General features: G+C 70.6%; 103 protein-coding genes and 3 tRNA genes (2 of these 106 running past the window's edge). 48 read left to right on the top strand and 58 right to left on the bottom strand.

Annotation, left to right across the window (positions count from 1 at the left end; all coding sequences use genetic code 11):
* Together JNX00_RS16570 and JNX00_RS16575 are read left to right on the top strand one after the other, a co-directional pair.
* Positions 1-399, top strand: the 3' portion of a protein-coding gene (locus tag JNX00_RS16570) for a sigma-70 family RNA polymerase sigma factor (protein WP_204742924.1). The gene continues 183 nt to the left of window position 1, outside the view; the window shows 399 of its 582 coding nt (coding positions 184-582); the start codon falls outside the window, past its left edge; its stop codon occupies positions 397-399.
* 10 nt (positions 400-409) lie between these two features.
* Positions 410-1,198, top strand: coding sequence for an anti-sigma factor (locus tag JNX00_RS16575; RefSeq protein WP_204742925.1), 789 nt, complete (start codon positions 410-412; stop codon positions 1,196-1,198).
* Positions 1,199-1,254: 56 nt separating this feature from the next.
* Here the strand turns inward: JNX00_RS16575 and JNX00_RS16580 are convergent, their stop codons facing one another.
* The 4 genes from JNX00_RS16580 to yaaA form a co-directional block, all read right to left on the bottom strand.
* Positions 1,255-1,581, bottom strand: coding sequence for an RNA-binding protein (locus JNX00_RS16580; RefSeq protein ID WP_275564528.1), 327 nt, complete (start codon positions 1,579-1,581; stop codon positions 1,255-1,257).
* Positions 1,582-1,774: 193 nt separating this feature from the next.
* Positions 1,775-2,626, bottom strand: coding sequence for an NADPH-dependent 7-cyano-7-deazaguanine reductase QueF (gene queF / locus JNX00_RS16585; protein WP_070397388.1), 852 nt, complete (start codon positions 2,624-2,626; stop codon positions 1,775-1,777).
* 7 nt (positions 2,627-2,633) lie between these two features.
* Entirely contained in the window at positions 2,634-3,524 is an 891-nt protein-coding gene (locus tag JNX00_RS16590) for a 2OG-Fe(II) oxygenase (RefSeq protein WP_070397387.1), read from the bottom strand.
* Between the two features lie 20 nt (positions 3,525-3,544).
* On the bottom strand, positions 3,545-4,321 hold the full coding sequence (yaaA, locus tag JNX00_RS16595; RefSeq protein ID WP_204742927.1) for a peroxide stress protein YaaA: 777 nt from the start codon (positions 4,319-4,321) through the stop codon (positions 3,545-3,547).
* 159 nt (positions 4,322-4,480) lie between these two features.
* Between yaaA and JNX00_RS16600 the strand changes: the two genes are divergently transcribed.
* The 4 genes from JNX00_RS16600 (at position 4,481) to JNX00_RS16615 (ending at position 10,029) form a co-directional block, all read left to right on the top strand.
* A complete protein-coding gene (locus tag JNX00_RS16600; protein WP_070397385.1) occupies positions 4,481-5,104 on the top strand; it encodes a VOC family protein in 624 nt (207 codons plus the stop codon).
* 12 nt (positions 5,105-5,116) lie between these two features.
* Positions 5,117-6,856 carry an FAD-dependent oxidoreductase gene (locus JNX00_RS16605; RefSeq protein WP_070397384.1) on the top strand — a complete coding sequence of 580 codons (1,740 nt, stop codon included), beginning with the start codon at positions 5,117-5,119 and terminating at the stop codon, positions 6,854-6,856.
* Positions 6,853-7,038 carry a DUF2783 domain-containing protein gene (locus tag JNX00_RS16610; protein WP_204742928.1) on the top strand — a complete coding sequence of 62 codons (186 nt, stop codon included), beginning with the start codon at positions 6,853-6,855 and terminating at the stop codon, positions 7,036-7,038. The genes JNX00_RS16605 and JNX00_RS16610 overlap by 4 nt, the downstream gene beginning before the upstream one ends.
* Positions 7,039-7,149: 111 nt before the next feature.
* A complete protein-coding gene (locus JNX00_RS16615) occupies positions 7,150-10,029 on the top strand; it encodes a valine--tRNA ligase (protein WP_204742929.1) in 2,880 nt (959 codons plus the stop codon).
* A 77-nt stretch (positions 10,030-10,106) separates the two neighbouring features.
* On the opposite strand, the gene JNX00_RS16620 is transcribed toward JNX00_RS16615, so the two are convergent.
* The 4 genes from JNX00_RS16620 to cysM are packed head-to-tail and all read right to left on the bottom strand — an operon-like array spanning position 10,107 to position 12,881.
* A complete protein-coding gene (locus JNX00_RS16620) occupies positions 10,107-11,153 on the bottom strand; it encodes an NAD(P)-dependent oxidoreductase (protein ID WP_239478167.1) in 1,047 nt (348 codons plus the stop codon).
* An 11-nt stretch (positions 11,154-11,164) separates the two neighbouring features.
* On the bottom strand, positions 11,165-11,392 hold the full coding sequence (locus JNX00_RS16625) for a sulfurtransferase TusA family protein (protein ID WP_116959620.1): 228 nt from the start codon (positions 11,390-11,392) through the stop codon (positions 11,165-11,167).
* Positions 11,393-11,428: 36 nt separating this feature from the next.
* Positions 11,429-11,974 (bottom strand): NUDIX hydrolase, encoded by a 546-nt coding sequence (locus tag JNX00_RS16630; RefSeq protein ID WP_204742930.1) that lies wholly within the window; start codon positions 11,972-11,974, stop codon positions 11,429-11,431.
* Positions 11,975-11,978: 4 nt separating this feature from the next.
* Entirely contained in the window at positions 11,979-12,881 is a 903-nt protein-coding gene (gene cysM / locus JNX00_RS16635; RefSeq protein WP_070397378.1) for a cysteine synthase CysM, read from the bottom strand.
* A 35-nt stretch (positions 12,882-12,916) separates the two neighbouring features.
* Here cysM and JNX00_RS16640 point away from each other — a divergent pair.
* Positions 12,917-13,001: transfer RNA gene (locus tag JNX00_RS16640), tRNA-Leu, on the top strand.
* 61 nt (positions 13,002-13,062) lie between these two features.
* Here the strand turns inward: JNX00_RS16640 and JNX00_RS16645 are convergent.
* Positions 13,063-13,983 carry an NAD-dependent epimerase/dehydratase family protein gene (locus JNX00_RS16645; RefSeq protein WP_204742931.1) on the bottom strand — a complete coding sequence of 307 codons (921 nt, stop codon included), beginning with the start codon at positions 13,981-13,983 and terminating at the stop codon, positions 13,063-13,065.
* An 88-nt stretch (positions 13,984-14,071) separates the two neighbouring features.
* On the opposite strand from JNX00_RS16645, the gene JNX00_RS16650 reads away from it, so the two are divergent.
* Positions 14,072-15,103 carry a CDP-6-deoxy-delta-3,4-glucoseen reductase gene (locus JNX00_RS16650; RefSeq protein ID WP_070397376.1) on the top strand — a complete coding sequence of 344 codons (1,032 nt, stop codon included), beginning with the start codon at positions 14,072-14,074 and terminating at the stop codon, positions 15,101-15,103.
* A gap of 27 nt (positions 15,104-15,130) precedes the next feature.
* Positions 15,131-16,093 carry a tripartite tricarboxylate transporter substrate binding protein gene (locus JNX00_RS16655; RefSeq protein WP_204742932.1) on the top strand — a complete coding sequence of 321 codons (963 nt, stop codon included), beginning with the start codon at positions 15,131-15,133 and terminating at the stop codon, positions 16,091-16,093.
* A 61-nt stretch (positions 16,094-16,154) separates the two neighbouring features.
* Here the strand turns inward: JNX00_RS16655 and JNX00_RS16660 are convergent, their stop codons facing one another.
* From JNX00_RS16660 to JNX00_RS16680, 5 genes are read right to left on the bottom strand one after another with little or no spacing between them, the layout of a single operon-like run.
* Positions 16,155-16,721, bottom strand: a complete 567-nt coding sequence (locus JNX00_RS16660) for an SCO family protein (protein ID WP_239478344.1) — start codon at positions 16,719-16,721, stop codon at positions 16,155-16,157.
* Between the two features lie 26 nt (positions 16,722-16,747).
* Positions 16,748-17,650: a heme o synthase gene (cyoE, locus tag JNX00_RS16665; protein ID WP_204742934.1), complete on the bottom strand. Its 903-nt coding sequence runs from the start codon at positions 17,648-17,650 to the stop codon at positions 16,748-16,750.
* Positions 17,647-18,768, bottom strand: coding sequence for a COX15/CtaA family protein (locus JNX00_RS16670; RefSeq protein ID WP_204742935.1), 1,122 nt, complete (start codon positions 18,766-18,768; stop codon positions 17,647-17,649). The genes cyoE and JNX00_RS16670 overlap by 4 nt, the downstream gene beginning before the upstream one ends.
* A gap of 4 nt (positions 18,769-18,772) precedes the next feature.
* Positions 18,773-19,468: a hypothetical protein gene (locus JNX00_RS16675; protein ID WP_204742936.1), complete on the bottom strand. Its 696-nt coding sequence runs from the start codon at positions 19,466-19,468 to the stop codon at positions 18,773-18,775.
* Positions 19,449-20,186, bottom strand: coding sequence for an SURF1 family protein (locus JNX00_RS16680; protein ID WP_204742937.1), 738 nt, complete (start codon positions 20,184-20,186; stop codon positions 19,449-19,451). The genes JNX00_RS16675 and JNX00_RS16680 overlap by 20 nt, the downstream gene beginning before the upstream one ends.
* 63 nt (positions 20,187-20,249) lie before the next feature.
* Here JNX00_RS16680 and JNX00_RS16685 point away from each other — a divergent pair, with 63 nt between their 5' ends.
* Positions 20,250-20,486 carry a twin transmembrane helix small protein gene (locus JNX00_RS16685; RefSeq protein ID WP_070397369.1) on the top strand — a complete coding sequence of 79 codons (237 nt, stop codon included), beginning with the start codon at positions 20,250-20,252 and terminating at the stop codon, positions 20,484-20,486.
* A 76-nt stretch (positions 20,487-20,562) separates the two neighbouring features.
* Here the strand turns inward: JNX00_RS16685 and JNX00_RS16690 are convergent, their stop codons facing one another.
* From JNX00_RS16690 to JNX00_RS16715, 7 genes are all read right to left on the bottom strand, one after another.
* Entirely contained in the window at positions 20,563-21,444 is an 882-nt protein-coding gene (locus tag JNX00_RS16690) for a cytochrome c oxidase subunit 3 (RefSeq protein ID WP_204742938.1), read from the bottom strand.
* Positions 21,445-21,510: 66 nt separating this feature from the next.
* Positions 21,511-21,711, bottom strand: coding sequence for a DUF2970 domain-containing protein (locus tag JNX00_RS16695; RefSeq protein WP_070397757.1), 201 nt, complete (start codon positions 21,709-21,711; stop codon positions 21,511-21,513).
* 5 nt (positions 21,712-21,716) lie between these two features.
* On the bottom strand, positions 21,717-22,316 hold the full coding sequence (locus JNX00_RS16700) for a cytochrome c oxidase assembly protein (RefSeq protein WP_070397367.1): 600 nt from the start codon (positions 22,314-22,316) through the stop codon (positions 21,717-21,719).
* A gap of 13 nt (positions 22,317-22,329) precedes the next feature.
* Positions 22,330-22,440 (bottom strand): cytochrome oxidase small assembly protein, encoded by a 111-nt coding sequence (locus tag JNX00_RS22395; RefSeq protein WP_217494338.1) that lies wholly within the window; start codon positions 22,438-22,440, stop codon positions 22,330-22,332.
* Between the two features lie 19 nt (positions 22,441-22,459).
* Entirely contained in the window at positions 22,460-24,079 is a 1,620-nt protein-coding gene (gene ctaD / locus JNX00_RS16705; protein WP_070397366.1) for a cytochrome c oxidase subunit I, read from the bottom strand.
* A gap of 40 nt (positions 24,080-24,119) precedes the next feature.
* On the bottom strand, positions 24,120-25,262 hold the full coding sequence (gene coxB, locus JNX00_RS16710; RefSeq protein ID WP_239478345.1) for a cytochrome c oxidase subunit II: 1,143 nt from the start codon (positions 25,260-25,262) through the stop codon (positions 24,120-24,122).
* Positions 25,263-25,556: 294 nt separating this feature from the next.
* Positions 25,557-26,462 carry a biotin synthase gene (locus JNX00_RS16715; RefSeq protein WP_204742939.1) on the bottom strand — a complete coding sequence of 302 codons (906 nt, stop codon included), beginning with the start codon at positions 26,460-26,462 and terminating at the stop codon, positions 25,557-25,559.
* A 63-nt stretch (positions 26,463-26,525) separates the two neighbouring features.
* Between JNX00_RS16715 and JNX00_RS16720 the strand changes: the two genes are divergently transcribed.
* The 3 genes from JNX00_RS16720 (at position 26,526) to JNX00_RS16730 (ending at position 28,220) form a co-directional block, all read left to right on the top strand.
* Positions 26,526-27,251, top strand: a complete 726-nt coding sequence (locus JNX00_RS16720) for a phosphoribosyltransferase family protein (RefSeq protein ID WP_204742940.1) — start codon at positions 26,526-26,528, stop codon at positions 27,249-27,251.
* Positions 27,252-27,279: 28 nt separating this feature from the next.
* Entirely contained in the window at positions 27,280-27,753 is a 474-nt protein-coding gene (gene trmL / locus JNX00_RS16725; RefSeq protein WP_204742941.1) for a tRNA (uridine(34)/cytosine(34)/5-carboxymethylaminomethyluridine(34)-2'-O)-methyltransferase TrmL, read from the top strand.
* A 65-nt stretch (positions 27,754-27,818) separates the two neighbouring features.
* The gene (locus JNX00_RS16730; protein ID WP_139146913.1) at positions 27,819-28,220 is read left to right on the top strand and encodes a hypothetical protein; all 402 of its coding nucleotides are present in this window, start codon (positions 27,819-27,821) and stop codon (positions 28,218-28,220) included.
* A 9-nt stretch (positions 28,221-28,229) separates the two neighbouring features.
* Here the strand turns inward: JNX00_RS16730 and JNX00_RS16735 are convergent, their stop codons facing one another.
* From JNX00_RS16735 to JNX00_RS16745, 3 genes are read right to left on the bottom strand one after another with little or no spacing between them, the layout of a single operon-like run.
* On the bottom strand, positions 28,230-28,685 hold the full coding sequence (locus JNX00_RS16735) for a MaoC family dehydratase (protein ID WP_070397361.1): 456 nt from the start codon (positions 28,683-28,685) through the stop codon (positions 28,230-28,232).
* A 59-nt stretch (positions 28,686-28,744) separates the two neighbouring features.
* Complete coding sequence (locus tag JNX00_RS16740) at positions 28,745-29,353, bottom strand: ParA family protein (RefSeq protein ID WP_070397360.1); 609 nt, start codon at positions 29,351-29,353, stop codon at positions 28,745-28,747.
* 53 nt (positions 29,354-29,406) lie between these two features.
* Positions 29,407-30,171, bottom strand: a complete 765-nt coding sequence (locus JNX00_RS16745) for a sulfite exporter TauE/SafE family protein (RefSeq protein WP_070397359.1) — start codon at positions 30,169-30,171, stop codon at positions 29,407-29,409.
* Positions 30,172-30,187: 16 nt separating this feature from the next.
* On the opposite strand from JNX00_RS16745, the gene JNX00_RS16750 reads away from it, so the two are divergent.
* Together JNX00_RS16750 and JNX00_RS16755 are read left to right on the top strand one after the other, a co-directional pair.
* A complete protein-coding gene (locus tag JNX00_RS16750) occupies positions 30,188-30,826 on the top strand; it encodes a trimeric intracellular cation channel family protein (protein ID WP_204742942.1) in 639 nt (212 codons plus the stop codon).
* 20 nt (positions 30,827-30,846) lie between these two features.
* A complete protein-coding gene (locus JNX00_RS16755; protein WP_204742943.1) occupies positions 30,847-31,281 on the top strand; it encodes a DUF1841 family protein in 435 nt (144 codons plus the stop codon).
* A gap of 138 nt (positions 31,282-31,419) precedes the next feature.
* Here JNX00_RS16755 and JNX00_RS16760 read toward each other — a convergent pair whose 3' ends face one another.
* Entirely contained in the window at positions 31,420-32,088 is a 669-nt protein-coding gene (locus JNX00_RS16760; protein WP_139146912.1) for a c-type cytochrome, read from the bottom strand.
* 126 nt (positions 32,089-32,214) lie between these two features.
* Here JNX00_RS16760 and JNX00_RS16765 point away from each other — a divergent pair, with 126 nt between their 5' ends.
* The 7 genes from JNX00_RS16765 (at position 32,215) to JNX00_RS16795 (ending at position 41,740) form a co-directional block, all read left to right on the top strand.
* The gene (locus JNX00_RS16765; RefSeq protein ID WP_070397356.1) at positions 32,215-33,057 is read left to right on the top strand and encodes a MoxR family ATPase; all 843 of its coding nucleotides are present in this window, start codon (positions 32,215-32,217) and stop codon (positions 33,055-33,057) included.
* A complete protein-coding gene (locus tag JNX00_RS16770) occupies positions 33,054-33,647 on the top strand; it encodes a GNAT family protein (RefSeq protein WP_204745088.1) in 594 nt (197 codons plus the stop codon). Before JNX00_RS16765 ends, JNX00_RS16770 begins: the two co-directional genes overlap by 4 nt.
* Before the next feature lie 16 nt (positions 33,648-33,663).
* Positions 33,664-34,851 (top strand): VWA domain-containing protein, encoded by a 1,188-nt coding sequence (locus JNX00_RS16775; RefSeq protein ID WP_204742944.1) that lies wholly within the window; start codon positions 33,664-33,666, stop codon positions 34,849-34,851.
* Positions 34,852-34,858: 7 nt separating this feature from the next.
* On the top strand, positions 34,859-36,901 hold the full coding sequence (locus tag JNX00_RS16780; RefSeq protein WP_204742945.1) for a BamA/TamA family outer membrane protein: 2,043 nt from the start codon (positions 34,859-34,861) through the stop codon (positions 36,899-36,901).
* A gap of 7 nt (positions 36,902-36,908) precedes the next feature.
* Positions 36,909-41,000 carry a translocation/assembly module TamB domain-containing protein gene (locus tag JNX00_RS16785; protein WP_204742946.1) on the top strand — a complete coding sequence of 1,364 codons (4,092 nt, stop codon included), beginning with the start codon at positions 36,909-36,911 and terminating at the stop codon, positions 40,998-41,000.
* A gap of 55 nt (positions 41,001-41,055) precedes the next feature.
* A tRNA-Arg gene (locus JNX00_RS16790) sits at positions 41,056-41,130 on the top strand.
* Positions 41,131-41,308: 178 nt separating this feature from the next.
* Positions 41,309-41,740, top strand: coding sequence for a VOC family protein (locus tag JNX00_RS16795; RefSeq protein ID WP_070397351.1), 432 nt, complete (start codon positions 41,309-41,311; stop codon positions 41,738-41,740).
* Positions 41,741-41,756: 16 nt separating this feature from the next.
* Here the strand turns inward: JNX00_RS16795 and JNX00_RS16800 are convergent, their stop codons facing one another.
* From JNX00_RS16800 to JNX00_RS16810, 3 genes are all read right to left on the bottom strand, one after another.
* Positions 41,757-43,010 carry a nucleoside recognition domain-containing protein gene (locus tag JNX00_RS16800; RefSeq protein WP_204742947.1) on the bottom strand — a complete coding sequence of 418 codons (1,254 nt, stop codon included), beginning with the start codon at positions 43,008-43,010 and terminating at the stop codon, positions 41,757-41,759.
* Between the two features lie 37 nt (positions 43,011-43,047).
* Positions 43,048-43,431 (bottom strand): hypothetical protein, encoded by a 384-nt coding sequence (locus JNX00_RS16805; protein WP_239478346.1) that lies wholly within the window; start codon positions 43,429-43,431, stop codon positions 43,048-43,050.
* A 158-nt stretch (positions 43,432-43,589) separates the two neighbouring features.
* On the bottom strand, positions 43,590-45,197 hold the full coding sequence (locus JNX00_RS16810; RefSeq protein WP_204742948.1) for an iron ABC transporter permease: 1,608 nt from the start codon (positions 45,195-45,197) through the stop codon (positions 43,590-43,592).
* 83 nt (positions 45,198-45,280) lie between these two features.
* On the opposite strand from JNX00_RS16810, the gene JNX00_RS16815 reads away from it, so the two are divergent.
* Complete coding sequence (locus JNX00_RS16815) at positions 45,281-46,411, top strand: ABC transporter ATP-binding protein (protein ID WP_239478168.1); 1,131 nt, start codon at positions 45,281-45,283, stop codon at positions 46,409-46,411.
* Here the strand turns inward: JNX00_RS16815 and JNX00_RS16820 are convergent, their stop codons facing one another.
* The 3 genes from JNX00_RS16820 to JNX00_RS16830 all read right to left on the bottom strand — a co-directional run bounded on the left by JNX00_RS16820 (position 46,412) and on the right by JNX00_RS16830 (position 48,611).
* On the bottom strand, positions 46,412-47,650 hold the full coding sequence (locus JNX00_RS16820) for a PepSY domain-containing protein (RefSeq protein WP_204742950.1): 1,239 nt from the start codon (positions 47,648-47,650) through the stop codon (positions 46,412-46,414).
* Between the two features lie 23 nt (positions 47,651-47,673).
* Entirely contained in the window at positions 47,674-48,156 is a 483-nt protein-coding gene (locus tag JNX00_RS16825) for a copper chaperone PCu(A)C (RefSeq protein ID WP_070397346.1), read from the bottom strand.
* 68 nt (positions 48,157-48,224) lie between these two features.
* Positions 48,225-48,611 (bottom strand): DUF2946 family protein, encoded by a 387-nt coding sequence (locus tag JNX00_RS16830; RefSeq protein WP_070397345.1) that lies wholly within the window; start codon positions 48,609-48,611, stop codon positions 48,225-48,227.
* A 109-nt stretch (positions 48,612-48,720) separates the two neighbouring features.
* Between JNX00_RS16830 and JNX00_RS16835 the strand changes: the two genes are divergently transcribed.
* Complete coding sequence (locus tag JNX00_RS16835; protein ID WP_070397344.1) at positions 48,721-49,365, top strand: glutathione S-transferase; 645 nt, start codon at positions 48,721-48,723, stop codon at positions 49,363-49,365.
* 105 nt (positions 49,366-49,470) lie between these two features.
* Here the strand turns inward: JNX00_RS16835 and JNX00_RS16840 are convergent, their stop codons facing one another.
* Positions 49,471-51,597: a PQQ-dependent dehydrogenase, methanol/ethanol family gene (locus tag JNX00_RS16840; RefSeq protein WP_070397343.1), complete on the bottom strand. Its 2,127-nt coding sequence runs from the start codon at positions 51,595-51,597 to the stop codon at positions 49,471-49,473.
* 244 nt (positions 51,598-51,841) lie between these two features.
* Between JNX00_RS16840 and JNX00_RS16845 the strand changes: the two genes are divergently transcribed.
* Positions 51,842-53,029, top strand: a complete 1,188-nt coding sequence (locus JNX00_RS16845) for a helix-turn-helix domain-containing protein (protein WP_204742951.1) — start codon at positions 51,842-51,844, stop codon at positions 53,027-53,029.
* A 19-nt stretch (positions 53,030-53,048) separates the two neighbouring features.
* Here JNX00_RS16845 and JNX00_RS16850 read toward each other — a convergent pair whose 3' ends face one another.
* The 7 genes from JNX00_RS16850 to JNX00_RS16880 are packed head-to-tail and all read right to left on the bottom strand — an operon-like array spanning position 53,049 to position 58,723.
* Positions 53,049-53,834, bottom strand: coding sequence for a lysophospholipid acyltransferase family protein (locus JNX00_RS16850; protein ID WP_239478169.1), 786 nt, complete (start codon positions 53,832-53,834; stop codon positions 53,049-53,051).
* Entirely contained in the window at positions 53,831-55,150 is a 1,320-nt protein-coding gene (locus tag JNX00_RS16855; protein WP_204742952.1) for a dihydroorotase, read from the bottom strand. The genes JNX00_RS16850 and JNX00_RS16855 overlap by 4 nt, the downstream gene beginning before the upstream one ends.
* Complete coding sequence (gene hisC, locus JNX00_RS16860) at positions 55,147-56,265, bottom strand: histidinol-phosphate transaminase (RefSeq protein ID WP_204742953.1); 1,119 nt, start codon at positions 56,263-56,265, stop codon at positions 55,147-55,149. Before hisC ends, JNX00_RS16855 begins: the two co-directional genes overlap by 4 nt.
* On the bottom strand, positions 56,262-57,224 hold the full coding sequence (locus tag JNX00_RS16865) for an aspartate carbamoyltransferase catalytic subunit (RefSeq protein ID WP_070397339.1): 963 nt from the start codon (positions 57,222-57,224) through the stop codon (positions 56,262-56,264). Before JNX00_RS16865 ends, hisC begins: the two co-directional genes overlap by 4 nt.
* Positions 57,221-57,721, bottom strand: coding sequence for a bifunctional pyr operon transcriptional regulator/uracil phosphoribosyltransferase PyrR (gene pyrR, locus JNX00_RS16870; RefSeq protein WP_070397338.1), 501 nt, complete (start codon positions 57,719-57,721; stop codon positions 57,221-57,223). Before pyrR ends, JNX00_RS16865 begins: the two co-directional genes overlap by 4 nt.
* Positions 57,718-58,143: a Holliday junction resolvase RuvX gene (ruvX, locus tag JNX00_RS16875; protein WP_070397337.1), complete on the bottom strand. Its 426-nt coding sequence runs from the start codon at positions 58,141-58,143 to the stop codon at positions 57,718-57,720. Before ruvX ends, pyrR begins: the two co-directional genes overlap by 4 nt.
* On the bottom strand, positions 58,127-58,723 hold the full coding sequence (locus JNX00_RS16880; RefSeq protein ID WP_070397336.1) for a YqgE/AlgH family protein: 597 nt from the start codon (positions 58,721-58,723) through the stop codon (positions 58,127-58,129). Before JNX00_RS16880 ends, ruvX begins: the two co-directional genes overlap by 17 nt.
* Before the next feature lie 66 nt (positions 58,724-58,789).
* Between JNX00_RS16880 and JNX00_RS16885 the strand changes: the two genes are divergently transcribed.
* The gene (locus tag JNX00_RS16885; protein ID WP_070397335.1) at positions 58,790-60,268 is read left to right on the top strand and encodes a deoxyribodipyrimidine photo-lyase; all 1,479 of its coding nucleotides are present in this window, start codon (positions 58,790-58,792) and stop codon (positions 60,266-60,268) included.
* Positions 60,269-60,386: 118 nt separating this feature from the next.
* Here JNX00_RS16885 and JNX00_RS16890 read toward each other — a convergent pair whose 3' ends face one another.
* The 6 genes from JNX00_RS16890 to JNX00_RS16915 form a co-directional block, all read right to left on the bottom strand.
* Positions 60,387-66,395 (bottom strand): Hpt domain-containing protein, encoded by a 6,009-nt coding sequence (locus JNX00_RS16890; protein WP_204742954.1) that lies wholly within the window; start codon positions 66,393-66,395, stop codon positions 60,387-60,389.
* 32 nt (positions 66,396-66,427) lie between these two features.
* Positions 66,428-68,686 (bottom strand): methyl-accepting chemotaxis protein, encoded by a 2,259-nt coding sequence (locus tag JNX00_RS16895; RefSeq protein WP_070397333.1) that lies wholly within the window; start codon positions 68,684-68,686, stop codon positions 66,428-66,430.
* 59 nt (positions 68,687-68,745) lie between these two features.
* Complete coding sequence (locus tag JNX00_RS16900) at positions 68,746-69,282, bottom strand: chemotaxis protein CheW (RefSeq protein ID WP_070397332.1); 537 nt, start codon at positions 69,280-69,282, stop codon at positions 68,746-68,748.
* 24 nt (positions 69,283-69,306) lie between these two features.
* Positions 69,307-69,672 carry a response regulator gene (locus JNX00_RS16905; RefSeq protein WP_070397331.1) on the bottom strand — a complete coding sequence of 122 codons (366 nt, stop codon included), beginning with the start codon at positions 69,670-69,672 and terminating at the stop codon, positions 69,307-69,309.
* Positions 69,672-70,073, bottom strand: a complete 402-nt coding sequence (locus JNX00_RS16910; protein WP_175442774.1) for a response regulator — start codon at positions 70,071-70,073, stop codon at positions 69,672-69,674. Before JNX00_RS16910 ends, JNX00_RS16905 begins: the two co-directional genes overlap by 1 nt.
* A 93-nt stretch (positions 70,074-70,166) precedes the next feature.
* Positions 70,167-70,340 carry a rubredoxin gene (locus JNX00_RS16915; protein ID WP_083292799.1) on the bottom strand — a complete coding sequence of 58 codons (174 nt, stop codon included), beginning with the start codon at positions 70,338-70,340 and terminating at the stop codon, positions 70,167-70,169.
* 149 nt (positions 70,341-70,489) lie between these two features.
* Between JNX00_RS16915 and JNX00_RS16920 the strand changes: the two genes are divergently transcribed.
* Together JNX00_RS16920 and hemL are read left to right on the top strand one after the other, a co-directional pair.
* Positions 70,490-71,437, top strand: coding sequence for a bifunctional hydroxymethylpyrimidine kinase/phosphomethylpyrimidine kinase (locus tag JNX00_RS16920; RefSeq protein WP_070397330.1), 948 nt, complete (start codon positions 70,490-70,492; stop codon positions 71,435-71,437).
* Positions 71,438-71,444: 7 nt separating this feature from the next.
* Positions 71,445-72,752 carry a glutamate-1-semialdehyde 2,1-aminomutase gene (hemL, locus tag JNX00_RS16925; protein ID WP_204742955.1) on the top strand — a complete coding sequence of 436 codons (1,308 nt, stop codon included), beginning with the start codon at positions 71,445-71,447 and terminating at the stop codon, positions 72,750-72,752.
* Between the two features lie 90 nt (positions 72,753-72,842).
* Here hemL and purH read toward each other — a convergent pair whose 3' ends face one another.
* From purH to dusB, 3 genes are read right to left on the bottom strand one after another with little or no spacing between them, the layout of a single operon-like run.
* Positions 72,843-74,429 carry a bifunctional phosphoribosylaminoimidazolecarboxamide formyltransferase/IMP cyclohydrolase gene (purH, locus tag JNX00_RS16930; RefSeq protein ID WP_204742956.1) on the bottom strand — a complete coding sequence of 529 codons (1,587 nt, stop codon included), beginning with the start codon at positions 74,427-74,429 and terminating at the stop codon, positions 72,843-72,845.
* A gap of 26 nt (positions 74,430-74,455) precedes the next feature.
* Positions 74,456-74,695 carry a Fis family transcriptional regulator gene (locus JNX00_RS16935; protein WP_070397327.1) on the bottom strand — a complete coding sequence of 80 codons (240 nt, stop codon included), beginning with the start codon at positions 74,693-74,695 and terminating at the stop codon, positions 74,456-74,458.
* Complete coding sequence (dusB, locus tag JNX00_RS16940) at positions 74,692-75,720, bottom strand: tRNA dihydrouridine synthase DusB (RefSeq protein WP_070397326.1); 1,029 nt, start codon at positions 75,718-75,720, stop codon at positions 74,692-74,694. The genes JNX00_RS16935 and dusB overlap by 4 nt, the downstream gene beginning before the upstream one ends.
* Before the next feature lie 294 nt (positions 75,721-76,014).
* Here dusB and JNX00_RS16945 point away from each other — a divergent pair, with 294 nt between their 5' ends.
* The 5 genes from JNX00_RS16945 (at position 76,015) to JNX00_RS16965 (ending at position 80,620) form a co-directional block, all read left to right on the top strand.
* Positions 76,015-77,859: a hypothetical protein gene (locus tag JNX00_RS16945; RefSeq protein ID WP_204742957.1), complete on the top strand. Its 1,845-nt coding sequence runs from the start codon at positions 76,015-76,017 to the stop codon at positions 77,857-77,859.
* 101 nt (positions 77,860-77,960) lie between these two features.
* Entirely contained in the window at positions 77,961-78,443 is a 483-nt protein-coding gene (locus tag JNX00_RS16950; protein WP_070397324.1) for a YqaA family protein, read from the top strand.
* Between the two features lie 35 nt (positions 78,444-78,478).
* The gene (locus JNX00_RS16955) at positions 78,479-79,636 is read left to right on the top strand and encodes an MFS transporter (protein WP_070397323.1); all 1,158 of its coding nucleotides are present in this window, start codon (positions 78,479-78,481) and stop codon (positions 79,634-79,636) included.
* A gap of 77 nt (positions 79,637-79,713) precedes the next feature.
* On the top strand, positions 79,714-80,190 hold the full coding sequence (locus JNX00_RS16960) for a type III secretion system chaperone (protein ID WP_070397322.1): 477 nt from the start codon (positions 79,714-79,716) through the stop codon (positions 80,188-80,190).
* A gap of 55 nt (positions 80,191-80,245) precedes the next feature.
* The gene (locus tag JNX00_RS16965) at positions 80,246-80,620 is read left to right on the top strand and encodes a hypothetical protein (RefSeq protein ID WP_204742958.1); all 375 of its coding nucleotides are present in this window, start codon (positions 80,246-80,248) and stop codon (positions 80,618-80,620) included.
* Positions 80,621-80,671: 51 nt separating this feature from the next.
* On the opposite strand, the gene ychF is transcribed toward JNX00_RS16965, so the two are convergent.
* Positions 80,672-81,763 carry a redox-regulated ATPase YchF gene (gene ychF, locus JNX00_RS16970; RefSeq protein WP_070397320.1) on the bottom strand — a complete coding sequence of 364 codons (1,092 nt, stop codon included), beginning with the start codon at positions 81,761-81,763 and terminating at the stop codon, positions 80,672-80,674.
* Positions 81,764-81,852: 89 nt separating this feature from the next.
* Positions 81,853-82,752, bottom strand: coding sequence for a LysR substrate-binding domain-containing protein (locus tag JNX00_RS16975; RefSeq protein ID WP_070397319.1), 900 nt, complete (start codon positions 82,750-82,752; stop codon positions 81,853-81,855).
* Positions 82,753-82,856: 104 nt separating this feature from the next.
* Between JNX00_RS16975 and JNX00_RS16980 the strand changes: the two genes are divergently transcribed.
* Together JNX00_RS16980 and JNX00_RS16985 are read left to right on the top strand one after the other, a co-directional pair.
* Positions 82,857-83,840: a tripartite tricarboxylate transporter substrate binding protein BugE gene (locus JNX00_RS16980; RefSeq protein WP_070397318.1), complete on the top strand. Its 984-nt coding sequence runs from the start codon at positions 82,857-82,859 to the stop codon at positions 83,838-83,840.
* A gap of 5 nt (positions 83,841-83,845) precedes the next feature.
* On the top strand, positions 83,846-84,703 hold the full coding sequence (locus JNX00_RS16985; RefSeq protein ID WP_070397317.1) for an N-formylglutamate amidohydrolase: 858 nt from the start codon (positions 83,846-83,848) through the stop codon (positions 84,701-84,703).
* Positions 84,704-84,796: 93 nt separating this feature from the next.
* On the opposite strand, the gene JNX00_RS16990 is transcribed toward JNX00_RS16985, so the two are convergent.
* The gene (locus JNX00_RS16990; protein ID WP_070397316.1) at positions 84,797-85,681 is read right to left on the bottom strand and encodes an MOSC N-terminal beta barrel domain-containing protein; all 885 of its coding nucleotides are present in this window, start codon (positions 85,679-85,681) and stop codon (positions 84,797-84,799) included.
* A gap of 62 nt (positions 85,682-85,743) precedes the next feature.
* On the opposite strand from JNX00_RS16990, the gene JNX00_RS16995 reads away from it, so the two are divergent.
* The 3 genes from JNX00_RS16995 to JNX00_RS17005 are packed head-to-tail and all read left to right on the top strand — an operon-like array spanning position 85,744 to position 89,492.
* Positions 85,744-86,880, top strand: a complete 1,137-nt coding sequence (locus JNX00_RS16995) for an FAD-dependent monooxygenase (RefSeq protein ID WP_204742959.1) — start codon at positions 85,744-85,746, stop codon at positions 86,878-86,880.
* A 28-nt stretch (positions 86,881-86,908) separates the two neighbouring features.
* The gene (locus JNX00_RS17000; protein WP_204742960.1) at positions 86,909-87,628 is read left to right on the top strand and encodes a DsbC family protein; all 720 of its coding nucleotides are present in this window, start codon (positions 86,909-86,911) and stop codon (positions 87,626-87,628) included.
* A gap of 58 nt (positions 87,629-87,686) precedes the next feature.
* Positions 87,687-89,492 (top strand): M61 family metallopeptidase, encoded by a 1,806-nt coding sequence (locus JNX00_RS17005; RefSeq protein ID WP_204742961.1) that lies wholly within the window; start codon positions 87,687-87,689, stop codon positions 89,490-89,492.
* A gap of 31 nt (positions 89,493-89,523) precedes the next feature.
* On the opposite strand, the gene JNX00_RS17010 is transcribed toward JNX00_RS17005, so the two are convergent.
* From JNX00_RS17010 to JNX00_RS17025, 4 genes are all read right to left on the bottom strand, one after another.
* Positions 89,524-90,015 (bottom strand): hypothetical protein, encoded by a 492-nt coding sequence (locus JNX00_RS17010; protein ID WP_204742962.1) that lies wholly within the window; start codon positions 90,013-90,015, stop codon positions 89,524-89,526.
* A gap of 102 nt (positions 90,016-90,117) precedes the next feature.
* Entirely contained in the window at positions 90,118-91,413 is a 1,296-nt protein-coding gene (paaK, locus tag JNX00_RS17015) for a phenylacetate--CoA ligase PaaK (RefSeq protein WP_204742963.1), read from the bottom strand.
* Positions 91,410-91,850, bottom strand: coding sequence for a hydroxyphenylacetyl-CoA thioesterase PaaI (paaI, locus tag JNX00_RS17020; protein WP_204742964.1), 441 nt, complete (start codon positions 91,848-91,850; stop codon positions 91,410-91,412). Before paaI ends, paaK begins: the two co-directional genes overlap by 4 nt.
* The gene (locus tag JNX00_RS17025; protein ID WP_070397309.1) at positions 91,850-92,644 is read right to left on the bottom strand and encodes an enoyl-CoA hydratase-related protein; all 795 of its coding nucleotides are present in this window, start codon (positions 92,642-92,644) and stop codon (positions 91,850-91,852) included. Before JNX00_RS17025 ends, paaI begins: the two co-directional genes overlap by 1 nt.
* 119 nt (positions 92,645-92,763) lie before the next feature.
* Between JNX00_RS17025 and JNX00_RS17030 the strand changes: the two genes are divergently transcribed.
* The 10 genes from JNX00_RS17030 (at position 92,764) to mdoH (ending at position 103,653) form a co-directional block, all read left to right on the top strand.
* Entirely contained in the window at positions 92,764-93,546 is a 783-nt protein-coding gene (locus tag JNX00_RS17030; RefSeq protein ID WP_204742965.1) for an enoyl-CoA hydratase, read from the top strand.
* Between the two features lie 34 nt (positions 93,547-93,580).
* Positions 93,581-93,657: transfer RNA gene (locus JNX00_RS17035), tRNA-Met, on the top strand.
* A 62-nt stretch (positions 93,658-93,719) separates the two neighbouring features.
* Entirely contained in the window at positions 93,720-94,280 is a 561-nt protein-coding gene (locus JNX00_RS17040; protein WP_070397307.1) for a YaeQ family protein, read from the top strand.
* Between the two features lie 58 nt (positions 94,281-94,338).
* Positions 94,339-94,806: a hypothetical protein gene (locus JNX00_RS17045; protein WP_139146909.1), complete on the top strand. Its 468-nt coding sequence runs from the start codon at positions 94,339-94,341 to the stop codon at positions 94,804-94,806.
* 66 nt (positions 94,807-94,872) lie between these two features.
* Positions 94,873-96,306 carry a tRNA (N6-isopentenyl adenosine(37)-C2)-methylthiotransferase MiaB gene (gene miaB / locus JNX00_RS17050; protein WP_239478170.1) on the top strand — a complete coding sequence of 478 codons (1,434 nt, stop codon included), beginning with the start codon at positions 94,873-94,875 and terminating at the stop codon, positions 96,304-96,306.
* 13 nt (positions 96,307-96,319) lie between these two features.
* Positions 96,320-97,738, top strand: a complete 1,419-nt coding sequence (locus tag JNX00_RS17055) for an ATP-binding protein (RefSeq protein ID WP_070397306.1) — start codon at positions 96,320-96,322, stop codon at positions 97,736-97,738.
* The gene (locus tag JNX00_RS17060; protein ID WP_204742966.1) at positions 97,728-98,465 is read left to right on the top strand and encodes a hypothetical protein; all 738 of its coding nucleotides are present in this window, start codon (positions 97,728-97,730) and stop codon (positions 98,463-98,465) included. The genes JNX00_RS17055 and JNX00_RS17060 overlap by 11 nt, the downstream gene beginning before the upstream one ends.
* Positions 98,466-98,537: 72 nt before the next feature.
* Positions 98,538-99,947, top strand: a complete 1,410-nt coding sequence (locus JNX00_RS17065; protein WP_070397304.1) for a sigma 54-interacting transcriptional regulator — start codon at positions 98,538-98,540, stop codon at positions 99,945-99,947.
* Between the two features lie 191 nt (positions 99,948-100,138).
* A complete protein-coding gene (locus JNX00_RS17070) occupies positions 100,139-101,698 on the top strand; it encodes a glucan biosynthesis protein G (RefSeq protein ID WP_204742967.1) in 1,560 nt (519 codons plus the stop codon).
* Complete coding sequence (gene mdoH, locus JNX00_RS17075) at positions 101,695-103,653, top strand: glucans biosynthesis glucosyltransferase MdoH (protein WP_204742968.1); 1,959 nt, start codon at positions 101,695-101,697, stop codon at positions 103,651-103,653. Before JNX00_RS17070 ends, mdoH begins: the two co-directional genes overlap by 4 nt.
* 78 nt (positions 103,654-103,731) lie before the next feature.
* Here mdoH and JNX00_RS17080 read toward each other — a convergent pair whose 3' ends face one another.
* The 3 genes in view from JNX00_RS17080 to JNX00_RS17090 are tightly spaced (at most 28 nt apart) and all read right to left on the bottom strand, a layout consistent with a single transcriptional unit that may run on beyond the window.
* Entirely contained in the window at positions 103,732-105,159 is a 1,428-nt protein-coding gene (locus tag JNX00_RS17080) for an HlyD family type I secretion periplasmic adaptor subunit (RefSeq protein WP_204742969.1), read from the bottom strand.
* A 10-nt stretch (positions 105,160-105,169) separates the two neighbouring features.
* On the bottom strand, positions 105,170-107,383 hold the full coding sequence (locus tag JNX00_RS17085) for a type I secretion system permease/ATPase (RefSeq protein WP_204742970.1): 2,214 nt from the start codon (positions 107,381-107,383) through the stop codon (positions 105,170-105,172).
* A gap of 28 nt (positions 107,384-107,411) precedes the next feature.
* Positions 107,412-111,381, bottom strand: the 3' portion of a protein-coding gene (locus tag JNX00_RS17090; RefSeq protein ID WP_204742971.1) for a calcium-binding protein. 917 nt of this gene lie beyond the right edge of the window; the window shows 3,970 of its 4,887 coding nt (coding positions 918-4,887); the start codon falls outside the window, past its right edge — the gene reads right to left on this strand; it ends in the stop codon at positions 107,412-107,414.

Genomic DNA, 111,381 nt, shown 5'->3' on the forward strand with positions numbered 1-111,381 from the left:
CAGGTCTGGCGCAGCGCGGGCGACTACCGCGCCACACTGAGCCCGCCCATGGCCTGGCTGGGCCTGATCGTGCGCAGCCGCTCACTGGACCTGCTGCGCCGCCGCGCGGCCGATCGCGCCCACCTCACGCAGGAGCTCGACGAGGCCCTGGCCGACACGCTGCCCGGCGACGCGCCCAACCCCATGGACACCAGTCTGGCGAGCCAGCAGGCCTGGGCCATGCACCAGTGCCTGGGGCAACTGGAAAACAAGCAGCGCGAAGTGATCAGCCTGGCCTACCTGCGCGACCTGAGCCACGGCGAGCTGGCCGAGCGCCTGGCGCTGCCGCTGGGCACCGTCAAGACCTGGATACGCCGCGGCCTGGACAAGCTGCGCGACTGCATGGCCCGTTTCGCCTGAGGCCCGCGCCATGCAATTGCACCGCCACCCCGAACTGCTGCAACGCCTGGCCGCCGCGCACGCCCTGGGCACGCTGCGCGGCGGCGCGCGGCGCCGCTTCGAGGCCATCGCGCGCGAACAGCCCGCGGTGCGCGCGGCCGCCATCGAATGGCAGACCCGCGTGGCCAGCCTCAACGAACTGCAGGCGGGCGCCGAGCCCGGGCCGCAGGTGTGGACGCGCATCCAGAACCTGGTGCGCGCCGACGCCGAGGGCGCCGCCCTCGCGAAGCAGCGCCAGGAGGCGGCGGTGGCGCCGGCCACGGGTTGGTGGCACAGCCTGGCGCTGTGGCGCGGCGCCGGATTGGCCGGACTGTGCGCGGTGGCGCTGGCGCTGGCGCTGCTGCCCGCGCTGCGCGGCGAACTGGACCGGCGCGGCGCCGAAGTGGCCGCGCTGCAGCGCCAGCTGGCGGCCACCCCCGACGTGCGCTACGTGTCCGTGCTCAACGACGACCAGGCCCGGCCGGCGGTGCTGATCACCTTCGACCCCAAGCACAACCGCCTGAGCCTGCAGCGCGTGGGCGGCTACCAGGAAGCGGCCGACCGTTCGCTGCAGCTCTGGGCGCTGCCGCCGGGCGCAGCGCCCCGCTCGCTGGGCGTGCTCACGCCCGAGCGCCTGCTGCAGCTGGCGGCCAGCGAAAGCGCGGTGCGCGAGGTGCCCGCGCTGGCCATCAGCCTGGAACCCCTGGGTGGCGTGCCCAGCGAGCGCGGTCCCACCGGGCCGGTGCTGTTCCACGGGCCGCTGATCCACAAGCAGATCTGAGGCGACCAAAGAAAAAAGCCGGCGCGAGCGCCGGCTTTTTGACGAGAGGTCAGGGCTTAGTAGCGCGGACCGTTGCTGCGGTAGCCACCGCCGCCGCCTTCTTTGGGGCGCGAGATGTTGACCACGATCTGGCGGCCATCGACCGACTGGCCATTGAGGCCATCGATGGCGGCCTGCGCCTCGGCCGGCGAGGACATCTCGACGAAACCGAAACCCTTGGAGCGGCCGCTGTCGCGGTCGGTCATGACCTTGGCCGAGGCCACGGCGCCGTATTCGGAGAAGTTGTGACGAAGCGCGTCGTCGTTGACGGAGTAGGGCAGGTTGCCCACGTACAGTTTGCTGCTCATGACTGAGCCTTTCAGAGAAGCGGGCCGGCCTGCAATGGCACGGACGCCGCGAGAGAAGGCGGTTGCCACGTGGAAGTGGGCCACCTGAGAAGACCGCCAGCCCGAGAGGACCGAGCGGTCAGTGAACGGCCGTTCGAGGACGGCGAAGCGCGCGATCCTACGCGCGATGCCAGGATTCACCTAAGGATTTCGGCAATTCCGCGATTGGCCTGACCAACGGTCAGCCCCCTCATTGCCGCGCCGTGCGCACATTGGCCGGCGGCTGCTGCGGGTGGCTGCTGCGCCAGGGGTTGATGTCCAGCCCGCCGCGGCGCGTGTAGCGCGCGTAGACGCTCAGCTTGGCGGGTTTGCAGCGCGTCCACAGGTCCATGTAGATGCGCTCCACGCACTGCTCGTGGAATTCGTTGTGGTTGCGAAAGCTCACCAGGTACTGCAGCAGGCCCGCCTGATCGATCTGCGGGCCGCTGTAGGCGATCTGCACGCTGCCCCAGTCGGGCTGGCCGGTCACCAGGCAGTTGCTCTTGAGCAGGTGGCTGACCAGGGTTTCGCTCACGGGTTGTTCGTCGAAGGCCGCCGTGAGCAGCTCGGGCGCGGGCTCGTAGCGCGTGCACTCCACGTCGAGCCGGTCCAGGCTCAGGCCGTCAAGCTCGTGGATGGGTTCGGCGTCGAAGCGTTCGGGCGCCAGCAGCTTCACGCCCACGCCGGCCTGCATGGGCCCGCCATGCCAGACGGCGGCGCTCAGGTCCGCGCGCAGGCGATCGCGCACGGCGTCGGCGCTGTCGAAGGGCGTGTTGTTGAAGCTGTTGAGGTAGAGCTTGAAGGACTTGCTCTCCACGATGTGCGTGCTCTCGGCCGGCACGGTGATGTGCGCGATGGCCACCTGCGGCTTGCCGCGCGGGTTGAGCCAGGACAGCTCGTAGGCCGTCCACAGGTCGCAGCCCACGAAGGGCACGTCGCCGGCGATGCCGATCTCGCGCCGCTTGGCCTCGCGCGGCAGCGGGAAGATCAGCGAGGGGTCGTAGCGGTCGACGTAGGCCGAGGCCTTGCCCAGCTGCGATTGTTCGGGGGTGTTCTGGCTCATCTCGGCTTTAACTGAACTCTCGTTCGCGCAGCCACTTGGTGGCGACCCACTTCTCGCCCTCGAGCACCGGCGCGCCGCCGTGCAGGGTGCGCGTGCTCGGGTGCGGCCGGTCGTAGCTGAAGAAGACGGCGTGGCCGCGCACGGGCGCCACCTCCAGGCCGACGTCGGGGAAGGTGGTGCCGCCGCCGCGCGCCGGTTCGTTGAGGTACATCACCAGCGTGGCCACGCGCTGGCCGCCGCGCTTGAGGATGGTGGGCGTGCCGGCCTCGTTGGGATCGAAGTAGTCGTAGTGCGGCTTGTACTCGGCGCCCGGGCGGTAGTGCAGCACCTGCAGGCCCTCGCCGTTTTCCATCGGCCAGCCCACCAGGCGCGCGATGCGCTGCTCCACGGCCGTGACCTCGGGCGTCTGGCCGCGCGCGAAGAACATGCCGCTGCTGGTGCGGTCGGGGTTGAGCTCCTCGCCGCCGGTGGCGGTCTGCACCGTGAGCGAGCGCGCCAGCCGGGGCTTGGCCGATTCGATGATGGCCTCGCACTCCTCGGCGCTGAGCAGGTTGCCCAGCACCACCACGCGCGGGTGGTTCACGTGCGCGATGACGTCCACCCAGCGGTCACCGGCGTCGATGCGGCGCGGCGAACCCGAGGTGTCGATGACCGGCACCGCCGAGCCCTGCCCCACCACACCCTGCACGGCCTCCCTCACTTCGGGGGCGGCCTGGGCCAGCGCGCCGGGCGAAACGGTGGACAGGTGCTCCAGCAGCGTGCGCTCCAGCGCGGCCTCGGCCACGCCGGCGTTCCAGCCGGCGTCGAGCATGGCCTTGAGCACGGACTCGGGCGTGCAGCCGGCGCTGGCCTGCTCGATGATCCAGCGGCGCAGTTCGGGCGTGACGGACTGGGACATGGCGGTCTCCGGTGTCGCTCTCAGGAGGTGGCCTCGCGCCGGAACACCAGCCGGTCGGGCCCGGACGCGTCGGGCGTGAAGCGGTAGCCCTCGAGGTCGAAGGCCTTGAGCTGCTCGGGCGTGCTGGCCTGGTGCCGCACGGCCCAGCGCACCATGAGCCCGCGCGCGCGCTTGGCCATGAAGCTGATGACCTTGTAGCCCGCGGGCTTGCGCTCCTCGAACACGCAGCTGACCACGCGCGGGCGCAACACCTTCAGGTCCACCGCCTTGAAGTACTCCTCGCTGGCCAGGTTGATCACCACCGGGCTCTTGTCGGCCAGGGCGCGCTGGTTCAGGTAGTCGGCGATGCGGCTGCCCCAGAAGGCGTAGAGGTTGGCGCCGCGCGGCGTCTTCAGGCGCGTGCCCATCTCCAGCCGGTAGGGCTGCATCCAGTCAAGCGGGCGCAGCACGCCGTACAGGCCGCTGAGGATGCACAGGTGCTGCTGCAGCCACTCCAGCTCGGTTTCGGACAGGTTCTTGGCGTCCAGGCCGCCGTAGACGTCGCCATCGAAGGCCAGCACAGCCTGCTTGGCGTTCTTGGCGGTGAACTTCGGCACCCAGGCTTCGTAGCGCGCGGCGTTGAGCGCGGCCAGCTTGTCCGACAGGTCCATGAGCGTGGCGATCTGCTGCGGCGTCTTGCGCTTGAGCACCTCGATCAGCTCCGCCGCCTGCTCGACGAACAGCGGCTGGGTGTGCGCCTTCACATGGGGGGGCGTCTCGAAATCGAGGGCCTTGGCGGGCGAGATCAGGAATAGCATGGATGAACGGTGGAACCAGACGGGCCGACGGAGACCTCGATTATCGCGAAGCCCCGCCGCCGCCCCCCGCCCCAGGGCCATGGCCGCCGCCCAGAGAATTACGTTTTGCGAAATGCATTTCACTATGGTAAATTGCCAGCACCGTTCAAGGAGACCGCCATGACGCCTGCCATGCCCCGCGCCGACCTGCCCGCGCCGGCCCCGATCCAGCAACTGCACCACTACGCGTACCGCGCGCGCGACGCGGAGGAAACGCGGCATTTCTACGAAGACATCCTGGGCCTGCCGCTCTACCACATCATCCAGAGCGACTACGTACCCAGCACGGGCGAGTACTGCCCGTACACGCACTTCTTCTTCCGCCTGCAGGACGGCTCCTTCATCGCCTTCTTCGACCTGGGCGACGACGAGGCGGCGCTGCCGAGCCCGAACACGCCGAAGTGGGTGAACCACATCAGCTTCCGGGTGAACACCGTCGGCGAGCTGGAGAACACCAAGGCGCGCCTGGAGGCGAGCGGGATCGAGGTGCTGGGGGTGACCGACCACCACATCTTCAAGAGCATCTATTTCTTCGACCCGAACGGCATCCGGCTGGAACTGACGGCCCAGCTGGCCGACGAGTTCCAGATGCTGCAGGAAAGCAAGACCGCGCACGCCCGCCTGGGCGAATGGAACGCCCGCAAGGAGCAGTGGCGCAAGGAACGCGCGGCGGGCAAGAGCGCCGCGCCGCTCAAGCCGCAGCAGAACGACCGGCCCGAAGTGGCCGAGCGGGCCAAGGGCTGAAGGACGGCACCCATGTCGCTGAACACCTACCGGGACGTCGCCCACACCAACGGCTATGAGTTCACCCAGGGCGGCGGCTACGAGCTGCCCACCTACCCCTTCGTGCCGCCCCCAGAACTCCACAGCCAGGCGCCGGCCCGCCACCCCATCGTCATCGTCGGCGGCGGCATCACCGGCCTCACCCTGGCCTGCTCGCTCGCGCGGCTGGGTGTCAAGGCCATCCTGATCGACGAGGACGACACCGTCGGCGTCAAGGGCGCCTCCTCGCGCGGCATCTGCTACACGCAGAAATCGCTGGAGATCTTCGAGCGCCTGGGCGTCTACGAGCCCATCGCCGCCAAGGGCACGCAGTGGAGCGTGGGCCGCACCTTCGCTGGCGACGACGAGGTCTACAGCTTCGACCTGCGCCAGCAGGGCAGCTTCAACCTCAGCCAGCAGCCGCCCTTCATCAACATCCAGCAGTTCTATATCGAGGCCTTCCTGGTCGACCGCATCCAGCAACTCGGCCACGTCGAGCTGCGCTGGCGCAACCGCCTCACCGCCTTTGAGCAGAACGAGCAGTTGGCCACGCTCACCGTGGAAACGCCCGCGGGCAGCTACCGCATCGAGGCCGAGCACGTCATCGACGCCACCGGCAGCAACAGCCCGCTGCGCAAGTGGCTGCAGGTGCCGTTCGACAGCAAGCGCGGCGACGACCGCTGGTGCATCGCCGACGTGCGCTTCAGCACCCGCCCGCCGACGGAGCGCCACACCTGGATCGAGGCGCCCTTCAACGAGAACCGCGCGGTCTGGCAGCACCTGATGGCCGACGACGTCTGGCGCATCGACTACCAGATGGCGCCCAACGCCGACCCGGCCCACGTCAGCCGCGAGGACGTGGTGCGCGAGCGCCTGGCGCGCCAGTTCGGCCCCGAGGTGGAGGTCGAGATCGTCTGGGTCGGTCCCTACGCCTACCGCAGCGAGTGCGTGCACCACATGCGCCACGGGCGCGTGTACTTCATGGGCGACTCGGCCAAGGTGGTCAGCCCCTTCGGCGCGCGCGGCGGCAACACCGGCGTGGCCGACGCCGACAACCTGGCCTGGAAACTGGCCGCCGTGCTGCGCGGCCAGGCCGCGCCCGGCCTGCTGGACAGCTACGAGGACGAGCGCCTGGAGGCCGCGCGCGAGAACGTGCGCGTGACCAACCGCACCGCGCGCTTCCTGCGCCCGGCCGAGGGCATCGAGCGGGTCTACCGCGACGCGGCCATCGCCCTGGCCAAGCGCCACCCCTTCGCGCGCGCCCTCGTCAACACCGGCCGCATGGCCGTGGCCAACCCCTACACGCAATCGCGCATCGTGCAGTACGCGCCCGGCAGCGCCGCGGGCCAGTCGGTCCAGAACGTGGCCTTCCGCTGGGCCAACGGCCAGGCGGGCCGCATGAACCAGCTGCTGGACTGGGCCGGCGGCGAACTGCTGCTGCTGTGCTTTGGCGCGCTGGATGCGCCCGCGCTGCGGCGCCTGCGCGAGGTGCTGGCCACCACGCCGCTGCGCGCGGTGCAGGTGCCCGCCGGCCGCGCCCCGGCCCAAGCCAGCGAACACGTCCGCGACCCGCAGGGCCACCTGCGCGGCGCCTGCGGCCTGGCCGAAGGCGACGAACCCGCCTGGGCCCTGGTGCGGCCGGACGGCTACCTCGCCGCCAGCGGCGGCGCCATCGACGGCCGCCTGGTGCAGGCCATTGGCCTCACCCTGGGCCTCACCGGAGTGCACGCATGATCACCAACCCCCACTGGCAGGACGCCGACACCTTCTACGAGCAGTTGCTGGACGCGCAGGCGGGCCTGTCGCCCGAGCAACTCCAGGCGTTCAGCGCGCGCCTCATCCTGCTGCTGGCCAATCAGGTCGGCGACGCAGCGGTGCTGGCCGCGTGCATCCAGGCGGCCCGAGAGGCCGCCTGAGAGCGCCACCAGGCCCCATGCCCCGGGGGGTGGCGGGCTAAAATGCCCGCTTCCCCCCCGTCATCTCCAACGGCATCCCACGGGATGCCGTTGCCATTACTGGCGTCCCCCATGACCGACACCGTGCAGCAACCTGGCCTGGCCTCGCTGGCCAAGTCCTTCGAACCCGCCCCCATCGAAGCCCGCTGGGGCCCCTGGTGGGAGCAGCGCGGCGTAGGAAAGGCCGGGTTCCGCGGCACCGGCGAGGCCAAGGCCGGCGCACCCGCCTTCTCCATCCAGCTGCCGCCGCCGAACGTGACCGGCACCCTGCACATGGGCCACGCGTTCAACCAGACCATCATGGACAGCCTGACGCGCTACCACCGCATGATGGGCGCGAACACGCTGTGGGTGCCGGGCACCGACCACGCGGGCATCGCCACCCAGATCGTGGTCGAGCGCCAGCTGCAGGAACAGGGCCTCAAGCGCCACGACCTCGGCCGCGAGGCCTTCACGCAGAAGGTCTGGCAGTGGAAGGAAAAGAGCGGCGACACCATCACCACACAGATGCGCCGCATGGGCGACACCGTGGACTGGTCGCGCGAGTACTTCACCATGGACCCCAAGCTTTCGGCCGTGGTGACCGAAACCTTCGTGCGCCTGTACGAGCAGGGCCTCATCTACCGCGGCAAGCGCCTGGTCAACTGGGACCCGGTGCTCAAGTCGGCGGTGAGCGACCTGGAGGTGGAGAGCGAGGAGGAAGACGGCTTCCTCTGGCACATCCGCTACCCCCTGGCCGACGGCAGCGGTTCGGTGGTGGTGGCCACCACGCGCCCCGAAACCATGCTGGGCGACAGCGCCGTCATGGTGCACCCTGAGGACGAGCGCTACGCGGGTCTGATCGGCAAGACGGTGAAGCTGCCGCTGTGTGATCGCGAGATTCCGGTCATCGCCGACGCCTATGTCGACCGCGAGTTCGGCACCGGCGTGGTCAAGGTCACCCCCGCGCACGACCACAACGACTACGCCGTGGGCCAGCGCCACGGCCTGCCGCAGATCGGCGTGCTCACGCTGGACGCGGCGATCAATGACAACGCCCCCGAGAAATACCGCGGCCTCGACCGCTTCGTGGCCCGCAAGGCCGTGGTGGCCGACCTCGAGGCCCTGGGCCTGCTGGTCGAGACCAAGAAGCACAAGCTCATGGTGCCGCGCTGCGCGCGCACCGGCCAGGTGGTGGAGCCCATGCTCACCGACCAGTGGTTCGTGGCCATGACCAAGGTCAGCGAGCAGGACCCCAGCGGCAAGAGCATCGCGCAGAAGGCGATCGACGCCGTCGACTCGGGCGCGGTGAAGTTCGTGCCCGAGAACTGGGTCAACACCTACGACCAGTGGATGAAGAACATCCAGGACTGGTGCATCAGCCGCCAACTCTGGTGGGGCCACCAGATCCCCGCCTGGTACGACGAGGACGGCCGGGTCTACGTGGCGCGCAATCAGGCCGACGCCCAGGCACAGGCCCCGGGCAAGACCCTCACGCGCGACCCCGACGTGCTGGACACCTGGTACTCGTCCGCGCTGGTGCCCTTCAGCACCATGGGCTGGCCCGAGCACAAGGGCGGCCCCACCGAGGACTACGACGTCTACCTGCCCAGCAGCGTGCTGGTGACGGGCTACGACATCATCTTCTTCTGGGTCGCGCGCATGATCATGATGACGACCCACTTCACGGGTCGCGTGCCGTTCCGCCACGTCTACATCCACGGCCTGGTGCGCGACGCCCAGGGCCGCAAGATGAGCAAGAGCGAAGGCAACGTGCTCGACCCGGTGGACCTGATCGACGGCATCGCGCTGGCGCCGCTGCTGGACAAGCGCACCACCGGCCTGCGCAAGCCCGAGACCGCGCCGCGCGTGCGCAAGGACACCGAGAAAGAATTCCCCGAGGGCATTCCCGCCTACGGCGCCGACGCCCTGCGCTTCACCTTCGCGGCCCTGGCCTCGCTGGGCCGCAGCATCAACTTCGACAGCAAGCGCTGCGAGGGCTACCGCAACTTCTGCAACAAGCTCTGGAACGCCACGCGCTTCGTGCTGATGAACTGCGAAGGGCAGGACTGCGGCCTCGAAGAGCACACCAAGGCCGAATGCGCCGTGGGACAGCCTTTCCATGGCTACCTCAGCTTCAGCCAGGCCGACCGCTGGATCAGCTCCGCGCTGCAGCGCACCGAGGCCACCGTGGCGCAAGGTTTCGCCGAGTACCGCCTGGACAACGTCGCCAACGCCATCTATGACTTCGTCTGGAACGAGTTCTGCGACTGGTACCTGGAGATCGCCAAGGTGCAGATCCAGACCGGCGACGCCGCGCAGCAGCGCGCCACGCGCCGCACCCTGATCCGCACGCTGGAAGCCATCCAGCGCCTGGCCCACCCCATCATTCCCTTCATCACCGAAGAGCTGTGGCAGAAGGTGGCGCCGGTGGCCGGGCGGGCCGGCGAATCGGTGGCGCTGGCCGCCTACCCGGTGAGCCAGCCTGAGCGCATCGACGAAGCCGCCGAAGCCCATGTGGCGCGCCTGAAGAAGCTGGTGGACGCCTGCCGCACCCTGCGTGGCGAGATGGGCGTGTCACCGGCCCAGCGCCTGCCGCTCTACGCCGTGGGCGACGCCGCCTTCCTGCGCGGTGCCGCGCCGGTGCTGCAGTCGCTGGCCAAGCTGGCCGAGGTGCGCGTGTTCGACGACGAGGCCGCCTGGGCCCAGGCCGCGGGCGCCGCGCCCGTGGCGGTGGTGGGCGAGGCCCGCCTGTGCCTGTTCATGGAAATCGACGTCGCGGCCGAGAAGGTCCGCCTGGGCAAGGAAGCCGCCCGCCTGCAGGGCGAGATCGCGAAGGCCCAGGGCAAGCTTGGCAACGAAGGCTTCGTGGCGCGCGCCCCGGCGGCGGTGATCGAGCAGGAAAAACAGCGCCTGGCCGACTTCGGCGCCACGCTGGAGAAGGTGCAGGCCCAGCTGGCGCGCCTGGGCTGAACCCTGGGCACAGCGGCACCGGCTGGGCCGGGCCGCTGGCACCGCCCCTCAGGGGGTACAGCGCCGCGCGGTGGGGGTCAGTCCCTGGACAGCGCCGCGAGCGAGGCCCACTGCGAGGGTGAGGCCGACTGCGGCGGGTCGCCCGACTCGGGGAAGCCCAGGCTGTCGAGCATGGAGAAGTCGCTGCTGCCCGGCTCGCGGCGCGCGTCGTCGGGCGACAGGGTTTCGTGGATGCGGTGGGCCAGGTACCAGCTCGCCCGCAACTTGGCCTCGCGCGTGTGCGAACCCAGACGGGGCGTGAGGTGCAGGTTGGGAATGCCGTAGAGCGGCGAACCGGGCGCGGCGAACTGGGCGTTGGCGCCGTCGAGCAGGCAGGCGTCGATGCGGCCGTCGCACAGGGCCAGGGCCAGGGCCTCGGGGTCGAACAGCGCGCTGCGGCTCACGCCCACCCAGAGCTGGCCCGGCTTGCAGTGGTTGAGCAGGCGCTCGTTGATCCAGCCCTTGAAGCGCGAGGCGTAGACCATTTGCAGCGAGATGGCGTCGGCGCGCTCCAGCAGCTCGTGCAGGGGCACGGGCTCCACGTGCAGCTTGGCCCAGAGCTCGGCGGCGTGGTGCACGGCCGGGTCGTAGCCCAGCACGCGCACGCCCAGGCTGCGCAGCATGGGCGCCAGCGTGTGCGCCACCGGCGCCAGGCCCAGCAGGCCCACGGTGCTGCCCGCCAGTTCGCGGCCCATGCGCACCTGGCCCAGCTTGCGGCCCAGCAGCGCGCTCACCATGCCACGCCGGTAGAGCATCAGCAGGCCGTAGAGCAGGTACTCGGCGTTGGAGCGCACCGTGGCGCTGCGCGCCTGCAGCACGCGCACGCCGCGCTGCGCGCAAGCGTTGAGGTCGGTGTTGTCGCTGGAGATCTGCATGCGCGCGACCATCATGAGGTGGGGCGCATGGTCCAGGAATTCCTGGGAGACCACCACGTGCGGCGGCAGCACCACGGCGCGGGCCTCGGCCAGCGCGCGGCGCAGCTCGGCGGGGTCGTCCGCCAGCTCGGGAAGGTAGACCACGTCATGGCGCTCCTGCAGCCACGCCAGGGCTTCGGGCACCAGCGGGTCGACGAGCAGGACGTCCATGGGCGTGGGCATCAGCGCCGTTTCAGCACCGACACGAAATCGCCGCCCAGCGTTTCCTGGTGGACGAGCAGGTTGCCGGTCTGCTTGGCGAAGGCCTGGAAATCGCGCACCGAGCCGGCGTCGGTGGCCACCACCTTCAGGGTCTGGCCGCTGTGCATCTCGGCCAGGGCTTTCTTGGCCTTCAGGATGGGCAGCGGGCAGTTCAGGCCCCGGGCGTCGAGTTCTCGGTCAGCAGCGATCATGAAGGCAGGGCTCCGTCTGGGTAACGGCGCATTTTAGGCCGCGTCGGCCTTTGGTGTGTCGTCCAGGAATTGCGGCTGCAAGCCCCGTGACATAAGCCACTGGGCCAGGGCCAGGCCCGTACCCGCCCGCCAACAACGCACCGCCGCCGGCTCCAGCAGCCGGTACTCCGACAGCTCCGGCGACAGGCGCACCTCGCCCCGGCAGCGGGCGTGGTAGGTGATGATGACCTGGTTCATGCGCTGGAAATCGTGCACGGCCATCAGGCTCAGGGCCTCGGTGTCGAGCGAGGTTTCCTCGGTGATCTCTCGGCGGATGCCCTCCTCCGGCGTCTCGCCAGCCTCCATGAAGCCGGTGATCAGCCCGAAAAAGCGGCCCGGCCAGGCGGCGTTGCGCGCCAGCAGCACCCGCCCGTCGAGCTCGACGATGGCCGCCAGCACCGGCGTGGGATTGTTCCAGTGGGTGTAGCCGCAGGCCGGGCAGCGCAGGCGCCGCTTGTCGCCGCCGTCCTCGGCCTGGACGATCTCGCGCAGCGCCGTGGCGCATTGCGGGCAGTAGCGGAAGGCGCCGTCGCCGCTCACGGGGTCAGGCGGGGAAGACGCCGGTGGACAGGTAGCGGTCGCCGCGGTCGCAGACCACGAACACGATGGTGGCGTTCTCGACCTGACGCGACACCTGCAGGGCCGTCCAGAGCGCCCCGGCGGCGGAGATGCCGCCGAAGATGCCTTCCTCGCGCGCCATGCGCCGGGCCATGTCTTCGGCGTCGGCCTGCGAGACGTAGATCATCTCGTCGACGGCCTTGGGGTCGTAGATCTTGGGCAGGTACTCCTCGGGCCATTTGCGGATGCCGGGGATGCGCGAACCCTCGCTGGGCTGGGCACCGACGATGCGCACGGCCGGGTTCTTTTCCTTGAGGAAGCGCGAGACGCCGGTGATGGTGCCGGTGGTGCCCATGGCGCTCACGAAATGGGTGATGCGCCCGCCGGTCTGCTCCCACAGCTCGGGGCCGGTGGTCTCGTAGTGGATGCGCGGGTTGTCGGGGTTGGCGAACTGGTCGAGCACCCGGCCCTTGCCATCGGCCTGCATCTTGTCGGCCAGGTCGCGCGCCGACTCCATGCCGCCGCTTTTGGGCGTGAGGATGAGCTCGGCGCCGAAGGCCTTCATGGTCTGGGCGCGTTCGACGGACAGGTCCTCCGGCATGATGAGCACCATGCGGTAACCCTTGATGGCCGCCGCCATGGCCAGCGCGATGCCGGTGTTGCCGGAAGTGGCTTCGATCAGGGTGTCGCCGGGCTTGATGTCGCCGCGCTCCTCGGCGCGCCGGATCATGGACAGCGCGGGCCGGTCTTTCACCGAACCGGCCGGGTTGTTGCCTTCCAGCTTGGCCAGGATGACGTTGCCGCGCGGGCCGTTGTCCGCCGCGCCGATGCGCTGCAGCGCCACCAGCGGCGTGCGGCCGACGGCGTCTTCGATGGTGGGGTATTGCATGGCGCCACTGTGCCATAATCCGCGCCCTTGCTCGGGCCGAAGTGGCGAAATCGGTAGACGCAGCGGATTCAAAATCCGCCGCCGCAAGGCGTGCCGGTTCGAGTCCGGCCTTCGGCACCACCAGAGCAAGCCCTGCAACCAGCCCGCTCCACGCGGGCTTTTTGTTGGCCGCTCGCCGGCCTCAGCCGCGCAGGCCTTCGGCCACGGTGGGGTAGCGCAGCCGCAGCCCCAGCTCATCCTTTAGCCGCTGGTTGCGCAGGCGGCGCGATTCGCTCATGAAGCTCAGCAGCACCAGCGGCAACTGGTCCTGCGCCGTGTCGCGTGGCACGCGCGGCGGGCGTGGCAGGCCGTAGAGATCGGCCGCGAGGTCGAAGTAGTCGCCCATCTTGAGTTCGCTGTCGTCCACCACGTTGAGCACGCGCTGCGCGCGGCCGCGCCACAGCGCCAGCGCGCAGGCCCGCGCCAGGTCGTCGGCGTGGATGTGGCTCGTGTAGACGTCGTCCTCGGCGCGCAGCACGGGCGTGCCGCGCAGCAGCCGCTCGCGCGGCGTGCCGCCCTCACGGTCGTTGGCGTAGATGCCCGGGATGCGCAGCACGCTGGCGCGCACGCCCAGGGCGCGGCCCAGCCAGCGCACACGGTCCTCCGCGTCCACGCGGCGCGCCGCGCGCGGGGTGCGCGGCCGCGCGGGCTGCGACTCGCTGGTCCAGGCGCCACCTCGGTCGCCATAGACGCCGGTGGTGGAGCCATAGACCAGCGCCAGCGGGGGCGTGCGCTGCGCCAGCGCGTGCACCAGGGCGCGCGTGCGTGGGTCGATGCGCCAGTCGGCCATGTCCTCCGAAGGCGGCGGCGCCAGGTGCAGCACGCGCGTGGCCAGGCCGGCCAGGCGGCGCAGGCTGCGCGCATCGTCCAGGTCGCCCCGCAAGGGCACCAGGCCCGCCGCGCGCAGGCCAGGCATGCGCTCCGGACTGGAGGTGAGCGCCAGCAGGCGCGCGCGCCGACCGGCGCCCAAGGCGCCGGCCGCTCGCAGGCCGACGTCGCCACAGCCCACGATCAGCACCCGTTCACGCCGGAAGCGCGCGGGCAAGGCCCCAAGGAAACTCATGCAAAACGGGTTTTTGCGACAATGCGCGGTTGCTTGGAACGGGGTGCGCCACCGGAGCGCGCCCCTCGACAGAAAGAAGACGGCGAGTATGACATTCACGATCACGGTGCAGCCCAGCGGGCGCGCCTTCACCGCCAACCCCGACGAAGCCATGCTGGCCGCCGGCATCCGCCAGGGCATCGGCCTGCCCTATGGCTGCAAGGACGGCGCCTGCGGCTCCTGCAAGTGCAAGCTGGTGTCGGGCACCGTGGTGCACGGGCCGCACCAGGCCAAGGCCCTGTCGGCCGACGAGGAGGCCGCGGGCTACGTGCTCACCTGCTGCGGCGTGGCCCACAGCGACGTGGTGCTGGAGTCGCGCCAGGTCACCGAGCTCGGTGCCTTCCCCATCAAGAAGATGCCCGCGCGCGTCAACAGCCTCACGCGCGCCTCGCACGACGTGATGGTGGTGCGCCTGCAGCTGCCCGCCAGCGACACCTTCCAGTACCGCGCGGGCCAGTACGTGGAGTTCATCCTGCGCGACGGCGACCGCCGCAGCTACTCCATGGCCAACGCGCCGCACACGCAGGCCGAGGCGCCAGGGCTGGAGCTGCACCTGCGCCACATGCCCGGCGGCAAGTTCACCGACCAGGTCTTCTCCACCATGAAGGAGAAGGACATCCTTCGCATCGAAGGCCCCTTCGGCGGCTTCTTCCTGCGCGAGGACAGCGACAAGCCCATGGTGCTGCTCGCCTCCGGCACGGGCTTCGCCCCCATCAAGGCCATCGTCGAGCACATGCGATTCAAGGGCATCCAGCGCCCCGCCACCCTGTACTGGGGCGGCCGCCGCCCGGCCGACCTGTACCAGAGCGCCTGGATCGAGGAGCAGCTGGCCGCCATGCCGAACCTGAAGTACGTGCCCGTGGTGTCCGACGCCCAGCCCGAGGACGCCTGGACCGGCCGCACGGGCTTCGTGCACCGCGCCGTGCTGGAAGACCACGCCGACCTGAGCGGCTTCGAGGTCTACGCCTGCGGCGCGCCCATCGTGGTCGAATCGGCCAAGCGCGACTACGTGGCGCAGGCCGGCCTGCCCGAGGAGTGCTTTTTCGCCGACGCCTTCACTTCCGCCGCGGACAAGGTCTGAACACCCCCACCCCCTAGGAGACACCGCATGATTTCCCGCCGCCACGCCATCGCCCTCGCCACCACCGCGCTCGCCCTGCCCGCCTGGGCACAAGCCCGCACCACACGCATCGTGGTGCCCTTCGCGGCCGGTGGGCCGATCGACGTGACGGCGCGCGTCCTGGCCGACGCGGTGAAGGATTCGCTGGGCACGGTGATCATCGAGAACCGCCCCGGCGCCGGCGGCAACATTGGCGTGAGCCAGGTCGCCAAGGCCGCGCCCGACGGCCTGACCCTGGGCATCGCCACCACGGCCTCGCACGGCATCAACCCCTGGCTGTTCAAGCAGTTGCCCTACGACCCGGCGAAGGATTTCGCGCCCGTCACGCAGATGCTGCGTGTGCCCAACGTGCTGGTGATGAACGCCGAGACCGCGCAGCGCCTGAACATCCAGAGCGTGCGCGACCTCATCCGCTACGGCAAAGCGAACCCGGGCAAGCTCAACTACGGCTCGGGTGGCAACGGCAGCGCCGGCCACCTGGCGGGCGAGCTGTTCAAGAACCAGGCTGGCGTGTTCGCCGTGCACATCCCCTACAACGGCGGCAACCCGGCGCAGCTGGGGCTGCTGTCGGGCCAGGTCGACTTCAACTTCGACAACCTCGCCACCGCGGCGGCCAACATCCGCGCGGGCAAGCTCAAGGCCCTGGCCGTCACCACCGCCCAGCGCAGCGGCGTGATGCCCGAGGTGCCCACCGTCGCGGAGACCCTGCCCGGCTTCGAGATCGACACCTGGTGGGGCCTGGTGGCCCCGGCCGGCACGCCGGCCGACGTGGTGTCGCAGCTCAACGCGGCCTTCACCAAGGCCCTGCAGTCGCCGGACGTGAAGGGCAAGTTCGCCGCCCTGATGGCCGAGCCGGCGCCCAGCACGCCCCAGGCCTTCGGCGAGTTCATGGCCCGCGAGCGCGCCAAGTACGAGCGCCTGGTCAAGCTCAGCGGCGCCAAGGTGGATTGAATTCGAACCGCTCACGCGACAAGGGCGCCCTCGGGCGCCCTTTTTCCTGCCTGGCCGATGCTCAGCCCTTCAGCAGTAGCCTCACATCGTCGGCCAGCGACTGCGCGCCGCTGTTGTAGCGGTTGTAGAGGCGGATGCGCCCCGTCGTGTCGTACACGTAGCTGCCCGCCGAGTGGTCCATGGTGTAGCTCGTGGGCGTCTTGCCCTCGACCTTCTTGTAGTAGACCTTGAAGCTCTTGGCCACGGCCTCCAGCTCGCCGGGCGCCGCGTACAGCGCAAGAAAGCTCGGGTCGAACTGGGTCACGTACTGCTTCATCACCTCGGGCGTGTCGCGCTCGGGGTCCACGCTGATGAACAGGCCCTGGAAGCGATCGCCGTCGGGCCCGAGCAGGCGCTTGGCCTCGGCCATCTCGGTCATCGAGGTGGGGCACACGTCGGGGCATTGCGTGAAGCCGAAGAAGATCACCACCACCTTGCCCTTGAAGTCGTCCAGCGTGCGCTTCTGGCCGTTGTGGTCGGTGAGCGAGAAGCCGGTGGCGTAGTCGGCGCCGGTGATGTCGATGCCTTTGAACGCCGGCGGCGACTCGGAACACGCGGCCAGCAGCAGGGAAGCGGCGCCAGCGGCCATCAGGCGGCGGCGGGAGACGGTGTTCTTCACCATGGCAGGTAGTGGTCGATGAGCAGCGCCGCGAACAGCAGCGACAGGTGGATGAGCGAGAAGCGGAAAGTCTTTCGAGCCAGGGCGTCGGAATAGTTCCGCCACAGCGCGAAGGCGTAACCGCAGAAACCCAGGCCGAGCGCGAGCGCGCTCACCAGGTAGAACCAGCCGCTCATGCGCAGCATGAAGGGCAGCAGCGTGGCCGCCAGCAGCACGAAGGTGTAGAGCAGGATCTGCAGGCGCGTGAACTCGGAACCGTGCGTGACCGGCAGCATCGGCAGGCCGGACTTGCGGTAGTCCTCCACGCGGTAGAGCGCCAGCGCCCAGAAGTGCGGCGGCGTCCAGAGGAAGATGATGAGAAAGAGCACCAGCGCCTCGGGCGCGACCGTGCCCGTCATGGCCGCCCAGCCCAGCACCGGTGGCATGGCGCCCGAGGCCCCGCCGATCACGATGTTCTGCGGCGTGAGCGGCTTGAGGATGACGGTGTAGACCACCGCGTAGCCCACGAAGGTGGCGAAGGTCAGCCACATGGTGAGCGGGTTGACCCAGAACCAGAGAATGGCCGAGCCGATCGCGCACAGTACGGCCGAGAACGTGAGCGTCTGCCAGTTGGTGAGCTCGCCCTTGGCCGTGGGACGCCAGGCGGTGCGCTTCATCTTCGCGTCGATGTGCTGCTCGACCACGCAGTTGAAGGCCGCCGCCGCGCCGGCCACCAGCCAGATGCCGAAGCAGGCGACGGCCGCGAGACGCAGCTGCGGCCAGCTCGGCAGGCCGGGCACGGCGAGCACCATGCCGATGAGCGCGCAGAACACAATCAGCTGGATCACGCGCGGCTTGGTCAGCGCGTGGAACTGGCGCCAGGTCGACGGCAGGGACAAGGGATGCACTTCTGTGTTCACGGGAAAACCTCCGCGCTGCGCGTGGCGGCCACGGCGCCCGTGAAGGCGATCACCAACGCGGCGGCGCCGCCGGTGTGGCCCACGGCGGCCAGCAGCGGCCAGTCGAGCACGACATTGCTGAGACCGGTGAGGAACTGCCAGGCGCACAGGGCCACGAGCACGCGCGCGAAGCGCTGCAGCCCCGGCACGCGCCACAGCGCCCAGGCGAGCGCCAGCAGCAGCGCGAACACGGCGTAGGCCATGAGGCGGTGCACGTAGTGGATGGCGGTGAGCGCCGGGAAGGTGATGGCCTCACCCGCGTGGTTGGCCCCCAGTTCGCGCCAGAGCGTGAAGCCCTCGCGCAGGTTCATGGCGGGCCACCAGCTGCCCTGGCAGGTGGGGAACTCGCTGCAGGCCAGCACGGCGTAGTTGGTGCTGACCCAACCGCCCAGTGCGATCTGCAGCCACACCAGTGCGAAGGCGGCCAATAGCCAGCCGCGCTGCGCCGCGCCGATGGGCGTGGGGCCGGCGCTGCCCGGCTCGCCCAGGCGGTAGGCCACCGATTGCGCGCGCAGCAGCGCCAGCAGCACCAGGCCGCCCAGCAGGTGCAGGGTGACGATGGCGGGGAAGAGCTTCATGGTCACCGTGAACGCGCCGAAGGCGCCCTGCAGGCAGACCCAGGCCAGCGTGACCACCGGCCAGACCCAGTGCACGTGGATGCGGCGGCGTTCGATCCAGCTGCCCACGGCCAGCACGATGATCAGCACACCCACGCCGGTGGCGAGGTAGCGGTGGACCATCTCGATCCAGGCCTTGGAGAAGGTGACCGGGCCGGTGGGCATGGCCGACTGCGCGGCGGAAATGTCGGCGTGCGCGCCGAGCGGGCTGGCCGCGCCGTAGCAGCCAGGCCAGTCGGGACAGCCCAGGCCGGAATCGGTGAGGCGCGTGAAGGCGCCGAACAGCACCAGGTCGAAGGTGAGGAAAAGCGTGACCAGGGTCAGCACGCGCAGGCGCTGCGCGGGGCTGGCCTGGCGGTGCTTGAGGCCGATCCAGACCAGCGGGCCGAACGCGATCGCGATGCCCAGCAGCATCATGCGCGTGAGCGGCGCGAGGTCGACCAGGGAAGACGGGGCGTCCATGCGATCAACCGCCGGGGTGCCCGCCGACGCCGCGGCCGGGCTGGTCCCAGGCCGAGGAGGCGCGCAGCAGGCGGTCGAGGTCGCGCTTGGCGCGCGTGGGGTCGATGTCGGCCGGGAAGCGCAGCATCCAGTGGCCCAGCGGGTCGACCACGTAGAGGTGGTCTTCCAGGCGATGGCCGGGCGCGGGCTGCAGCCACTGCGCCAGCGCGGCGGCGTCGACGTACAGCACGGTGGCGGCGGCCGTCGCGGCTTTCAGCGGCTCACGCAGCTCGCTGGCGCCGGTGCGCAGCCAGACCCAGTCGAGGCGGTCTTTCTCGCGGCCCAGGGTCTCGCGCAGCTGGCGCTGCAGGTACAGGTGCTTCTCGCAGGCGGCGTCGCAGGCGCTGTCGGCCACACTGACCAGCAGCCACTGGCCTTCCAGCGAGTTCAGGGGCACCGAGCGGCCCTGGGCGTCGGTGCCGTTGATCGCCGGCAGCAGGGGTTGCGCCGCGATGAGCTCGCCGTAGTTGCGGCGGCCCTCGGGCCGGATCACGTAATAGGTGAGGTACGAGGCGATGACGGGCGAGGCGCAGACCAGCAGGATGGCCAGCATCTTCCAGCGGCCGCTGCGTGTGGCGGCGGCGCGCTCGGCATCGCCACGGTCGGGCGTGGGCAGGCTGTGCACCGTCAGCGTCAGGGGTTCATCGGGCGTCTTGGCCATGGAGGCGGGCGCGTTGGCAGCGGGGTTGAATGATCTGGAACCAGAGGTAAAGGCCAGCGACCAGGGTGCACAGGGCGAACCACTGGAAGGCGTAGCCGTGGTGTTTGCTCACGTCGACGGCCGGCAGCGGCCATTGGCGGCGCAGCGGGCCCTCGTCGTCGCCCGTTTGCTGGACCGAGGGGTCCAGCAGCGCCAGCCCGGTTTCCAGGCGGTAGGCGGCGGGGTCGATATTTTGCCGGATGGCCCCGGTACCGGCCTCGCCGAACTGGTAAAGGCGCCCGGGCGGCGGGGCCAAGCGGCCCTGCACGGTCACCTCGCCCGCCGGGGTGTCGACGTCGGGCACGCGCGCGCGGTCGTGGAAGTCGCGCGGCACCCAGCCGCGCTGCACCAGCACCACGCGTTCGCTGCCGCTCAGGCGCAGCGGCGTGACCAGGAAGAAGCCCACGCGGCCGTCCATCTGGCGGTTGTCCAGGAAGACGTTGTGCCGCGCGATCCACTGGCCCCGCAGGCGCACCGGCCGGTACACGCCGGCGGAGGGGTCGGTCTGCGCCAGCAGCGCGGCGTTGTCCCAGGCGGGCAGCTCGGCGCGCGACAGGATGGCGGCCTGCAGCGCGGTCTTCTGCCGCGCGCGGTCGAGCTGCCAGAGGCCCAGCGACGCGGTCGCGGCCATGGTGAGCGCCGTGGCCACGGTGACGACCAGGAATCGCGCGCGGCTCATCGCCCGTCCTCCGCGCGGCCTTGTCCGACAGCGGCGCGCGGCCGGCCCCGGATAATGCGGGCCATGAAATACGTGGTGATCGTGGCTTTCGTGGCCATCATCGGCAGCCTGGCCGCGGCGCTGGTGTTCATGATGCGCGGCGGCGTGCACGACGGCAGCGAGGGCGAGGCCCCGCGCAAGCGACAGATGGCGCGCGCCCTGGCCTTTCGCGTGGGCTTTTCCGTCCTGCTGTTCGTGCTGGTGCTGGTGGCGTATTTCATGGGCTGGATCCAGCCAACTGGCCTACCGGTGCAGCGCTGAGCGCGGCGCGCCGGCACCGAAAGAAAAAAGCGCCTCGCGGCGCTTTTTTCATGGGGCGATCGTCCCGGGGTGGGCATCACATCCAGTAAACGAGGATGTACAGGCCCAGCCAGACCACGTCCACGAAGTGCCAGTACCAGGCCGCGCCTTCGAAGCCGAAGTGGCGCTGGGCGGTGAAGTGGCCCTTGTGCAGACGCAGGGTGATGAACAGCAGCATCAGCATGCCCACGAACACGTGGAAGCCGTGGAAGCCGGTGAGCATGAAGAAGGTGGAGCCGAAGATGCCCGAGCTGAGTTTGAGGTTCAGGTCGGCGTAGGCGTGCGCGTATTCGTAGCCCTGCACCAGCAGGAAGACGAAGCCCAGCAGCACGGTGATCCACATGAAGCCGATGGTCTTGGCGCGTTGGCCGGCCTGCAGCGCGTGGTGAGCGATGGTCAGCGTGACGCCCGAGGTGAGCAGCAGGGCCGTGTTGATGGTGGGCAGCCAGAACGGGCCCACGGTCTGGAAGGGCTCGACGATGTTGCCCGGCGACGCGGTGGCGCCGGCCTGCAGGCTGGGCCACACGGCCGAGAAGTCGGGCCAGATCAGCGCGTTCTCGATGCTGCCGAGGTTGGGCACCGAGTGCGCGCGCGCCCACCACAGGGCGGTGAAAAAGGCACCGAAGAACATCACCTCGGAGAAGATGAACCAGCTCATGCTCCAGCGGAACGAGAGGTCGATCTTGCGGCCGTACATGCCGGTCTCGCTCTCGTGCACGGCGTCGCGGAACCACTGGAACAGCACGAACAGCCAGAAGGCCAGGCCGAAGGCGAGCGAATACGCGCCCCACCCGTGGCCGTTGATCCATTGGGCGGCGCCCAGGATCACGAAGAAAAGGCCGATGGCGGCCATGACCGGATGACGCGACGGTCCGGGGACGAAGTAGTACGGCGTCGAGCCATGGGATGCTGCGGACATGCTGCTCACTCCTGTTGTGCTATCGCTGTGTCGATGTCAATGAATAGTCTGCGCGGGTCGCCGCCCTCATCCGGCGACCCAATTCACCAGCGCGATGAGCGCGCCGACGAAGATGAAGGCCATCACCAGGCCCACCGCCACCAGGTGCAGCGGGTTGAGGCGCTTGATGTCCTTCTCGTACTCGCCCCGCTGACGCAGCCCCAGGAAACCCCAGAGCACGGCCTTGACGGTGCTCAGCAGGGACCCGGATTGCGGTGGCGTGGCCATGCGGTTCACGCGCCCCCCTGCGCCTTGGCGTCGGGCGCCAGGGCCGCCGCGTCGGGCGCCGGTGGTGTCTTGCCGCCCACCTCGAAGAAGGTGTACGACAGCGTGATGGTGGTGACGTCCTTGGACAGGCGCGGGTCGATCACGAAGGCCACGGGCCACTCCTTCTTCTCGCCAGGCGCGAGCGTGTACTGCGTGAAGCAGAAGCACTCGAGCTTGTTGAAAAAGGCGGCCGCCTGCTTGGGCGCGTAGCTCGGGATGGCCTGCGCGGCCATGGTGCGGTTCTGGATGTTCTGGAACTCGTACAGCACCGTGGTGAGTTCACCGGGGTGGACCTGGAGCGAACGCACGGCGGGTTTGAAATTCCAGGGACCGCGCACGTTGGTGTCGAACTCGACGGTGATGGTGCGGCTGCGATCCACCTGGGTATTGGCGGGCAGCTGGGCCGCGCCGGGAATGCGCGTTTCCGACACCGCCAGCACGTTGATGCCCAGGGCTTCGCAGATGTGGCGGTAGATCGGCACCAGCGCATAACCGAACGCGAACATGCCCAGCGCGATCACGCAGAGCTTGCCCACGATCTTGAGGTTTTCCTGGCGCAGACCCATCGAAACGCTCCGCTCAGCCGCCCAGCAGCACCATCTTGCCCACGAAGCCGAGGAAGAAGACCACGGCCACCGAGGCCAGGATCAGGCCCAGGCGCGCGTTGCTCTTTTTCTGTTCAGGCGTCATGGCGTGGCGTGCGAGGCGTTCAGCCGATCACCTTGGTGGCGGTGGCGTCGAGCTTGGGCGGGTTCTCGAAGGTGTGGAAGGGCGCCGGCGAAGGCACTTCCCATTCCAGGCCTTCGGCCGCGTCCCAGGGCTTCTGCGGGGCCTTTTCGCCCTGGCCGCGCATGGCGGGCAGGACAACAGCCAGGAAGAAGTACACCTGCGCGAAACCGAAGCCGAAGGCGCCGATGGACGCGATCATGTTGAAGTCGGCGAACTGCATGGGGTAGTCGGCGTAGCGGCGAGGCATGCCGGCCAGACCCAGGAAGTGCATCGGGAAGAAGGTGATGTTGAACGAGATCATCGACCACCAGAAGTGGATCTTGCCGCGGGTCTCGCTGTACATCACGCCGGTCCACTTGGGCAGCCAGTAGTAGAGGCCGGAGAACATGGCGAACAGCGAACCGGCCACCAGCACGTAGTGGAAGTGCGCCACCACGTAGTAGGTGTCCTGCATCTGGATGTCGATCGGCGCCACCGACAGGATCAGGCCGGTGAAGCCACCCACGGTGAACACGAAGATGAAGCCCACGGCCCACAGCATCGGGGTCTCGAAGGTCATCGAGCCTTTCCACATGGTCGCGACCCAGTTGAAGATCTTCACGCCCGTGGGCACGGCGATCAGCATGGTCGAGTACATGAAGAAGAGCTGACCCGTCACCGGCATGCCGGTGGTGAACATGTGGTGCGCCCACACGACGAAGGACAGGATGGCGATGGAGCCGGTGGCGTAGACCATGGAGGCGTAGCCGAACAGCTTCTTGCGCGCGAAGGCGGGCACGACCTGGCTCACGATGCCGAAGGCCGGCAGGATCATGATGTAGACCTCGGGGTGGCCGAAGAACCAGAAGATGTGCTGGTACATCACCGGGTCGCCGCCGCCGGCGGGATTGAAGAAGCTGGTGCCGAAGTGGCGGTCGGTCAGCGTCATGGTGATGGCGCCGGCCAGCACGGGCATCACGGCGATCAGCAGGTAGGCGGTGATGAGCCAGGTCCAGCAGAACATGGGCATCTTCATCAGCGTCATGCCGGGCGCGCGCATGTTCAGGATGGTCACGATGATGTTGATCGAGCCCATGATCGACGAGGCGCCCATGATGTGCATGGCGAAGATGCCGGCGTCCATCGAGGGGCCCATCTGCAGCGTCAGCGGCGCGTAGAGCGTCCAGCCCGCGGCGGGCGCGCCGCCGGGCATGAAGAACGAGCCCACGAGCATGAGGGCCGCCGGGATGAGCAGCCAGAAGCTCAGGTTGTTCATCCGCGCGAAGGCCATGTCGGAGGCCCCGATCTGCAGCGGGATCATCCAGTTCGCGAAGCCCACGAAGGCCGGCATGATGGCGCCGAACACCATGATCAGGCCGTGCATGGTGGTGAGCTGGTTGAACAGCTCGGGGTTCACCAGCTGCAGGCCGGGCTGGAACAGCTCGGCGCGAATGCCCAGGGCCAGCAGGCCACCGATCATCAGCATGGTGAAGGAGAACAGCAGGTACAGGGTACCGATGTCCTTGTGGTTGGTGGCAAACACCCAGCGGCGCCAGCCCGTGGGGGCGTGGTGGTCGTGGTCGTGGCCGTGCGCGTCGTGGTGGTCAAGCACTGCACTCATGGTCTGTTCCTCAGGTTCTCAATCTCGATGCGCGGACGGGTCACTGGCGCGCGGCCTGCACTTCGGCGGGCTGCACGATCTGTTCGGTCTTGTTGCTCCAGCTGTTCTTGGCGTAGGTCATGACCGCGGCCAGCTCGGTGTCGGAGAGCTGTTTCCAGGCGGGCATGGCGCCGTTGTTCTGGCCATTGAGCAGCACATGGATCATCTTGCCCTTGTCGGCGTCGAGCACCACGGCCGAGCCGTCGAGCGGCTTGATGGGGCCCGCGCCCTTGCCGTTGGCCTGGTGGCAGGCCGCGCAGTTGGCCGCGTAGACGGATTCGCCGCGCTTGACCAGGTCGGTCAGCGTCCAGACCTTGCTCGGGTCATCGGCCGCGGCGGCCATGGCCTTGTGCTTCTCGCCCACCCAGGCGCTGTATTCCTCGGCCGACACCACTTTCACGTGGATCGGCATGTAGGCGTGTTCCTTGCCGCACAGCTCGGCGCACTGGCCGTAGAAGTCGCCGGTTTTCTCGGCGCGGAACCAGGTGTCGCGCACGAAGCCGGGGATGGCGTCCTGCTTGACGCCGAAGGCCGGCACCATCCAGGCGTGGATCACGTCGTTGGCGGTGGTGATGATGCGCACCTTCTTGCCCACGGGCACCACCAGCGGGTTGTCGACCTTGAGCAGGTAGTCGTCGGTGGCCTCGGGCTTGCCACTGTTGGACATCACGCGGTGCGAGGTGTCCAGCGTGGAGAGGAAGCCGATGCCCTCGCCCTCGCCCTTGATGTATTCGTAGCCCCACTTCCACTGCATGCCCACCGCCTTGATGGTCACGTCGGCGTTGGTGGTGTCCTTCTGTGCCACCAGCACCTTGGTGGCGGGCAGCGCCATGCCGATGACGATCAGCAGGGGGACGATGGTCCAGCCCAGCTCCACCCAGATCGGCTCGGGCAGCGCCTGCGACTGGTGGCCCACCGATTTGCGGTGCTTGAGGATGGAATAGAACATGACGCCGAAGACGATCACGAAGATCACGGCGCAGATGCCCATCATGAACCAGTGCAGCCAGTGCTGCTCTTCGGCGATCTTGGTGACCGGCGGGGCGAAGTTGAGCTGGTTGACCGCGGGGCCGCCCGGCAGATCGTTGACCTTCTGCGCGGCCGCCGAGGTCCAGACCCCGGCGCTCAGCAGCGCCAGTCCCACCGCGTTCCGCGCTGCACGTAGGGCTTGCAGCGTCTTTGTCGTCTTGCTCACTTGTTGCGCCTCAAATATAAGTGTCGATTGATATCGACCCCGATTACACCAAAACCTGCCAGGCCTGCGCCAGCGCTTCGCGCGCCGTGCAAGGCAGTCGCATCTCACGCGCCAATCAGGAACGCGCCCCCGGACGCGGCACGCCGGCACAGGGGGAAATGCCCTTGAACCCAAACCGCGGGATTGTAGCCGCCGCCATAGGGAGCCCTGACCGCAAGCCGGGACCCCTTGGTCGGGTTTGGCTCAGCCGCGGCGCTGGCGCAGCTGCTCGCGCAGCGCGTCCAGCGGCACGGTGGCGTCCCCGCGCGGCGGCTTGGGCGCCGCCTTGAAGGCGTGGCCATAGACGATTTCGACCGTCAGGCGCAGGCGGCCGCCGTCGGTTCGCGGGCCACGCGCCTCGATCGCCGCCAACAGGCGCTCACGCCAGCCCCGGCCCCGGCAGGCCCCGAAGCGCTCGGTCGAGAGGTTGCGACCGAAGCCGCGCAACTCATCGACCAGGCTGGAGGCGCTGCCGTAGGTGAGTTCGAGTCGCTCCATGTCCATGACGGGCTCGGCGAAGCCGCCGTGCACCAGCATGTCGCCCCAGTCGTGCATATCGGTGAAGGCGTGCGCGGGCGCCGGCCAGCCCTCGGCGGCCCAGACCGCGCGCAGCTCGTTCAGGCTGTCCGGGCCCAGGCAGGCAAACATCAGGAAACCGCCGGTCGCGATGTGCGAATGCCAGCGCGCGATCAGGCGCTGCGGCTGGGGCTCGGCGTGCAGGCCCATGTTGGCCCAGAGCATTTGTACCGGCCGCTGCGGGTCGGCGGCTCGGGGCTCCACCCAGCGCGGGCGCAGCGGGTTCCAGGATCGGGGCGCGGCCTCCCGGGTGGCCGCGGCGGCGCGCGCCATGTCGCGCGACCACACCTGCCACTCGGCGCGGGGCAGCGCCGCGCGCAGGCGCGCATGCGTCTTCAGGCCGCCGAGCACAGGCTCCCAGTGCAGCCAGCTCGTGGGCGGCTCGCGGAACCACTGCAGGCGTTCGGCCATGCGCCCGCCCACTTCCTCGTGCAGCCAGGGGCTGTGTGTGCGCGGCAGGCCCTGCCAGCGGGCGCAGGCCACGGCATCGAGGCCGGGCACGGCGTCGGCGGCGTCGGAGGGGGATGGGTTCAAGGCGGCGGGCCGGTGCGAACCGGCCCCGGTATCGGGAGGGGGCGCTCAGTATATTGAGCCCGCATGCGCCGCTTCGCCGTATGGACACCCGGCTGGTCATGGCCCAGCCAATGCCATGTGTGCGGCCAGTGGCCGGCCTGGCCGCTGTGCGAGGCCTGCCGCCAGCGCTTCGCGCCGCCGCGCCCCCGCTGCCCGCGCTGCGCCGCGCCCGCCAGCGACGCTTCGCCTTGCCCCTGCCGGGCGCGGGCCGCCGATCGCGTTCTCGGCGCCTGCGTGGCCGCGGTGGACTACACCTTTCCCTGGGACCGGCTGATCGCGCGCTTCAAATTCCACGGCGAGACCGCCTGGGCCCGGACCTTCGCCGGGCTGATGCGGGACGCGCCCGGCGCCGGCGCCCTGCTCGACGCGGCCGACGGCATCGTGCCCCTGCCGCTAACCCCCGGGCGCCTGGCCGAACGCGGCCACCACCCGCCCTGGGCGCTGGCCCGGGCCCTCGTGCCACGGCACCCAGACGCACTGCGGCCGGACGCGCTGATGCGCCTGAGCGACGGCCCCGCACAGCACCGCCTGGCCCGCGAAGAACGCCTGCGCAACCTTCGCGGCGCGTTCGCGGTGCCGGCCGAGTACCTGTCGCGCCTGCGCGGCGCCCGGCTGCTGCTGGTGGACGACGTGGTCACCACCGGCGCCACCCTGGACGCCGCCGCGCAGGCCCTGCTGGCGGCGGGCGCCGCGCGCGTCGACGCCCTGGTCTTCGCCCGCACGCCAGCACCGCACGAGCGCGCGGACTGAGGCGCACCACTATCATGCGCGCCCCACCATGTTCAATGTCGTCCTGGTCCACCCCGAAATCCCGCCCAACACGGGCAACGTGATCCGCCTGTGCGCCAACACCGGCTGCGCGCTGCACCTGATCGAGCCCCTGGGCTTTTCCATGGACGACAAGCTAATGCGGCGCGCCGGACTGGACTACCACGAGTACGCCGAGGTGCGCCGACACGCCGGCTGGGGAGCCTTTCTGCACGCCACGCAGCCCGATCCCGAGCGCCTGTTCGCGCTGACCACGCGCGGCCGGCGCGGCGTGCACGACACCGCGTGGCGGGCGGGCGACTGGCTGGTGTTCGGGGCGGAGTCGAGCGGCCTGCCCGAGGCGGTCCGGGCGGACATTGCCCCCGGTCAATGGTTGCGCCTGCCCATGCGGGCGGGCCAGCGCAGCCTCAACCTGTCCAACGCGGTGGCCGTCACCGTGTTCGAAGCCTGGCGCCAAAACGGCTTCCAAGGCGGGGTTGCGTGATCCATATCACGCGAGTTCCCCCTGAAACATCCCCCATTTGTGGCAACTGCTCCACCATGCGCGACATGGAGACCACGATCAACCCCCGCCACCACCGGCTGCCCGCCACCGGTCCGCGCCGGGACCGCGGGCCTCAGGGACACCCGGTGATCGCGCGCATCGCCCGATGGATCGGCGTGGTGCACCCCCAACCCCAGCCGCGCACGCCCCACTTGCGGGACATCGTCGCCATCCGCCAGCGCCTGCTGGCCACCATCGAGGACTGCGTGCACTCCGTGCCAGCCCTGCGCCTGCGCCGCCAGATCGAGCAGGCGCGCAGCCCCCAGGAGCTTTGGCTGCTGCGCAACGACGCCTTCCAGCTCATCGCCCAGCGCCACAGCCAGCACGTGGCCGCCGCGCGCATCGACGCCCTGCGCCAACTCTTCGAAGACTGGCTGGACCCGAAGCAGCTCGCCCGCATCCGCTGAGCCCGGCGCTCAGGGGTAGTGGCGCACCAGCGACTCGGCCAGGCACACCGGCTTCTCGCTGCCTTCGCGCTCCACCGTGACCGCCCAGGTCATCTGGCGCCCGCCGTTGTCGATCGGCTCGCAGGCCTGCAGCGCCATGTGCGCGCGCAGGCGGCTGCCCACCGGCACCGGGGCCGTGAAGCGCACCCGGTTCAGCCCGTAGTTCACGCCCATGCGCGAGGCGCGCACGTTCATCGCGGACTCGAAGAACACCGGCAGCAGCGACAGCGTGAGAAAGCCGTGTGCGATGGGCGCGCCGAAAGGGCCGGCCCTGGCCCGCTCCACATCGACGTGGATCCACTGCTGGTCACCGGTGGCGTCGGCGAAGCGGTTCACCCGCTCCTGGGTGATGGTGACCCAGTCGCTGGTGACCACGGCCCGGCCCACCAGCGCGTCGAATTCCTCGAGGGTGTCGAATGTGCGCATGGGCGCACTCTACAAATCCGGGCCGCGATCGGATGTCGGGCGCGCGACAAGCCCCTGCCTCAGCGGTCCAGCCAGTCGCAGATGCCCTGCCACTGCTGCAAATCCTTCTCCACCCGCCAGGGCGCCACGTCGAACAGCGTGAGGCCGCGCGCGGCCAGGTGGATGTAGTTCTGCGTGTCGCGCAGGTAGCCCAGCACCGGCAGGTCCAGGCCGGCCACGAACTCGGCCAGCTTGTCGGCCGCGATGGTGCGCGGATCGACCCGCATGCCCACGATGCCCACGGCGGCGCGGCGCGTCTCGGTCAGCTCGTCGAGGAAATCGCGCGTGGCGTAGATGTCGAAGATGCTGGGCTGCAGCGGCACGATGACCTTGTTGGCCAGCTTGAGCACATCCTTGAAGCGCTTGCCGTGCAAGCCGGCGGGCGTGTCCAGCACCACGTGGGTGGCCTCTTTCGGCGGGCGCGCGATCTGGTCGTGCGACACCTCCCAGGTGTGGATGGGGCGCGCCGTGGGTGGCCGCAAGCGCAGCCACAGCGCGGATGACTGCTGGCGGTCCACGTCGCCCAGCATGACTGTATGGCCGCGGCTGGCGTAGTAGCCGGCCACATTGGTCGACAGCGTGGTCTTGCCGACGCCCCCCTTCGGATTCGCAACCACCACGATCGGCATGTCGTCTCCTTGAGTTCGGCCCCCTGGGGCGGCCGGTACTGGCACAGGTAAGCCTATGTTAGCCCGAGCCCGTCCCAGACCAGCTTGCAGCCCGTGAGGAACATGCCGGTGTAGATGAGGCGGTAGAACAGCACCGGCCGGATGCGGTGCGCGATGCGCACCCCGATCCACACCCCCACCGGCGCCAGCGGCAGCAGCACCAGCGAGGTGGCCATGTTGCGCAGGTCGATCAGCCCCAGCCAGGCGTAGGGCACCCACTTGGCCATGTTCACGAAAAAGAAGAAGAAGGCCATGGTGCCCGTGAACAGCAGCGGCGGCAGGCGCATGGGGATCACGTAGGCGTTGATCGGCGGCCCGCCCGCGTGCGCCACGAAGCTGGTAAAGCCCGAGGTGGCGGTGAGGATGGCGCCCACCCATCGCGGCGGCGGCGCGCTGTCGGGCCGGGGCGGGAACAGCAGGCGCTGGGCCAGAAACAGCAGCGTGAAGGCGCCCACGATGCCCGCGACCAGGCGCGGCTCCAGCCAGCGGAACAGCAGCGTGCCGATCACGATGCCCAGCAGGCCATAGGGCAACAGGAACTTCAGCAATTGCCGGTCCACGTTCTTGCGGAAGGCCGCCATGCCCAGCAGGTCCATCACCAGCAGCACCGGCATCAGGATGGCCGCGGCCTGCGGCACCGTCACGGCCAGCGCCATCAGCGGCACCGCCAGCGAACCGAAGCCGGCGCCAAAGCCGCTCTTGCTGATGCCCAGCAGCAGCACGGCCGGCACGGCCACGGCATAGAAGAAAGGGTCGGTGATGAGGGGAAGCGATGACACGGAAGACAATCCGGCGATGCAAAACGTGACATTGTGGGGGGAAACCCTCAGGCTGCTGGTGGAGGTGGCCGCCACCGCGGCCTTCGCGCTGTCGGGCATCCTGGAAGGCGCGCGCAAGCGGCTCGACGCGGTCGGTGTGGTCGTCGTCGGGTTTCTGGCGGCCTTCGGCGGAGGCACGCTGCGCGACCTGCTGCTCGACCAGCGCCCGTTCTTCTGGGTGCACCACGTGGAGCTGCTGTGGGGCGTGCTGGGCCTGAGCGTGCTGGCCATGCTGTTCCTGCGCACACGGCACTTCGAGGTCACCGAGCGCGCCATGCAGTGGCCCGACGCCCTGGGCCTGGGCCTGTTCGCCGCCACCGGCGCGCACCAGGCGCTGCTGCTGGAGATGCCGCCCCTGGTGGCCGTGCTCATGGGCATCGTCACTGGCGTGGCCGGCGGCGTGCTGCGCGACGTGGTCTGCAACCAGATCCCCAGCGCCTTTCGCGACCACCGGCCCTACGCGGTCTGCGCCTTCGTGGGCGGCTGGGTCTACGCGGGCTTGTGGGCGATCGCGGCACCGGGCTGGCTGGCGCTGCTGGCCTGCGTGGGCGTCACGGCCGGGCTGCGCGGCCTGGCGCTGTGGCGCGATTGGCAGTTGCCGCAGTGGCGGCTTTGAGTCCCGGGGACAATCGCGCCATGTTCAACCCTTCCCAAGCCGACGTGCGCCGCTTCTTCTGCGGCGCCTACGCCAAGCTGCGCGACGCCCAGCCCATGGACGCGCTGGAGCAGCTCGCTGCCCAGTGGATCGCCGAGCACCCCGAGTACCACGGCGAACTGGCCGATGCCGAGGCCGCCGTGGCGCGGCTGAGCCAGCCCGACGCGGCGCGCGAGAACCCTTTCCTGCACCTGTCCATGCACCTGTCGATCAGCGAGCAGTCCAGCATCGACCAACCGCCGGGCATTCGCCAGGCCGTGGAACTGCTCACCGCGCGCCGGGGCGACCTGCACACCGCCCACCATGAGGTGATGGAGTGCCTGGGCGCCATGCTCTGGGAAAGCCAGCGCGCCGGTCGCCCGCCCGACGGCCAGGCCTACATCGACGCCGTGCGCCGGCGGGCGACAGTGGATTAACCCCCCGCCGCGCTCCGCGCGTCCCCCCTTGAAAGGGGGGCATCACCGACGGCCCGGCAAAGCCGGTTCCGTGGTGACCCTGGAAAACAAAAAGCCGCTCGGTGAGCGGCTTTTTGTTGGGGGCGCTTCGCGAATCGATCAGCGGAAGCGCGACTGCGGCACGGTCTGCAGCTCGCCCTGGACGGTGCTGAGGTACTTGGCGATGGCGCGCATCTCGGCCGGGGTGTACTGCTTGGCAATGCCGGCCATGATGCCGTTGCTGCGGCCGATCAGCTTGTTGCCCTCGACGGTGTACGACTTGAGCGCCACGAACAGGTAGTCGGGGTGCTGGCCACCGATCTTGGGGTAGCTCGGGTCGATGGGCTTGCTGAAGTTGACGCCGTGGCAGGAGACGCAGGCGCCCTTCTGCAGCAGCGCGGCGACCTCGGCGCTCGCGGCGGCCGGGGTCTCCGGCGCGGCGGGGCCGGCCTGGCCGGCGTAGAAGGCCGCGAGATCGGCCATGTCCTGCTCGCTCAGCGAGCCGGCGATGCCGCGCATGGACGGGTGCTTGCGGTCGCCCTTCTGGTAGGCCTTGAGGGCCGCCACGATGTATGGCGCGCCCTGGCCCGAGATCTTGGGCACCTTGTGGATTTCGGGGAAGCTGTTCTGGTAGCCGGGGATGCCGTGGCAGCCGATGCACATCTCGGCCTTCTTGTGGCCGGCTTCGACGTCACCGGTGACGCCCTGCGCCTGGGCCGATGCGGCAGCGACAAACAGCGTCGCAGCGGCGACAAGGGTACGGGCGATCGGTTTCAGCAGTGGGGTCATTTTGCTAGCACAATCAAGAACGGCCGGGAAAGATCAACCGCGAATTATATGAGCGGTCGCCGCGTCTCCCGCCACATCCCGAGTCCCGCGCGCGGGCAGCCGCGCCGCCACCCCGAGGCCGCCTCCATGAAATTCCAGGGTTCCCAGAACTACGTCGCCACGCAAGACCTGATGCTGGCGGTCAACGCCGCCATCACGCTCAAGCGCCCGCTGCTGGTCAAGGGCGAGCCCGGCACCGGCAAAACCATGCTGGCCGAGGAGGTCGCCCAGGCCCTGGACATGCCCCTGCTGCAGTGGCACATCAAGAGCACCACCAAGGCCCAGCAGGGCCTGTACGAATACGACGCGGTCAGCCGCCTGCGCGACTCCCAGCTGGGCGACGAGCGGGTGAAGGACATCCACAACTACATCGTCAAGGGCGTGCTGTGGCAGGCCTTCACGGCCGACCAGCCGGTCGCGCTGCTGATCGACGAGATCGACAAGGCCGACATCGAATTCCCGAACGACCTGCTGCGCGAGCTCGACCGCATGGAGTTCTACTGCTACGAAACGCACGAGCTCATCAAGGCCAAGCACCGCCCCCTGGTCTTCATCACCTCGAACAACGAGAAAGAGCTGCCCGACGCCTTCCTGCGCCGCTGCTTCTTCCACTACATCAAGTTCCCCGACGCCGAGACGATGCACAAGATCGTCGACGTGCACTTCCCCACGCTCAAGCAGGACCTGCTGAAGGTCGCCATGAAGACCTTCTACGACGTGCGCAACCTGCCCGGCCTGAAGAAGAAGCCCAGCACCAGCGAACTGCTCGACTGGCTCAAGCTGCTGATGGCCGAGGACATCCCGCTGGAGGCCCTGCAGAGCGCCGACGACAAGGTCGCCATTCCGCCGTTGGTCGGCGCGCTGCTCAAGAACGAGCAGGACACCACGCTGTTCGAGAAGCTGGTGTTCATGAACCAGAGGAACCGCTGATGTTCGTGGCCCCCGTCGTCCTGAGCGAACGCGGCCTGCGGCTGGAGCCCCTGGAGCCGCGCCACGAGGACGGCCTGCGCGCGGCGGCGGCCGATGGCGAGCTCTGGAAGCTGCGGGTCACCTCCGTGCCCGAACCCGGCCAGACGCGCGACTACATCGACACCGCGCTGCGCATGCGCGAGGAAGGCAGCCGCTTCGCCTTCGCGGTGGTCGACGAGGCCAGCGGCGCGGTGCTGGGCAGCACCAGCTACCACGACATCCTGCCCGCGGTGAAACGCGTGGAGATCGGCTACACCTGGTACGCCCGGCGCGCGCAGCGCACCCACGTCAACACCACCTGCAAGCTGCTCATGATGGGCCACGCCTTCGACACCCTGGGCTGCCACGTGGTGGGCTGGCGCACCGACAACTACAACTTCGCCTCGCAACAGGCCATCGAACGGCTGGGCGCGAGGAAGGACGGCGTCATCCGCGGCCACGCCCTGCGCCGCGACGGCACCATCCGCGACACCGTCATGTACAGCATGCGCGCGGGCGAATGGCCCGAGGCGCGTGCGCAGCTGCTGTACCTGCGGGCGCGGCACGACTGAACCCGGGGAGATCGCCATGCTGATCGACTTCTTCTACACCCTGCGCGCGGCCAAGCTGCCGGTGTCGGTGAAGGAGTACCTCACGCTGCTGGAGGCGCTCAAGGCCGACGTGGTCGGACCGGCCAACCCCGAGGCCTGCAGCATGGACGACTTCTACTTCCTCTCGCGCACCGCGCTGGTGAAGGACGAGAAGCACTTCGACAAGTTCGACCGCGCCTTCGCCGCCTACTTCAAGGGCGTGGAGATGATCGCGGACTTCACCAAGCCCATCCCCGCCGACTGGCTGCGCCAGGAGATGGAGCGCATCCTGTCCGAGGAGCAGAAGGCCAACGCGCCCAAGATGGACTGGGACGAGCTCATGGAGACGCTGCGCAAGCGCCTGGAAGAACAGAAAGAGCGCCACGAAGGCGGCAACCGCTGGATCGGCACCGGTGGCACCTCGCCTTTCGGCAACGGCGGCGTCAACCCGCAGGGCATCCGCATCGGCGGCAAGGGCGGCGGCAAGAGCGCCGTGAAAGTGTGGGAGCAGCGCAGCTACCGCGACTACGACGACACGCAGGAACTGGGCACGCGCAACATCAAGGTGGCGCTGCGCCGCCTGCGCAAGTTCGCGCGCGAGGGCAACGACCTCGAACTCGATCTGTCCGACACCATCCGCAGCACCGCGGCCAACGCCGGCTACCTGGACATCAAGATGATCCCGGAGCGGCACAACAACGTGAAGGTGCTGCTGCTGATGGACGTGGGCGGCACCATGGATGAGCACATCCAGCGCGTCGAGGAGCTGTTCTCGGCCGTCAAGAGCGAGTTCAAGCACCTGGAGTTTTATTACTTCCACAACTGCGTCTACGACTTCATGTGGAAGAACAACCGCCGCCGCTACGCCGAGAAGTTCCCGACCTGGGACATCATCCGCAAGTACAACAAGGACTACAAGCTGATCTTCGTGGGCGATGCGACCATGAGCCCCTACGAGATCCTGCAGCCCGGCGGCAGCGTGGAATACAACAACGAGGAAGCCGGCGCCGAGTGGCTGCAGCGCCTCACGCACGCGTTTCCCAAGTTCGCGTGGATCAACCCGGAACCCCATGGCGTCTGGCAGTATCGACAGAGCATCAGCATCATCCAGCAGCTCATGGGCCAACGCATGTTTCCGCTCACCCTGAAGGGCCTGGAAGACACGATGCGCATGCTGTCGAAATAATCGGCGCATGCGTTTCCTGTCTCCGGCCCGCCACCGCCGGGCCGCGTGGCGGCTTGTGCTGGCACTCGCCTGCGGCGCCACGCCGGCCTGGGCGCAGGTCGACCCCGCCACGGCAGGGCCGGCCGCGGCCCCCGCATCGCCCGACACCCCAGCACCCGCCGCGGACGAGGACGACGCCCGTCCTTCCGGCGCCGACACCCGCCGCGCCGCGCGGGCCGCCCGCCCCCCCGTCACGCCACGCTTCGAGATCGAGCTCGACGCCCCCGAGGAACTGCACGCCTTCCTGCTGCGCCACCTGGACATCCAGCGCTTTCGCGAGCAGCGCAGCCTGGACGCCACCGAGCTGGAGCGCCTGCTGAGCGAGCTGCCCGCCAACGCGCGCGAGCTGATCGCCACGCGCGGCTACTTCGCGCCGCGCATCGAGATCGGCGAACCGCTGCCGCCCACCGAGGCCGCCCTCGCCGCCGCCGGCCAAGGCCCCGCGCCGCTGGGCCGCATCCCGGTGCGGGTGGACCCCGGCCCGCCCACCACGGTGCAAAGCGTGCAGATCAGCTTTCTGGGCGACATCGCCAGCGACGCCGACGCCCAGGCGCAGCGCGAGGAGATCCAGCGCGAGGCCGCCCTGCTCGCCGGTCAGCGCTTCACGCAAGACCAGTGGGACCGCACCAAGACCGCCGCGCTGCGCCGCCTGACCGCCCAGCGCTACCCCGGCGGGCGCATCAGCAGCAGCCTGGCCGACGTGGACGGCGCCAGCGCCAGCGCGCGCCTGTACGTGGAGCTCGACTCCGGCGCGCACCGGCGCTTCGGCGCCATCGAGATCGACGGCGCGCAGCGCTACGACCGCGAGATGAGCGAGCGCATCGTGCGCCTCACCGGACTCACGCCGGGCAGCGACTACGACCTCGCCCTGCTGCAGCAGGCCCAGCAGCGCCTGCTCGACAGCGGCTACTACGATGCCGCCTTCGTCTACGTGGAGCCCGGCGCCGGCGGCGGCGCGCTGCCGGTGAAGGTGCAGTTGCGCGAGGCGATGCGGCAGAAGCTGGTGCTGGGCATTGGCGCCAGCACCGACAACGGCGCGCGCCTGTCGCTGGAGCACATCCACAACCGCCTGCCCGGCATCGGCTGGCGGGCCTTGTCCACGCTACGCTTCGAGCGCCAGGACAGCCTGGCCAAGACCGAGTGGTCCTCGCCGCTGGACAAGGAGGGCTGGCGCTGGGTCTCGCTGCTGCAGGCCGCCAAGCAGGACACCAACCAGGTCGAGACCACCAGCCAGCGCGCGCGCTTCGGCCGGGCGCAGGACGGCGTCGAGTACGACCGCAGCGTGTACCTGCAATACGACCGCGCGCGCACCCTCACCGACAGCGAGCGCCTGAGCGGCATCAAGGGCCGCATCGAGTCGTCCATCACGGCCAACTACGCCTGGTCGCGCGAGCGCTTCGACGACCCGATCTCGCCCAACCGCGGCCATGCGCTGGCGGTGGAGCTGGGCGTGGGCAGCACCCTGGGCATCACGCGCAAGCCCTTCGGCCGCACGCAGGCGCGCTGGCTGGGTTACTTCCCGCTCGACCGCGAAGCCGAGCTGCCCTCCACCGTGCCCGGCGAACGCGCCACCGCGCGCCCGCCCACGCGCCTGGGCCGGCTGGCGCTGCGCCTGGAAGGCGGCGCCGTGATCGCCGAGCGGTCCACGCCCGTGCCCGACACCCAGCTCTTCTACGCCGGCGGCGACGCCTCGGTGCGCGGCTATGGCCTGCGCGACATCGGCGTGGTGCAACCCGACGGCAGCGTGCTCGCCGGCCGCTACAAGGCCGTGGTGAGCCTGGAATGGCAGCGCCCCATCTGGGGCGACGGCGTGTCGCGCTCCCCCTTCGAGCACGTGCTGTTCGTCGACGGCGGCGCCGTCGCCAACCGCGTGAGCGAACTCGATTTCCTGTGGGGCGTGGGCACCGGCCTGCGCTACAACAGCCCGGTGGGCCCGCTGCAGGTGGACATCGCCTATGGCGTGCAGCCGCGCAAGCTGCGCCTGCACCTGAGCGTGGGCTTCGTCTTCTGAGGTGGCGATGGCCGAGCCCCAGCGCCCCCTTCCCCCACCGGTCGCGCCGCCGGCGGCCCCGCGCTGGCCCGGCGCCGCCGGCTGGTTCGGCCGCGCCCTGGTGTGGCTGTTCGGCGCGCTCGCCGGCGCCGGGCTGGCCGGCGCGCTGCTGCTGGGGGCCTGGGCCGCCAGCGAAGGCTCGCTGGCGCAGGCGCTGCGCTGGGGCCTGGCCTGGCAGGCGGAGAAGGCGCCCGAGGCCGGCCGCATCCAGGCCGAGGGCGTGAGCGGCAGCCTCATCGGCGGTGGCCAAGTGCAGGCGCTCGGTTGGTCGCGGGACGGGCTGTCGGTGCAGGTGGAGGGTCTGCGCCTGCGCCTGGGCGGGCTGTTCTGGCTCGGCCTGCTGCGCCGCGACCTGCTGGTGAGCGAGTTGCATGCCGTGCGCGTGCGCGTGAGCGACCAGCGCCCACCCGCGCCGCCCGCGCCCACCGAGCCCCTGCAGTCCCTGGTGCTGCCGATCGACATCGAGGCCAACCTGTCGGTGGACGAACTGCTGCTGCCCGGACAGGCGCCGCTGGCGCTGCGCGCGCTCGACGCGCGCTACCGCTACGGCCGCGCCGAGCCCGGCCTGGGCACCGAACAGGCGCACACCCTGCTGTTGCGCTCGCTGCAATGGGCCGAGGGCCGCTACAGCGCCCAGGCCACGCTGGGCGCGCAGGCGCCCATGCCGCTGCGCCTGCAGGCCGAAGGCGAACTCAGCGCCGAGGTGCCCGAAGGCGGGCGCCTCGACCTGCGCGCGCGCGCCACCGCCCAGGGCGCGCTGGCCGGCGCCGGCGCCGCGCTCGACCTGGTCGCGCAGATCGAACCCGTGGGCCGCGCCGAGGCCACCCCCACCCTGGCCGGCACCGCGCGCCTGCGCCCCTGGGCCCCTCAGCCCCTGGCCGAAGCCGACCTGCGCCTGTTCCGCCTGAACCTGGCGCTGCTGTGGCCCCAGGCCCCCACCACCGCGCTCACCGGCACCGCCCAGGCCCGACCCGACGGCGCCGACTGGCGCGCGCGACTGGCGCTGGCCAACGAATCGGCCGGCCCGCTGGACCGGCGCCGGCTGCCGCTGGAGTCCATCGACGCCGAGGTGGTGCAAAGCGGCGCGCGCTGGACCCTGGAGCGCCTGGACGCCGCCCTGACCGGCGGCCGCGTGCGGGCCGAGGGCCGGCGCGACGCCCCCGCCGAGGGCGCCGCCTCCGCCCTGGGCGACTGGCGCGGCCAGCTGCGCGCCAGTGGCCTGAACCCCGCCCTGGCCTGGAGCGCGCTGGCGCCGGCCGCCCTGGACGCCCGCGTCGACGCCCGCGCCGTCGACCCGAACGCCGCCCACCCCGCCATCGACATCGACGCCCGCGTGGCGCCCGCCGGCCGCCAGCCCCGCCGCAGCGCGGCCGAGGCCTGGCGCCTGCGCGAACTGCTGCTGCAAGGCCGCTGGCAGCCCGGCGACACGCCCGGCCAGGGCCAGCTCACCCTGCGCCAGGCGCGCCTCGACGCGCTCGACGGCGTGCTGAACGCCCAAGGCCGCATCGACACCGCGCGCCCCTTGGCGGAGGGCTCGCTCGACGCCACGCTGCCGGGCCTGCGCGCGCGCTGGAGCGGCCTGCTCGCGCACGCGCAAGGCCAGGGCGAGCTGAACCTGGACCTGGCCGACGGCGCGCGCCTGCTGGCCTGGGTGCGCGCCCTGGGCGAGGCACCGCTGCTCGGCGACCACCTGAAACCGGTCCTGGCGGCGTTGGCCGACGGGCAAGCCGAGGGCCAGGCGCAAGCCCGCCTGCGCTGGCAGGGCGGCCTGGGCGCCTTCGGCTTCCCCGGGCCGGGCCGCGCCGCCGCGCCGCGCCTGGACCTGAGCCTGGGCACCGAGCGCCTGCGCCTGGCCCGTGGCGGCGATGCCCCCCTGGCCCTGGAACTGGGCGCCACGCGCCTCACCGTGCAGGGCCCGCCCGAGGCCCTGGCCGTGGCGCTGCGCACGCGCGCCGAGGCCTCGGGCTGGCGCGCCGAGCTGGACACCGCCGGCGAGCTGGGCTTCATCGGCCTGCCGCTGGACGCGCGGCGCGGCCAGCTGGCCTTGAGCCGGCTCAGGCTGTCGGCCACGCCAACCGGCAACGGCCAGGGCGCCGGCCAGGCGACGGCCGGCGGGAACGGCGGCGCCGTGTCGTGGACGCTGACCAGCGACTCGCCCCTGCGCGCGCGCTGGCAGCCGCGCGCAGGGGCCATCGACGCCGAACTCGACGGTGCCCGCCTGCACGCCCAGCCGAGGCGCGCCGGCGGCGCCGCGCCCGCCCCCCTCACCCTGGCCTGGGAGCAACTCGTCTGGCGCGGCGGCGCCCTGCAGACGCGCGGACGCATCGAAGGCCTGCCGCTGGCTTGGGCCGACGCGCTCACCCTCAGCGAGGAAGACCCCGAAGGCGCCCTGGCGCGCGCCGGCCTGGGCGGCGACCTGGTCTTCGACGGCCGCTGGGACCTGAACCTGCCGGCCCAGGCCAGCGAGCCGCCGCGCCTGAGCGCCCTGCTGCAGCGCCGTGGCGGCGACCTCGCCGTGCAGACCCTGGGCGCCTTCGACGATCCGCGCGCCAGCGCGCACCGCATCCAGGCCGGCGTGAAGACCGCCGAGCTCGAACTGCGCACCGAGGGCCGGCGCGTCAGCGCGCGCCTGCGCTGGGACAGCGAGCGCTTCGGGCAGGCCGAGGCCGACCTGGGCAGCGAGTTGGCCCCCCCCGACGCCACACACGGCGCCTGGCACTGGCCCGACAGCGCGCCGCTGTCGGGCCGCGTGCGCGCCAGCCTGCCCGAGGTGGGCGTGTGGAGCGTGCTGGCGCCGCCGGGCTGGCGCGTGCGCGGCAGCCTCGGCGCCGAGTTCAACATCGCCGGCACCCGCGCCGCGCCGCAGCTGACCGGCCTGCTGGAAGCCAAGGACCTGGCCCTGCGCTCGCTGGTCGACGGCATCGTGTTCCGGGGCGGCGAGTTGCGCGCCACGCTCGCGGGCGAGCGCCTCGTCATCGAGCGCTTCCGCCTCGAAGGCCGCGGCGGCGCCGAGCGCGGCGGCGTGCTGCAGGCCACCGGCAGCGCCGAATGGCGCCGCGTGCAGCGCGACGGCGCCACCGTGCGCGAGCCCCTGATCGCGCTGGACGTGAGCGCCGAGCAGCTGCGCGCCTCCTCGCGCCCGGACCGCAACGTCACCGTCAGCGGCCAAGTCAGCGCGCGACTGGAAGGCGCGGCCCTGCGGCTGCGCGGCCAGCTGCGCGCCGACCAGGCCCTCATCGTGCTGCCCGACGAGGCCGCGCCCAGCCTGGGCGACGATGTGGTGGTGCGCGGCACCGAGTACCCCATCGACCGGCGCGGCGGCGTGCCCGTGGTCCCCGACGTGCGCATCACCGTCGACCTGGGCCCGTCCTTCGAGCTGCGCGGCCAGGGCCTGCAGACGCGCCTGGCCGGCCAGCTGGAGATCCGCACCAACCCGCCCGACCCGGCGCCGCGCATCGTGGGCGAGGTGCGCACCGCGCGCGGCACCTACCGCGCCTACGGCCAGCAGCTCGCCATCGAGTCCGGCGTGCTGGGCTTCGCCGGCGCCTACGACAACCCCCTGCTCGACATCACCGCCGTGCGCCCCAACACCGCGCAGCGCGTGGGCGTGCAGATCACCGGCACGGCGCAGGCGCCGCGCGTGCGCCTGTTCTCCGACCCCGAGATGCCCGACAGCGAGAAGCTGGCCTATCTCGTGCTGGGCCGCCCGGCCAGCGGCGCCGGCGCCGAAGCCGCCGTGCTGCAGCAGGCCGCGCTGGCCCTGCTGGCCGGCAGCGACGGCGGCCCGCTCGACGGCGGCCTGGCCCAGGCCCTGGGCCTGGACACGCTGAGCTTCACCGGCAGCAGCGCCAGCGCCACCGGCGACAGCGGCTCCACCTCGGCCGCCGTCACCCTGGGCAAACAGATCGCCGACAACCTGTACCTGAGCTACGAGCGCAGCCTGGCGGGCACGCTGAGCACCGTGTCCATGTTCTACGACGTGTCGCGCCGCGTGACCGTGCGCGCCCGCGCGGGCAGCGAGAACGCCATCGACCTGATCTTCACGCTGCGCTACGACTAGGCCTTGCGCACGACCAGGCGGCGCGGACCCCGCCGATACAATCGCCGCTCCCCGCGCCGCCGTAGTTCAATGGATAGAACGAGCGCCTCCTAAGCGCTAGATGCAGGTTCGATTCCTGCCGGAGGCACCACCCCTCTTCCCGGCTTGCCGGCTTGCCGGCTTCCCCGCCTCCCCCTCCCCCCGCTCCCGCACCGTTCATCGGCCCGCCCCGCGCCGGTGTCGAAACGCCGCGCCCCCATCCGTCGTGGGCATGAAGCCTGCCGGGGCCATCCCCCCAGCCTTCATCACCCCCCAACCGGAGACCCCGCATGACCTCGCTCAGCCCCTACCTGTCCTACAACGGCAACTGCACCGAAGCCATGAACTTCTACGCCAAGCTGTTCGGCGCGAAGCTGGAAACGCTGCTCACCTACGGTGACATGCCGCCCGAGATGGGCCCTTGCGCGCCGGGCGCCGAGAAGCTGGTGATGCACGCCCATCTGGTGCACCCCGGCTTCACGATCATGGCCGGCGACACGCCGCCCGGCATGGAGTTCAAGGGCATCGCGGGCGCCATGATGGCCATCAGCTTCGACACCCCCGCCGAGGCGCAGCGCGTGTTCCAGGCGCTCAGCGAGGGCGGCAACGTCACCATGCCCCTGAGCGAGACCTTCTGGGCGCAGACCTTCGGCATGGTCACCGACCGCTTCGGCACGCCCTGGGGCGTCAACGGCGGGCCGAAGAACTTCAAGCAGCCCTGAAGCGGCCGGGGCCGGCTCAGCGCAGCATCGCGTAACCGATGGCGATGGCCGCCACCAGCCCCACCGCGTCGGCGAACAGCGCGCACGCCAGCGCGTAGCGCGTGCGCTGCACGCCCACGCTGCCGAAGTACACCGCGAGCACGTAGAACGTGGTCTCGGTGGACCCCTGCACGATGGCCGCCAGGCGCCCGGCGAAGGAGTCCACGCCGTGCACCTGCATCACGTCGATCATCAGCCCGCGCGCGCCCGCGCCCGAGAAGACCTTCATCAGGCCCACAGGCAGCGCGGGCAGGAAGTCGGTGTCCAGGCCCAAGGCCGACACCCCGGCGCCGATGCCCGCGAGCAGGAAGTCCATGCAACCCGCCGCGCGGAACAGGCCCACGGCGACCAGGATGGCGATCAGGTAGGGCACGATCTGGATGGCCACGCCGAAACCGTCCTTGGCGCCGTCGATGAAGGCCTCGTAGACGTTCACGCGCCGCCACGCGCCCGCCAGCAGGAACAGCATCACCACCCCCAGGATCACGGCCGCGCCCGTGGTCCCCGCGATGCGCGCGGCCTGATCGGCCGGCAGGCGGGCCATGCCCGCCACGGCGGCCGCCAGCAGGCCGCCCACCGCCAGCATGGGCAGCAGGAAACGCGCGCGCCACAGCGGCAGGCGCTGGCACACGGCCACCGCCAGCACGCCAGCCAGCAGGGCGATGAAGGTGGCCAGCAGCGTGGGCAGGAAGATGTCGGCCGCGTTGAAGTCGGCGCCCAGGCCCTGCTTGAGCGCCACGCTCTGGCGGATGGCGATCACCGAGGTCGGGATGAGCGTGAGCCCGGCCGTGTTCATCACCACGAACATGATCTGCGCGTGGCTGGCGGTGCCGGCGGGCGCGGTGTTGAGCGACTGCAGCTCGCGCATGGCCTTCAGGCCCAGCGGCGTGGCGGCGTTGTCCAGGCCCAGCAAGTTGGCCGAGATGTTCATGGTCATGGCGCCCTGCGCCGGGTGGCCCTGCGGCACCTCGGGGAACAGGCGGCGCAGCAGCGGCCCGGCCAGGCGCGCCAGCAGCTCGATCATTCCCGCGCGCTCACCCACACGCATCAGGCCCAGCCACAGCGCCATCACGCCGGCCAGACCGAGCGAGATCTCGAAGCCCGAGCGCGCGCCGTCGAACAGCGCGCCGAGCAGCGCCGGCAGGATGCCGTCCTCGCCCAGGGCCCAACGCACCAGGGCGGTGGCGAAGGCCACCGTGAAAAGACCGATCCAGGCCCAGTTCATCGCCATGGGGGGCGATGGTAGGGCCTGCGGCGAGGGGGCCGGTTCAGCCCTGCAGCTGGCCTTCGCTCAGCGTGTCGAGCTGGAAGCGCCCGCTGCGGTCCCAGAGCCAGGTGTCGATGTAGCTGGTGCGGCTGCCCGGCGAGGGAAAGGGCGCGGCGTCGCGCACCAGGCGCTCGATCTGCGCCACCACCTCGGGCGCGTGCGTGGGCGAGCGCAGCCACTTGAAGGAGCCGACGCGCCCGTTGCCTTCGACCACCACTTCCAGCACACCGATGGCGTACAGCATGGGCGGCAGCTTGCCCGGGTAGATGCGCTGCGGGTAACGGCGGTAGAGGTGGTTGGCGGCGGTGCGGCGGTAGGCCGGGTCGGCGGCCGGCGCCTGCCGGCCCGGCACGGGCAGCGAGGGCAGCACCGAGCAGCCGGCCATGAGCGCGGCGGCGCCAGTGGCGGCGCCCAGCGCCAGGAGCTGGCGGCGGTCGGGCATGGGGTGGGGGGGTAGCGGTTCCATGCGCGGCATTGAAGCAGCACGCGCACCGGCGCACAAGGCGGCATACAAGTGCTTACGCCGGCGCGCGGCGGGTTGCTTCACTTGCCGCGCAGCGTGCGGCTGAGCAGGATCACCGGGATCAGGCCCACCAGCACCAGGGCCAGCGCGGGCAGCGCGGCCTCGCCCAGGCGCTCGTCGCGCGCCAGGTTGTAGGTCACCACGGCCAGGGTGTCGCTGTTGAAGGGCCGCAGCACCAGGGTGGCGGGCAGTTCCTTCATCACGTCCACGAACACCAGCAGCGCGGCCGCCGCCGTGGCGCGCCGCAGCAGCGGCCAGTGCACGCGCATGGCCAGCGCCGCGCCGGTGGTGCCCAGCATGCGGGCGGAGTCGTCCAGGCTGGAGGGGATGCGGGCGTAGCCGGCCTGCACCGACTGCAGGGCCACCGCCGTGAAGCGCACCAGGTAGGCCCAGACGATGCCCAGCGCCGTGGCCGTGACCCAGTAGCCCACGCCGGCCTCGGGCCAACGCTCCTGCACCCAGCCCACGGGCAGCAGCAGGCCCACCACGATGACCGCGCCCGGGATGGCGTAGCCCAGGCTCACCAGCTGCGAGACGCCGCGCGTGAGCTCCGAGGGCCGCGCGCGCACCGAGAAGCCCAGCGCCAGCGCGATCAGCACCGCCAGCGCGGCCGACAGGCCGGCCAGCCACACGCTGTTGCGCGCCCACTGCTGGAACTGGCCCCAGGGCAGCACGTCCCAGCCGCCGATGAGCGGGTGCAGCATGAACAGCACCGGCAGCACGAACCCGGCCAGCACCGGCAGCGCGCACACCCCCACCGCCAGCGCGGCCCGCCCGCCGCGCAGGCGCACGGGCTGGGCCTCGGCGCTGCCGGCGCGCTGGCCGCGCAGCGTGGCGAAGCGCATGCGCCGTTGCGCGCGCTGCTCCACCCACAGCAGCGCGGCCACGGTGAGCAGCAGCAGCGTGGCCAGCTGCGCGGCCGCCAGGCGGTTGTCCATCACCAGCCAGGCCTTGTAGACACCGGCGGTGAAGGTCTGGATGCCGAAGTAGCTGGCCACGCCGAAGTCGGCCAGGGTTTCCATCAGCGCCAGCGCCACGCCGGCCGCCACGGCCGGGCGCGCCAGCGGCAGCGCCACGGTGCGGATGCGCCGGCCCAGCGGCGCGCCCAGCAGGCGCGCGGCCTCCATCAGCTGCGCGGCGCGCTCAGCCAACGCGGTGCGCGCCAGCAGGTAGACGTAGGGATAGAGCGTGAAGGTGAAGACCCAGACCGCGCCGCCCGTGCTGCGCACCTCGGGCAGCAGGCGGCCGCTGAGGCCGAAAGTCGAGCGCATCCCGGTCTGCAGCGGGCCGCTGAACTGAAGGAAGTCGGTGTAGGCATAGGCCACCACATAGGCCGGCATGGCCAGCGGCAGCAGCAACGCCCATTCGAAGCTGCGCCGGCCGGGAAAGTCGAACAGGGTGACCGCGCTGGCCGTGAGCACGCCCACCAGCGCCACCCCCAGCGCCACGCTCACGCACAGCAGCAGCGAGGTGAGCGTGTACTCGGGCAGCACTGTCTGCGCCATCTGCGAGAGCACGTCCCGGGCGGCGGCGTCGAAGCCGAACCAGGAGGCGGCGAGCGCGAACACCGGCAGCACCAGCGCGGCGGCCAGCAGCAACAAGAGCACCTGAGCGGGCCAGCGCGGCATGGAAGGTTCTTTTGGGGCGCCGCGGCCCAAAGGATCGACCGCACCAACGCAAATGAGAATTGTAGACATCTACAATGGGCCCCATGTTCCTGAAGGTCTCGCAACTCCAGGTGCGCTACGCTGGCGCGCCGCACCCGGCTGTCGATGGCGTGAGCTTCGGCCTGGCGGCGGGCGAGATCGGCGTGCTGATCGGCCCCTCGGGCTGCGGCAAGACCACGCTGCTGCGCGCGGTGGCCGGCCTGGAACGCGCGCAGGGCGGCGAGATCGTGCTCGACGGCGAGACCGTGAGCAGTCCCGGCCACCACCTGCCGCCCGAGCGCCGGCGCATCGGCATGGTGTTCCAGGACTACGCGCTGTTCCCGCACCTGGACGTGGCGGCCAACGTGGCCTTCGGCATCCACCAGATGCCCCGCGCCCAGCGCGAGGCGCGCGTGGGCGAGGTGCTGCGCCTGGTGGGCCTGGAGGGCCTGCGCGCGCGCCACCCGCACGAGTTGTCGGGCGGCCAGCAGCAGCGCGTGGCGCTGGCGCGCGCGCTGGCGCCCAACCCGCGCCTGCTGCTGCTCGACGAGCCCTTCTCCAACCTCGACGTGGACCTGCGCGAGCGGCTCGCGCACGAAGTGCGCGGCATCCTGAAGGCCGCCAACGCCACGGCGCTGTTCGTCACGCACGACCAGCTGGAGGCCTTCGCCATCGGCGACCGCATCGGCGTGATGCACGAAGGCCGGCTGCACCAGTGGGACGAGGCCTACGCGCTCTACCACCGCCCGGCCACGCGCTTCGTGGCCGAGTTCATCGGCCACGGCGTGTTCGCGCCCGCGCAGATCCTGCAGAACGGCGGCCAGGTGGCCGTGCAGACCCCCCTGGGGGCCCTGCAGGACATGGAGGAATGTCCGCTGCCCAATGCCTATGAGTCCGGGCTGTGCGACGTGCTGCTGCGCGCCGACGACATCGTGCACGACGACGCCGCGCCGGTGAAGGCGCAGATCGTGCGCAAGGCCTTCCGGGGCTCCGAGTTCCTCTACACCCTGCGCCTGGCCAGCGGTGAGACGCTCATGACCCACGTGCCCTCGCACCACAACCACGCGGTGGGCGAGTGGATCGGCATCCGCGCCGAGGTGGACCACGTGGTCACCTTCGAGCGCAACGGCCCGGCCTCCTCGCCGCCCGCGCCGGGCGTGCACCGCTCGCCCGGCGCGCCGCTGGCGACCGGCTGATCAGCCGGGCCGCGCGCGGCCCGGGCGCCGCAGCCACCACATCGCCGCACCGGCCGCGCACAGCAGCACCACGGCCGCGCAGGCGGCCAGGTTGAGCAGCGCGTTCCACAAGCCCATGTCGCCCTGGTGCAGGGCGATGGCCACGGCCATGGTCTTGGCCATGACGCCGTAGTCGGCGAAACGGATGTCCGCCAGCACGCGCCCGCTGTAGCGGTCCAGGTGCACGGTGCGGTCGGCCGTGGGCTGGCCGAGGTCGCCGCTCATGGTGCTGGCCGAGACGGTGTAAACGCCGCGCGGATCGCGCGGTGGCGCGATCTGGTGCTGGCCCTGAAAGCCCAGCTGCTTCGCAAAGGCGGCGACGCTGTCGAGGTCCACCGGCGCGCGGGCGGCCAGGCCTTCGCTGCCGGCACCGGAACCCGAGGCCGGCAGCGGCGTCTGGGCCAGGCCCCAGGGCACCTCCTGCAGACCCGCCGTGTTCAGCACCGCGTGCGCTTCACCCGAGAGCGGCACGGCGTCCCACTGCTCGGCGGGAAAGCTGCCCCAGGCCTGCAGCCAGCGCTCGCCGGTCACGCCGGTCCAGGTGAGGCCCGTGAGCAGGAAGGCCAGCAGCACGGCGCCGGTGCCCAGGCCCAGGCTGCCGTGCAGCGAGCGCCACCAGCCCAGGCCGCGCAGGCGGGCGTCGGGCCACAGGCGCGAGCGCCAGCCAAGCCCGCCGCGCGGCCACCACAGCACCACGCCCGTGAACAGCATGACCAGCATGGCCCAGGCCGCGATCTCGATCAGGCGATCGCCCCGATCGCCCATGAGCAGGGTGCCGTGGATGCGCTGGGCCCAGGCGAAGGGCGTGTCGCCCTTGTCCACCCAGTGCAGCACGGTGGCGCGGTAGGGGTCGACCGCGGCGGCGAGGGTCTGCCCGTCGCGCTCGATGACGAACCAGGCGGCGCGTTCGGGCGAGCGCGGCGCGATGTAGCCGCGCAAGCGCCCCTCGGGCACCTCCACCAGGGCGGCGAGCGCCTGCGCGCTCACCGGCTGGGCCGTGGGCAGCGGCACCACGCGCGGGTCAGCGCCCAGGCGGGTCTGGAAGCCGGTGTAGAAGACCATCACGGCGCCGGTGATGGCGAGCGTGAGCAGAAAAGGCATCACCAGCAGGCCGGCGATGGCGTGCCAGCGCCAGGCGATGGCGCGCAGGTCGGCGCGGGCGCGCACGGGCGCGCCCGCGGTATCGGGCGGGAAGGACATGGGAAGGCCTCGGCGGCTGGCGCTCAGTGCTTGCCGTGGCCGCTGCCGTGGGCAGCGCCAGCGGGCGCGGCCGGCATGGGCGCCATGGCGCGGGCCGTGGCCTTCACGTCCTGGGTCTGGCGCTGGCCGTCGGCGCCTTCGAACACCAGCGTCAGGGGCACCGCGTCGCCCGCTTTCACGGGCGCCTTGAGGTCCATCATCATCACGTGGTAGCCGCCGGGCTTGAGCTCCACGGTCTGGCCCGCGGGCAGCGGCAGCGCGGCGATGGCACGCATGCGCATCACGTCGCCCTCGAGCTTCATCTCGTGCACCTCGACGACGCCGGCCGCCGGCGAGCGCACCTCCACCAGGCGCGTGGCCTGCGGCGCGGTGAGTTTCATGAAGGCGCCGGTGGACGACTGCGCGCCGACGGTGGCGCGCGCCCAGGCGTCCTGCACCTGCACGGGCGTCTGGGCCCAGGCGGTGGCGGCAATGGCAAAGGAAGAGGCGATGAACAGGTGTTTCATGGGGAATCCGAATCGGCAATGGGGAGGACACGGCGCGGGCCAGAGCGGCGCGCCGTGCGGGAAGGGATTCAGATGCCCCGGGGCGGCGCGCGCGCCGGCGCGTGGGCCGTGGCCGGCGCGTCCTGCCCGCGCTGCGCCTGCGCCAGCGGCACGGGCTGAGGCGCCGCCTCGGGCAAGGCCAGCGCGGGCGCGGGCGGCAGGCCCGCGCCACCGGCGCTGATGGCGCCCCAAGGACAGGTCAGCGCGGCCTCGGGCGCGTGGCCGTCGGCGCTGTCGCTGGCGTCGGCGCGCACCCAGGTGATGCCGCTGGCGCTGCAGATCTGCACCCAGTGGCCCGCGTCGGGCCCGCGGGCCTGCAGCGCGGCCTGCGACAGCACGGGCGCGAAGGCACCGAAGCAGACCGCCAGGAGGGCGATCCACGCGGTGAGGCGACGCGGCCAGCGGTGCAGAAACATGGGACGGGATTCTACGGGCGGGGTCCCGCCCGCGACGCCCGAGGCCTTGCGCCCCCCCGGCATCGGGGCCACGATCCCCCGTTTCGAACGACCACCGGAGACATCGCCCATGCTCAAGCTCTGCGGCTTCGCGGCCAGCAACTACTACAACAAGGTCCGTCTCGCCCTGCTGGAAAAGGGCATCCCCTTCGAGGAAGAACTGGCCTGGATCGGCGAGACCGACCCCAGCTGCAGCCCGCTGGGCAAGGTGCCTTACCTCAAGACCGACCAGGGCGCGCTGTCGGAGTCGACCGTGATCCTGGAGTACCTGGAGGACGCCTACCCGCACCCGCCGCTGCTGCCGGCCGACGCCTTCGCGGCCGCCAAGGTGCGCGAGCTGGTGCGCTACCTGGAGCTGCACCTGGAACTGGTGGCGCGCAACCTCTACCCCGAGGCCTTCTTCGGCGGCAAGGTCAGCGACGCCGCGAAGGAGAAGATCGCGCCGCAGCTGGAGAAAAACATCGCCGGCTTCGCCAAGCTCGCCAGCTTCTCGCCCTTCCTCGCCGGCCCTGAGTTCACCCTGGCCGACTGCGCGGGCGCGGTGCACCTGCCGCTGGTGAGCAGCGCCACCAAGATCATCTACGGCCGCGACTTCCTGGCCGAGCTGCCCGTGCGCGACTACCTCAAGCGCCTGGGCGAGCGGCCCACGGTGCAGAAGCTCAACGCCGACCGCAAGGCCAACACCGAACTGATGTTGAGCCGAAGCAAACGCTGAACCAACGCCCATCCACCACCCGGCGGCACCGCGGAACCGGCTTTGCCGGGCCGCAGGTGCCGCCCCCCTTGAGGGGGGTCGCGCGAAGCGCGGCGGGGGGTGCTTCTACTTCTTGGGGCGGATCGCGTCAGCGGTGCCCTGGATGAATGCCTTGATCTTCTGCACGTCGTCCGGCGTGAGCTTGCCCGTGAAGTCGGGCATGCCGCGCGCCATGGCCGGGCCCTTGAAGACGAACTTGTCCAGGTTCTCGATGAAGGCCGAGTCCATGTAGCCCAGGTTGGGGATGTTGCCGCCGCGGTCCACGCCCGGCACGCCGTGGCAGAACACGCAGTTGCTCACGTACAGCGCGGTGCCCTCGGGCACATGGGCCGGGTCGTACTTCACGCCCTGCACGAGCTGGCCCAGCCGGTAGGCCACGAAGTCCGGCGCCGGCGCCTTGCCGCCCACAGCGAAGGTGTAGACCGTGCCCGGGCCCTGGCGCTCGGTGGCGCGCTGCGCCAGGCCGTACACACCGCCCCAGCCCACGGCAATGGACACGTACTGCTTGCCGTCCACCAGATAGGTGGTGGGCGCGGCCACCACGCCGGTGCCGGTGGGCGTCTCCCACAGCTTCTCGCCGCTGGCGGCGTTGTAGGCCACGAAGCGGCCGTCGGCCGTGCCCTGGAACACCAGGTTGCCGGCCGTGGTGAGCGTGCCGCCGTTCCAGGGCGAGACGTGCTCCACCGTCCAGCGCGCCTGCTGCTTCACCGGGTCCCAGGCCACCAGGCGGCCAAAGGGCTTGCTGGCGGGCGGCTCCACGTTGGCGAAGGTGGCCAGGTTCCAGCCCATGTTGCTGTGCGGCTCGCCCGGGCGCACGCCGTTGAAGTTCCAGTTCTTGTTGTCCATCAGCGTGAGCGGCACGCCCTGCACCGGCATGTAGACCAGGCCGGTCTTCGGGTTGAAGGACATGGAGTGCCAGTTGCGCGCGCCAAAGGCGCTGGGGATGATCTCGCGCGGGCGGTCGGCCGTGCGCGCGATGTCGGTCTCGATCGGGCGGCCATTCTTGTCGTAGCCCGTGGCCCAGTTCACGTCGACGAAGTTCTTGGCCGAGATGAACTTGCCGTTGGTGCGGTCGACGATGAAGAAGAAGCCGTTCTTGGGCGCGTGCATCACCACCTTGCGCTTCTTGCCGTCCAGCGTGAGGTCGGCCAGGATCATGGGCTGCGTGGAGGTGAAGTCCCAGTTGTCGCCGGGCGTTTCCTGGTAGTGCCAGACGTACTTGCCGGTGTCCGGGTTGAGCGCGACGATGGACGCCAGGTACAGGTTGTCGCCGCCGGCCGGACTGCGCTTGCTGCGCGCCCAGGGCGAGCCGTTGCCGGTGCCGATGTAGAGCAGGTTCAGCTCGGGATCGAAGGCCATGGCGTCCCAGGCCGTGCCGCCGCCGCCCGCCTCCCACCACTTGCCGGCCGGGTCCCAGGTCTTGGCGGCCTTGGCCATGGACTCGTCCTCGAAGGGCTTGGACGGGTCGCCCGGCACGGTGAACCAGCGCCACTTCTGCTCGCCGGTCTTGGCGTCGTAGGCCGTGACATAGCCGCGCACGCCGTACTCGGCGCCGCCGTTGCCGATGATGACCTTGCCCTTGACCACGCGCGGCGCGCCGGTGATGGTGTAGCTGAACTTGCGGTCGATGATGGTGTCCTTCTCCCACACCTTCTGGCCCGTGGCGGCGTCCAGCGCCACCAGGCGGCCGTCGTAGGAGGCCACGAAGACCTTGCCCTCGTACAGGGCGACGCCGCGGTTGACCACGTCGCAGCAGCCCTTGAAGCCGCCCTCGCGCGGCACCTGCGGGTCGTAGGACCAGATGCGCTTGCCGGTGCGCACGTCGATGGCGTGCACCACGCTCCACGAGGCGGTCACGTACATGATGCCGTCCACCACCAGCGGCGTGGCCTCCACCCCGCGCGTGGACTCCAGGTTGTAGGACCAGACCAGGCCCAGGTCCTTCACGTTGCCGGTGTTGACCTGGTCGAGCCTGGAGTGCCGGGTCTCGGCGTAGTCCAGGCCGTGGCTGGGCCAGTCGGGCGTGGCGCGCGCGTTGCTGCGCACGAAGGCGCCGTCGACCTTCTTCGTGACCGCGCTGATGTGCGCGGCCGATCCCTTGACCGTCGCCTGCTGGGCCTGCGCGCCGAGCGCGGCGCCCAGCAGCAGCGCCAGGCCGACGGCGGCGCGGGCGGTGAGCGAATGGGTGCTCATGTTGTCTCCTGATGTGCCGGTCCGGGCCGGCGTGTGGGGTCGGTGGCAAGGCTCGCGCATCCCCCCGGAACACGGATGCCGCGACGGCCATGTTCCGCAGCCGGCCATCGCGCGGCACCCCCGGGATTTCCCTCAAGTGTTTTGTTCCACGGTGGAACAGAGTGGGCGGATGGCGCAGGGATTTCCCGCAGCGCGGTGCCCGCGCGCGGCACCGATACTGCCCTGGCCCACCCCGAGCGAACCCATGGCCGAGCCCGCCCGCCCCCTGTTCTTCCAGACCGCCGAGCAGCGCACAGCGCTCGCGCGGCAGCGGTTCTTCGACGAAGGCGAACGCCCCACCGGGCTGGTGAACGAAGCCGTCATCCAATCGTGGATGCGCTGCACCGCCACGCGCCGCGACCCGCGCCAGGCGGTGAGCTTCGACCCCGTGACGCGCAGCCGCATGCACGCCTGCCTGACGCGCAACCAGCAGCTGCTGCTGGCCGGCAACGAAGACCTGCAGCAGCTCGCCGCGGCGCTGGGCGGCACCAGCTGCCGCGTGCTGCTCACCGACGGCCAGGGCGTGGTCATCCACGCCAGCGCGCCGCTGGGCACGGCACCGCAGCCGCTGCTGGACGCGGGCAGCCGCGTGGGCGTGAACCTGGCCGAGGGCGAGATCGGCACCACGGCGCCGGGCATCGTGGCGCGCGTGGCCAGCGCCTGCACCGTGCAGGGCGCCGAGCACTTCCACGAGATGCTGCAGACCCTGCACTGCGCGGCCGCGCCCATCCGCGACGTGCACGGCCGCCTGGCCGGCGTGCTGGACCTGTCCATCGAGGGCTCGCCCTTCGGCTTCGACGCCGCCGGCCTGGTGGCGCTCTACGCCAGCACCATCGAGAACCGGCTGCTGCGGCTGCAGTCGCCCGCGCACCTGGTGCTGCAGTTCCAGGCCAGCCCGCGCGTGCTGGGCACGCCGCTGGAAGGCCTGGCCGGCATCGACGTGGGCGGCCAACTGGCCTGGCTCAACCCGGTGGCGCAACGCCTGACCGGCGCCAACGCCCTGGCCCACCCACCGGTGGACGAGGTGTTCGGCCTGGCCTTCGAGGAACTGCTGGCCTTGCACCGCGCCCGCGAGCCGCGCGCGCTGCGGCTGCCCAATGGGCTCACGGTCTGGGTGCGCGCCCACATCGGCAGCGCCGACGGCGTGGACTTCAACCGCGCCGTGGCCACCGGCGCGCCGCCGTCCTCGACCGGCGAGGCCGCGCCCGACGCACCGATCGCCGACGCCGCGCCCTCCTCCACGCTGGACGACCACCGCGACCGCGTGATCTCCGAAACGCTGGCGGCCTGCGGCGGCAACATCGCGCGCGCCGCGCGTCAGCTGGGGGTGTCGCGCGGGCTGCTGTACCGGCGGCTGCGGGCCGCGCCGGCGACCGAGGCCTCCGCCCCCTGAACCGGCCCGGCGGGCCCGCTCAGCGCGCCGCGTCGAACTCGGCCTGCACCTCGGCGCGCAGCGCCTCGGACCAGGCGCGGCGGTCGCGCGCCCCCGCGCGCTGCGGCGTGCCGTAGCGCACCACGGCGCGCACCGTGTCCGAGCGCAGCGTGCGCCACACCGACGCGACCAGGGTGTCGTCGCCGATGAACACAGGGCCCGGGTGCGGCAGGCCGCTGCCACGTTCCAGGTAGCGCAGCGCCACCGGCTGCACCGGCGCGCTGGCCGATATCGCGGCCTGCAGCAGGTTGGCGTGGAAGGGCAGCAGCTGGGCGCCGTCGCCCGTGGTGCCCTCGGGAAACACCGAGACGGTCTCGCCCGCGCGCAGCCGCTCGGCCATGCGGTGCACCACGCGCAGCGCGTCGCGCCGGCTCTCACGCTCGATGTAGAGCGTGCCCGCGCCGGTGATGAGCGAGCCCAGCAGCGGCCAGCGCTGCACGTCGGCCTTGGACACGAAACGGCTCGGGTGCGCGGCGTTCATGACCAGGATGTCGAGCCAGGAGATGTGGTTGGCCACCATCAGCACCGCGCCGTGCGCGGGCGGCTGGCCTTGCACGTCCAGCGCGATGCCCATGATGGCCAGCATGCGGCGCGACCATTCGCGCACGATGAGCTGGCTCTGCGCGTGCGTGAGGCGGCCGAACTCGCTGCGGATGATCCATAGGCCGCGCAGCACGTGCAGCACGGCGCGCAGGGCACGCCAGGCCGCGCGCAGCTGCCCACCCCGGGTGCGCGCCCCCCCGGCCTGGCCGTGCGGCGCGTTCACGCCGGCGCCGCCACGCCCTCGGCCGCGTGCGCGATCTGCCCGCCCACCAGCGTGGCGCGCACCGACACCGGCATCTCGTGGCCCTCGAACGGCGTGTGCCGGCCCTGGCTGCGCAGGGCCGAGGGCGCCACGGTCCAGGGCGCGTCGGGGTGGAAGACCAGCACGTCGGCCGCGCCGCCCACGGCGAGCTGGCCCACGCTGGCCTGCAGCGTGCCCAGGCTGGCGCCCAGCACGCGCTGCGGACCGTGCGTCAGCACCGCCAGCGCCTGCATCAGGCCCAGGCCTTCCTGCTGCGCCCAGGTGCAGGCCAGGCCCAACAGCAGCTCCACCGCGCTGGCGCCGGGCTCGGCCTCAGCGAACGGCAGGGTCTTGGCGTCGCTGTCCACCGGGTTGTGGTCGGACACCAGCGCGTCGATGGTGCCGTCCGCCAGGCCGGCGCGCAGGGCGTCGCGGTCGCGCTGCTGGCGCAGCGGCGGCTGCAGGCGAAAGCGGCTGTCGTAGAAGCCGATGTCCACGTCGGTGAGGTGCAGGTTGTGCACGCTCACGTCGCAGCTGACGGGCAGGCCCTCGGCCTTGGCGGCGCGCACCAGGTCCACGCCGGCCGCGCTGCTGAGGCGGCACAGGTGCACGCGCGCGCCGCCCTTGGTGGCGCGCATGAGCTCGAACAGCGTGTGCAGCGCGATGGTCTCCGCCGCGACGGGCACGCCGGCCAGGCCCAGGCGCGTGGCCAGCGGGCCGCTGGCGGCCACACCCTTGCCCAGCCACAGGTCCTGCGGGCGCAGCCACACGGTGTAGCCGAAGGTGGCCGCGTACTGCAGCGCGCGCAGCAGCACCTGGGTGTTCTGGATGGTGGTTTCGGCCTGGCCGAAGCCCACGCAGCCGGCCTCGGTGAGCTCGGCCATCTCGGTCAGCACCTCACCGGCCAGGCCGCGCGTGAGCGCGCCGAGCGGGAAGACGCGCGAGCGGTGCAGCTTCTCGGCGCGGAACTTGAGCATGTCCACCAGGCCGGGCTCGTCGAGCACGGGCTCGGTGTCGGGCGGGCAGACCAGCGAGGTGACGCCGCCGGCCACCGCCGCCGCGGTCTCGCTCTCCAGCATGCCGGCGTGTTCCTGGCCGGGTTCCTTCAGCCGCACGGACAGGTCCACCAGGCCCGGCGCGACCACGCAGCCAGCGGCGTCGATGGTGCGCGCGGGGTGGAAGTCGGCGGCGACCCGGCCGATGGCGATGATGCGACCGGCGGCGATGGCGACGTCGGCCATCTCGTCGCGGCCGCTGGCCGGGTCGATCACGCGGCCGTTCTGGATCAGGATTTTCATGCGGGTGTCACCTTGGAATCGCGGTGCCGGACGGGATCGATCAGCTCGCGCAGCGCGGCCACCAGGGCCTCGCATTCGGCCGGCGAGCCGATGGTGATGCGCAGGTGCTCGGCGATGCGCGGCTGGTTGAAGTGGCGCACCAGGATGCGGCGCTCGCGCAGGTCTTGCTGCAGCCGGGCCGCGCCGTGGCGCGGGTGCCGCGCGAGCAGGAAGTTCGCGCTCGAGGGCAGGCAGTGAAAGCCCAGGGCCTGCAGCTCGCGCGCGAGCCATTCGCGGCTGTCGACGATGCGCCGCGTGAGCGAGGCGAAGTGCGCCTGGTCCTCCAGCGCGGCCTGCGCGCCGGCCAGCGCCACGCGGTCCAGCGGGTAGGAGTTGAAGCTGTCCTTGACGGTGCTCAGCGCCCGGATCAGGTCGGCGTGGCCCAGGGCGAAGCCCACGCGCAGGCCCGCCAAGGCGCGCGACTTGGACAGGGTCTGCACCACCAGCAGCTGGGGAAACTCGTCGATGAGCGACACGGCGCTCTGCGCGCCGAAGTCCACGTAGGCCTCGTCCACCACCAGCACCGAATCGGGGTTGCGCTCCAGCAGCCAGCGGATCTCGCCCAGGGACAGCGCGATGCCGGTGGGCGCGTTCGGGTTGGGCAGCACGATGCCGCCGTTGGGCTGCCGGTAGTCGGCCACCCGCACGCGGAATTCGGCGTCCAGGGGCACGGGCTGGCAGGCCACGCCGTAGAGCGCGCAGTAGACCGGGTAGAAGGAGTAGCTCACGTCGGGCACCAACACCGGCCGGCCGTGGCGCAGCAGGCCCATGAAGGCGTGCGCCAGCACCTCGTCCGAGCCGTTGCCCACGAAGACCTGCTCCACCCGCAGCCCCTGCTGCGCGGCGATGGTCTGGCGCAGCGCCAGCGCCGAGGGATCGGGGTAGAGGCGCAGCCGCTCGTCCACCGCCTCGGCCATGCGCCGCAGCGCCAGCGGCGAGGGCGGGTAAGGGCATTCGTTGGTGTTGAGCTTGATCCAGCCCGTGCCCTGCGGCTGTTCGCCGGGCGTGTAGGCGCTCAGCCCGCGCAGGGCCGGGCTCCAGAAGCGCGTGTCGGGGTCGGGCGCGGGGGTGCTCACGCTTCGTTGCCCGCGACGATGGACATCACCGCCATGCGCACGGCGATGCCGAAGGTGACCTGCGGCAGGATCACGCTCTGCGGACCGTCCACCACGGCGGAGTCGATCTCCACGCCGCGGTTGATGGGGCCCGGGTGCATGACGATGGCGTCGGGCTTGGCCCACTTCAGGCGCTCGGGCGTGAGGCCGAAGCTCTTGAAGTACTCCTGGCTGGAGGGCAGCAGCGCGCCGCTCATGCGCTCGTTCTGCAGGCGCAGGGTGATGACCACGTCGCAGCCCTTGATGCCCTCCTCCAGCGTGTGGCACACGCGCACGCCCATGTGCGACAGGTCGCTCGGCACCAGGGTGCGCGGGCCGACCACGCGCACGTCGGGGCAGCCCAGGGTGGTGAGGGCGTGGATGTCGGAGCGCGCCACGCGCGAGTGCAGCACGTCGCCCACGATGGCCACCGACAGCTTCGTGAAGTCCTGCTTGTAGTGGCGGATGGTGTACATGTCGAGCAGGCCCTGCGTGGGGTGCGCGTGGCGCCCGTCGCCGGCGTTGACCACGTGCACGTGCGGGGCCACGTGCTGCGCGATCAGGTAGGGCGCGCCCGACTCGCTGTGGCGCACGACGAAGATGTCGGCCGCCATGGCGCTGAGATTGGCGATGGTGTCGAGCAGCGACTCGCCCTTGGCGGTGGAGCTGCGCGCGATGTCGAGGTTGATGACGTCGGCGCTCAGCCGCGTGGCCGCGATCTCGAAGGTGGTGCGCGTGCGCGTGCTGTTCTCGAAGAACAGGTTGAACACGCTCTTGCCGCGCAGCAGCGGCACCTTCTTCACCTCGCGGTTGCTCACGCTGGTGAAGCTGGACGCGGTGTCGAGGATGTGCGTGAGGATGTCGCGCGACAGGCCCTCGGTGGAGAGCAGGTGGATGAGCTCGCCGTTCTTGTTGAGCTGGGGGTTGCGGGCGGGGGTCATGTTTGGCTTTCCAGCACGAAGCGCAGGCGGCCGTCGCCGTCGCGCGCGAGTTCGAGCGACTGGCCGGCGGGCACCTCGACATGGGCCATGCTCAGCTGCGCCTCGATCGGCAGCTGGCGTCCGCCGCGATCGACCAGCACGGCCAGGCGCACGCTCGCGGGGCGGCCGTGGTCGAAGAGCTCGTTGAGCACGGCGCGCAGCGTGCGGCCGGTGTAGAGCACGTCGTCGATCAGCAGCAGGCTCGCGCCGTCCACCTCGAAGGGCAGCTGGGTCTGCACGCTGCTGGCCAGGCCGCGGCGCGCGAAGTCGTCGCGGTGCATGACGGACGAGACCACGCCGCAGGCGCCGGGCTGTTTCAGGTCGGCGTGCAGGCGCTCGGCGATCCAGGCGCCGCCGGTGGCGATGCCCACGAGCCGCGTCGCGGGCTCGGCCTCCAGCACGGCCCGCACGCGCGTGAGCAGCTGCGCGTAGAGCGCTTCGGCATCGGGTGGGGTCAAGGCAGGCTCCTCAGGAACTGTTCCAGGATGATGCAGGCGGACGCGGCGTCGGCGTCCCGCGCGCCCTGCGCGTGCGCCTCGGTGGTGCTGTAGCGCTCGTCCACCTCGAACACGGGCAGGCCATGGCGGCCGTGCAGGCGGCGCGCGAACTTGCGCGCCATGGCGGTGTTGGCGTGCTCGGCGCCGTCGGGGTGGAAGGGCACGCCCACCACCAGCGCGTCGGGCGCCCACTCGCGGATGCGCTCAGCCGCGCGCTCCAGGCGCGCGTCGCCGGTGGCCACGATGGTGGGCTGCGGCGTGGCGCTGCGGGTGAGCCGGTTGCCCGTGGCCACGCCGGTGCGGCGCTGGCCCAGGTCAAAGGCCAGGAAGGTCTGCAGCGTGGCGGCGACTTCGGGCATGGCCGGCTCAGGCATGGCCGGCATCGGGTGAGAGCATCCAGGGCTGCTGCAGGCCCAGCAGGGCCATGGCGCGCTCGTAGCGCTCGGCCACCGGGGCCTCGAAAATGATCTCGATGTCGGCCGGCACCGTGAGCCAGGCGTTTTCGGCGAGCTCGGACTCGAGCTGGCCCTGACCCCAGGAGGCGTAGCCCAGCGAAACGAACACGCGGCGCGGACCGGCGCCGGCCGCCATGGCCTCGAGCACGTCCTTGGAGGTCGTCATTTCCAGACCGCCGGGGATGGACAGCGTGGAGGCGTAAACCGACTCGCCGTCCTGCTCGGGGTTGACGGCCTCGTGCAGCACGAAGCCGCGCTCGGTCTGCACCGGGCCGCCCTGGAACACGGGCAGTTCCATGAGGTCTTCGCGCGACAGCGGCAGCTCGACCTTCTCGAACAGCTTGGGCAGCAGGATGTCGCTGGGCTTGTTGATCACCAGGCCGAGGGCGCCGCGTTCGCTGTGTTCGCACATGAACACCACGCTGCGGCCGAACAACTCGTCGGTCAACCCCGGCATCGCGATCAGGAAATGATGGGTCAGGTTGGTCGGAGCAAAATCGGCGGCCATGCGTGGATTCTATGTCCCGCCCCCCGCCCGCCCGGCTTCGCCGGTCACCTCCGCCAGCCACCGACCATGAGCCATTTCGACGCCGGCCTGATGTGGTTCCGCCGCGACCTGCGCGCCAGCGACAACGCGGCCCTGCACCACGCGCTGCGCCACTGCCGCCAGCTGTGGTGCGTGTTCGTGTTCGACCGCGACATCCTGGACCCGCTGCCGCGCGCCGACCGCCGGGTGGAGTTCATCCGCGAATCGCTGGTGGCGCTGGACGCGCGGCTGCGCGAGCTGGGCGCCGAGCACGGCCGGCCGGGCACTGGCCTGATCGTGCTGCACGACCAGGCCTCGCGCGCCATCCCCGCGCTGGCCGAGCGCCTGGGCGTGCAGGCCGTGTTCGCCAACCACGACGACGAACCCGCCGCGCTGGCGCGCGACGCCCAGGTGCTGGGCGCGCTGGCGCACCAGGGCGTGCTGCTGCGCACCCACAAGGACCACGTGATCTTCGAGCGCCGCGAGGTGCTCACGCAGTCCGAGCGGGCCTTCGGCGTGTTCACGCCCTACAAAAACGCCTGGCTCAAGGCGCTCACGCCCTTCCACCTCAAGGCCTACCCGATCGCCAAGCACGCGGGCGCGCTGGCGCCCTTGCCCGAGGGCCTGTCGCGCCCGGTGCCCACGCTGGCGGAGATTGGCTTCCAGCGCACCAACCTGTCACAGCTCGCCCTGCCCACCGGCGAGGACGGCGCGCACCAGCTGTTCGACGACTTCCTGCAGCGCATCGACCGCTACGACGAGGCGCGCGACTACCCGGCGGTCAAGGGCCCCAGCTACCTGAGCGCGCACCTGCGCTTCGGCACCGTGTCCGTGCGCGCGCTGGCGTCCATCGCACACGGGCTGCACGCCCAGGGCAACCCGGGCGCCAGCACCTGGCTGTCCGAGCTCATCTGGCGCGACTTCTACCACCAGATCCTGGCCAACTTCCCGCACGTGGTGCAGCGCGCCTTCAAGCCTGCCTACGACGCCGTGCGCTACGAGCACGGCAAAGCCGCCGACGCCCTGTTCCAGGCCTGGTGCGAGGGCCGCACCGGCTACCCGCTGGTGGACGCGGCCATGGCGCAGATTCTCCAGACCGGCTACATGCACAACCGCCTGCGCATGGTGGTGGCCAGCTTTCTGGTGAAGGACCTCGGCATCCACTGGCAATGGGGCGAGCGCTACTTCGCCGAGCACCTGATCGACTTCGACCTCGCGGCCAACAACGGCGGCTGGCAGTGGGCCAGCTCCAGCGGCTGCGACGCGCAACCCTGGTTCCGCATCTTCAACCCCGTCACCCAGAGCGAACGCTTCGACCCGCAGGGCCGGTTCATCCGGCGCTACCTGCCCCAGCTCGCCGGCCTGCCCGACGCGGCGATCCATGCGCCCTGGAAGGCCAGCCCGGTGGAGCTGGCCGCCGCCGGCCTGGTGCTCGGCGACAACTACCCCCTGCCGCTGGTGGACCACGCGCAGGCCCGCGAGAAGACCCTGGCGCGTTATGCGGTGGTGAAAGAAGCGGGGGGCTGATCGGCCGGCGAGGTTTCCGGTGCCGATCGGCCTGTGGAAGGACCCGGCGTGGGTGTTCTACCAGGACGTTCTCAGCGGCCTGGGAGCGTGAGGCGCCAGCGGCCGGGGCCGCCGGCCCTCAGGCGTCGGCGGTGGCCTTGGCGTAGCGCGCCACCAGCACCAGCAGCTCGTCTTCGGAATAGGGCTTGCCCAGGTAGTGGTCCACGCCCAGTTCTCGCGCGTGCTCGCGGTGCTTCTCGGCGATGCGCGAGGTGATCATGATCACCGGCAGATCGGCCAGGCGGGCGTCGGCCCGGATGTTGCGCACGAGGTCGAAACCGTCCATGCGCGGCATCTCGATGTCGGACAGCACCACGGCCGGGCGCTCCACCTGCAGCCGCTCCAGCGCCTGCAGGCCGTCGGCCGCCAGCGCCACGCGGTAGCCCTCGCGCTGCAGCAGGCGCTGGGTGACGCGGCGCACCGTGATGGAGTCGTCGACCACCAGCACCAGCGGCACGCTGGCCAGCGCGGCCTCCGCGCCGGCGTCGCCGCCCGTGGCGGCGCGCTCCGTGGCCTGGGGCAGGGCCGCCTGCTGGCGCACCCATTCGGGCACCTGCGGTCCGTACACCGTGGACAGCGCCACCGGGTTGTAGATCAGCGCCACCGCGCCCGAGGCCAGCACCGACATGCCTGCCAGGCCCGGCAGCCGCGACAGCTGCGCGCCCAGGTTCTTGACCACGACTTCCTGGTTGCCCAGCACCTCGTCGACGTGCATGGCCAGGCGCTGGGATGCGCTGCGGAAGACCACCACCGGCAGCGTGCGGTTCTGCGGCTCCTGCGACTGCGCCGTGGACTGCAACAGGGCGCCGCTCCAGAAGAAGGGCACGTCCTCGTCGCCATGGCGCATGTGGCCGCTGGCGTAGGCCGCCTGCAGCTCGGCCGGCGGCACGCGGCGCACGATCTCCACCAGGTTCGACGGCACGCCGAACATGAGCTCGCCCGCGCGCAGCATCACCACCTGCGTGACCGCCGTGGTCAGCGGCAGCACCAGCTTGAACGAGGTGCCCTGCCCGGCGCGCGTGGCGGTCTCGATGCGGCCACCGAGCGCGAGCACGTCGCTGCGCACCACGTCCATGCCGATGCCGCGCCCGGCCAGCTCGGAGACTTCGCGGGCCGTGCTGATGCCGGCCTCGAAGATGAGCTGGGCGGCGTGCTCGTCGTCGATGACTTGATCGGGCGCCAGCAGGCCGGCCTCGCGGGCCTTCTCGCGCAGGCGCTCCAGGTCGATGCCGCCGCCGTCGTCGGCGAACACCAGCGAGACGTCGTTGCGCTCCTGGTGCAGTTCGATGTCGATACGGCCTTCGGCCGGCTTGCCGCGCTGCTCGCGCAGCTCGGGCGATTCGATGCCGTGGGCCACGTGGTTGCGCAGCAGGTGTTCGAAGGTGCCGGTCATGCGGTCCAGCACGCCCCGGTCCATTTCGATGTTGCCGCCGGTGATGTCCAGGCGCACCTGCTTGCCGGTTTCCTTGGAGGCCTGGCGCACCACGCGGTACAGGCGCTCGGAGATGCCCTCGAACTCCACCATGCGCGTGCGCAGCAGGTCGCGCTGCAGCTCGCGCGTCTGCCGCGCCTGGGCCACGAGGTTGTCTTCGGTCGCTTCCACGGCGCGCTGCAGGTTGCGCTGCAGCGTGGCCACGTCGTTCACCGACTCGGCCATCATGCGGGTGAGCTCCTGCACGCGGGTGAAGCGGTCGAATTCCAGCGGGTCGAAGGCCTGCACATGGTCGCGGGCCTGGGCCAGGCGCGATTGCATCTGCGTCTCGGCCTGCAGCTCGATGTCGCGCAGCTGCTGGCGCAGGCGGTCCAGGTTGCCCGTGAGGTCCTTCAGCGAGGCACGCAGCGTGACGACCTCGGCTTCCATGCGCGAGCGCGAGATGATCACCTCGCCGGTCTGGTTGACCAGGCGGTCGAGCAGCTCGGGGCGCACGCGCACGGCGGCCCCACCGCGCGCCGCCAGCTGGGCCGGCGCGATGGGCGCGACGAAGTGGGCGCCCAGGGCGCTGGTCGCGGCGAGCGGCGCGGCCGGCACCGCGGCCTCGGCCACGGGCTGCGCCTCGGGCGCGGGCTGCGCCTGTGTCTCGGGCGCGGACTGCACCACGGCGCCGGTCTGGGCGTCGGGGTGCCGCAGGGCATCGAAGCGCGCCACGATGGCGTCGAAGGCGCTTTGCAGCACCTCCAGGTCGCTGGCGCGTTGCACGTCGGAACCCAGGCGCTCGGCCGAGGTTTCCATGCGGTGGGCCATTTCACCCAGGCGCAGGGCGCCGGCCAGGCGGGCACTGCCCTTGAGCGTGTGCAGGCCGCGCAGCACCTCGGCGCGCGCGTTGCCGTCGTCGGGACGGGCGCTCCACTGGCGCAGGGCCGCGCCCATCTGCGGCAGCAGTTCCTGGGCCTCTTCCTCGAAGATGGGGAACAGGTCGACGTCGATGGTGTCGACCGCGTCGATGTCGTCGTCGATGTCCTGGTGGCCGGCGGGCGCCAGTGCGGCGCGCGCCGGCTCGGGCGCGGCGGGCAGGTCCCACTGGGTCACGGAACCGGCGCTGGCGTCCAGGGCCTCGTCGGCCGCCGAAGGTGTCGGCGCCGGCTCGGCCAGCGAGGGCTCGTCGTCGGCCGGCAGCAGCTCGACCTCGTCGCTGACGGTGAGGAACACCTCGTCGTCGGCCGTGGCGGGCGCGGCCGACGGCGGTTCGCCAAAGGCCTGCGGGTCGTGCACCACCTGCACCAGCGACTGCAGCACGAAGGGATCGGCTTCCTTCAGGAAGCCCGCCGCGAACTGGTGCAACAAGCGGCGGATGTCTTCACCGGCGTCCACGAACAGCTGGCCCAGCGCGGCCGGCGCCTGCTGTCCCTCGCGCTGGCGCGCGGCCACCGAGCCCAGCGCGTGCTCCAGCGCGCGCGCGACGCCGGACAGCGACTCGAAGCCGACGGTGCCCGAGCTGCCCGCCAGCGAGTGCGCAAGCGCCTCGGCCGACTCGGGCACCGGCACATGGGTCTCCATGGCCCACTCGGACAGGGTGGTGCCCAGGCGGCGGGACCACTCGTCGGCCTCGTTGAGGAAGACGTTGTAGAGCTTGTGGCCAATGCGCAGCGAGCCGATTTCGCGCACGGGCTCCTCGGCAGGGGCGCTCACCAGGGGCACGGGCATGGACACCGGCTCGGCGGGCGGCAGCGGCGCCGGCGCCGTCAGCTCGATTTCCTGGATGTCGGCAAAACCGGATTCGACGGCCTCGCGCGGGAAGTCCTCCAGCTGGTCGAACTCGGGCGGCACCACGGGCGCGGCCACCGGGGACTGGTCCCGCGCCTCGGCCGGCGTCGCCTGTGCGGCCTCGGCCTCGGCTTCGGCTTCGGCTTCGGCGGGTGCGTCGGTCACGGCTGGCTCGGGCGCCTCGGCGGCCGCGGGTTGCGCGACGGCCGCCAGCAGGTCGAGGTCGATGTCGGCGAGCAGCGGAACCTCGAGCGCGGCCTCGGACAAGGGCTCGGGCAGGGGCAGGTCGCCGAAGCCGGTGGAGGGCGCGGCCGCGTCGGCCGCCGGTGCCTGGGCCGACGGCTCGGCCTCGGCCCCTGGCGGCTCGTCGTCCAACGCGATGTCGATGGGTTCCTGCGCCACGGTGGCGGGGGGCGCCTGCAGGGGCAGCCACACGCCCTGGGCCTTCAGGGCCTCGGCGCTGGCCCGGAAGGGCTGCGAGCGCCAGGCGGACGCCTGCTGGGCAGCGATGTCCCGCACCCAGCGTTCGAATTGGTCCAGGGCCTCGCCCGACAGGCCCAGCAAGGCTTCGCTGGCGGGCCGCTGCTCGGCCAGCACGGCGTTGAGCAACTGCTCCAGGGCCCAGGCCGCCTCGCCGAACTCGTTGAGGCCCACCATGCGGGAGCTGCCCTTGAGCGTGTGGAAGGCGCGGCGCAGCGTGGTCAGGTGGTCGAGATCGGAGGGCTGCTCGCGCAGGTGCGAGACCGCTTCGCGGCCATTGGCCACGACCTCGCGCGCTTCCTCCAGGAAGATGTCGAGCAGGTCGTCTTCGTCCGTGTCGTCGGCCGCCGGTGCGTCGGCGGGGGCCGCCGGCGCGTCGGGCGCGGCGGCTTCGGTCAGCCCGACCAGCGCCTGCGCGCCGACCGCGGCGTCATCGCGCACCACGGCTTCGGCGGCTTCGCGCGCGGCCTTGGCCACCGCCGGCTGTTCGGCCAGCGCGGCCTGGTCGGCGAGCGAATCCAGCTGCTGGCTCAGGCCGCTGAGGTCGTCCAGTCCACCGAAGACGCTGTCGACCACGCGGCGCACGCCCGCCTGCAAGGCCTCGGCGTCGCTGCGGGCGGGCGGCGAGCGGTCGCGGCCCACGCTGGCGCGCCCCATGAGCGGGACCAGGCCGCCTTTGTCCTCGTCGAAGACGAAGAGCTTCTTGGCCAGCGCCGGCTGGTAGCTCAGCATGTCCACCAGGAAACTCAGCGCGCTCAGGTTGTCGCCGAGCTGCTGGAAGGTGCCGGCCTCACGGGCCAGGGCCTCGTCGACCTCGGTGTCCAGGATCTGCTCGACGCTGCCGCGCATGCGGGTGACGGCCTGCACCGCGTGGTCCAGGCCCAGCACCGACAGCACGCCGCGCATCTGGGCCAACTGGGTCACCGCGACGTGCAGGCCCGCTTTCTCCTGCGGCTGGCGGAAGAACTGGTCGAGCGATTTTTCGACCTCGCCGAGCGACACCTTCAGCTCGTCGACCACGCTGCCCATGGTCTGGCGGTCGCTGACGCGGCGATAGAGCTGCTCCATCCACCCGTCCAGCGGGCGGGCCGCCTCGCCGTCGATGACGCTGCCCAGGCGCTGCGCCAGGTCCTGCGTGCGCGCCGCGAGCTCGGGCTCGGCGGGATCGAAGTCCTCGAACGCGGCCTCCAGGTACAGGGTGGTCGTGGCCACTTCCATGGCGAGCTCGGGGCGCACGCCGCCGGGCTCGTTCACGGCGCGATCGGCCGCCTTGACCAGCGCCGCCGCGAGCGGCGCGCTGGGCGGATGCAGTTTGAGCAGCGACTCGCCAATCAGGCCGAACTGGTCGCCGACCTGGCGGGCCCGGGCATGGTCGCCACCCGAGAACAGGGACCAGGCCTCCTTGGCCGTCTGGATGCGTTTGCGGGCCTGCGCCAGCACGGCGGGGTCGTAGCGGCCCAGCGTGGCCTGGTGGTAGTCGGCCGGGCGGTAGCGCTGCAGCCCATAGGTCTCGCGCACGGCGCCCAGGTGCTGGGTGGCGGCCGCGTCGGCGGGCTGGCTCTGCGCGCAGAAGAACAGCAGGTCGTGCAGCAGGGTTTCCGACACCTGGCCGGTGCCGGCGGCCATCTGGCCGAACTGCATGAGCAGGCGCGACGCCGCCCGCTTCACGTACACGTCGAACGGCAGGCCAGGCCCGCCCGCGGCCTCGAAGAAGGCCGCCGCCACGCGCCAGAACGTGCGCTGGCGCGGCTCCGCGGCGGCGGCGGACATGCCGCCGCACAGCTTGGCCAGTTGCTGGCAGGCCGCCGCACTCTGCGTCTTGACGACGAGCAGGATCAGGCGGTCGAACAGCGAACGGACCGCCGGGCTGACATCGAGCGGCTTGGCGCCCGGCGGCGCCGGCATATCGATCGCCCGGTGATCAAAATCCCAGAGGTCCGAGGGATGCACGCGCTCGGCGCCCGCGAGCTCCAGCACCTCGCGGTACTGCTGGAACAGCGCCACCGGCTGCACGGGCTTGTGGTTGAGCACCGCCTCGAGGTACTCGACCAGGGCGAAGCTGGCGCGTTCCACCCGGCTGGCGGCCTGCTCGTCGCAACTGGCCGGCTTCTGCACGAAGCGCTGCACCGCCGACTCCATGCCGCGCAGCACCTGCGCGGGCGCGCCCAGGCCGACCACCTCCAGCGCCCCCACCGCCTGGTGCAGCTGCTGGCGGGCCATGCGCAGGGCCGCCGGGTCCACCGCTTCGAGATCGCCGTGGCGCGACTGCTCGTTCTCGCGCACGAACCGCCGAATGGCCTTGTTGGCCGCATCGAGCGATTTGCGCAACTCCTCGAAGACCCAGGCCAGTGGCCCAAGGTCGGTGTTGGGCAAGTCCTGCAGAGCGGATTCGGGCGCTTCGGTCATGGGCCTCCCTGATGGATTCGAGCGGTCCGCCGTCAGGCGATCTTGAATCGGGCCACCGACTGGCGCAGTTCTTCGGCCATGGCCGACAGCTCACGCACCTGCTGGGCCGTGGAGCGCGTGCCCTCGCCGGTCTGCTCGGTCACCGCGAAGATGTGCTGGATGTTGCCCGCCACCTCGTTGGCCGATTCGGCTTCGCGGGAGGCGGCGGTGGAGATCTGCTCGATGAGGTCGGCCAGCCGGCGCGACACGCGGTCGATTTCGGACAGCGCGGTGCCCGCGTTGTCGGACAGCCGGGCCCCGGCGACCACGCCCTGCGTAGAGCGCTCCATGGCGGCCACCGCGTCCTGCGTGTCGGTCTGAATCGCCTTCACCAGCGCCGCGATCTGGCGCGTGGCGTCGGCCGAGCGTTCGGCCAGGCGCTGCACCTCTTCCGCCACCACCGAGAAGCCCCGGCCCGCTTCACCGGCGGACGCGGCCTGGATGGCGGCGTTGAGGGCCAGCACGTTGGTCTGTTCGGTAATGTCCGAGATCAGTTCGGTGATCTCGCCGATCTCCTGCGAGGACTCGCCCAGCCGCTTGATGCGCTTGGAGGTTTCCTGGATCTGGTCGCGGATGGCGTTCATGCCGCCGATGGCGTCCTGCACCGCCTGCAGGCCGGATTCGGCGGCCTGCAGCGAGGCCCGGGCCACCTGGGCCGACTCCTGCGCCTGGCTGGACACCTGGTTGATGCGCTGCGCCATGTCGAGCACCGACTGGCCGGTTTCGCGGATCTCGCGCAGCTGCTCGGTGGAGGCCGCCAGCAGCTCGGTCGAGGTGTTTTCCACCGCCGACGTGGTCTGCGCCACGCGGGTGGCCGTGGCCTGCACGTTGCCCACCAGCGACCGCAGCTCTTCCACGGTGTAGTTCACCGAGTCGGCGATGGCGCCCGTGATGTCCTCCGTCACGGTCGCTTCCTGCGTCAGGTCGCCCTCGGCCACCGTCTGCAGTTCGTTCATCAGGCGAAGAATGGCCGCCTGGTTGGCGTCGTTGACGCGCTTGGCTTCCTGCTCCTGCGCCTCGGCGGACAGCCGCTGGCCTTCGGCCATCATCTGGCGCTGGCGGCTGTCCTGCAGCTGCACATAGGCCAGGCCGCCCGCGCACAGCAGCGCGAACACCGTGGACAGGGCCAGGGCCAGCAGCTGGCCGCCACCCAGGCCGGAGCGGCCGGAGAGGTCCTGCTGCAGCTTCTCCAGGCCCACGCGCAGCGGTTCGCTGTCGGCCACGATGGCGGCCTGCGCCTCGCGCGCGGCCACCAGGCCCTGCAGGTTGCCCAGGATGGCGCCGGCTTCGACGCGGGTTTCCTCGTAGCGCTGCAGCAGGGCCTGCAGGCGCTCGCGCACCTGCGGGTCGCGGGCGGCGCTCAGGCGCAGCTCGTCGCTGCCTTTGAGCAGGCCGTCCGCCACTTCCTTGAAGGTGATCAGGTCCTTGCCGAGCAGGAACACCGCCTCGGGGCTCACGCCTTCCAGCGTCAGGAACTCGTTGGCCGACTTGCCGATGCGCTGCGTCAGCATCACGAGCTGGCCGGAGGCGGAGATTTCGGCGGCGGGCGCGTTCTGCTGCAGCTTGAGGGAGGAGATCGTCTCGGCGATCTCCAGCAGGTCGGACGACTGGCGGTTGATGGTGCGCAGCGCGGCGCCCACCTGCGTCAGCGTGGCCTGCTGGCCCAGCACGGCCGAAGCGTTGCGCTCGGCGGCGTCGATGCGCGGCAGAAGGTCGTCGAGCGCGCCGCCGTATTCCGGCCCCAGCGGCTCGATCGCCATGTTGCTGTCGCCCTGCTTGAGGCCGCGCACGCTGGTGGCCAGCACGCTGGCGCTGTCGCGCACCTCGGGGAAGGCGGTGGGGCTGCCCACCAGCGCCTGCGACACGCTCTTGGCCAGACGCTGCGACTGCATCAGCGCCTGACCGCTGGCGGCCACCTGCTGGCTGATCTTTTCCGCCTGGCTCAGCACGAAGAACGTGATGGCGCCCAGCACCAGCAGCGCGAAGGCCAGCAGCACCGCGAGCGAGCGCTGGTGCTGTTCCGCCGGGCGGCGACCCAGAATGGGCAGTGAAACCAGCGCGTCCTTGGGCGTGTCGCCATCGTCCTCGGTGATCAGCAGGTTGTCGTCGAGATCCCCCGTGTTGGCGTCGGGCGCCAGGCGGGCCGCGGCAAGCTCCGCGATCTCCTGATCCGTCACGCCGGCCAGGTCAGGCTCATCCGCCTCCTTGTTCTTCTTGGAGAACAGCCCTTGGAATCGATCAAGCGTGGCCATGGTTTACCTTCCAACTCACAACGGGTGAACAAAAACGTCGGGTGCCGGGTGGGGCGCCGTCAGGCCGCGATGGCCAGGAATTCGGGTTCGCTCACGAGCAGCTGCAGGTCGAGTTCCTGCCAATCCTGCCCCTGTGCGTCCACCAGAACGCGTGTCATGTAGCCGGGCGCGTCCGCCGGGCGCTCGCCCAAGGCGCTGAACGCGCCGGGATTGCGCAGGCCCAGCAGGCGATCGATCCAGAACACCGCGTTCAGGCCGAGGGCGCCGTGCAGGCTCACCAGCCGCGACTCGGAGGTGATCCGCTCTGTGGCGCGCCCCGCGCCGCGAGCGGTCCCCTGCACCAGGCCAGCCAGGTCGATCACGCCATGCAAGCCACCGCGCAGGTTGGCGACGCCGAGGTACCAGGGCTTGGTGTACGGCACCCCCTGCACCGCCGACCACGGAAAAATCTCGCCGGACTGCACCAGCGGCAACAGGTAGCGGCGACCGCCGGCCTCGATGGCCAGCCAGGTCGCGGTCAGCGCTTCGGTCTTCGCTGCCGTGAGGCGCTGGGCCAGCCGTTCCTGGAGCTCCTTCAGCGACTGTCGTTTGGCCATGCTGGTGCGGTTCGGGCACCGGCCTCAGGCCAGCGCTCGGATCTTGGAAAGCAGTTCTTCGCCGTTGACCGGTTTGGTGACGTAGTCGCGGGCCCCCTGGCGCATGCCCCACACGCGGTCCGTCTCCAGGTTCTTGCTGGTGCACATGACGATGGGGATGCTCGAATACTGAGGATCGCGCGTGATGGCGCGGGTCAGCTGAAAGCCATTCTGGCCGGGCATCACCACGTCCATCAGAATGAGATCAGGCTTTTCCTCCCCGAGACGACGGAAGGCCTCGTCCGCATTCTCGGCGGTGCGCACCGTGTAGCCATTTTTGGTCAACAGATCCGACAGGACCAGCAGCTCGGTCTTCGAATCATCGACGACGAGGATCTTGTGGATGGGCATCAGGCAACTCCGTTGACGTTGAGATGGGCGCCAAACTGCTGCACGGCCTGCAGCAGCTGGTCTTTGGTGAAGGGTTTGGTGAGGTAGTCCTGCGAGCCGACCATGCGGCCGCGGGCCTTGTCGAACACGCCGTCCTTGGACGAGAGCATGACGACCGGGATGCTGGCGAAGCGGGCGTTGCGCTTGATGATCGCGCAGGTCTGATAGCCGTCCAGCCGCGGCATCAGGATGTCGCAGAAGATCAGGTCGGGCTGGTAGTCGTTGATCTTGGCCAGGGCGTCGAAGCCATCGTCGGCCAGCAGCACTTCATGGCCGCCTTGCTTGAGAAAAATCTCGGCGCTGCGCCGGATGGTGTTGCTGTCGTCGACGACGAGAACCTTCAGGGCAGGCGTTGCACTCACGATGGACGGGCTCCTCAACCACTATCGGGCCCGATGCGGCGGTGCCGCCCGGACCCCGGACAACGGATCGACGGCCCCCTGGCCACCGTCCGCTCAGATTTGAACCATCTCGAAATCTTCCTTGCGGGCGCCACACTCGGGGCAGGTCCAGTTCATCGGAACGTCGGCCCAGGGGGTGCCGGCAGGTACGCCGTGCTCGGGTGCTCCTGCTGCTTCGTCGTAGATCCAGCCGCAGATCAGGCACATCCAAGTCTTGCTGTCGCTCATGGTTTTTGTGGTCTGTATCGTAGAATGCAAGGATTGTATCCAGCCCGTTCAAGCGCTCTGCGGTGTCATTTCACAGGCGAGTGGACGGCGCCAGAGGCCCCCGCACCACAGTGCCTGCGGGCCCGCGCAGGCCGCACAATCCCCCCACCATGTCCGATCCCGACGATTCCTCCGTCGTCCGCGAGGCCACGGCCCCGGGCGAATCCCCCCTGCCCTGCGTGATGAGCTTCAACGCCAACGACCCGAGTGGGGCGGGCGGCCTGAGCGCAGACCTGACGGCCATGTCCAGCGCGTCGGCGCACGTGCTGCCGGTCGTCACCGGCGCCTACGTGCGCGACACCTCCGCGATCCGCGACCACTTCAGCCTCGACGAAGAGGCGGTGGTCGATCAGGCGCGCTGCGCGCTCGAGGACATGCCCGTGCGGGCGATCAAGGTCGGCTTCGTGGGCACGCCCGAGAACCTGAGCGCCGTGGCCCAGATCACCAGCGACTACACCGAAGTGCCGGTGATCACCTACATGCCCGACCTGTCCTGGTGGGACGAACTCGACATCGAGAACTACCTGGACGCCTGCACCGAGCTGTTGCTGCCGCAGACCACCGTGCTGGTGGGCAACCACAGCACCCTGTGCCGCTGGCTGCTGCCCGAGTGGGAGGGAGACCGTCCGCCGGGACCACGCGACGTCGCCCGCGCCGCTGCGGTGCACGGCGTGCCCTACACCCTGGTGACCGGCTTCAACGCGGCCGACCAGCACCTGGAAAGCCACCTGGCCTCGCCCGAGACCGTGCTCGCCACGGCCCGCTACGAGCGCTTCGAGGCCACCTTCGCCGGCGCCGGCGACACGCTGTCGGCCGCGCTGTGCGCCCTCATCGCCAGCGGGGCCGACCTGCAGACCGCCTGCGCCGAGGCCCTGACCTACCTGGACCAGTGCCTGGACGCCGGCTTCCAGCCCGGCATGGGCCACGCGGTGCCCGACCGCCTGTTCTGGGCCCACGAAGAGGACGCCGAGGCCACCGACGAGTCCGCCACCGATCCCGCGCCGCCCGACAGCGCGCTGGACGCGGGCGATTTCCCCCTGGACACCACCCGACACTGACCGACCCATGCCCGACCGCAACCTGGACCTGTTCGAGCGCGCCAAGACCCTGATCCCCGGCGGCGTCAATTCCCCGGTGCGCGCCTTCCGCGCCGTCGGCGGCACGCCGCGTTTCGTGCAGCGCGCGCAAGGCGCCCACTTCTGGGACGCCAATGGCCAGCGCTACATCGACTACATCGGCTCCTGGGGCCCGATGATCCTCGGCCACGGCCACCCCGCCGTGCTCGAAGCGGTGCAAACGGCCGCGCTCGACGGTTTCTCGTTTGGCGCCCCCACCGAGCGTGAGGTCGAGCTCGCCGAGGCCATCGTGGCCCTGGTGCCCAGCCTGGAGATGGTGCGCCTGGTCAGCTCGGGCACCGAGGCCGGCATGAGCGCGATCCGGCTGGCGCGCGGCGCCACCGGCCGGCGCAAGATCATCAAGTTCGAGGGCTGCTACCACGGCCACGCGGACGCCCTGCTGGTCAAGGCCGGCTCGGGCCTGGCCACCTTCGGCAACCCCACCAGCGCGGGCGTGCCGCCCGAGGTGGTGCAGCACACCCTGGTGCTTGAGTACAACAACCTCGAACAGCTTGACGCCGCCTTCGCCGAGCACGGCGCCGACATCGCCTGCCTGATGATCGAACCGATCGCCGGCAACATGAACTTCGTGCGCGCCAGCCTGCCTTTCATGGCGCGCTGCCGCGAGCTGTGCACCCGGCACGGCGCCCTGCTGGTGTTCGACGAGGTCATGACGGGTTTTCGCGTGGCCCTGGGCGGCGCGCAGAGCGTCTACGCCCGCCAGCTCCCCGGCTTCGAGCCCGACATGACGGTGATGGGCAAGGTCATCGGCGGCGGCATGCCGCTGGCGGCTTTCGGCGGCAAGCGCGCCGTGATGGAGCAGCTCGCGCCGCTGGGTCCGGTCTATCAGGCCGGCACGCTGTCGGGCAACCCGGTGGCCACGGCCTGCGGCCTGGCCACCCTGGCCGAGATCCGCCGGCCCGGCTTCTTCGAGGCCTTGTCGGCGCGCACGCGCCAGCTGGTCGACGGACTGAAGGCCGCGGCCGACCAGGCCGGCGTGCCCTTCAGCGTGGACGCCGAGGGCGGCATGTTCGGCTTCTTTCTCATGCCGGGGCTGCCGCAGAACTACCAGGCCGTCATGAAGACCGAGGGCGCCCGGTTCAACGCCCTCTTCCACGGCCTGCTCGACCGCGGCGTCTACATCGCGCCCGCGCTGTACGAGGCCGGCTTCGTGAGCGCGGCCCACAGCGAGCAGGACATCGCCGACACCGTGGCGGCGGCCAGCGAGGTGTTCAAGACGCTGCCTCGAGTGGCGTGACGTGTCGAGCGTCGCCGCGGAACCGGCTTTGCCGGGCCGCGGGCGACGCCCCCTGAAAGGGGGGAAGCGGCCCCCAGGCCGCTGCGGGGGTCAGTGGCGAAAATGCCGCACGCCCGAGAACACCATCGCCACGCCGCGCTCGTTCGCGGCGTCGATGACCTCCTGGTCGCGCATGGAGCCGCCGGGCTGGATCACGCAGCTGGCGCCGGCGTCGACCACCACGTCCAGACCGTCGCGGAACGGGAAGAAGGCGTCGCTGGCCACCGCCGTGCCCTGCAGCGAGAGATTCGCGTGGCCCGCCTTGATGCTGGCGATGCGCGCCGAGTCGAGGCGGCTCATCTGGCCCGCGCCCACGCCCATGGTCATGCCGTCCTTGCAGAAGACGATGGCGTTGGACTTGACGAACTTGGCCACCTTCCAGGCGAACAGCAGGTCTTCGAGCTGCTGCGGCGTGGGCTGCAGCGTCGTCACCACCTTCAGGTCCTCACGCTTGAGCACGTGGTTGTCGGCCGACTGGATCAGCAGGCCCGAGCCCACGCGCTTCACGTCGGACAGGTTCAGTCCCTTGTCCCAGGCCGTGGGGCCGCCGGGCGGCAGATCGATCTGCAGCACGCGCACATTGGCCTTGGCCTTGAACACGGCCAGCGCCTCGGGCGAGTAACCCGGCGCCATCAGCACCTCGACGAACTGCTTGCTGATCGCCTCGGCCGCCGCGCCGTCGAGCGGGCGGTTGAAGGCGATGATGCCGCCGAAGGCGCTGGTCGGGTCGGTCTGGAAGGCCTTCTGGTAGGCCTGCAGCGGGCCGCCGCCAATGGCCACGCCGCAGGGGTTGGCGTGCTTGACGATGACGCAGGCCGGCTCGTCGAAGCTCTTGACGCATTCCCAGGCGGCGTCGGCGTCGGCGATGTTGTTGTACGAGAGCTCCTTGCCCTGCAGCTGCTTCGCGGTGACCAGCGAGCCCGGCGCGGGGTACAGGTCGCGGTAGAAGGCGGCCGTCTGGTGCGGGTTCTCGCCGTAGCGCAGGTCCTGCAGCTTGATGAAGCGGCCATTGGCCTGGGCCGAATAGGCGCTGCGCCTCGGCACCTCGTCCGCCGCGTCGAACTCGATGGACGACAGGTAGTCGCTGATCGCGCCGTCGTAGTTGCTGATGCGGTTGAACGCCGCCACCGACAGGCCGAAGCGCGTCTTGTCGCTGAGCTTGCCGCTGGCCCGCAGCTCCTCGACCACACCCGCGTACTGGGAGGCGTCGGTGAGCACGGCCACGTCCTTCCAGTTCTTGGCGGCGCTGCGCACCATGGCCGGGCCGCCGATGTCGATGTTCTCGATCGCGTCGGCCAGCGTGCAGCCGGCCTTGGCCACCGTGGCCTCGAAGGGGTAGAGGTTCACCACCAGGATGTCGATGGTCTGGATGCCGTGCTCGCGCAGCGCGGCCATGTGCTCGGGCAGGTCGCGCCGCGCCAGCAGGCCGCCGTGCACCTTGGGGTGCAGCGTCTTCACGCGGCCGTCGAGCATCTCGGGAAAGCCGGTCACCTCGGCCACCTCGGTGACGGGCAGGCCCTGCTCGGCCAGCAGCTTGGCGGTGCCGCCGGTGGACAACAAGGTCACGCCGAGGGCGTGCAGCGAACGGGCGAGGTCGACGATGCCGGTCTTGTCGGAAACGGAAATAAGGGCACGCATGGGAAAGAAAGGGAGAGGTTGGGGATTCAGTCGAGCAGGCCGTGGTCGAGCAGCTTCTTGCGCAGGGTGTTGCGGTTCAGGCCCAGCCACTGCGCGGCGCGCGACTGGTTGTACTGGGCCTGGGCCATCACCACCTCGAGCAGGGGACGCTCCACCGCTTTCACCAGCATGTCGTAAAGGTGGGCGGGCTCGGTGCCATCGAGGTCGCGGAAGTAGCCCTCGAGGCTGTCGCGGATGCACTCGTCCAGCGGATTCGTCTTTTTCATGCGGCCAGCTTCCAATCGGCGCGATCGCCGAAGTCCGCGGCCATCCAGGCATCGAAGGCCTGGCTGACGACACGGCGTTGGTCATCGATGGTGTGGGTGGCGTTGACGCTCGCGCGAAAACGCGCGGCCTCGCCCGCGGGCAGGGCCAGCGACTGCACGTACCAGCCCAGGTGCTTGCGCGCGCTGCGCACGCCGGTGTCTTCGCCGTACAGGTCGTAGTGGTCGTCCAGGTGGTCGAGCAGCCAGCCCTTCACCTGCGACAGCGCGGGCGGCGGCAGGTGCTCGCCCGTGGCCAGGAAGTGCGCGATCTCGCGGAAGATCCACGGCCGCCCCTGCGCCGCGCGGCCGACCATGACGGCGTCGGCGCCGGTGCGCCGCAACACCTCGCGCGCGGCCTCGGGGGAATCGATGTCGCCGTTGGCCACCACCGGAATGCGCACGAGGCTCTTGATGTGGGCCACGGTGTCGTGTTCCGCCTGTCCCTTGTAGCCCTGCTCGCGCGTGCGGCCGTGCACCGTGAGCATCTGCACGCCCGCGCGCTCGGCGGCCAGGGCCAGCACCGGCGCGTTGCGCACCGCGGCGCACCAGCCGGTGCGCATCTTGAGCGTGACCGGCACGCCCCGCGGCTCGCAGGCCCGCACCACGGCCTCGACGATGCCGATGGCGAGCGCCTCGTCCTGCATGAGCGCGCTGCCGGCCCACTTGTTGCAGACCTTCTTGGCCGGGCAGCCCATGTTGATATCGATGATGCGCGCGCCGCGGTCGATGTTGTAGCGGGCGGCGTCGGCCATCGACTGGGGGTCGGTGCCCGCGATCTGCACGGCGATGGGCGCGGACTCGCCCTCGTGGTTGGCGCGGCGCGAGGTTTTGAGGCTGTCCCAGAGCTCGCGCCGGCTGGTCACCATCTCGCTCACCGCGTAGCCCGCGCCCAACCGCTTGCACAGCTTGCGGAACGGCCGGTCCGTCACCCCGGCCATGGGCGCGACGAACAGGGCATTGGGCAGGACGTGGGCCCCGATCTGCATGGCGTGGCGGAACTGGCTGGACGGCGGGTTCGGAGGGGGACGCCGGGGACGGGCCGGCGGCGGAGGGCGGATTGTATCTGCTCAAATTTTCAGCAGACGAAGCGTCTGCCGGCACCACCGCATGCGCCCGCCGCGCCAGGGCCCGCCCCCAACCATCGGCCATATGGCCTGGCAACGGCACGGAACCCCTTGCACGCCCTCGCAACCCAGGTGTCGCATGCAGTCCATCACCTTGCTGGGCCGCGGCAATCGAGCAACCGCAGCCCTCTGGCGCGCTCTCAAGGTGACCCCGACATGAAAGCCTCATCCGGTACGAAGCGCCCGCCCACCGGCCAGCATCCCCTGCAGCCGGTTGTCGACAGGCTCCACAAGATCAACAAGAAGCACCCCGGTGCCGTGTTGTCCCTTCGCGAGAACCAGACGCTGAACCCGGACACTGTCGACGACCTGAAAGCCCGGCGCGGTGGCCTGCTCGGCAGAGTGTTGAACCCGTTCAGCCATCGGCGGCAATTCGCGGAGGGAAGCACGCAGGCGCTGAACTTCCTCCTCAAGACGCTGGACATGTACCGGCACAGCTTGAGCCCCGAGATCGCGAAGCAGGGCCGGCAGCAACTGGAGCAACTCCTTCAGCAACCCCTTGGCAAGGGCCTGCCGGTGCAGGAAGCCCTCAACATCTACCAGGACATGCTGCAGCGCCAGCTGCACCAATGCAGCGACGCCGCGGCGCGGGCCCGAAGCGCCGATGAGGCCTACAGGCAACGGTTCGATGACCAGCGACAACAGCCCCCGCAACGCCCCTCGACCCCGGTGCTGGCGCCAGACCATATGGCCCACAACGCCCAAACCCTGTCGGACGCCTACCGCGACGCCGCCGGCAAGGCCTCGCGAGGGGAGCCCGATGCAGGGCCCCCACCGGCCAACCCGCAGGCGGGTGCACTCGGCCAGTTGGCGCCCCTGCTGCAAATCCTTCAAACGGCAATTGATAGCCCCGATGGGCATCGGGCCAGGCAGTTGCAAGACGTGTGGGAGGGCCTGGCGTGCCCGCAGGACATCGAAGAGGCCTTCACCCCACTGCGTTTTTCCCGGCATGTCCAGACCCTGCTGCAGAGCTGCAGCGACGCCCTGCAGGCGCTCAAGCGGGCGCAGTCCGACGGCGACCTTCGCGAAATGCGCACCTGCTGCGAAGGCTACGCGGCCTGCTTTGAGCAACTGATCGGCGACCTGACCGCCGCCGCCCGCGATCTTCTGGGCGCCGTGGCCGACGGGCAGCTGCCCGCCGGCCTGCCCACGCCAGACAGCGTGTTCTTGCTGGACCTGGGAGAAACGCTGCTGGCCGCGGCCAAGGCATTGGCGGATTCGGAAAGCCCCTCGATGGCCAACCACCAATCGGCGCTCGCCTTGCTGGCGCGCGACGACGCCCAACTGCGCACCGTGCTCCAGCACTGGAGCCGCCCGCACCGCCTCGACCAGCCACCTGGCGCCCCCCTGCCCGCCCAGAAACCGCGTGTCGATGCAAGAACGCAGATCGGCAAGCGCAACGCCCCCACGCCACCCGGGATGCCCATTCGCCGGCCACTCGGCCAGCTGGGCCAATACCGGATCAAAGGAAGCCCCATCGACAGCGGCGATGAAAGGACCTCCAAGCCAGACGTGCCGATGCCCCCGCTCGTCAGCGCAGGGCCCAGCGAAAAAGCAGCGCCAACCGATCCGGTGGGGAGCTTCGACGATCAAGTCGAGGATTTCCTGAACGACATGGAAGCGCGGCAAACGTCTTTGCCCGGCCTGGAGTCGGTGACCTCGTTCGTCAACAGCCCGAGGCGCGGACCCGCTCCCGACACAGAGGAACACACGGACGCGCTGCGGCGGCTGGTGGACGAGGAGTTGGAGAACCTGTTGGTGCAGATGGAAGAAGGACGCCAACCCAAGCCCATGGGGTCCAAGTCCATGGGCTACGGCCTCGGCGACCCGGCTCCTGACCGGCAGCGGGCTTTCTCGGTCCCGGCGATCCCCAGCGGCAGAGCGACGCAGTCCACGAACCCCCAGGAGCCGACGGATGAGAAACCGTCGCGCCTGCAGCGGGTGACCCGACAGCTATCCAACTCCTGGTGGAAGCGGTCACCGTCAAAGTCGGGCCAATGAGTCCCCGTCCGCCGCATGGTTCACCCTCCCGCGCGCCAGCCGAGGCGGCGCGCGGGTCTCTGGATCGGTGACAGAATCCGCGCGGCCCACCCGCCGCGCCCATGCCCCCCTGGTTCCAGCACCTCGCCCAACTGCTCGCCCTGCCTGAGGTCGGGCTGACCACCGTCTTCGTGGTGGCCTTCGTCTCGGCCACGCTGCTGCCCATGGGCTCCGAGCCTGCCGTCTTCGGGCTCATCAAACTCAACCCCGAGTTGTTCTGGCCCGCCGTGCTGGTGGCCACGGCCGGCAATACGCTGGGTGGCGCCGTGAGCTGGGCCATGGGCCTGGGCACGCACCGGCTGGTGGACCGGGCGCGCGGCAACAGCACCGAGCTGCGCGCCCTGCGCTGGCTGGAGCGCTTCGGCCCCAAGGCCTGCCTGCTGAGCTGGCTGCCCGTGGTGGGCGATCCGCTGTGCGCCGTGGCCGGCTGGCTGCGCTTTCCGTTCTGGCCCTGCGTGGCCTATATGGCCATCGGCAAGTTCGCGCGCTACCTCAGCATGACGGCCGCGCTGCTGTGGGTGTTTCCCGAAGGGCTGTCCTTGTGAGACGCGATCCGTCCGCCCCCATCCTGTGGGCCCTCATGATCGGCAACCTCGTCATCGGCACGGGGGTCATGGTGGTGCCCGGCACGCTGAACGACATCAGCCAGTCGCTGGGCATTTCGGTGCCGCAGGCGGGGCAACTGATCACGGCCGCCGCCATCCTCATGGGCCTGGGCGCGCCGCTGTTCGCCGGCCTGGTGGCGGGCTGGGACCGGCGGCGCCTGCTGACGGGCTCGCTGATCTGGTACGGCCTGCTGCACGCGGCCTGCGCGCTGGCGCCCAACTACGCCACCCTCATGCCCCTGCGCGTGCTGGCGGTGATCTCGCCCGCCGTGTTCACGCCGCAGGCCGCGGCCTGCGTGGGCCTGCTGGTGCCGCCCGAGCAGCGCGGGCGCGGCATCACCTTCGTGTTTCTGGGCTGGTCGGTGGCGTCGGTGATGGGCATGCCTTTGGCCGCCTGGATCGGCGGGGCCTGGGGCTGGCGCTGGGCCTTCGGCCTGGTGGCGGTTTCGGCCTGGCTGGTCAGCCTCTGGGTCTGGCGCGCCATGCCCGACGGCGTGCGGCCCGCTGCGCTGTCGCGCGAGGCCTGGGGCCGCACCCTGGGCTCGGCGCCGCTCATGATGGCGGTGGGCGTAACCCTGCTCTCGGCCTTCTCGCAATTCACGCTGTTCTCGTACTTTGCGCCCTACTTCGCGCAGACGCACGGGCTGAACGGCGCCGGGCTGTCGCTGCTGTTCCTGTGGTTCGGCGCCTTCGGCCTGCTGGGCAACGTGCTGGTGTCGCGCTCCATCGACCGCATCGGCGCGCCGCGCGCGGTGCTCATCACCCTGAGCCTGATCGCGCTGACGCTGTTGCTGTGGCCGCTGGGCCGCGCCTCGGTCTGGCTGCAGGCGCTGGTGCTGGTGCCCTGGGCGCTGGGCTGCTTCTCGGCCAACTCGGCGCAGCAGGCGCGGCTGGTGCATTTGTCGCCCGCCCTGGCGCCGGCGACGGTGGCTTTGAACAGTTCGGCCATGTACAGCGGGCAGGCGCTCGGGGCCGCGCTGGGCGGGCTGATGATCGCCCAAGGGCACATGCTGAGCCTGCACACCGTGGGCCTGGTGGTGGCGGCCACGGCCATCGCCCTGAGCGTGTGGGCGGGCGGGGTGTCGCGCCCGGCGCCCGCCGCCCAGGTCGCCCCACCCGGCCCATCGACCTAGTCCCCCGCCGGGGGAACGCCTCGGCGGGCCTGGCCACTCAAGGCAGCACATCCCCAGCCACCGTCCGCCGAGGCCCCATGACCGAACTCCGCACCCCCGAAGAAGCCGCTGCCTGTCTGGTGGCCGCCGCCGAGCACAGCGAGGCCGTCGAGGCCGTGGTGGAACTGCGCGAGGCCACCTGGCTGGTGCATTTCGAAACCGGCGGCGAATGCGTGGTCGAGTGGGCCCAGCACCCGCTGCGCCTGGTGCTCACCACCGCACTGGGCGAACCGGCGCCCGAGGCGCGCGCCAAGGTGCACTCGGCCGCCCTCACCTTCAACCTGCTGTGGGGCGAACTGGGCAGCATGCGCCTGGCCAAGGACGACGAGGACGAGAACCTGCTCCTGATCAACGACGTGTTCCCGCAAGACGAGTCGAGCCGGCACATCGTGCTGGCCAACGAGATGCTGCGGCTGGAGGGCCTGCGCCTGCTGTGGTCCATGTACATTGAAAGCGCCGCCGCGGCCGACGGCGAAGCCCCGAAGATCCCCAGCGCGATGCTCACGCGCGCCTGAACCGGTCTCGCGCCCACGAACGAACGCCCGTTTCAACATCCCTGAGGCACCTCGCATGTCCACCCCCACGCCCACCTCCGACGACGCGACCGCCGCGCCCGCCACCGATGAGGCGGGCGCCGCCCACCGGGCCGCCGCGCCCCAGGGGCACCTGATCTTCCGCCGGCCCGGTGGGGCGTCCACGGTGACGGCCAACGCGCGCGACGCCGCCCGCCGCGAATGGCTGCTGGACCACCTTGCCCGCCGCCAGGCCCGCCGCGACGCCACCGTGGCCCTGATGCGCAGCCGCCACCTGCCCGACGCAGCGGCGGCCGACCCCCAGCTGCAATCGGAGCTGAGCCGGCTCATGGCCTTTCTGCGCCAGTCGCCCGGGGCCGGCGACACGCCAGCCGATGACGGGGCTGCCCGGGGCACGCCACCGGCGCAATGACAAAGGGCCCCCTCGGGGCCCTTTTTTCTTGGGGGACAGCGGCCGCAGCCTTCAGCCCGAGAACAGGAAGTTCATCACGTCGCCGTCCTTGACGACGTACTCCTTGCCTTCGGCGCGCATCTTGCCCGCCTCCTTCGCGCCCTGCTCGCCACCGTGCGCGATGTAGTCGTCGAAGGCGATGGTCTGGGCGCGGATGTAACCCTTCTCGAAGTCGGTGTGGATCACGCCCGCGGCCTGGGGGCCGGTGTCGCCGGCGTGGATGGTCCAGGCGCGCACCTCTTTCACGCCGGCGGTGAAGTAGGTCTGCAGGCCCAGCAGCTGGTAGGCGGCGCGGATCAGGCGGTTCAGGCCGGGCTCTTCCTGCCCCAGCTCCTTGAGGAATTCGAGCCGGTCGGCGTCGTCCATCTCGGAGAGTTCGGCCTCGATCTTGGCGCAGATGGCAACCACGGGCGCGTTCTGCTTGGCGGCGAAGGCCTGTAGGCGGTCGAGCAGCGGGTTGTTCTCGAAGCCGTCTTCCGACACGTTGGCCACGAACATCGCGGGCTTGGCCGTGATGAGGAAGAACTGCTTGAGCTGCGCCTGTTCTTCCTTGCTGAAATCGATGGTGCGCACCGGCTGGGTGTCGTTGAGCGCGGCCTGGCATTTCTCCAGGATGGCCAGTTGCTTGATCGACTCCTTGTCGCCCGAGCGCGCGGTCTTGCTGATGCGGTGAATGGCCTTTTCCACCGAGGCCAGGTCGGCCAGGCAGAGCTCGGTCTGGATGACCTCGATGTCGGCGATTGGGTCGACCTTGTTGGCCACGTGAATCACGTTCGGGTCTTCAAAGCAGCGCACCACGTTGACGATGGCGTCGGTCTCGCGGATGTGCGCGAGGAACTTGTTGCCCAGGCCCTCGCCGGTGCTCGCGCCCGCCACCAGGCCGGCGATGTCCACGAACTCCACGATGGCCGGCACGATGCGCTCGGGTTTGACGATCGCGGCCAGTTGCGCCAGGCGCGGATCGGGCACCTCGACCACGCCCGTGTTGGGCTCGATGGTGCAGAACGGGTAGTTCTCGGCCGCGATGCCGGCCTTGGTGAGGGCGTTGAAGAGCGTGGACTTGCCCACGTTGGGCAGGCCCACGATGCCGCATTTCAAGCTCATGACGTGGGTGGGGGAGTTGCGGCTTGCCGAGGGCGCGGCCCTCGTTCTGCCAGGGGGAAATGGGTGCCGATTGTACTGAGCGGGGGTGTTCAGGCCCCGGACCGGCCGGCCTGCCCGCGCACCCAGCGGGCAAAGGCCTCCACCGCCGCCGAGGCGGGGGCGGTGCGCGGGCGGCACAGGTAGTAGCCGCGCTCGGTGGTGGCGCTGCCGGGCACCGGCATGAGCAGCCGGCCGGCCGCCAGCTCACCCTGCACCATGCAGCGCTGGACCACGGCCACGCCCATGCCCGAGCGGGCCGCCTCGATCAGGTTCATCACCAGGTCGAAGCCCGTGCCGCGCCAGTGCGCGGGCAGCCGGGTGCCCACGGCCTCGGCCCACAGCGCCCAGTTGTCCCGGTAGTTGCTGTGGTAGAGCTTGGGCAGGGCCAGCAGCGCGTCCGCGCCCACCACGCCCTGCGCCAGCGCGGGTGCGCACACCGCCACGAGCTCGCGGCCCACGAGGTACTGCGCCGCCACCTGCCGGGGCCAGCGCTGGCGCGCCCCGGTCTTGAGCGCCAGCCACAGGTCCACGTCGGCGCGGGTGAAGTCCTCGTCGTGGTGGTACTGGCGGAACTCGATGTCGATGTCCGGGTGTTGGTGGCGGAAATCTTCCAGGCGCGGCAGCAGCCAGAGATTGCCCAGGCTGGGCACCACGGACAATCGCAGGCGCAGGGCCTCGGGGCGGTTGCGAACCCGGCCGGCGGCGGCTTCCAGCGCCGCCACGGGCGCCTCCACCTGGCCGCGCAGCTCGCTGCCCGCCGGGGTCAGTCGCACCCCGGTGGCGGCGCGATCCAGCAGTTGCACGCCCAGGTGGCTTTCCAGCCGGGCCACCGCGCGGCTCACCGCGGCCTGGGTCACGCAGAGATCGTCGGCCGCGCGGCGGAAACTGCCGTGGCGGGCCACGCCCAGAAAGGCGTGCAGCTCGACCAGCGAAGGGCTTCGTATGCGCATGCAAACGATTACATCATGTCATCACCCCGGCCGAAAAAGTCGTTTGCTCCGTGCGGGCCGCCTCCCTACGCTGCGGCTCCCATCCCTGAAGGAGGAGACCGTTCATGCCCCCCATCCCCGCCCTGCTGCGCGCCGCCCTGGCCCTGAGCGCCGCGCTGGTACTGGCCAGCGCCCAGGCCCAGGCCCCGTACCCGAACCGCCCGGTCAAGCTGATCGTGCCCTTCGCCCCCGGCGGCTCGACCGACCTGGCCGCACGCCTGGTGGCCGAATACGGCAGCCGCGAGCTGGGCCAATCCATCGTGGTGGAGAACAAGGCCGGCGCCGGTGGCTCCACCGGCATGGAGTTCGTCGCCCGCGCGCCGGCCGACGGCTACACCCTGGGCATGGCCACGGTCAGCACGCACGGCAGCAACCCGGCGGTCTATGGCAGCAAGCTGCGCTACAACGCCCAGAAGGACTTCGCGCCCATCACCAACGTGGCCACCACGCCCAGCGTGTTCGCGGTGCACCCGGGCACGCCAGCCAAGACCATGAAGGAGTTCATCGCCCTGGTCCAGGCCAATCCTGGCAAGTACAGCTTCGCCTCGCCTGGCATCGGTTCGCTGGGCCACGCCAACATCGAGCACTTCATGGCCCTGGCGAAGATGGACCTGCTGCACGTGCCCTACAAAGGCGCCGGCCAGGCCATGACCGACGCCATGTCGGGCCAGGTGACCGCCATCACCGACAACCTGCCCTCGGCGCTGCCGAACATCCAGGCCGGCAAGCTGCGCGCGCTGGCGGTGCTGAGCGACAAGCGCTCGCCCGCGCTGCCGGACGTGCCCACCTACGGCGAACTCGGCTTTCCCCAGATGGGCAACGGCGGCTGGTTCGGCGTGGTCGCGCCGGCCGGCACGCCGCCCGAGGTGGTCGCCCGGCTCAACGCCGCCTTGCACAAGGCCATGAAGCACCCCGAGTTCGTGAAGAAGATGGAGGAGTCGGGCGCCACCCTGATCCCTGGCACGCCCGAGGCCTTCGCCCAGCAGATCCAGCAGGCCCTGGAGCGCTACGAGCGCGTGGCGAAGATGGCCAAGATCTCCCTGGACTGAGGCCGATGCCGATCGCCCCGCCCTTCACGCTGCACGCGCCCGTGGCGCCGGCCGTGCCCCTGGTCTGCGACTCCCCGCACAGTGGCACCGACTACCCGGCCGACTACGACCACGCGGTGCCCCGGGCGCTGCTGCGGCGCGGCGAGGACACCCACGTGGACGCGCTGTGGGCCGCCGTGCCCGAGGTGGGCGGCAGCCTGTTGGCGGCCCACTTCCCGCGCACCTACCTGGACTGCAACCGCACGGAGGACGACCTCGACCCGGCCCTGCTCGACGGCCCCTGGCCCACCCCGCTGAACCCCAGCGAGAAGAGCCGCCTGGGCTATGGCCTGGTCTGGCGCAACATCGACGCCGGCACCCCCATCTACGCCCGCCGCCTCACGGTGGCCGAGGTGCGGGCGCGCATCGAGCGCTGCTACCGCCCCTACCACGCGGCCCTGTCGCGCTGCATCGACGAGACCGCCGAACGCTTCGGCGCGGTCTGGCACCTGAACCTGCACTCCATGCCCAACGACGCCTACGAGCGGCTGGGCATCCGCAGCCCACGCCCGCTGGCGGACTTCGTGCTCGGTGACCGCGACGGCAGCACCTGCGAGCCGGCCTTCGTCGACCTGGTGGAGCGCGAACTGCGCGCGCGCGGCTACTCCGTGGCCCGCAACGACCCGTACAAGGGCGTGCAACTGATCGCGCGCATCGGCCAGCCCGCGCGGCGGCGCCACAGCCTGCAGATCGAGATCCGCCGGCCCATCTACATGGACGAGGTCAGCCGCGAGCGAAACGCCGGCTTCGCCACGGTGCGGCGCGACCTGGGCCAACTGGCGGCCGTTCTGGCGCGCTACGCGAAAGAGCAGGCCGGCGGTTGAACTCTTGCGCCCAGGGCGCGGTGGCGGCGCCGCGTGGCGCCATCGTTCAACAGGGCGCAGCGGCGGGCGCGATGTTCGGCGCCGGGGCCGGGCTCAGTCGAAGCGCCAGTCGGCGCTGACGCGCTGCCCCACGCGCAGCACCCGGCCATCGCCTTCGAGCACGATGGCGTTCATGCCGAAGGTGATGGCCCCGTCCATGCGCGGGTCGGCCCGGTAGCTGCGCATCGCATCGCCCACGGCGTGGCCGGGTTGCCCGGCATCGGGGTCGACGTCCGGGATCGAGCAGCGCGCGCAGGGCTTGACGGGCTCGATCACCGCATCGCCGCCCTCGGCGGCGATGCGCAGGGCGCCGACGCGGTCCTCGTCGTGCGCCTGCAGACCGCCGAGCACGATGTTCGGCCGCACGCGGCGCTGGTCCACCGGCGCGTGGCCGTCGCCCACCAGGCGGGCATTGAGCTCGTCGAGCGAGGCCGCGCTGGTCAGCAGCAGCGCAAAACCGTCGGCGAACTGGGTGCCGGCCTCGCGGCCGCCGGTCCACTCGGGGTCGCTGGGGCGGCGCACCTCGGGGTCGAAGCGCGCCAGGCGCAGCCGCTTGAGCGGCCCGGGCGCGTCCGGCCCCAGGAAATCGCTGAACCACTGGGCCGCGATATCGCCCATGTCGTAGGCCTGCACGGTGTCGCTCCACACGCGCACGGTGGCCGGCTCCTCGGCCGCGTCCAGCGCCAGGTGCAGCGAGAGCATGCCCGGGGCCCGCAGCACCAGCTGCCCCATCTTGAAGCTGGGCTGGATCAGCGCCATGCGCGGCAGTTCGCGCTGCGTCACGAACCCGCCCTGTTCGTCCACCACCATCCAGGCGCGGTCGTAGAGCAGCCCGGTGTCGGTCAGCTCGGCCTCCTCCAGGCGCACCCCCGCACAGGACTTGATGGGGTAGATCCAGAGTTGCTCGATGGTGGCTTGCACGTCGGCGGTGTCGCTCATGGTGGATGAGGGTATCGGTATCGGCGAAACGACGGATTGTGCCGCGCTCCTAGAATCCCGCCATGTCCCCTTCTTCCTCCCCCCGGCGCGCCGACGTGGCCATCCGCGGCGCCGGCGTGGTGGGCCAGGCCCTGGCCTTGCTGCTCGCGCAGGACCGCCTGCGCGTCGCCCTGGTGGCTCCCGATACCCCCCCGCGCGCCCAGGACGTGCGCGCCTACGCCCTCAACAAGGCCTCGCGCGACCTGCTCGTCTCGCTGCGCGCCTGGCCCGACGCCGTGCCCGGCGCCGTGACCCCGGTGCGCGCCATGCAGGTCTGGGGCGACGACGGCGGCCAGCTGCGCTTCGACGCGGATGCGTTGGGCGCCGAGGCCCTGGCCTGGATCGTGGACGTGCCCGCGCTGGAGCAGCGCCTGGCCGATGCCGTGGGCTTCGCGGCCGGCGTGGAGCGGGTGACCGAGGCCCCGCCGGCCCGGCTCACCGTGGTCTGCGAAGGCCGGCACAGCGCCACGCGCGAGGCCCTGGGCATCGACTACGACACCCACGCCTACCCCCACAAGGCCGTGGCCGCGCGGCTGCGCGCCGAACGGCCGCACGGCGGCGTGGCGCGCCAGTGGTTCGCCCACGGCGAGGTGCTGGCCCTGCTGCCCCTGGGCGGCGCCGACGGCCACGAGCTCGCCCTGGTCTGGTCGCTGCCGGGCCCGCAGGCCGACGAATGGCTCCAGGCCGACGCCCCGGCCTTCGCCGAGGCCGTGCAGGCGCGCTGCGCCCAGGCCCTGGGCACCCTCACGCCCCTGGGCCCGGCGCAGGCCTGGCCGCTGCAGCTGTCGCGCGCGCGGCGCTGGTTCACCCACACCGAACAGGGCGCCGTGGCCCTGGCCGGCGACGCCGCCCACGCCGTGCACCCGCTGGCCGGCCAGGGGCTCAACCTGGGCCTGGCCGACGCCGCCGAACTGGCCCGCGTGCTGCACGCCCGCGAATACTGGCGCGAACTCGGCGACGCCAAACTGCTCAGACGCTACGAGCGCGCCCGCGCGGCCGATGTCCAGGCCATGTCCGCCGTCACCGACGGCCTGTTCTCGCTCTTCGGCCTGAGCGACCCACGCGTGCAGCTGCTGCGCAACCGCGGGCTCGCCGGCTTCGACCGCAGCGGCCCGCTCAAGCGCTGGTTCGCGCGCCAGGCCATGGGCCTGTCGCTCTGAACCGACTCCCGATCCACGAGACCCGTCCATGAAACTGCCGCTCAAGACCCTCTGGCTGCCGCTGCTCGCCAGCCTGGCCTTCGCCGCCTCGGCCAACGAAGCCGCCATCCGCAAGAACCTCACCGAGCGCCTGCCCAACCTGCCGCCCATCGAGGAGGTGAGCAAGACGCCCTTCCCCGGCCTCTGGGAGATCCGCATCAACCGCTCCGAAATCCTCTACTCGGACAGCGAGGGCAACTACCTGATCCAGGGCTCCATGTTCGACACGCGCAGCCGCGTCGACCTGACCGAACAGCGCGTGCAGAAACTCGGCGCGGTCGACTTCTCCAGCCTGCCGCTGAAAGACGCCTTCAAGGTGGTGCACGGCAAGGGCACGCGCCAGATCGCCGTCTTCAGCGACCCCAACTGCGGCTACTGCAAGCGGCTGGAGAAGACGCTCGCCGAGGTCGAGGACGTGACCATCCACGTCTTCATCTACCCCATCCTCGGCCCCGACTCGGTGAAGAAGTCGCAGGCCATCTGGTGCGCCAAGGACAAGGGCAAGACCTACACCGATTGGATGCTGCGCGGCACCGCCATCCCCAACGCCAGCTGCGACACCGCCGCCGTGGAGCGCAACGTGGCCCTGGGCCGCGAACTGCGCGTCAACGGCACGCCCACCATCTTTTTCGTCGATGGCACGCGCGTGCCGGGCGCGGTCGACGCCGAGCGCCTGGAGACCCTGCTCAAGACCGCCAAGGCCAAATGAGCACCGCACGACTGTCCGAAGGGGCTCGCCCCGCAGCGCGCCGCGCGCAGGTATGCCGATGAGCACCACACGGCGCCGCCCCTCGCGCGACACGGCCGCCGCCGTGCGCTACCGCATCGCGGTGGACAACCCGCACAGCCACCTCTTCAGCGTCACGCTGACCGTCGAGCGGCCCGCGGCCCGCCAGCGCTTCGCGCTGCCGGTGTGGATTCCGGGCAGCTACCTGGTGCGCGAGTTTTCCCAGCACCTGCAGGGCCTGGACGCGCGCCAGGGCGGTCAGGCGGTGGCGCTCAAGCAGCTCGACAAACACCGCTGGCAGGCCGACAACGCGGCCGGCCAGGCGCTGGAGCTGCGCTACCAGGTCTACGCCTTCGACGCCTCGGTGCGCACCGCCTTCCTGGACGCCACGCGCGGCTTCTTCAACGCCACCAGCACCTGCCTGCGCGCGCTCGGCCTGGAAGACCGGCCGCACGCCCTCACGCTGGAACGCGGCAACGCGCCCGAGGACTGGCAGGCCGCCAGCGGCCTGGGCGCCGCGCGCACCGATGAGCACGGCTTCGGCGACTACCTCGCCACCGACTACGACGAGCTCGCCGACTGCCCGTTCACGCTGGGCCGCTTCTTCAGCGCCGAGTTCGTGGCCGGCGGCGTGCCGCACCGCTTCGTGCTCACCGGCGCCGGCGGCTGGGTCGACACCGAGCGCCTGATCGAGGACACGCGCCGCGTCTGCGAGGCGCAGATCGCCTTCTGGCACGGCGACGGCGCGCCGCCCTTCGAGCGCTACGTCTTCATGCTGCACGCCAGCGGCGACGGCTACGGCGGCCTGGAACACCGCAACAGCACCGCCCTCATCTGCCAGCGCAACGACCTGCCGCGCGCCGGTGCCAAGGACCGCGCGCTCAAGGCCAGCGACGGCTACACCACGCTGCTGGGCCTGATCAGCCACGAGTACTTCCACACCTGGAACGTCAAGCGGCTGCGCCCGGCGGAATTCGCGCGCTACGACTACGACGCCGAGAACTACACCGAGCTGCTGTGGTTCTTCGAGGGCTTCACCAGCTACTACGACGACCTGTTCCTGCGCCGCGCGGGCCTGATCGACGACGCCACCTACCTGCAGCTGGTGGCCAAGAACATCAACCAGGTGAACCAGACGCCCGGGCGTCTGCTGCAAAGCGTGGCCCAGGCCAGCTTCGACGCCTGGGTGAAGTACTACCGCGTGGGCGAGAACACGCCCAACGCCACGGTGAGCTACTACACCAAGGGCGCGCTGGTGGCGCTGTGCCTGGACCTCACGCTGCGCGACGAAGGCCAGGGCTCGCTCGACGAGGTGATGCGCGAGCTCTGGCGCCGCTGCGATGGCGGTCCCCTGCGCGAGAGCGAGGTGCGCGCCGCGCTGCGCCGCGTGGGCGGCCGGGCCTATGGGGCCGAACTCGCCGACTGGGTGCACGGCACCAGTGGGCTGCCGGCCGAGCGCCTGCTCAAGGCCCGCGGCGCCAAGGTGCAGCACGACGCGGCGCCGCTGGCCCAGCGCCTGGGCCTGCGCGTGGGCGAGGCCGGCGGCGCGCTGCACATCAAGACCGTGCTGCGCGGTGGCGCCGCCGAGGCGGCCGGCTTCGCGGCCGGGGACGAGTGGCTGGGCGTGGAGTTCGCGCCCGCGCGGCGCGGCGCGCCGGCCGAGGCCTGGCGCGTGGCGCGCCTGGACGAGGTCGATGCCCTGCGCGGCGCGCGCCCCCGGCTCACGGCCCTGGTCTCCCGCGATCGGCAGATCCTGCGCCTGGCCCTGCACTGGCCCGAAGAGCAACTGGCGCTGCGCCTGGGCGTGGACGACGCCGCGCGCCTGGCGGCCTGGCTGAACGCCTGAACGCCTGAGCGCCCGGGCCCGCGCGGGCCGCTCAGGACAGGCGCGAGGCCACGTCCTGATCGAACTGGGCGACCGTGGCGGCGTTCTTGAAGTTCAGCAGGCCGTCGCGCACGCGCGGCAGCAGGGCCTGCAGGTCGGCCAGCGTTTTGCAGCCTTCGATGCGCAGGGCCAGCGGCTCGCCCATGGGCCCGAGCTGGTCGTTCACGAAGCGCACCACCAGGCGGCGCGCCTCCGCAAAGGGCAGCGCGGGCGCGGCATCCGCCGGCGCGGGGACCGGGGCCACGCCGTCCCCGGTGGCCACACCATCCGGCGCCGCCCCCTCGCCCTGCACCCAGCCTTGCCCGGCCAGTTGTTCCAGCAGGGGGGCCGCGTCGGCGCCCAGCAGCTTGTCGAAGTCGGCCACGCTGCGCTTGCCGTCCACCATGATCAGCAGGGAACGCAGGCGCGGCCCCAGGCCAGCGGGGCGGCTGCTCAGGGCCTCGCGGCCCTGTTCCGTTTTGGAGAAGACCAGGTGTTTGTCCATCGCTCGCTGGGCAGGCTTTGGCCGCGAATGTAGCGATCCCCTCCGGCGGTGACCAGCGGGTTTGACCTCAATTCGCCACAAACCCGCCGCCGCCCGTGCGATTCATCGCGGCCGCTGGTCGATCACGCGCCGGGCCTTGCCCTGGCTGCGCTCCACGCCGCCCTCGTGCAGCAGCACCACCTCGATGCTGGTGCCCACGAAGGTCTTCACATCGTGCTGCAGTTCACGCGCGGCGCCACGCGCCTCGTCGGCCTCTGGCGCCAGGCCGGGCCGTGTTTCCACGCGCACCGTCAGGCAGTCCAGGGGGCCCTCGCGGGTGAGCACGCATTGGTAGTGCGCGGTGAGCGCGGCGTGCTTGAGGATGAGCTCCTCGATCTGCGTGGGGAAGACGTTCACGCCGCGCACGATCATCATGTCGTCGCTGCGGCCGGTGATCTTCTCCATGCGGCGCATGGTGCGCGCCGTGCCCGGCAGCAGGCGCGTGAGGTCGCGCGTGCGGTAGCGCACGATGGGCAGCGCCTCTTTCGTGAGGCTGGTGAAGACCAGCTCGCCGAGTTCGCCGTCGGGCAGCACCTCACCCGTCTCGGGGTGGATGATCTCGGGGTAGAAGTGGTCTTCCCAGATGGTCGGGCCGTCCTTGGTCTCCACGCACTCGTTGGCCACGCCGGGACCCATGACCTCGGACAGGCCGTAGATGTCCACCGCGTCCAGCCCCAGGCGCTGTTCGATCGCCAGCCGCATGTCGTTGGTCCAGGGCTCGGCGCCGAAGATGCCGATGCGCAGGCTGCTGTCGCGCGGGTCCAGGCCCTGGCGCTCGAACTCGTCGGCAATGGCCAGCATGTAGCTCGGCGTGACCATGATGATGTCGGGCCGGAAGTCCTGGATCAGCTGCACCTGGCGCTCGGTCTGGCCGCCGCCGAAGGGCACCACCGTCAGGCCCAGCTTCTCGGCGCCGTAGTGCGCGCCCAGGCCACCGGTGAACAGGCCGTAGCCGTAGCTCACGTGCACCAGCTCGCCCGGGCGCGCGCCGCTGGCGCGGATGCTGCGTGCCATCACCGTGGCCCAGGTGTCGATGTCGCGCAGCGTGTAGCCCACCACCGTGGGCTTGCCCGTGGTGCCGCTGCTGGCGTGGAGGCGCGCGCACTTCTCCCGCGGCACCGCGAACATGCCGAAGGGGTAGTTGTCGCGCAGGTCGGCCTTGGTGGTGAAGGGGAACTTCGCCAGGTCATCGAGCGAGCGGCAGTCGTCGGGGTGCACGCCCGCGGCGTCGAACTTGGCGCGGTAGACGGGCGAGTTGGCGTAGGCGTGGGCCAGCGTGGCGCGCAGGCGCTTGAGCTGCAGCGAGCGCAACTCGTCGACGCTGGCCTTCTCGATGGGTTCCAGGGGGAAGCTGTTCATGCCTTGTCCTCTTCGGGAAACACGTGACCGGGGATCTGCGCGCTCTTGCCGCGAAACATGGCGACCACCTCGCCGCGCTGGTTGCTGATCTTCATGTCGTAGATCCCATGGCGGCCCGACAGCGTCTGTTCCACGCCTTCGCAGGTGAGCACGTCGCCCGCGTGCGCGGGGCGCAGGAACTCGATGCTGCAGCCCGCGGCCACGGCGTTGCGGTTGTGGCTGTTGCAGGCGAAGGCGAAGGTGGAATCGGCCAGGGTGAAGATGAAGCCGCCGTGGCAGATCTGGTGGCCGTTGAGGTGCAGCGGCTTCACGGCCATGCGCATGGTGGCGCGGCCGGGGCCGCAGGCCAGCAGCTCCATGCCCATGGTGTCCTTGCTGGCCACGTCGTTGGCGAACATGGTCGTGCCGACCTTCTCGGCGCGTTGCTCGGGCGTCATCACTCCCCCTTGAAGCGCGCCGGACGCTTCTCGCGGAAGGCCATCACGCCCTCGATGTAGTCGTGCGTGCGGCCCAGGGCCGACTGCGTGTCGCGCTCGGCATCGAGCTGCTGGCTGAAGCCACGCGTGGAGGCCTCGCGCAGCAGGCCGCGCGTGGCCACCAGGGCCTTGGTCGGCATGGCCGCGAGCTTGTCGGCCAGGGTGAGCGCGCTGCCCACGCAGTCCTCGGCCACGTCCCAGATCATTCCCCAGTCCTTGGCCTGCTGGGCGGGCAGCTTGTCGCCCGTCATGGCCAGGGCCATGGCGCGCGCCAGGCCCAGGCGCTCCACCAGCAGCCAGCTGCCGCCGGCGTCGGGGATCAGGCCGATCTTGCTGAAGGCCTGGATGAAGCTCGCACCCGGCGCGGCGATGGCGATGTCGCAGCACATGGCCAGGGACGCCCCCGCGCCCGCCGCCACGCCATTGACGGCCGCGATGGTGGGCATGCGCAGCGCCATGAGGCGGCGCGCCGTGGGATTGAAGGCCTGCTCGATCACCGGCCCCGGGTCGGCGCGCTGAACCAGGTCGGGGCCAGGCTCGAAGTCGAACTCCGCCAGGTCGGCGCCGGCGCAGAAGCCGCGCCCCGCACCGGTGATGACCAGTGCGCGGATGGCCGCATGGGCCTCGGCGCGGTCCAGCGCGGCCCAGAGGTCGCGGTGCATGGCGCGCGTGAAGCTGTTCAGGGCCTCGGGGCGGTTGAGGGTCAGCAGGGCCACGGCCCCGCGTTCCTCGTACACCACGGTGGTGTCGCTCATCGTGTCTCCTCGTTGGGTGGGTCGGCGGCAATTTACCATTAACCAACCGATCGGTCGGCTAATATTTTCCCTGACGCTATAGTGATTGGTTAAACCGCGTACCCCTACCGAGGAGACCCATGAGCACCACCCCCGAATGCATCACCGTGCGCACCGAAGGGCGCGTCGGCATCGTCGCGCTGAACCGGCCCAAGCAGCTCAACGCGCTGAACGACCAGCTCATGGACGAGCTGGGCGCCGCGCTCAAGGCCTTCGATGCCGACCCGGACATCGGCTGCATGATCGTCACCGGCAGCGAGAAGGCCTTCGCCGCCGGCGCCGACATCGGCGCCATGGCCACGTACGACTTCGCCGACGTCTACAAGGGCGACTACATCACCCGCAACTGGGAGCAGATCCGCTCGGTGCGCAAGCCCGTCATCGCCGCCGTCAGCGGCTTCGCCCTGGGCGGCGGCTGCGAGCTGGCGATGATGTGCGACTTCATCATCGCCGCCGACAACGCCAAGTTCGGCCAGCCCGAGATCAAGCTGGGCATCATCCCCGGCGCGGGCGGCACGCAGCGCCTGCCGCGCGCCGTGGGCAAGTCCAAGGCCATGGACCTGGTGCTCACCGGCCGCATGATGGACGCCTCCGAGGCCGAGCGCGCCGGGCTGGTCAGCCGCGTGGTGCCGCTCGACAAGCTCATGGACGAGGCCCTGGGCGCGGCGCTCATCATCTGCGGCTTCTCGCTGCCCAGCGTGCTGGCGGCCAAGGAATCGGTCAACCGCGCCTTCGAGGGCTCACTGTCCGACGGCGTGATGTTCGAGCGCCGCCTGTTCCACGCCATGTTCGCCACCCGCGACCAGAAGGAAGGCATGGCGGCCTTCGTGGAAAAGCGAAAACCCGATTTCAAGGGCGCCTGAGGCCGTCGCGGCTTGGGCTATAATGCGCGGCTTCGGCGATATAGCTCAGTTGGTTAGAGCGCAGCATTCATAATGCTGATGTCGGTGGTTCAAGTCCACCTATCGCCACCAGACCAGCGAGGCGGGTTCCGGCAACGGGACCCGCCTTTTTCATTCCCGCCGCCCGATCCGCCATGGCCCTCAAGTCCACCGTTTTCAAGGCGCACCTGCAGATCGCCGACATCGATCACGGCCACTACGCCGACCACGCCCTCACCCTGGCCCGCCACCCCAGCGAGACCGACGAGCGCATGATGGTCCGCCTGGCCGCGCTGGCGCTGAACGCGCACGAGCTGGTGGACATCTGCGGCGGCGACGGCACCCTGGCCTTCGGCGCCGGCCTGTCGGACCCGGACGACCCCGACCTGCACCTGACCGACTTCACCGGCCGCAAGCGCCTGTGGGTGGAGGTCGGCCAGCCCGAGGACAAGCCGCTGGCCAAGGCCTGCAGCCAGGCCGACGCGGTGCGCGTCTACGCCTTCGGCCCCGCGGCCGAGGTCTGGTGGCGCGGCATCGAGAACAAGCTGACGCGGCTGGACAAGCTGCAGGTCTGGCGCCTGCCGGCCGACGCGGCGCCCGCGCTGGGGGCGCTGGCCGAGCGCAGCATGCAGCTGCAGGCCACGGTGCTCGAGGGCGTGCTCACGCTCAGCGGCGAGCGCGGCAGCGTGAGCCTGGAGCCCGTGCGCTGGCGGTGAGCCCGGCAACGCACGCGTGAGACAATCGCCGACTTCGTTCAGCCTCTGGATCAACACCATGAACCGCTGTCTCACCTCCCTGGCGATCGGGACCTCGCTGGCCCTGGCGGGCGCCGCGCAAGCGCAGTCCGAAGCCTCCACCACCAGCACCACGACCACCACGGTCCTGCCGGCCCCCGCGCCCGGCGCGCAGGTCGGCGTGCGCAGCTTCCCCAAGGAAGCCCTGCGCGGCACCCTGACCGTCAAGCTGCCGCCCCACGTCGAGATGGACGACCGGGTCACCCGGCTCACGCCCGGCGCGCGCATCCTCGACGAAAGCAACCGCAACCTGCGCTCGGCCTCGCTGGTGAACCGCGAACTCACGGTCAACTACCTGATGGACCGCCAAGGCCAGATCACGCAGGTCTGGATCCTGAGCGAGGCCGAGAAGAAGGAGCGCCGCCGCACCCTGGGTGTGGAGCGCAACTTCAGCTTCGAATCGCAGCAGGGCGCGGCCCAGCCGGCCACCCTGCCCGCCACCCGCTGATCCCCCATTGAATGCGCGCCCCGCCATGGGGCGCAACGGGCGCTTCGCGCCCGCAGGAGCTTTGCCATGAGCCAACAGAAAAAGGTGTTCATCAAGACCTTCGGGTGCCAGATGAACGAGTACGACTCGGACAAGATGGCCGACGTGCTGGGCGCCGCCGAGGGCTACGAGCCCACCGACGACCCAGAGCAGGCCGACCTCATCCTCTTCAACACCTGCTCGGTGCGCGAGAAGGCGCAGGAAAAGGTGTTCTCCGACCTCGGCCGCGTGAAGCACCTCAAGCAAAAAGGCGTGCTCATTGGCGTGGGCGGCTGCGTGGCCAGCCAGGAAGGCGACGCCATCATCCAGCGCGCGCCCTTCGTCGACGTGGTGTTCGGCCCGCAGACCCTGCACCGCCTGCCCGAGCTGCTGGCGCAGCGCCAGAAGCAGGCGCGCCCGCAGGTGGACATCAGCTTCCCCGAGATCGAGAAGTTCGACCACCTGCCGCCCGCCAAGGTCGACGGCGCCTCGGCCTTCGTCTCCATCATGGAGGGCTGCTCCAAATACTGCAGCTACTGCGTGGTGCCCTACACGCGCGGCGAGGAGGTGAGCCGTCCCTTCGACGACGTGCTGGTGGAGATCGCCGGCCTGGCCGACCAGGGCGTGAAGGAGGTGACGCTGCTGGGCCAGAACGTCAACGCCTACCGTGGCGCCATGGGCGGCACCAGCGAGATCGCCGACTTCGCCCTGCTCATCGAGTACGTGGCCGATATCCCCGGCATCGAGCGCATCCGCTACACCACCAGCCACCCGAACGAATTCACGCAGCGCCTGATCGACGTCTACGCGCGTGTCCCGCAGCTCGTGAGCCACCTGCACCTGCCGGTGCAGCACGGCAGCGACCGCATCCTCATGGCCATGAAGCGCGGCTACACCGCCATGGAATACAAGAGCACGATCCGCAAGCTGCGGGCGATCCGGCCCGACATCTCCATGAGCAGCGACTTCATCGTCGGCTTCCCCGGCGAGACCGAGGACGACTTCAACAAGATGATGAAGCTGATTGAGGACGTGGGCTTCGACAGCAGCTTCTCCTTCATCTTCAGCCCGCGCCCCGGCACGCCTGCGGCCAACCTGCCCGACGATACGCCGCACGAGGTGAAGCTCAAGCGCCTGCAGCACCTGCAGGCCACCATCGAGGCCCATGTGCGGCGCATCAGCGCCAGCCGCGAGGGCACCGTGCAGCGCATCCTCGTCGAAGGCGCCGCGCGCCGCCCCGGTCCCGGCGGCGCGGCCGAGCTCATGGGCCGCACCGAGTGCAACCGCATCGTCAACTTCGACGGCGGCCCGAACGGCGCGCGCCTGGTCGGCCAGATGATCGACGTGCGCATCACCCAGGCCCTGCCGCACTCCTTGCGCGGCGAGGTGGCGATGAACACCCCCGCGGCGCTTCGCGCCACCCCCTCAAGGGGGCAACACCTGCGGCCCGGCGAAGCCGGCTCCGCGGTGTCCCTGGACTGAATCCCCTTCGCTCGTGCGGCCCTCCTCGCTCTCGTTTCAACAGCTGCTGCTGGTCGCCTTCCTGCTGATCGGCGCGCTGCTCGGCGGCGCGGCGGTGCGCACGCTGTTCTCGCTGGAGACCCTGCTCGGGCAGAGCCGCGAGGGCACGGCCCAGGCCATCGCCCTGTCCACGGCGGCGCAGTCGCTGTCCGAGCGCAGCCTCACCATGGAGCGCGCGGCGCGCCAGTCGCTGGTGCTGCGCGACAGCCAGCTGCGCCAGCGTTTCGGCGAGGCCGCCAGCGACGCGCGCGACATCCTGCAGCGCCTGCAGGACAACGAGCTGCCGCCCGAGTTCGCGCAGAACTGGCGCGAACAGATGCAGGCCGTGGCCGAACTGCTCGACGGCCCGCCCGAAACCGCGCTGGACCGCGAACGCGACGTGGCGCGCGCCTTCCGCGAGCTCGACGGCCACAGCGCGGCCATCGCGCAGAAAGTGCAGTCCATCATCGCCGCGCGCAACGCCGCGCTGCAGGCTGGCTTCCAACGCAGCCAGGAGCAGCTCACGCAGGTCGTCACCGGCGCCATCCTGCTGGCCGCCGGCATGGCCCTGGGCTTTGGCGTGTGGCTGGCCAAGCCTTTCAAGCGGCTGGAGCGCGCCATCGTCTCCCTGGGCGAGAACCGGCTCGACCAGCCGATCGACATCGTCGGCCCGAGCGACGTGCGCCGCGTCGGCCAGCAGCTCGACTGGCTGCGCCTGCGACTGACCGAACTCGACGCCGACAAGGCGCGCTTCCTGCGCCACATCTCGCACGAGCTGAAGACGCCGCTGGCCTCGCTGCGCGAGGGGGTCTCGGTGCTGGGCGACGGCGTGGCCGGCGCGCTCAACCCCGACCAGGCCGAGGTGGTCAACATCCTGCAGCACAACACCCAGGTGCTGCAGACCCAGATCGAGGCACTGCTGCGCTTCAACGCCGTGGCCTTCGAGGCCCGCCAGCTCAGGCGCGAGCGCACCGACCTGCGCGCCCTGCTCGACGACCTGGTGGAAGAACAGCGCCTGCACTGGCAGGCGCACGGCCTGCAGGTGCGCGTCGAGGGCGATCCGGTCTGGCTGCAGGTCGACCGCGAGAAGATGGCCTCGGCCATCGGCAATCTGCTGCTCAACGCCATCCGCTTTTCGCCGCAGGATGGCACCATCCGCCTGGTGTTGCTGGGCCTGCCGGGGCGCGTGAGCATCGACATCGTCGACCAGGGGCCCGGCGTGGCCGAGGCCGACCGCGACCGCATCTTCGAGCCCTTTTATCGCGGAGAACGCCAGCCCGATGGCGCGGTGCGCGGCACCGGCATCGGCCTGTCCATCGTCCATGAGTACATCGTCGCCCACGGCGGCCGTGTCGAGCTGCTTGACAGCCCCGCCGGCGCCCACTTCCGCATCGAGTTGCCCCATGCCACATGAACCCGCGCGCCCCACGGCGCCCGCCCGCTTCGATCCCTCCCGCACCCGGGTCGGGCTCTGGCTGGCCACCTGCGCCCTGAGCGCCTGCGCCACCACCCCGCTGCCGCCGTCGCCGGCGCCCGCCCCGCCCGCCACCAGCAGCGCGCCCCAGGCGGCGCCGGCGCCAGTGAGCACCGCTGCGCCCCAGGCGGCCCAGCAGGCTCATCCGCCCGCCGCCGCGCCCGTGGCCGCCGCCGCAGCCCCAGCCCCGCTGGCACCGTCCCTGGTGCAGCCGGCGCCGGCCAGCGCGACCGAGGGCGAGGCCGCCGCCCGGCTGCTGCGCTACGCCGACCGCGTGCGCGGCCTCAGCCCGGCCGAACTGAGCCTGGAGATCGCCGCCATCGGCGACCCCGGCGGCGCGCCCGAACGCCAGCTGCAGCTCGCCCTGGCGCTGATGCACCTGAACCAGCCAGTGGAGACCGCGCGCGCCCTGGGCCTCGCGCAGCGCGTGGCCAACAGCGCCGCGCCCGACAGCGCGCCGCTCAAGCCCCTGGCGCGCCTGCTGGCGCAGCGCCTGCTCGAACACCGCAAGATCGAAGAGACCCTGGACAAGCAGAACGCGCAACTGCGCGAGCAGCAGCGCCGCATCGACCAGCTCAACGAGCGGCTCGAGGCCATGCGCGCCATCGAGCGCAGCATCAACAACCGCCCGCCGGCGCCCGCGGCCCCCGCGCCGCGCGCGCCCTGAGAAAGCCACCATGAGTAGCGCACGGCCGCCCGACGGGGCTCACACCGCAGCGCGTTGCGCGAAGGCCATCCCATGAGCGACGTCCCCCACCACCGATCCCGCATCCTGGTCGTCGACGACGACCCCGACATGCTGCGCCTGCTGTCCATGCGCCTGGGCGCGGCCGGCTACCAGGTCACGGCGGTCGGCTCGGCCGAGGCCGCGCTGGCCCAGCTGGAAATCGAGCGCCCGCAGCTGGTGCTGTCCGACGTGCGCCTGCCCGGGCGCGACGGCCTGGCCCTGTTCGCCGAGGTGCGCTCGCGCCACCCCTCGCTGCCGGTCATCCTGCTCACCGCGCACGGCACCATTCCCGACGCGGTGGAGGCCACCGCGCGCGGCGTGTTCGGCTACCTCACCAAGCCCTACGAGGCCAAGGAACTGCTCGACAAGATCGCCCAGGCCCTGGCGCTGAGCACGCCCGCCGGCCCCTCGCGGCGCGCCGACGAGGCCTGGCGCAGCGACATCGTCAGCCGCTCCAACCGCATGGACGACCTGCTGGCCGAGGCGCGCATGGTCGCGCAGAGCGACGCCAGCGTGCTGCTGCGCGGCGACTCGGGCACCGGCAAGGAGATGCTGGCGCGCGCCATCCACAAGGCCAGCGCGCGCGCCGGCAAGCCCTTCGTGGCGGTCAACTGCGGCGCCATCCCGGAGGCCCTGCTCGAGTCCGAGCTGTTCGGCCACGTCAAGGGCGCCTTCACCGACGCGGTGGCCAACCACAAGGGCCTGTTCCAGGCCGCCGACGGCGGCACCCTGCTGCTCGACGAGATCGGCGACATGCCACCCGCCCTGCAGGTCAAGCTGCTGCGCGTGCTGCAGGAGCGCGCCGTGCGCCCGCTGGGCTCCAGCCAGTCGGTGCCGGTGGACGTGCGCATCGTCTCGGCCACGCACCGCGACCTGGAGGTCGCCATGGCCGAGGGGCAGTTCCGCGAGGACCTGTACTACCGCCTCAACGTGGTCACGCTCACCCTGCCCACGCTGGCCGAGCGGCGCGAGGACATCCCGCTGCTGGCCAATCACTTCCTCTCCAAGCTGGCGGCCAAGTACGGCAAGCGCAGCTCGGGCTTTGCGCCCGAGGCGCTCAAGGCCCTGACCATGGCCACCTGGCCCGGCAACGTGCGCCAGCTCTACAACGTGGTCGAGCAGGTCTGCGCCCTGTCCACCACGCCGCTGGTGCCGCTGGCGCTGGTGCAGCGCGCGCTGCGCACGCCCACCATGGAGGTGCTGAGCTTCGCCGAGGCGCGCCAGCGCTTCGAGCGCGCCTACCTGGTCGACCTGCTCAAGATGACCGACGGCAATGTCGCCGACGCGGCCCGCCTGGCCCAGCGCAACCGCACGGAGTTCTATCGCCTGTTGCAGAAGCACGCGCTCACCCCGGGCCTGTTCAAGAGCGACGGCTCCGGCGCCCCCGAGGCCGCGGGTGACGAGGCTGTCGCCGATACGTGACACAAAAAGATCGTTGATTTCGTTCAGGATTTTTGGGTACCCCCCTCCCCCTGTCGCCGGTCGGCGACAAAAAACGCGGGTTTACCCTAGTGTCGACGCCCTGTGTGGCCGACGGGCCCCTTCAGCCTGTTCCAAGCCGTTGATTTAAAAGGCTTTTTCCCAACTGGCACAGGCCTTGCCCTCAAGGGGGCATGCCTTTGGTTTTTTCCCTTCCCCTGCCGGCCCTGCGCTGGCGCCTGGGCGGCCTGCTGGCCGCGCTGGCGCTGGTGTCCTCGCCGGCCCGGGCCCTGAGCTGGGAGCAGCTCTCCCACCTCGCCCAGACGCGCGCCGCCGAGCCCTGGCGCGAAAGCGGCGACAAGCTGCCTCCGGCCCTGGCCGACATCACCTACGACCAGCTGCGCGACATCCGCTTCCGCACCGAGCGCTCCACCTGGCGTGACCTGAACCTGCCCTTCGAGGTGCAGTACTTCCATCTGGGCCTGTACCAGACCCAGCCGGTGCGCATCCACGAAGTCGCCCCCGACGGCCAGGTGCGAGCCCTGCCCTACCGCGCGCAAGACTTCCATTTCGGCAAGAACGGCTTCGACACCAGCGGCTGGGGCGACCTGGGCCACGCCGGCCTGCGCCTGCACTACCCGCTCAACAACCTCGCCTACAAGGACGAGCTGGCCGTCTTCCTCGGCGCGAGCTACTTCCGCGCCCTCGGCGCGCAACAGGGCTATGGCCTATCGGCGCGCGGCCTGGCCATCGACACCGTGGGCGGCAGCGGCGAGGAGTTCCCGCGCTTCAGCGAGTTCTGGCTGCGCCGCCCCAGCGCCGACGCGCGCGAGGTGACGGTGATGGCCCTGCTCGAATCGCCGCGCGTGACCGGCGCCTACGAGTTCGTCATCCGCCCCGGGTTCACCACCACCATGAACGTGCGCCTGCGCCTGTTCGCGCGCGAAGGCGCCGCGCCGGTCAACACCCTGGGCATCGCGCCGCTCACCAGCATGTTCCTGTCGGGCGAGAACCAGCCCCTGCCCGGCGACTTCCGCCCCGAGGTGCACGACTCGGACGGCCTGATGCTGGTCACCGGCGAGGGCGAGTGGATGTGGCGCCCGCTGCAGCGGCCCAAAGCCATTGCCGTGAGCTCCTTCACCACCAGCAACCCGCGCGGCTTCGGCCTGATGCAGCGCGACCGCCGCTTCGCCAGCTACGAAGACGTGGAGGCCCGCTACGAGCGCCGCCCCAGCGCCTGGGTGCAGCCCGTGGGCGACTGGGGCCCGGGCCGCGTGGAGCTGGTGCAACTGCCCACGCCCGACGAGACGCACGACAACATCGTCGCGTACTGGGTGCCCGCGCAGCCGCTGGTGGCCGGCCAGCCGCTGGAGCTGCGCTACGACCTGTCCTGGCAAGGCGACGAGCAGCAGCGCCCCCCCGCCAGCTGGGTCACGCAGAGCCGCCGCGGCTATGGCTACACCAAGCTCAGCGCCGCCGAGCAGGCCGCCCAGCCCAAATTCGTGCTCGACTTCGCCGGCCCCGCGCTGGACGCCCTGCCCGCGGGCGCCAGCGTCGAGCCCAAGGTCAGCACCAATGCCAACGGCCGCGTGCTTGAGGCCATCGCCTACCCCAACCCGGCCACGCGCACCTGGCGCCTGAGCCTGCGCGTCGAGCGCATCGACCCCAACCAGCCGGTCGAACTGCGCGCCTTCCTGCAACACCAGCAACACACCGTGAGCGAAACATGGACGCAACTTCTGCTGCCCGAATGAACCCCCGCAGCCTGCTGCGAGAAGAGCGCCACCCGAACGCGGTGACCGCGCCCCCCATCAACCGCGGCTCCATGGCGCCGCGCCCCTGGCGCGGCTTCTGGAACAGCATCGGGACCGTGCTGCTCAGCACGGCGAGCGGCCTGCTGCCGCCCTATGCCCAGGGCCAGGCGCCCGCGCGCGCAGGCGAGCCGCTGGAGCCCTGGCAGAACGCCGCCAACTGGCGCCGCGCGATCTTCGTGGCACTGACCCTGGCCTGGACGCTGATGGCCGGCCTGATGTTCTGGGAACTGCAGCCCGCCAGCGGCAATGGCCTGCTGCGCGTGGCGCAGCTCACCCTGTTCGTGGTGCTCTCGGCCTGGGTGCTCACCGGCTTCGTCACCGCGCTCATGGGCTTCTGGGTCTCGATCTTCGGCGACCGCCACACCCTGCGTGCGGCCGAGGTGCGCGACCACGCCATGAACCCCGAGGCGCGCACCGCCCTCATCATGCCCATCTGCAACGAGGACGTGGCCACCGTCTTCGCGGGCCTGCGCGCCACCTGCGAATCGCTCGCCGCCACCGGCGAATCGAAGGTGTTCGACGTCTTCGTGCTGTCCGACAGCTACGACCCCGAGATCCAGCGCGCCGAGCGCGCCGCCTGGGAAAACCTGCGCAGCGCCCTCGCCACCAGCGGCCTGCCCTCCATCGAGGTCTACTACCGCCTGCGCACGCGCCGCAGCCACCGCAAGGCCGGCAACGTGGCCGACTTCTGCCGCCGCTGGGGCAAGGACTACCGCTACATGGTGGTGCTCGACGCCGACAGCGTGATGAGCGGCCGCTGCCTGGTCGATATGGTCAAGCTGATGGAAGCGCACCCGCGCGCCGGCATCATCCAGACCGCCACGCAGGCCGTGGGCCACGCCACGCTGCACGCGCGCTCGCAGCAGTTCGCCTCGCGCGTCACCGGCCGCCTGTTCACGCTGGGCATGCAGTTCTGGCAGCTCGGTGAATCCCACTACTGGGGCCACAACGCCATCATCCGCGTCGAGCCCTTCATGAAGCACTGCGCGCTGGCCCCCATCAAGGGCACGGGCGGCATGTCGGGCGGCATCATGTCGCACGACTTCGTCGAGGCCGCGCTGATGCGCCGCGCCGGCTACCACGTGTGGCTGGTCTCCGACCTGCAGGGCAGCTACGAGCAGCAGCCGCCCGACCTGCTGAGCGAGCTGCAGCGCGACCGCCGCTGGTGCCAGGGCAACCTGCAGAACGCGCGCCTGATGGCCGAGCCCGGCATTCACCGCGTGCACCGCAGCATGTTCGCCATCGGCGCCATGTCCTACCTGTCGGCGCCGCTGTGGCTGGGCTTCCTCACCATCGGCACCGCCCTGTGGGTGGCCGACAGCACCCTGCTGCCCGACTGGCAGGCCTTGCCGGCCGAGCTGCGCGGCCTGTGGGTCTGGACGCTGTGCCTGCTCTTCATGCCGCGCGTGCTGGGCCTGATCGCCGTCTTCCTCAAGCGCGAGCAGCGCCAGTTCGGCGGCACGGGCACGCTCATGCTGAGCGCCGTCGCCGAGACCCTGCTGGCCGTGCTGCAGGCGCCGATCCGCATGCTCGCGCACTCGCTGTTCGTGCTGGTGGCCCTCACCGGCCTGAAGCTGGAGTGGAAGTCGCCCCCGCGGGAGGCCAGCGGCGTGAGCTGGGGCGATGCCGCCCGTCGCCTGGCGCCCATGACCGCCGTCATCGCCCTCATGGGCGCGGGCGTGGCGCTGCTCAATGCCGCCGCGCTGCTGTGGCTGGCCCCCGTGGCCCTTCCGCTGCTGCTGGCCATCCCGCTCACCGTGGCCACCAGCCACGTGGACCTGGGCCAATGGATGCGCTCGCGCGGCGTGCTGCTGATCCCCGAGGAATCCTGGTCGCCCGCCGTGCTGCGCCGCGCGTGGAAGCACGCGAGCCGGCTGGCGTTGAAGGCGGCCTGAGGCGGACCGGGCGACTCGGCCCGGCACCCCCTGAACGACAAGGGCCAGCAAAGGGCCCTTGTCGTTCTTGGCGCGGGCTCAGCGCTCGCGCAGGCTTTCGTCGGTGTGCCGCAGCAGCGGCGCCAGGAAGTACTCGATCACCCGGCGCCGGCCGGTCTTGACCTCCACGGTCACGGCCATGCCCGGCGACAAGCGCACCTCCATGCCATCCACGTCCAGGCTGGTGCGCGCCAGACGCACGCGGCTGGCGTAGATCAGGCCCCGCTGCTCGTCGCTGATGGCGTCGTGCGAGACGCTGGCGAGCTCCGCGTGCAGCGTGCCGTACTTCGTGAACTGGAACGTCTCCACCTTCACCTCAGCCACCTGGCCCTGGCGAAGAAAGCCGATGTCCTTGTTCTCGAAGAAGGCCTCCACCTCCAGCGGCTGGTCCGCCGGCACGACCACCATCAGCGGCTGCGCGGGTGTGACCACACCGCCCTCGGTGTGCACCGCCAGCTGCTGCACCGTGCCGTCCACCGGCGAGGTGAGCCGCGTGAGCCGGCCCCGGGCATCGGCCTTGATGCGCTCCTGCGCCAGCGCGTCCAGGCGCTGCTGGGCCTGCTCGATGCTGTCCAACGCGGTGCGCCGCGTCTCGGCCGTCAGGGCGCGCTGCTGGGCGCGCGCCTCGTCGAGCGAGGACGCGATCTCCTGCAGGCGGTTGCGCTGCGCGGCCAGGTCGGCCTCCATCTCGATGCGCGCCTGCTCCTGTTCCAGGTAGCCGTGGTTGGACACGAAGGACTGGTCCACCAAATTGCGGTAGTCCTGCGCGCGCTGGGTGGCGATGGGCAAGGTCTGCTCCAGCTTGCGCACCAGGGCTTGCGTGGCGCGCCACTCGGCCTCGCGGCGCGCGGTGTCGGCGGCCACCCGTTCGCGGCGGGTCTGGTACTCGGCGTACTGGCCTTGCAGCAAGCGGGCGGCTTCCTGGCGGCGGGTGGCGTCCACCCCCTTCAGCGGCGGCAGGCCCGGCGCACCGGAGCCGTCCAACGCCGTCAGCAGCGCCTGCCCGCGCACGAGCTGCAAGAGCGCGGCTGTGTGCTCCGCCGCCAGCCGATCGGCGTCGGCCAGGGGCGCCGTGGGGTCCAGCTCGATCAGCACCTCGCCGGCGCGCACGAACTGCCCGTCGTGCACGTGGATGGCCTTCACCATGGCGGTTTCCAGGGGTTGAACGGTTTTGGTTCGGTCGCTGGGCACCACCTTGCCTTGCCCCACCGCCACCACGTCGATGCGCCCGAACGTGGCCCACAGCAGAGCGATCAGCAGGAAGGCCACGATGAGCCCCATGGCCAGGCGCGGCGCGGGCGAGACAGGGGTTTCCTGCAAGGCCAGCGCGGCCGGCAGGAACTGGGTCTCGTGCGCCGGGCGCGGCGGTGCGTCCAGCGCCGCGCGCTGCGCCCAGACGTGGCGCCACGCGGCGCGGTGGCGACCCAGCAGGTCGCGCAGGGCCTGCCATTGCAGACGGAGTTTCATGCCTGCCCTTTCACGCCTGCTGCAGACGCCACAACTGGCCGTAGCGGCTGCCCGGCCGCGCCAGCAGTTCCGCGTGGGTGGCCGACTCCACAATCCGGCCACGCTCCATCACCACGATGCGGTGCGCGTCGCGCACCGCGCTCAGCCGGTGCGCCACGATGATCACCGTGCGTCCCTGGGCGATGCGCTGCATGTTCTGCTGCACGATGCGCTCGCTCTCGTAGTCCAGCGCACTCGTGGCCTCATCCAGGATGAGGATGCGCGGATTGGTCATGAGCGCGCGCGCGATGGCGATGCGTTGCCGCTGCCCGCCGGACAGGGTGGAACCGTGCTCACCCACCATCGTGTCGTAACCCTCGGGAAGCTCGGCGATGAACTCGTGCGCCCCCGCCAGGCGAGCGGCGCGCACCACCGCCTCCAGCGGCGCGCCCGGGTCGGCCAGGGCGATGTTGTCGCGCACGCTGCGCGCGAAGAGCACGTTCTCCTGCAGCACCACGCCCACCTGGCGGCGCAGGGAGCTCGCATCGGCCATCAGCAGGTCGATACCGTCCACCAGGACCCGCCCGCGCTCGGGCGCGTACAGGCGCTGCACCAGCTTGGTCAGGGTGCTCTTGCCCGAACCCGAACGCCCCACCACCCCCACCACCGTGCCCGGCGCGATGTCCAACGACAGGTCGCTCAACACCTCGGGGCCGTCCGGCCGGTAGCGGAAATGCACGCCTTCGAACGTGACCCGTCCGGCCAATGGCGGCAGCGCCGCCTTCTGGCCCGCCACCTCGGTGCGCGTGTTCAGGATGTCGCCCAGCCGCTGAACCGAAATCCCGGTCTGTTGAAAGTCCGTCCACAGATTGGCCAGGCGCATCACCGGCTGCGCCACCTGGCCCGCCAGCATGTTGAAGGCGATCAGTTGGCCCACGGACAGATCGCCCTCGATAACGAAGCGCGCGCCGAAATACAGCGTGAGCACCGTCACCGACTTCGAGATCAACGTGACCGCGCTGTTGGCCAAGGTGCCAATGGTCGCCGTTCGGAAACTCGCGGACACGTAGCCCGCGAGCTGCTGGTCCCAGCGGCGCGTCCACTGCGGCTCCACCGCCATGGCCTTGACCGTGTCGATGCCGCTGATGGTCTCCACCAGAAAGGCCTGGTTTTCCGCCCCGCGGTTGAACTTCTCGTGCAGGCGCGCGCGCAGGATGGGCGTGCACACCGCCGTCACCAGCACGTAACACGGCAGCGAGGCGAGCACGATCAGCGTGAGCCAACCGCTGTAGTACGCCATCACCGCCAGGAAGACGACGGAGAACAGCAGGTCGAGCACCACCGTGAGCGCGTTGCCGGTGAGGAAGGCGCGGATGTTCTCCAGCTCGCGCACGCGCGCCACCGAATCGCCCACGCGCCGGGCCTGGAAGTACTGCAAAGGCAGACCCAGCAGGTGGCGGAACAGGCGAGCGCCCAACTCCACGTCGATGCGGCTGGTGGTGTGCGCGAACACGAAGCTGCGCAAGCCGCCCAGCACCACCTCGAACACCACCACCACAGCGAAGGCGATGGCGATCACGTCCAAGGTGGTGTACCCACGGTGCACCAGCACCTTGTCCATCACCACCTGGAAGAACAGCGGCGTGATGAGCGCGAAGAGCTGCAGAGCGAAGCTCACGCCCAGCACCTCCAGCAGCAGGCGGCGGTACTTCACCACGGCGGGAATGAACCAGGTGAAATCGAACTTCGCCATCTCGCCGGCGATGGTTGCGCGCGAAGTGAAGAGGATGAGCTCGCCGGACCACTGGGCTTGCAGGGCGTCGAGGCTGAGGGACTCGGGGCGGCCGACGCCAGGGGACTGGATGAGCGCACGACCTTGATCAATGCGGGCGAGAAGGAAGAAGTCGGCCCCGCCCGGCGTACCGTCCACGGCTTCCAAGCCGATCGCGATCGCCGGCAGCGGCGTCTTGGCCAACCGCGCCGGGTCCACTCGCACGCGCTTGGCGACGAGGCCGAGCTGCTTTGCCGCCAGCAGCAAGCCCGGTACGTCCAGGGCCCGGCCGTCGTGAGCGAACCCGTGCGCGATCTGGTCCGGGTCCGCCGCCACGCCGTGCAGACGGGCGATCATCACCAGGCAGGCGATGCCGCTGTCCCGCTCGGCGGAGCGCCTTGGAGGCAATGGCGGTGCCTCATCGGCGCGCGCAGGCCCCGAGGCATCCGGCGCGTCCAGCGTCGGGTCAGACATGTTGTGCTCCTCCCTAGGAGGTGTTTCCTCAGTTCCAGCCCGCGGCGATCACAGGGGACAACGCGGTTTGCTGCTCGGGGGTTAGGGCGATCTGACCGGGGGCGGGTGGGGCGAAGGCGGCCATGGCGTTGACCAGGGAGTCGACTTGCGCGGCCAGGAGCTTCTGGCCGTCACTCAACTGCATCTGCTCGATGCGGTTGTTGGGGCCGGCGTACCAATCGTTGATCTCCACTTGGCCGCCATCGCCGAGCACTTGCACCAACAGGTCATTGCCTGAGCGAGAGAACCACAGTTCCTCTTCGGTGATGCCCGGACCGAAGTTGAGCGAGTCCAGGTAAATGCTGCTCGTGCTGTGCGTGCCGTAGTCGCTGATGGTGTCCGAGCCATCGCCCCGGTTGAACACATAGGTGTCGTTGTAGCCGCCGCCCGTCATGGTGTCGTTGCCCGCCCCACCAATGAACGTGGTGGACTGCTCCGCACCGTTGCTCAACTTGAGCACATCGTCTCCCGCGCCGCCATCGAGCGCGTCCCAGTCGCCCACCGCCGTCAGCGTGTCGTTGCCCTCACCGCCCATCAACCGATCGCTGTAGTGCAGCGTGCCGCTGATGGTGTCGTTGCCAGCCGTGCCAGTGTTCGTCGTGGCCAGCGCCAGCTGTGCCAGGTCGTTGTGCGTCCAGACCGTTCCATTCGAGAAACCGATCTGCTCGATGCGCTGGTAGCCGCTGCCATCGTTGAACCAGTTCTTGATCGTGATCTGGTCGCCCGGCACACCCGCCACCGTGACCACCAGATCCACGCCCACGCGACGCGCGCCGATGTCGCTGGTCGCGATGCCCTGGCCGAAGTTCAGCCGGTCCAGGTAAATGCTGCTCGTGCCGTGCGTGCCGTAGTCGGTGATGGTGTCCGAGCCATCGCCCCGGTTGAACACGTAGATGTCGTTGTAGCCGCCGCCCGTCATGGTGTCGTTGCCCGCCCCACCAATGAACGTGGTGGACTGCTCCGCACCGTTGCTCAACTTGAGCACATCGTCTCCCGCGCCGCCATCGAGCACGTCCCAGCTGCCCACCGCCGTCAGCGTGTCGTTGCCCTCCAGGCCAATCAGCCGGTCGCTGTAGGTTCCCGTTCCACTGATGGTGTCGTTGCCGGCCGTGCCGGTGTTCGTCGTGGCCAGCGCCAGCTGTGCCAGGTCGTTGTGGGTCCAGACCGTCCCGTCAGCGAAGTTGATTTGCTCGATGCGGTAGAAGCCATTGACCTCGCTGAACCAGTTCTTGATCGTGATCTGGTCGCCCGGCACACCCGCCACCGTGACCACCAGATCCACGTCCACGCGACGCGCGCCGATGTCGCTGGTCGCGATGCCCTGGCCGAAGTTCAGCCGGTCCAGGTAAATGCTGCTCGTGCCGTGCGTACCGTAGTCGGTGATGGTGTCCGAGCCATCGCCCCGGTTGAACACGTAGATGTCGTTGTAGCCGCCGCCCGTCATGGTGTCGTTGCCCGCCCCACCAATGAACGTGGTGGACTGCTCCGCACCGTTGCTCAGTTTGAGCACGTCGTCGCCCGCGCCGCCATCGAGCGCGTCCCAGCTGCCCACCGCCGTCAGCGTGTCGTTGCCCTCACCGCCCATCAACCGATCGCTGTAGTGCAGCGTGCCGCTGATGGTGTCGTTGCCGGCCGTGCCGGTGTTGCTCGTGCTCAGCGCCAGCTGTGCCAGGTCGTTGTGCGTCCAGACCGTTCCATTCGAGAAGCCAATCTGCTCGATGCGCTGGTAGCCGCTGCCATCGTTGAACCAGTTCTTGATCGTGATCTGGTCGCCCGGCACACCCGCCACCGTGACCACCAGATCCACGCCCACGCGACGCGCGCCGATGTCGCTGGTCGCGATGCCCTGGCCGAAGTTCAGCCGGTCCAGGTAAATGCTGCTCGTGCCGTGCGTGCCGTAGTCGGTGATGGTGTCCGAGCCATCGCCCCGGTTGAACACGTAGATGTCGTTGTAGCCGCCGCCCGTCATGGTGTCGTTGCCCGCCCCACCAATGAACGTGGTGGACTGCTCCGCACCGTTGCTCAACTTGAGCACATCGTCTCCCGCGCCGCCATCGAGCACGTCCCAGTTGCCCACCGCCGTCAGCGTGTCGTTGCCCTCACCGCCCATCAACCGATCGCTGTAGTGCAGCGTGCCGCTGATGGTGTCGTTGCCGGCCGTGCCGGTGTTGCTCGTGCTCAGCGCCAGCTGTGCCAGGTCGTTGTGCGTCCAGACCGTTCCATTCGAGAAGCCAATCTGCTCGATGCGCTGGTAGCCGCTGCCATCGTTGAACCAGTTCTTGATCGTGATCTGGTCGCCCGGCACACCCGCCACCGTGACCACCAGATCCACGCCCACGCGACGCGCGCCGATGTCGCTGGTCGCGATGCCCTGGCCGAAGTTCAGCCGGTCCAGGTAAATGCTGCTCGTGCTGTGCGTGCCGTAGTCGGTGATGGTGTCCGAGCCATCGCCCCGGTTGAAAACATAGGTGTCGTTGTAGCCGCCGCCCGTCATGGTGTCGTTTCCCGCCCCACCAATGAACGTGGTGGACTGCTCCGCACCGTTGCTCAACTTGAGCACATCGTCGCCCGCGCCGCCATCGAGCACGTCCCAGTTGCCCACCGCCGTCAGCGTGTCGTTGCCTTGACCGCCATAGAGGTACTCGGACCCAGCTGCGTTGCCAGTGATGCTGTTGTCCAGCGCATTGCCTAGCACCGTGAACCCGGCTTGCGCGGCCGACACGGCAAACGAGGTGGCCTGCGGCCCCATCCATGCCAGCTTTTCCGCTGCCAGCAAGGCCGCCACGTCCGGCGTGATGTCAATCGACGTCAGCACCGCGGCCATGGTGTCCTCGAATGCCCATCCGACGCTCTGCAGCGCCTCGCTGCCATAGCGCCGCAGGTCCGTCAGGTCTTTGATGACGTTGAGCGCATCGGTCTGCGCGCCTTGGAGCGCCAGCGCATCAAGCCCCGAGGTGTCGAACCGGACGCCACTCGCGTCCACCGTCAGCTCCACCGCATCCAGATACGGCTTCAATCGCGTCTGCATCACCAGCGCCCCGTACACGCTCTCCTTGAGCGCCTGGTACGCCTGCTGCAGGAACTGAGCCTGCTCCGCCACCGGATTGAGGGCGTAGCTCGTCACCCCGTTGGCCGTGCTGCTCCATTGCCCCACCGGCATCGCGCTGCCCGCCTGCGCATAGAAGCGGCTCCCATTGAAGACCTCCAGCACGCCGATCATGTTGCGGTACTGCTCACCCGTCATGCCCGCGGGTGGGCTCAAAAATACCGGGCCCCCCAGGTACCCCTCCAAGCTGCTCCAGTAGCTCGAGGTCTGCGCCCACTCCGTGATCAGGTTGTCGATGAGCGCAAGCTGCGCGTCCCGCGTGCCCGCCGCCGCGAACGCCGCCACCGCCACCTCCAGCTCATCGGCCTGCGTCCCCGACAGGCTCATCGCCGCCCTCAGGTTCCTCACCATCCCCGAGCCGTTCATCTGTGGCAGCGCGCTCGCGGCCTGCGTGACCACCACCGGCTGGCCCGCCTCGTCCACCACCTGCGGCGGAATCTCCGAGAAAAAGCCATTGGCCTCCAGGTCGATCGCGCCCACCGTGCGGTTGACCCCATTGCGCGTGAACGTCGTGCTCAGCGCCACGCGGTTGTTGTTGATCGTCTGCCCCGCCTGCGGGCCCGTGGCGCTGCCGTTGAGCCCCAGGCGCGTGATGCCCAGCGCATCGAGCCCGCTGAGCTCGCCCGCCTGGCTGATGCCGTCCTGGTTCGCATCGCGCCAGACCTGCAGCTGGCCCCAGGCGGTGTCCGCGCTGGTGATCTGGCCGTCGCCGTTCGAATCCAGATCGGCCAGGGCATCGAAGCCCTGGCTGGCCAGTTGCCCGTTGCTCTTGACGGTGTCCACGCCGAAGAGCTCGCGCCCGGAGTCGATGCTGCCGTTGCCGTTCAGATCGCGAACGAGGAAGCCGTCGTCC

It is taken from the genome of Hydrogenophaga sp. YM1, from assembly GCF_016903055.1.
Taxonomy (GTDB): domain Bacteria; phylum Pseudomonadota; class Gammaproteobacteria; order Burkholderiales; family Burkholderiaceae_C; genus Hydrogenophaga; species Hydrogenophaga borbori.

Bases quoted from the DNA above. Each gene is read 5' to 3' on its own strand.
- JNX00_RS16575 (WP_204742925.1), top strand. From the start codon at position 410: ATGCAATTGCACCGCCACCCCGAACTGCTGCAACGCCTGGCCGCCGCG.
- queF (WP_070397388.1), bottom strand. From the start codon at position 2,626: ATGAGCCAGAACACCCCCGAACAATCGCAGCTGGGCAAGGCCTCGGCC.
- JNX00_RS16590 (WP_070397387.1), bottom strand. From the start codon at position 3,524: ATGTCCCAGTCCGTCACGCCCGAACTGCGCCGCTGGATCATCGAGCAG.
- yaaA (WP_204742927.1), bottom strand. From the start codon at position 4,321: ATGCTATTCCTGATCTCGCCCGCCAAGGCCCTCGATTTCGAGACGCCC.
- JNX00_RS16600 (WP_070397385.1), top strand. From the start codon at position 4,481: ATGACGCCTGCCATGCCCCGCGCCGACCTGCCCGCGCCGGCCCCGATC.
- JNX00_RS16605 (WP_070397384.1), top strand. From the start codon at position 5,117: ATGTCGCTGAACACCTACCGGGACGTCGCCCACACCAACGGCTATGAG.
- JNX00_RS16610 (WP_204742928.1), top strand. From the start codon at position 6,853: ATGATCACCAACCCCCACTGGCAGGACGCCGACACCTTCTACGAGCAG.
- JNX00_RS16615 (WP_204742929.1), top strand. From the start codon at position 7,150: ATGACCGACACCGTGCAGCAACCTGGCCTGGCCTCGCTGGCCAAGTCC.
- JNX00_RS16620 (WP_239478167.1), bottom strand. From the start codon at position 11,153: ATGGACGTCCTGCTCGTCGACCCGCTGGTGCCCGAAGCCCTGGCGTGG.
- cysM (WP_070397378.1), bottom strand. From the start codon at position 12,881: ATGCAATACCCCACCATCGAAGACGCCGTCGGCCGCACGCCGCTGGTG.
- JNX00_RS16645 (WP_204742931.1), bottom strand. From the start codon at position 13,983: ATGAGTTTCCTTGGGGCCTTGCCCGCGCGCTTCCGGCGTGAACGGGTG.
- JNX00_RS16650 (WP_070397376.1), top strand. From the start codon at position 14,072: ATGACATTCACGATCACGGTGCAGCCCAGCGGGCGCGCCTTCACCGCC.
- JNX00_RS16655 (WP_204742932.1), top strand. From the start codon at position 15,131: ATGATTTCCCGCCGCCACGCCATCGCCCTCGCCACCACCGCGCTCGCC.
- JNX00_RS16660 (WP_239478344.1), bottom strand. From the start codon at position 16,721: ATGGCCGCTGGCGCCGCTTCCCTGCTGCTGGCCGCGTGTTCCGAGTCG.
- JNX00_RS16670 (WP_204742935.1), bottom strand. From the start codon at position 18,768: ATGGACGCCCCGTCTTCCCTGGTCGACCTCGCGCCGCTCACGCGCATG.
- JNX00_RS16675 (WP_204742936.1), bottom strand. From the start codon at position 19,468: ATGGCCAAGACGCCCGATGAACCCCTGACGCTGACGGTGCACAGCCTG.
- JNX00_RS16680 (WP_204742937.1), bottom strand. From the start codon at position 20,186: ATGAGCCGCGCGCGATTCCTGGTCGTCACCGTGGCCACGGCGCTCACC.
- JNX00_RS16685 (WP_070397369.1), top strand. From the start codon at position 20,250: ATGAAATACGTGGTGATCGTGGCTTTCGTGGCCATCATCGGCAGCCTG.
- JNX00_RS16690 (WP_204742938.1), bottom strand. From the start codon at position 21,444: ATGTCCGCAGCATCCCATGGCTCGACGCCGTACTACTTCGTCCCCGGA.
- JNX00_RS16695 (WP_070397757.1), bottom strand. From the start codon at position 21,711: ATGGCCACGCCACCGCAATCCGGGTCCCTGCTGAGCACCGTCAAGGCC.
- JNX00_RS16700 (WP_070397367.1), bottom strand. From the start codon at position 22,316: ATGGGTCTGCGCCAGGAAAACCTCAAGATCGTGGGCAAGCTCTGCGTG.
- JNX00_RS22395 (WP_217494338.1), bottom strand. From the start codon at position 22,440: ATGACGCCTGAACAGAAAAAGAGCAACGCGCGCCTGGGCCTGATCCTG.
- ctaD (WP_070397366.1), bottom strand. From the start codon at position 24,079: ATGAGTGCAGTGCTTGACCACCACGACGCGCACGGCCACGACCACGAC.
- JNX00_RS16720 (WP_204742940.1), top strand. From the start codon at position 26,526: ATGCGCCGCTTCGCCGTATGGACACCCGGCTGGTCATGGCCCAGCCAA.
- trmL (WP_204742941.1), top strand. From the start codon at position 27,280: ATGTTCAATGTCGTCCTGGTCCACCCCGAAATCCCGCCCAACACGGGC.
- JNX00_RS16730 (WP_139146913.1), top strand. From the start codon at position 27,819: ATGGAGACCACGATCAACCCCCGCCACCACCGGCTGCCCGCCACCGGT.
- JNX00_RS16735 (WP_070397361.1), bottom strand. From the start codon at position 28,685: ATGCGCACATTCGACACCCTCGAGGAATTCGACGCGCTGGTGGGCCGG.
- JNX00_RS16740 (WP_070397360.1), bottom strand. From the start codon at position 29,353: ATGCCGATCGTGGTGGTTGCGAATCCGAAGGGGGGCGTCGGCAAGACC.
- JNX00_RS16750 (WP_204742942.1), top strand. From the start codon at position 30,188: ATGCAAAACGTGACATTGTGGGGGGAAACCCTCAGGCTGCTGGTGGAG.
- JNX00_RS16755 (WP_204742943.1), top strand. From the start codon at position 30,847: ATGTTCAACCCTTCCCAAGCCGACGTGCGCCGCTTCTTCTGCGGCGCC.
- JNX00_RS16760 (WP_139146912.1), bottom strand. From the start codon at position 32,088: ATGACCCCACTGCTGAAACCGATCGCCCGTACCCTTGTCGCCGCTGCG.
- JNX00_RS16765 (WP_070397356.1), top strand. From the start codon at position 32,215: ATGAAATTCCAGGGTTCCCAGAACTACGTCGCCACGCAAGACCTGATG.
- JNX00_RS16775 (WP_204742944.1), top strand. From the start codon at position 33,664: ATGCTGATCGACTTCTTCTACACCCTGCGCGCGGCCAAGCTGCCGGTG.
- JNX00_RS16780 (WP_204742945.1), top strand. From the start codon at position 34,859: ATGCGTTTCCTGTCTCCGGCCCGCCACCGCCGGGCCGCGTGGCGGCTT.
- JNX00_RS16785 (WP_204742946.1), top strand. From the start codon at position 36,909: ATGGCCGAGCCCCAGCGCCCCCTTCCCCCACCGGTCGCGCCGCCGGCG.
- JNX00_RS16795 (WP_070397351.1), top strand. From the start codon at position 41,309: ATGACCTCGCTCAGCCCCTACCTGTCCTACAACGGCAACTGCACCGAA.
- JNX00_RS16800 (WP_204742947.1), bottom strand. From the start codon at position 43,010: ATGGCGATGAACTGGGCCTGGATCGGTCTTTTCACGGTGGCCTTCGCC.
- JNX00_RS16805 (WP_239478346.1), bottom strand. From the start codon at position 43,431: ATGGCCGGCTGCTCGGTGCTGCCCTCGCTGCCCGTGCCGGGCCGGCAG.
- JNX00_RS16810 (WP_204742948.1), bottom strand. From the start codon at position 45,197: ATGCCGCGCTGGCCCGCTCAGGTGCTCTTGTTGCTGCTGGCCGCCGCG.
- JNX00_RS16815 (WP_239478168.1), top strand. From the start codon at position 45,281: ATGTTCCTGAAGGTCTCGCAACTCCAGGTGCGCTACGCTGGCGCGCCG.
- JNX00_RS16820 (WP_204742950.1), bottom strand. From the start codon at position 47,650: ATGTCCTTCCCGCCCGATACCGCGGGCGCGCCCGTGCGCGCCCGCGCC.
- JNX00_RS16825 (WP_070397346.1), bottom strand. From the start codon at position 48,156: ATGAAACACCTGTTCATCGCCTCTTCCTTTGCCATTGCCGCCACCGCC.
- JNX00_RS16830 (WP_070397345.1), bottom strand. From the start codon at position 48,611: ATGTTTCTGCACCGCTGGCCGCGTCGCCTCACCGCGTGGATCGCCCTC.
- JNX00_RS16835 (WP_070397344.1), top strand. From the start codon at position 48,721: ATGCTCAAGCTCTGCGGCTTCGCGGCCAGCAACTACTACAACAAGGTC.
- JNX00_RS16840 (WP_070397343.1), bottom strand. From the start codon at position 51,597: ATGAGCACCCATTCGCTCACCGCCCGCGCCGCCGTCGGCCTGGCGCTG.
- JNX00_RS16845 (WP_204742951.1), top strand. From the start codon at position 51,842: ATGGCCGAGCCCGCCCGCCCCCTGTTCTTCCAGACCGCCGAGCAGCGC.
- JNX00_RS16855 (WP_204742952.1), bottom strand. From the start codon at position 55,150: ATGAAAATCCTGATCCAGAACGGCCGCGTGATCGACCCGGCCAGCGGC.
- JNX00_RS16865 (WP_070397339.1), bottom strand. From the start codon at position 57,224: ATGACCCCCGCCCGCAACCCCCAGCTCAACAAGAACGGCGAGCTCATC.
- ruvX (WP_070397337.1), bottom strand. From the start codon at position 58,143: ATGCCGGCCATGCCTGAGCCGGCCATGCCCGAAGTCGCCGCCACGCTG.
- JNX00_RS16880 (WP_070397336.1), bottom strand. From the start codon at position 58,723: ATGGCCGCCGATTTTGCTCCGACCAACCTGACCCATCATTTCCTGATC.
- JNX00_RS16885 (WP_070397335.1), top strand. From the start codon at position 58,790: ATGAGCCATTTCGACGCCGGCCTGATGTGGTTCCGCCGCGACCTGCGC.
- JNX00_RS16890 (WP_204742954.1), bottom strand. From the start codon at position 66,395: ATGACCGAAGCGCCCGAATCCGCTCTGCAGGACTTGCCCAACACCGAC.
- JNX00_RS16895 (WP_070397333.1), bottom strand. From the start codon at position 68,686: ATGGCCACGCTTGATCGATTCCAAGGGCTGTTCTCCAAGAAGAACAAG.
- JNX00_RS16900 (WP_070397332.1), bottom strand. From the start codon at position 69,282: ATGGCCAAACGACAGTCGCTGAAGGAGCTCCAGGAACGGCTGGCCCAG.
- JNX00_RS16905 (WP_070397331.1), bottom strand. From the start codon at position 69,672: ATGCCCATCCACAAGATCCTCGTCGTCGATGATTCGAAGACCGAGCTG.
- JNX00_RS16915 (WP_083292799.1), bottom strand. From the start codon at position 70,340: ATGAGCGACAGCAAGACTTGGATGTGCCTGATCTGCGGCTGGATCTAC.
- JNX00_RS16920 (WP_070397330.1), top strand. From the start codon at position 70,490: ATGTCCGATCCCGACGATTCCTCCGTCGTCCGCGAGGCCACGGCCCCG.
- hemL (WP_204742955.1), top strand. From the start codon at position 71,445: ATGCCCGACCGCAACCTGGACCTGTTCGAGCGCGCCAAGACCCTGATC.
- purH (WP_204742956.1), bottom strand. From the start codon at position 74,429: ATGCGTGCCCTTATTTCCGTTTCCGACAAGACCGGCATCGTCGACCTC.
- JNX00_RS16935 (WP_070397327.1), bottom strand. From the start codon at position 74,695: ATGAAAAAGACGAATCCGCTGGACGAGTGCATCCGCGACAGCCTCGAG.
- dusB (WP_070397326.1), bottom strand. From the start codon at position 75,720: ATGCAGATCGGGGCCCACGTCCTGCCCAATGCCCTGTTCGTCGCGCCC.
- JNX00_RS16945 (WP_204742957.1), top strand. From the start codon at position 76,015: ATGAAAGCCTCATCCGGTACGAAGCGCCCGCCCACCGGCCAGCATCCC.
- JNX00_RS16950 (WP_070397324.1), top strand. From the start codon at position 77,961: ATGCCCCCCTGGTTCCAGCACCTCGCCCAACTGCTCGCCCTGCCTGAG.
- JNX00_RS16955 (WP_070397323.1), top strand. From the start codon at position 78,479: ATGATCGGCAACCTCGTCATCGGCACGGGGGTCATGGTGGTGCCCGGC.
- JNX00_RS16960 (WP_070397322.1), top strand. From the start codon at position 79,714: ATGACCGAACTCCGCACCCCCGAAGAAGCCGCTGCCTGTCTGGTGGCC.
- JNX00_RS16965 (WP_204742958.1), top strand. From the start codon at position 80,246: ATGTCCACCCCCACGCCCACCTCCGACGACGCGACCGCCGCGCCCGCC.
- ychF (WP_070397320.1), bottom strand. From the start codon at position 81,763: ATGAGCTTGAAATGCGGCATCGTGGGCCTGCCCAACGTGGGCAAGTCC.
- JNX00_RS16975 (WP_070397319.1), bottom strand. From the start codon at position 82,752: ATGCGCATACGAAGCCCTTCGCTGGTCGAGCTGCACGCCTTTCTGGGC.
- JNX00_RS16980 (WP_070397318.1), top strand. From the start codon at position 82,857: ATGCCCCCCATCCCCGCCCTGCTGCGCGCCGCCCTGGCCCTGAGCGCC.
- JNX00_RS16985 (WP_070397317.1), top strand. From the start codon at position 83,846: ATGCCGATCGCCCCGCCCTTCACGCTGCACGCGCCCGTGGCGCCGGCC.
- JNX00_RS16990 (WP_070397316.1), bottom strand. From the start codon at position 85,681: ATGAGCGACACCGCCGACGTGCAAGCCACCATCGAGCAACTCTGGATC.
- JNX00_RS16995 (WP_204742959.1), top strand. From the start codon at position 85,744: ATGTCCCCTTCTTCCTCCCCCCGGCGCGCCGACGTGGCCATCCGCGGC.
- JNX00_RS17000 (WP_204742960.1), top strand. From the start codon at position 86,909: ATGAAACTGCCGCTCAAGACCCTCTGGCTGCCGCTGCTCGCCAGCCTG.
- JNX00_RS17005 (WP_204742961.1), top strand. From the start codon at position 87,687: ATGAGCACCACACGGCGCCGCCCCTCGCGCGACACGGCCGCCGCCGTG.
- JNX00_RS17010 (WP_204742962.1), bottom strand. From the start codon at position 90,015: ATGGACAAACACCTGGTCTTCTCCAAAACGGAACAGGGCCGCGAGGCC.
- paaK (WP_204742963.1), bottom strand. From the start codon at position 91,413: ATGAACAGCTTCCCCCTGGAACCCATCGAGAAGGCCAGCGTCGACGAG.
- paaI (WP_204742964.1), bottom strand. From the start codon at position 91,850: ATGACGCCCGAGCAACGCGCCGAGAAGGTCGGCACGACCATGTTCGCC.
- JNX00_RS17025 (WP_070397309.1), bottom strand. From the start codon at position 92,644: ATGAGCGACACCACCGTGGTGTACGAGGAACGCGGGGCCGTGGCCCTG.
- JNX00_RS17030 (WP_204742965.1), top strand. From the start codon at position 92,764: ATGAGCACCACCCCCGAATGCATCACCGTGCGCACCGAAGGGCGCGTC.
- JNX00_RS17040 (WP_070397307.1), top strand. From the start codon at position 93,720: ATGGCCCTCAAGTCCACCGTTTTCAAGGCGCACCTGCAGATCGCCGAC.
- JNX00_RS17045 (WP_139146909.1), top strand. From the start codon at position 94,339: ATGAACCGCTGTCTCACCTCCCTGGCGATCGGGACCTCGCTGGCCCTG.
- miaB (WP_239478170.1), top strand. From the start codon at position 94,873: ATGAGCCAACAGAAAAAGGTGTTCATCAAGACCTTCGGGTGCCAGATG.
- JNX00_RS17060 (WP_204742966.1), top strand. From the start codon at position 97,728: ATGCCACATGAACCCGCGCGCCCCACGGCGCCCGCCCGCTTCGATCCC.
- JNX00_RS17065 (WP_070397304.1), top strand. From the start codon at position 98,538: ATGAGCGACGTCCCCCACCACCGATCCCGCATCCTGGTCGTCGACGAC.
- JNX00_RS17070 (WP_204742967.1), top strand. From the start codon at position 100,139: ATGCCTTTGGTTTTTTCCCTTCCCCTGCCGGCCCTGCGCTGGCGCCTG.
- mdoH (WP_204742968.1), top strand. From the start codon at position 101,695: ATGAACCCCCGCAGCCTGCTGCGAGAAGAGCGCCACCCGAACGCGGTG.
- JNX00_RS17080 (WP_204742969.1), bottom strand. From the start codon at position 105,159: ATGAAACTCCGTCTGCAATGGCAGGCCCTGCGCGACCTGCTGGGTCGC.
- JNX00_RS17085 (WP_204742970.1), bottom strand. From the start codon at position 107,383: ATGTCTGACCCGACGCTGGACGCGCCGGATGCCTCGGGGCCTGCGCGC.